The 115,343-nt window shown below is 61.3% G+C and carries 89 protein-coding genes, 1 rRNA gene and 2 pseudogenes (1 of these 92 running past the window's edge); 27 read left to right on the top strand and 65 right to left on the bottom strand.

What is annotated here, in order from left to right:
- Positions 1–1,095: the 3' portion of a cytosine deaminase gene (gene codA / locus TU80_RS15860; protein WP_046384046.1), read on the top strand. Its footprint begins 141 nt before the window's first position; the window shows 1,095 of its 1,236 coding nt (coding positions 142–1,236); its start codon lies off the left edge, out of view; it ends in the stop codon at positions 1,093–1,095.
- Between the two features lie 43 nt (positions 1,096–1,138).
- On the opposite strand, the gene TU80_RS15855 is transcribed toward codA, so the two are convergent.
- Complete coding sequence (locus tag TU80_RS15855; RefSeq protein WP_057004894.1) at positions 1,139–2,161, bottom strand: diaminopimelate epimerase; 1,023 nt, start codon at positions 2,159–2,161, stop codon at positions 1,139–1,141.
- Positions 2,162–2,486: 325 nt separating this feature from the next.
- Here TU80_RS15855 and TU80_RS15850 point away from each other — a divergent pair, with 325 nt between their 5' ends.
- Complete coding sequence (locus TU80_RS15850; protein ID WP_046384048.1) at positions 2,487–3,638, top strand: MFS transporter; 1,152 nt, start codon at positions 2,487–2,489, stop codon at positions 3,636–3,638.
- A 114-nt stretch (positions 3,639–3,752) separates the two neighbouring features.
- Here TU80_RS15850 and TU80_RS33455 read toward each other — a convergent pair whose 3' ends face one another.
- The 15 genes and pseudogenes from TU80_RS33455 to TU80_RS15785 all read right to left on the bottom strand — a co-directional run bounded on the left by TU80_RS33455 (position 3,753) and on the right by TU80_RS15785 (position 19,022).
- The gene (locus tag TU80_RS33455; protein WP_226926067.1) at positions 3,753–3,923 is read right to left on the bottom strand and encodes a hypothetical protein; all 171 of its coding nucleotides are present in this window, start codon (positions 3,921–3,923) and stop codon (positions 3,753–3,755) included.
- Positions 3,924–4,199: 276 nt separating this feature from the next.
- On the bottom strand, positions 4,200–4,952 hold the full coding sequence (locus TU80_RS33075; protein ID WP_017847003.1) for a hypothetical protein: 753 nt from the start codon (positions 4,950–4,952) through the stop codon (positions 4,200–4,202).
- A gap of 371 nt (positions 4,953–5,323) precedes the next feature.
- The gene (locus TU80_RS15840) at positions 5,324–6,394 is read right to left on the bottom strand and encodes a protein-glutamate methylesterase/protein-glutamine glutaminase (RefSeq protein ID WP_017847002.1); all 1,071 of its coding nucleotides are present in this window, start codon (positions 6,392–6,394) and stop codon (positions 5,324–5,326) included.
- Entirely contained in the window at positions 6,391–6,912 is a 522-nt protein-coding gene (locus TU80_RS15835) for a chemotaxis protein CheD (RefSeq protein WP_046384050.1), read from the bottom strand. The genes TU80_RS15840 and TU80_RS15835 overlap by 4 nt, the downstream gene beginning before the upstream one ends.
- The gene (locus TU80_RS15830) at positions 6,905–7,708 is read right to left on the bottom strand and encodes a CheR family methyltransferase (RefSeq protein ID WP_017847000.1); all 804 of its coding nucleotides are present in this window, start codon (positions 7,706–7,708) and stop codon (positions 6,905–6,907) included. The genes TU80_RS15835 and TU80_RS15830 overlap by 8 nt, the downstream gene beginning before the upstream one ends.
- 21 nt (positions 7,709–7,729) lie before the next feature.
- Positions 7,730–8,254, bottom strand: a complete 525-nt coding sequence (locus TU80_RS15825; RefSeq protein WP_026140027.1) for a chemotaxis protein CheW — start codon at positions 8,252–8,254, stop codon at positions 7,730–7,732.
- A gap of 55 nt (positions 8,255–8,309) precedes the next feature.
- Positions 8,310–8,822, bottom strand: coding sequence for a chemotaxis protein CheW (locus TU80_RS15820; protein WP_226926074.1), 513 nt, complete (start codon positions 8,820–8,822; stop codon positions 8,310–8,312).
- Positions 8,823–8,825: 3 nt separating this feature from the next.
- A complete protein-coding gene (locus tag TU80_RS33450; RefSeq protein WP_428839092.1) occupies positions 8,826–9,794 on the bottom strand; it encodes a methyl-accepting chemotaxis protein in 969 nt (322 codons plus the stop codon).
- A 198-nt stretch (positions 9,795–9,992) separates the two neighbouring features.
- Positions 9,993–11,222 (bottom strand): annotated as a pseudogene (locus TU80_RS33445) (MCP four helix bundle domain-containing protein); the annotation flags it as partial.
- Between the two features lie 46 nt (positions 11,223–11,268).
- The gene (locus TU80_RS15810; protein ID WP_082643850.1) at positions 11,269–13,410 is read right to left on the bottom strand and encodes a chemotaxis protein CheA; all 2,142 of its coding nucleotides are present in this window, start codon (positions 13,408–13,410) and stop codon (positions 11,269–11,271) included.
- Positions 13,411–13,414: 4 nt separating this feature from the next.
- The gene (locus TU80_RS15805; RefSeq protein ID WP_017846995.1) at positions 13,415–13,732 is read right to left on the bottom strand and encodes an STAS domain-containing protein; all 318 of its coding nucleotides are present in this window, start codon (positions 13,730–13,732) and stop codon (positions 13,415–13,417) included.
- A 33-nt stretch (positions 13,733–13,765) separates the two neighbouring features.
- On the bottom strand, positions 13,766–14,134 hold the full coding sequence (locus TU80_RS15800; protein WP_017846994.1) for a response regulator: 369 nt from the start codon (positions 14,132–14,134) through the stop codon (positions 13,766–13,768).
- Between the two features lie 13 nt (positions 14,135–14,147).
- Positions 14,148–15,425, bottom strand: a complete 1,278-nt coding sequence (locus tag TU80_RS15795; protein WP_371928145.1) for a methyl-accepting chemotaxis protein — start codon at positions 15,423–15,425, stop codon at positions 14,148–14,150.
- 70 nt (positions 15,426–15,495) lie between these two features.
- Positions 15,496–16,125: a response regulator gene (locus tag TU80_RS15790; RefSeq protein WP_017846992.1), complete on the bottom strand. Its 630-nt coding sequence runs from the start codon at positions 16,123–16,125 to the stop codon at positions 15,496–15,498.
- A complete protein-coding gene (locus TU80_RS15785) occupies positions 16,125–19,022 on the bottom strand; it encodes a PAS domain-containing sensor histidine kinase (protein WP_057004891.1) in 2,898 nt (965 codons plus the stop codon). Before TU80_RS15785 ends, TU80_RS15790 begins: the two co-directional genes overlap by 1 nt.
- Before the next feature lie 1,019 nt (positions 19,023–20,041).
- Between TU80_RS15785 and TU80_RS32700 the strand changes: the two genes are divergently transcribed.
- The 4 genes from TU80_RS32700 (at position 20,042) to TU80_RS15765 (ending at position 23,580) form a co-directional block, all read left to right on the top strand.
- Entirely contained in the window at positions 20,042–20,260 is a 219-nt protein-coding gene (locus TU80_RS32700; RefSeq protein ID WP_126588479.1) for a hypothetical protein, read from the top strand.
- A 260-nt stretch (positions 20,261–20,520) separates the two neighbouring features.
- On the top strand, positions 20,521–22,176 hold the full coding sequence (locus TU80_RS15775) for a methyl-accepting chemotaxis protein (RefSeq protein WP_057004889.1): 1,656 nt from the start codon (positions 20,521–20,523) through the stop codon (positions 22,174–22,176).
- 42 nt (positions 22,177–22,218) lie between these two features.
- Positions 22,219–22,752 (top strand): chemotaxis protein CheW, encoded by a 534-nt coding sequence (locus tag TU80_RS15770; protein ID WP_057004888.1) that lies wholly within the window; start codon positions 22,219–22,221, stop codon positions 22,750–22,752.
- Positions 22,753–22,773: 21 nt separating this feature from the next.
- Positions 22,774–23,580: a CheR family methyltransferase gene (locus TU80_RS15765; protein WP_017846988.1), complete on the top strand. Its 807-nt coding sequence runs from the start codon at positions 22,774–22,776 to the stop codon at positions 23,578–23,580.
- 21 nt (positions 23,581–23,601) lie between these two features.
- On the opposite strand, the gene TU80_RS15760 is transcribed toward TU80_RS15765, so the two are convergent.
- The 9 genes from TU80_RS15760 to TU80_RS15720 all read right to left on the bottom strand — a co-directional run bounded on the left by TU80_RS15760 (position 23,602) and on the right by TU80_RS15720 (position 32,788).
- The gene (locus TU80_RS15760) at positions 23,602–24,039 is read right to left on the bottom strand and encodes a response regulator (protein ID WP_057004887.1); all 438 of its coding nucleotides are present in this window, start codon (positions 24,037–24,039) and stop codon (positions 23,602–23,604) included.
- A gap of 2 nt (positions 24,040–24,041) precedes the next feature.
- Entirely contained in the window at positions 24,042–25,370 is a 1,329-nt protein-coding gene (locus TU80_RS15755; RefSeq protein WP_017846986.1) for an ATP-binding protein, read from the bottom strand.
- Positions 25,371–25,382: 12 nt separating this feature from the next.
- Positions 25,383–25,994 (bottom strand): chemotaxis protein CheC, encoded by a 612-nt coding sequence (locus TU80_RS15750; RefSeq protein WP_046384059.1) that lies wholly within the window; start codon positions 25,992–25,994, stop codon positions 25,383–25,385.
- Positions 25,994–26,353, bottom strand: coding sequence for a response regulator (locus tag TU80_RS15745; protein WP_017846984.1), 360 nt, complete (start codon positions 26,351–26,353; stop codon positions 25,994–25,996). Before TU80_RS15745 ends, TU80_RS15750 begins: the two co-directional genes overlap by 1 nt.
- Before the next feature lie 251 nt (positions 26,354–26,604).
- Positions 26,605–28,740, bottom strand: coding sequence for a TonB-dependent siderophore receptor (locus TU80_RS15740; RefSeq protein WP_057004886.1), 2,136 nt, complete (start codon positions 28,738–28,740; stop codon positions 26,605–26,607).
- Between the two features lie 221 nt (positions 28,741–28,961).
- Complete coding sequence (locus tag TU80_RS15735; protein ID WP_057004885.1) at positions 28,962–29,810, bottom strand: alpha/beta fold hydrolase; 849 nt, start codon at positions 29,808–29,810, stop codon at positions 28,962–28,964.
- A 34-nt stretch (positions 29,811–29,844) separates the two neighbouring features.
- Positions 29,845–31,137: an NAD(P)/FAD-dependent oxidoreductase gene (locus tag TU80_RS15730; RefSeq protein ID WP_057004884.1), complete on the bottom strand. Its 1,293-nt coding sequence runs from the start codon at positions 31,135–31,137 to the stop codon at positions 29,845–29,847.
- Positions 31,138–31,194: 57 nt separating this feature from the next.
- Entirely contained in the window at positions 31,195–31,617 is a 423-nt protein-coding gene (locus tag TU80_RS15725; protein ID WP_057004883.1) for a RidA family protein, read from the bottom strand.
- 31 nt (positions 31,618–31,648) lie between these two features.
- Positions 31,649–32,788, bottom strand: a complete 1,140-nt coding sequence (locus tag TU80_RS15720) for an ornithine cyclodeaminase family protein (RefSeq protein ID WP_026140023.1) — start codon at positions 32,786–32,788, stop codon at positions 31,649–31,651.
- Positions 32,789–32,973: 185 nt separating this feature from the next.
- Here TU80_RS15720 and TU80_RS15715 point away from each other — a divergent pair, with 185 nt between their 5' ends.
- From TU80_RS15715 to TU80_RS15695, 5 genes are all read left to right on the top strand, one after another.
- Entirely contained in the window at positions 32,974–33,801 is an 828-nt protein-coding gene (locus TU80_RS15715; protein ID WP_026140022.1) for an AraC family transcriptional regulator, read from the top strand.
- Positions 33,802–33,990: 189 nt separating this feature from the next.
- The gene (locus tag TU80_RS15710) at positions 33,991–34,719 is read left to right on the top strand and encodes a response regulator (RefSeq protein WP_046384079.1); all 729 of its coding nucleotides are present in this window, start codon (positions 33,991–33,993) and stop codon (positions 34,717–34,719) included.
- Complete coding sequence (locus tag TU80_RS15705; protein WP_057004882.1) at positions 34,716–35,819, top strand: ATP-binding protein; 1,104 nt, start codon at positions 34,716–34,718, stop codon at positions 35,817–35,819. The genes TU80_RS15710 and TU80_RS15705 overlap by 4 nt, the downstream gene beginning before the upstream one ends.
- A gap of 293 nt (positions 35,820–36,112) precedes the next feature.
- Positions 36,113–36,475: a hypothetical protein gene (locus TU80_RS15700; RefSeq protein ID WP_057004881.1), complete on the top strand. Its 363-nt coding sequence runs from the start codon at positions 36,113–36,115 to the stop codon at positions 36,473–36,475.
- On the top strand, positions 36,463–37,383 hold the full coding sequence (locus tag TU80_RS15695) for an ABC transporter six-transmembrane domain-containing protein (RefSeq protein ID WP_046384082.1): 921 nt from the start codon (positions 36,463–36,465) through the stop codon (positions 37,381–37,383). The genes TU80_RS15700 and TU80_RS15695 overlap by 13 nt, the downstream gene beginning before the upstream one ends.
- Positions 37,384–37,390: 7 nt before the next feature.
- Here TU80_RS15695 and TU80_RS15690 read toward each other — a convergent pair whose 3' ends face one another.
- The 9 genes from TU80_RS15690 to TU80_RS15650 form a co-directional block, all read right to left on the bottom strand.
- Positions 37,391–38,332, bottom strand: coding sequence for a helix-turn-helix domain-containing protein (locus TU80_RS15690; RefSeq protein WP_046384083.1), 942 nt, complete (start codon positions 38,330–38,332; stop codon positions 37,391–37,393).
- 76 nt (positions 38,333–38,408) lie between these two features.
- Positions 38,409–39,188 (bottom strand): 2-keto-4-pentenoate hydratase, encoded by a 780-nt coding sequence (locus TU80_RS15685; RefSeq protein WP_017846972.1) that lies wholly within the window; start codon positions 39,186–39,188, stop codon positions 38,409–38,411.
- Positions 39,185–40,792, bottom strand: coding sequence for a bifunctional 3-(3-hydroxy-phenyl)propionate/3-hydroxycinnamic acid hydroxylase (locus tag TU80_RS15680; protein WP_057004880.1), 1,608 nt, complete (start codon positions 40,790–40,792; stop codon positions 39,185–39,187). The genes TU80_RS15685 and TU80_RS15680 overlap by 4 nt, the downstream gene beginning before the upstream one ends.
- 63 nt (positions 40,793–40,855) lie before the next feature.
- Positions 40,856–41,458 (bottom strand): amino acid synthesis family protein, encoded by a 603-nt coding sequence (locus TU80_RS15675; RefSeq protein WP_046384086.1) that lies wholly within the window; start codon positions 41,456–41,458, stop codon positions 40,856–40,858.
- Positions 41,459–41,473: 15 nt separating this feature from the next.
- Positions 41,474–41,923 carry a VOC family protein gene (locus tag TU80_RS15670; protein WP_046384087.1) on the bottom strand — a complete coding sequence of 150 codons (450 nt, stop codon included), beginning with the start codon at positions 41,921–41,923 and terminating at the stop codon, positions 41,474–41,476.
- A gap of 11 nt (positions 41,924–41,934) precedes the next feature.
- A complete protein-coding gene (locus TU80_RS15665; protein ID WP_046384088.1) occupies positions 41,935–42,975 on the bottom strand; it encodes a WD40/YVTN/BNR-like repeat-containing protein in 1,041 nt (346 codons plus the stop codon).
- 12 nt (positions 42,976–42,987) lie between these two features.
- Positions 42,988–43,782, bottom strand: a complete 795-nt coding sequence (locus tag TU80_RS15660) for an SDR family NAD(P)-dependent oxidoreductase (protein ID WP_017846967.1) — start codon at positions 43,780–43,782, stop codon at positions 42,988–42,990.
- 26 nt (positions 43,783–43,808) lie between these two features.
- Positions 43,809–45,299: an aldehyde dehydrogenase family protein gene (locus TU80_RS15655; RefSeq protein WP_057004879.1), complete on the bottom strand. Its 1,491-nt coding sequence runs from the start codon at positions 45,297–45,299 to the stop codon at positions 43,809–43,811.
- 11 nt (positions 45,300–45,310) lie between these two features.
- Positions 45,311–46,852: an acetolactate synthase large subunit gene (locus TU80_RS15650; RefSeq protein ID WP_057004878.1), complete on the bottom strand. Its 1,542-nt coding sequence runs from the start codon at positions 46,850–46,852 to the stop codon at positions 45,311–45,313.
- Between the two features lie 261 nt (positions 46,853–47,113).
- On the opposite strand from TU80_RS15650, the gene TU80_RS15645 reads away from it, so the two are divergent.
- A complete protein-coding gene (locus TU80_RS15645) occupies positions 47,114–47,872 on the top strand; it encodes an IclR family transcriptional regulator (protein WP_046384091.1) in 759 nt (252 codons plus the stop codon).
- Positions 47,873–47,899: 27 nt separating this feature from the next.
- Here the strand turns inward: TU80_RS15645 and TU80_RS15640 are convergent, their stop codons facing one another.
- The 4 genes from TU80_RS15640 to TU80_RS15625 form a co-directional block, all read right to left on the bottom strand.
- Positions 47,900–49,222 carry an alginate export family protein gene (locus TU80_RS15640; RefSeq protein WP_057004877.1) on the bottom strand — a complete coding sequence of 441 codons (1,323 nt, stop codon included), beginning with the start codon at positions 49,220–49,222 and terminating at the stop codon, positions 47,900–47,902.
- Positions 49,223–49,311: 89 nt separating this feature from the next.
- Positions 49,312–50,661, bottom strand: a complete 1,350-nt coding sequence (locus TU80_RS15635) for an aminotransferase class III-fold pyridoxal phosphate-dependent enzyme (RefSeq protein WP_046384092.1) — start codon at positions 50,659–50,661, stop codon at positions 49,312–49,314.
- 11 nt (positions 50,662–50,672) lie between these two features.
- Entirely contained in the window at positions 50,673–52,094 is a 1,422-nt protein-coding gene (locus tag TU80_RS15630) for an aldehyde dehydrogenase family protein (RefSeq protein WP_057004876.1), read from the bottom strand.
- A gap of 84 nt (positions 52,095–52,178) precedes the next feature.
- Positions 52,179–53,627: an APC family permease gene (locus tag TU80_RS15625; protein ID WP_046384094.1), complete on the bottom strand. Its 1,449-nt coding sequence runs from the start codon at positions 53,625–53,627 to the stop codon at positions 52,179–52,181.
- A gap of 344 nt (positions 53,628–53,971) precedes the next feature.
- Between TU80_RS15625 and TU80_RS33975 the strand changes: the two are divergent.
- The 3 genes and pseudogenes from TU80_RS33975 to TU80_RS15615 all read left to right on the top strand — a co-directional run.
- A pseudogene (locus tag TU80_RS33975) lies at positions 53,972–55,165 on the top strand (HAMP domain-containing protein); the annotation flags it as partial.
- 102 nt (positions 55,166–55,267) lie between these two features.
- Positions 55,268–56,023, top strand: a complete 756-nt coding sequence (locus TU80_RS33970) for a methyl-accepting chemotaxis protein (RefSeq protein WP_371928148.1) — start codon at positions 55,268–55,270, stop codon at positions 56,021–56,023.
- Between the two features lie 66 nt (positions 56,024–56,089).
- On the top strand, positions 56,090–57,571 hold the full coding sequence (locus TU80_RS15615; RefSeq protein WP_057004874.1) for an MFS transporter: 1,482 nt from the start codon (positions 56,090–56,092) through the stop codon (positions 57,569–57,571).
- Between the two features lie 28 nt (positions 57,572–57,599).
- On the opposite strand, the gene TU80_RS15610 is transcribed toward TU80_RS15615, so the two are convergent.
- From TU80_RS15610 to TU80_RS15585, 6 genes are all read right to left on the bottom strand, one after another.
- Positions 57,600–59,210 (bottom strand): gamma-glutamyltransferase family protein, encoded by a 1,611-nt coding sequence (locus TU80_RS15610; RefSeq protein WP_057004873.1) that lies wholly within the window; start codon positions 59,208–59,210, stop codon positions 57,600–57,602.
- A gap of 22 nt (positions 59,211–59,232) precedes the next feature.
- On the bottom strand, positions 59,233–60,012 hold the full coding sequence (locus TU80_RS15605; protein WP_046384098.1) for an amino acid ABC transporter ATP-binding protein: 780 nt from the start codon (positions 60,010–60,012) through the stop codon (positions 59,233–59,235).
- 2 nt (positions 60,013–60,014) lie between these two features.
- A complete protein-coding gene (locus TU80_RS15600) occupies positions 60,015–60,791 on the bottom strand; it encodes an amino acid ABC transporter permease (RefSeq protein WP_046384099.1) in 777 nt (258 codons plus the stop codon).
- Between the two features lie 12 nt (positions 60,792–60,803).
- Entirely contained in the window at positions 60,804–61,610 is an 807-nt protein-coding gene (locus TU80_RS15595; RefSeq protein WP_057004872.1) for an ABC transporter substrate-binding protein, read from the bottom strand.
- A gap of 74 nt (positions 61,611–61,684) precedes the next feature.
- A complete protein-coding gene (locus TU80_RS15590; protein ID WP_046384101.1) occupies positions 61,685–62,353 on the bottom strand; it encodes a GntR family transcriptional regulator in 669 nt (222 codons plus the stop codon).
- Positions 62,354–62,571: 218 nt separating this feature from the next.
- The gene (locus TU80_RS15585) at positions 62,572–63,546 is read right to left on the bottom strand and encodes a helix-turn-helix domain-containing protein (protein ID WP_046384102.1); all 975 of its coding nucleotides are present in this window, start codon (positions 63,544–63,546) and stop codon (positions 62,572–62,574) included.
- 283 nt (positions 63,547–63,829) lie between these two features.
- On the opposite strand from TU80_RS15585, the gene TU80_RS15580 reads away from it, so the two are divergent.
- From TU80_RS15580 to tcuC, 6 genes are all read left to right on the top strand, one after another.
- On the top strand, positions 63,830–65,284 hold the full coding sequence (locus TU80_RS15580) for an aldehyde dehydrogenase family protein (RefSeq protein WP_057004871.1): 1,455 nt from the start codon (positions 63,830–63,832) through the stop codon (positions 65,282–65,284).
- A 62-nt stretch (positions 65,285–65,346) separates the two neighbouring features.
- Positions 65,347–65,910, top strand: a complete 564-nt coding sequence (locus TU80_RS15575) for a cytochrome b (protein ID WP_046384104.1) — start codon at positions 65,347–65,349, stop codon at positions 65,908–65,910.
- Positions 65,911–66,085: 175 nt separating this feature from the next.
- Positions 66,086–67,021 carry a LysR family transcriptional regulator gene (locus TU80_RS15570; RefSeq protein ID WP_017846943.1) on the top strand — a complete coding sequence of 312 codons (936 nt, stop codon included), beginning with the start codon at positions 66,086–66,088 and terminating at the stop codon, positions 67,019–67,021.
- 171 nt (positions 67,022–67,192) lie between these two features.
- Complete coding sequence (tcuA, locus tag TU80_RS15565) at positions 67,193–68,644, top strand: FAD-dependent tricarballylate dehydrogenase TcuA (protein WP_017846942.1); 1,452 nt, start codon at positions 67,193–67,195, stop codon at positions 68,642–68,644.
- Positions 68,631–69,788 carry a tricarballylate utilization 4Fe-4S protein TcuB gene (gene tcuB, locus TU80_RS15560; protein ID WP_057004870.1) on the top strand — a complete coding sequence of 386 codons (1,158 nt, stop codon included), beginning with the start codon at positions 68,631–68,633 and terminating at the stop codon, positions 69,786–69,788. The genes tcuA and tcuB overlap by 14 nt, the downstream gene beginning before the upstream one ends.
- A gap of 50 nt (positions 69,789–69,838) precedes the next feature.
- The gene (tcuC, locus tag TU80_RS15555; RefSeq protein WP_134939790.1) at positions 69,839–71,134 is read left to right on the top strand and encodes an MFS transporter; all 1,296 of its coding nucleotides are present in this window, start codon (positions 69,839–69,841) and stop codon (positions 71,132–71,134) included.
- Between the two features lie 27 nt (positions 71,135–71,161).
- Here the strand turns inward: tcuC and TU80_RS32695 are convergent, their stop codons facing one another.
- The 12 genes from TU80_RS32695 to TU80_RS15505 form a co-directional block, all read right to left on the bottom strand.
- Complete coding sequence (locus tag TU80_RS32695) at positions 71,162–71,371, bottom strand: hypothetical protein (RefSeq protein ID WP_134939789.1); 210 nt, start codon at positions 71,369–71,371, stop codon at positions 71,162–71,164.
- A 35-nt stretch (positions 71,372–71,406) separates the two neighbouring features.
- Positions 71,407–71,853, bottom strand: coding sequence for a hypothetical protein (locus TU80_RS15550; RefSeq protein WP_057004869.1), 447 nt, complete (start codon positions 71,851–71,853; stop codon positions 71,407–71,409).
- 516 nt (positions 71,854–72,369) lie between these two features.
- Entirely contained in the window at positions 72,370–73,179 is an 810-nt protein-coding gene (locus tag TU80_RS15545; protein ID WP_057004868.1) for an Imm49 family immunity protein, read from the bottom strand.
- A 10-nt stretch (positions 73,180–73,189) separates the two neighbouring features.
- A complete protein-coding gene (locus TU80_RS15540; RefSeq protein WP_057004867.1) occupies positions 73,190–73,858 on the bottom strand; it encodes a hypothetical protein in 669 nt (222 codons plus the stop codon).
- 46 nt (positions 73,859–73,904) lie between these two features.
- Entirely contained in the window at positions 73,905–74,477 is a 573-nt protein-coding gene (locus TU80_RS31630; RefSeq protein ID WP_232566452.1) for a hypothetical protein, read from the bottom strand.
- Positions 74,474–89,983, bottom strand: coding sequence for a hemagglutinin repeat-containing protein (locus TU80_RS32690; RefSeq protein WP_057004866.1), 15,510 nt, complete (start codon positions 89,981–89,983; stop codon positions 74,474–74,476). Before TU80_RS32690 ends, TU80_RS31630 begins: the two co-directional genes overlap by 4 nt.
- 30 nt (positions 89,984–90,013) lie before the next feature.
- Positions 90,014–91,705, bottom strand: coding sequence for a ShlB/FhaC/HecB family hemolysin secretion/activation protein (locus tag TU80_RS15530; protein ID WP_090234648.1), 1,692 nt, complete (start codon positions 91,703–91,705; stop codon positions 90,014–90,016).
- 324 nt (positions 91,706–92,029) lie between these two features.
- Positions 92,030–93,703, bottom strand: coding sequence for a methyl-accepting chemotaxis protein (locus tag TU80_RS15525; protein WP_057004864.1), 1,674 nt, complete (start codon positions 93,701–93,703; stop codon positions 92,030–92,032).
- Between the two features lie 81 nt (positions 93,704–93,784).
- Positions 93,785–95,038, bottom strand: a complete 1,254-nt coding sequence (locus TU80_RS15520) for an OprD family porin (RefSeq protein ID WP_057004863.1) — start codon at positions 95,036–95,038, stop codon at positions 93,785–93,787.
- 91 nt (positions 95,039–95,129) lie between these two features.
- On the bottom strand, positions 95,130–96,434 hold the full coding sequence (locus TU80_RS15515) for a CitMHS family transporter (protein ID WP_046384113.1): 1,305 nt from the start codon (positions 96,432–96,434) through the stop codon (positions 95,130–95,132).
- Positions 96,435–96,563: 129 nt separating this feature from the next.
- Entirely contained in the window at positions 96,564–97,895 is a 1,332-nt protein-coding gene (gene dctA, locus TU80_RS15510) for a C4-dicarboxylate transporter DctA (protein WP_046384114.1), read from the bottom strand.
- Positions 97,896–97,939: 44 nt separating this feature from the next.
- A complete protein-coding gene (locus TU80_RS15505) occupies positions 97,940–99,022 on the bottom strand; it encodes a 4-oxalomesaconate tautomerase (RefSeq protein WP_046384115.1) in 1,083 nt (360 codons plus the stop codon).
- A gap of 167 nt (positions 99,023–99,189) precedes the next feature.
- On the opposite strand from TU80_RS15505, the gene TU80_RS15500 reads away from it, so the two are divergent.
- From TU80_RS15500 to TU80_RS15490, 3 genes are all read left to right on the top strand, one after another.
- Complete coding sequence (locus TU80_RS15500) at positions 99,190–100,080, top strand: LysR family transcriptional regulator (protein WP_017846929.1); 891 nt, start codon at positions 99,190–99,192, stop codon at positions 100,078–100,080.
- Positions 100,081–100,255: 175 nt separating this feature from the next.
- Positions 100,256–102,079, top strand: a complete 1,824-nt coding sequence (locus TU80_RS15495) for a glycoside hydrolase family 15 protein (RefSeq protein ID WP_057004862.1) — start codon at positions 100,256–100,258, stop codon at positions 102,077–102,079.
- A gap of 155 nt (positions 102,080–102,234) precedes the next feature.
- Positions 102,235–103,134 carry an alpha/beta fold hydrolase gene (locus TU80_RS15490; protein WP_057004861.1) on the top strand — a complete coding sequence of 300 codons (900 nt, stop codon included), beginning with the start codon at positions 102,235–102,237 and terminating at the stop codon, positions 103,132–103,134.
- On the opposite strand, the gene TU80_RS15485 is transcribed toward TU80_RS15490, so the two are convergent.
- Positions 103,131–104,099 (bottom strand): GlxA family transcriptional regulator, encoded by a 969-nt coding sequence (locus TU80_RS15485; RefSeq protein WP_017846926.1) that lies wholly within the window; start codon positions 104,097–104,099, stop codon positions 103,131–103,133. The genes TU80_RS15490 and TU80_RS15485 overlap by 4 nt on opposite strands.
- Before the next feature lie 89 nt (positions 104,100–104,188).
- Between TU80_RS15485 and inhA the strand changes: the two genes are divergently transcribed.
- Positions 104,189–104,869, top strand: coding sequence for an isonitrile hydratase (inhA, locus tag TU80_RS15480; RefSeq protein ID WP_057004860.1), 681 nt, complete (start codon positions 104,189–104,191; stop codon positions 104,867–104,869).
- Between the two features lie 114 nt (positions 104,870–104,983).
- The gene (locus tag TU80_RS15475) at positions 104,984–106,438 is read left to right on the top strand and encodes a mannose-1-phosphate guanylyltransferase/mannose-6-phosphate isomerase (RefSeq protein WP_057004859.1); all 1,455 of its coding nucleotides are present in this window, start codon (positions 104,984–104,986) and stop codon (positions 106,436–106,438) included.
- Between the two features lie 3 nt (positions 106,439–106,441).
- Here TU80_RS15475 and TU80_RS15470 read toward each other — a convergent pair whose 3' ends face one another.
- From TU80_RS15470 to TU80_RS15450, 5 genes are all read right to left on the bottom strand, one after another.
- Entirely contained in the window at positions 106,442–107,026 is a 585-nt protein-coding gene (locus tag TU80_RS15470; protein ID WP_046384121.1) for a DUF4174 domain-containing protein, read from the bottom strand.
- A 130-nt stretch (positions 107,027–107,156) separates the two neighbouring features.
- Positions 107,157–108,392, bottom strand: coding sequence for a flavin monoamine oxidase family protein (locus TU80_RS15465; protein WP_057004858.1), 1,236 nt, complete (start codon positions 108,390–108,392; stop codon positions 107,157–107,159).
- Positions 108,389–109,012: a glutathione S-transferase family protein gene (locus TU80_RS15460; RefSeq protein WP_057004857.1), complete on the bottom strand. Its 624-nt coding sequence runs from the start codon at positions 109,010–109,012 to the stop codon at positions 108,389–108,391. Before TU80_RS15460 ends, TU80_RS15465 begins: the two co-directional genes overlap by 4 nt.
- A 79-nt stretch (positions 109,013–109,091) precedes the next feature.
- Positions 109,092–111,449 carry a DNA polymerase II gene (locus TU80_RS15455; RefSeq protein WP_017846920.1) on the bottom strand — a complete coding sequence of 786 codons (2,358 nt, stop codon included), beginning with the start codon at positions 111,447–111,449 and terminating at the stop codon, positions 109,092–109,094.
- A gap of 91 nt (positions 111,450–111,540) precedes the next feature.
- On the bottom strand, positions 111,541–112,014 hold the full coding sequence (locus TU80_RS15450) for an SRPBCC family protein (protein WP_046384125.1): 474 nt from the start codon (positions 112,012–112,014) through the stop codon (positions 111,541–111,543).
- A 99-nt stretch (positions 112,015–112,113) separates the two neighbouring features.
- On the opposite strand from TU80_RS15450, the gene TU80_RS15445 reads away from it, so the two are divergent.
- Positions 112,114–112,515, top strand: a complete 402-nt coding sequence (locus TU80_RS15445; RefSeq protein ID WP_057004856.1) for a GFA family protein — start codon at positions 112,114–112,116, stop codon at positions 112,513–112,515.
- A gap of 1 nt (position 112,516) precedes the next feature.
- On the opposite strand, the gene mrdA is transcribed toward TU80_RS15445, so the two are convergent.
- The 3 genes from mrdA to rrf form a co-directional block, all read right to left on the bottom strand.
- Entirely contained in the window at positions 112,517–114,409 is a 1,893-nt protein-coding gene (gene mrdA, locus TU80_RS15440) for a penicillin-binding protein 2 (protein ID WP_057004855.1), read from the bottom strand.
- Positions 114,410–114,638: 229 nt separating this feature from the next.
- The gene (locus TU80_RS15435) at positions 114,639–115,016 is read right to left on the bottom strand and encodes a cupin domain-containing protein (RefSeq protein WP_046384128.1); all 378 of its coding nucleotides are present in this window, start codon (positions 115,014–115,016) and stop codon (positions 114,639–114,641) included.
- A 209-nt stretch (positions 115,017–115,225) separates the two neighbouring features.
- Positions 115,226–115,341: ribosomal RNA gene (rrf, locus tag TU80_RS15430) — 5S ribosomal RNA — on the bottom strand.
- Between the last annotated feature and the right edge of the window lie 2 nt (positions 115,342–115,343).

The following is a 115,343-nucleotide window of genomic DNA, read 5'->3' as shown; positions in this document are numbered from 1 at the left end:
GTGATACCGCCCTTCGTCGAACCGCACATCCACCTCGACGCCACCCTCACCGCCGGCGAGCCGCGCTGGAACATGAGCGGCACCCTGTTCGAAGGGATCGAGTGCTGGGGCGAACGCAAAGCCACCATCACCCACGAAGACACCAAGGCCCGCGCCAGGAAAACCATCCAGGCCCTCGCCGCCCACGGTATCCAGCATGTGCGTACCCACGTCGACGTCACCGACCCGGACCTCACCGCGCTCAAAGCCATGCTCGAAGTGCGCGAGGACACTGCGCACCTGATCGACCTGCAAATCGTCGCCTTTCCCCAGGAGGGCATCGAGTCGTACCGCAACGGCCGCGAGCTGATGGAAGAAGCCGTCCGCCTGGGCGCCGACGTGATCGGCGGCATCCCCCACTTTGAATACACCCGCGACCAGGGCGTGAGTTCGGTGAAGTTCCTGATGGACCTGGCCGAACGCAGCGGCTGCCTGGTCGACGTGCATTGCGACGAAACCGACGACCCGCACTCGCGTTTCCTCGAAGTGCTCGCCGAAGAAGCGCGCAGCCGCGACATGGGCGCCCGCGTCACCGCCAGCCACACCACGGCCATGGGTTCCTACGACAACGCCTACTGCGCCAAACTGTTCCGCCTGCTCGGGCATTCCGGTATCAGCTTCGTCTCCTGCCCCACCGAAAGCATTCACCTGCAAGGGCGCTTCGACAGTTTCCCGAAACGGCGCGGCGTCACCCGCGTCAACGAACTGCTGGAAGCCGGCATGAACGTGTGCTTCGGTCAGGACTCCATCGTCGATCCCTGGTACCCCCTGGGCAACGGCAACATCCTGCGGGTGCTCGAAGCCGGGTTGCACATCTGCCACATGCTCGGCTACCGCAACCTGCAAAACGCCCTGGACCTGGTCACGGACAACAGCGCCAAGGCCATGGCCCTCGGCGATCGCTATGGGCTGGAACCCGGCCGGCCGGCCAACCTGTTGATCCTCTCGGCCGACAGCGACTACGAGGTGATTCGCAGCCAGGGCCTGGCGCTGTACTCGATCCGCAACGGCAAGGTGTTGATGAAGCGCCAGCCGGCGCAGGTGACGTTTTTGTAGCACGCGGGGTTCGATGGAGAGCCGCTGATACGACTCGACGCGATCAGCCGCGCGGCCCTGCATCGAGCTGCGGCCGCGCAGCCCCGAACAGGCTGACGCTCAGCACTGTCGCATCCTGAATCTGCAACCGAACCGGCACCGTACCGCCCGGCATCACCACCGCGACCTCCCCGCCCGCGACCCAACCGGCGCGCCACGCGGCGCACGCCACGGCACAGGCGCTGGTCCCGGAGGACGCCGTCGGCCCCTCTCCCCGCTCGAACACCCGCGCAAGCACTCGATTGCCGGACGCCTGGGCAGCCCATTGCAAGTTGACCCCGGCCACACAGGGCTGGCCACGCCCGGCAGGTGGCGCAAATGCAATCGCCTGCAAGGGCTCGAACAGTGCGCTCTGGTGCATCGGCAGATTGTCCGGCAGCGCAGCGGCCTGGTGCACCAACGTCACGCAATGGGGGTTGCCCACCCGCACAAACTGGCTGCGCGTCCATGCCGGGTTGATCGCCGCCAGCGCGGGCACATGGCTGAACGCCCCCTCTTCGGCGCCAGGCAGGTCCGCGCCGACCGCCAGCGGGCCGAACGCCGGCTGCCCCAACGCCAGCCAGAACCCACGCACCTGCTCGTGCAGTGCCGGTTCGACATAGGTGGCCAGCGGCGACTTCGCATCCTGTTTATCGTGATGCACCCGCAGCTCGCAGCCCTGCGTCATCAAGCCCTGATCACTCAGCGCCTGGGCAAAGATGGTCAGGCCATTGCCACTGCGCTCCGCAAGGGAGCCGTCAGTGTTGACGATCAACAGGTCGAACGGCGGCGCCGCCTGGAACGGCCCGACCAACAACCCATCACAACGGTGCGCCTTGGCGCCAGCCGGACGCGGCGAAGGCCCCCAGCCACATTCGGCGGCAATGGCCGGCAGTGCCCAAGCGTCGCGCCGGCTCGCCGCGAGGGCCGCAGTGTCGGGCACCTCGACCCCGTGGCGACGCAAACAGGCCGGGCTGACCACCCCATAGATATTGCCGCGGGCATCGTAGAACCGGGTCGTGGGGTCGCCTGGCTGAAAGTCCTTCATCGCTTCGTCCGTCCAATCGTCTGCACACAGAAGCAGCAGCGTATTACAGAACGGTCGGCGCGTGGGAAGTGGTCTGGAAGGTGCGTCATCCGCCGCAGGAAGCCTGGGGTTCAGCAATTCTCACGGGGATTACGCACCTTCCAGACCACCTCCTACACGTCGATGTCCTCTAGGTGGCAGCCAGTGTCCAGAGCGTTCCGTGCTGGCGAAAATAAAACCCGCCGCCAGCGCGAAAGCCGCGTGAACCTGGCTCGCTCGATCAGGCTTGATGTGTAAGGATGTCGTGCCGGACATCGTTCGTTGAACGCAAAACCAAGGATTCTCCATGACTGCCATCCCCACCCCAGCGCCCGTGGTTCCCGGGCGGCTGGAGCAAATGTCGACGCGCATCGCCTTCTTCATCGCCGGCTTCGGCATCGCCGCCTGGGCGCCGTTGGTGCCGTATGCCAAGGCCCGCGCCGAACTCAACGAGGGCACTCTGGGCCTGTTGCTGCTGTGCCTGGGGGTCGGTTCGATCATCGCCATGCCAGTGGCCGGCGCACTGGCCTCGCGCTATGGTTGCCGGCGCGTACTGAGCGCCGGGACGGTCCTGATCTGCCTGGCGTTGCCCATGCTCGCCACGGTCAGTTCGATCCCGTTGCTGATGGCTGGTCTGTTCCTGTTCGGCGCGGGCCTGGGTACGGTCGACTCCACGGTCAACCTGCAAGCGGTGATCGTCGAGCGCGCCAGCGGCAAAACCATGATGTCGGGCTTCCATGGGTTGTTCAGCCTGGGCGGCATCGTCGGCGCAGCGGGGGTCTCCGGGTTGCTGGGGCTGGGGTTTTCGCCGCTGCAGGCGACCCTGGTGGTGATCGTCATCATGGCGCTGGCGCTGTTCAAGGCCGCCCCCCACTGGTTGCCCTACGGCAGTGAAAGCGCCGGGCCGCCGTTTGCCATTCCCCACGGCGTGGTGCTGTTTATCGGCGGCTTGTGTTTCATCGTGTTTTTGGCCGAAGGCGCCGTGCTCGACTGGAGCGCGGTGTTCCTCAGTGCCGAACGCGGCCTGGACGAAGCCTACGCCGGCCTGGGTTATGCGGCCTTTGCCCTGACCATGACCGCCGGGCGCCTGACCGGCGACCGGATTGTCCGTCGACTGGGGGCTGCCCGGGTGATCGTCACCGGCGGGGCGCTGGCGGCGGCCGGGATCTTCCTCGCGACCCTGTCACCGGCCTGGGCCATGTCCCTGCTGGGCTATGCGCTGGTCGGCGCCGGATGCTCAAATATCGTCCCGGTGCTCTACACCGCTGTCGGCAAGCAGACCGTCATGCCGGAACACATCGCCGTGCCGGCCATCACCACCCTCGGCTATGCCGGTATTCTCGCGGGGCCCGCGGTGATCGGTTTCATTGCCCATGGCAGCAGCCTGGCGACTGCCTTCCTGTTGATCGGGGGATTGCTCGCAGCGGTGGCGGTCAGCGGCAAAATACTGCGGGTATGAGCAAAGGACATGAGCGGCCTGAATCCTTCAAGTAGCTCATGTACGCCTGATCGTTTCTTCCCTGCCTTATCGTTTCCCGTCCGCAGCGCTGTGCCTGGCAGAACGGTTCAGTGGTTAGCCCAGATGCCGCTCGGTGTCATTGGCCAGACGGCAAGACAACTTGTGCCATAACCCGGCGAGCGTGGAAAACACAGGGCTGGACAACGGTTCCTCCGTGAATGTTCGAGAACCTTTATCGAAGTCTTCGGCGGTGGGCGCCCTGAAGCTGAACTTCGGCGAAGACATGAGGTTGAGTGCCTGCGAACGGGATGTGCTTGGGAGGCCTGCTTCCCGTGCAGGCATCGCCAGGCTCGCAACCGTGTACTGGGAGGGCTGAGATTCAAAGGATGTCGAATTCATAGTCCAGACCTGATTCGGTAGGTGAAGACACCGGCAGCCATTCAACGGCCGATGGCAATCTCTTCGTGGTAAAACCCTTCCTCCCTGGCTGAAGTGGTGCTTCCTGCTCACTACGCTTACCAACCTATGCCGCGAGTGACGCGGCATTCGGCTGTGCCAGAGTTAACGCAGCAGTTTCAGCAGTTCGCGTCGCGAAATCTTGCCGTCGCGCTGCCACTCGTCAACATTGTCCATCCGCCCCTGCAGAATCGAACGGGCCATGACTTCCTTGGCCAATTGGATGAGATGGTCAGTGAAGGGGTTGCCCGTCAACGCTTGCGCCGCAAACTCTTTGAGCTTGTCGAGCTTGATGCTGTCGCCCCGACCGTTGCCCTTCAACTGTTGGAAATGGCCGAGCATTTCCTTGATCAGCTGTTTGTCGTCTTTGAGTTTAAAGGGGTTATCGGAACCGATGACGCTCATAATGTCGTCCCTGGACAAGCGGCCATCCGAAGCACCGGTGCTCATGTTTCGATCAAGCGCGCGTACCAGCTCGGGACGCCGCAGCAGTTCCTTCGCCAGGCGGATATTGGCGTCCATCTGCGGGTTGCCGGTCAATGGTCGCTCGGCCATTTTTTTCAGGCTTTCGAGGGTGACTTGCCGCGAAAAATGCCCTTCCCTGAACGCGCCGTAATTGCTCAGCAGCGCCTGGGCCAGTTGCTGATTGCTTTGCTTGGAGTAATGCGGGTCCGGCCGCTCGGGGGTTGGGCGCGGTGGTGGGCCGGGGTTCGGGCGCACATTATCGGGCAGCGGACGTTGCGGCGGCCCCGAGTGATAATGACCGTGGCCGAAGTACGGGCGCGACGACGTGCTGCCGAATGCTGAGCCGAAGTGATACGAATCCCAGAACAGGCTCTGGCTGGCCGATGAGCTCATAGACCGCTCGGCAATGGACATGGGGTCTCTGAAAGACTTGTCATCAGAGGAGTGAGCGACAGACTGCATGAATACTGATGCCGACATTTAGTTCTCCAGTTCGGTTTGATCAGACGCCTTGCCTCAGCGCTCCAGGCGCCCCGACGATCGACAAATCGTCAAGCAAACCAGCGGAAGCAGGCTTATCCTGTGTGGCAGAACTGTGGGAGTCGGTTCCTGATCGCGCTGAAAGTTTCCAGCGCCCAGGTAGGAAGAGCATCTGCTGAGATACGGAACTCATCACCTTCCCAAGCCGTTTCGGCGCAGCCAGCCCCCTCGCCGCCCAACCCGACCCAGGCGCGCAAAAAACCTCGGTTCACCAGCATCAACCGTCAGCGGCGCAGGTGCATGGACTGCAGAATCGCGGCTGGAATTTGTTCGAGCGGCAACTCGCGCTCCACCGCACCGAGCTTGAAGGCCTCCTTAGGCATGCCGTACACCACGCACGACTCTTCATTCTGGCCCAGCGTCAGCGCGCCGTTGTCGTGCATCTCCTTCAACCCGCGAGCGCCATCGTCCCCCATGCCCGTCATGATGATGCCCAGCGCGTTGCCGCCGGCGCTGCGGGCGACCGAACGAAACAGCACGTCCACCGAAGGGCGGTGCCGGCTGACAGGGGGCCCGTCAACGATTTCAACCAGGTATTGGGCGCCGCTGCGCTTGAGCAACATGTGCCTGCCGCCGGGAGCAATCAACGCACAACCGGGAATGACCCGGTCGCCATTTTTCGCCTCCCTGACTTCGATCTCGCACAGGCGGTTGAGCCGCTCGGCAAATGCCGCGGTGAAGTGTTCCGGCATGTGCTGCACGATCACGATTCCCGGGCACACCCTGGGCAAGGCAGTCAGCACCAGCTCCAGGGCTTGCGTGCCGCCGGTGGACGTACCAATGGCGACGATGTTTTCGGTGGTGCGCGCCATGGCCTGCGTGCTCGCCGGCAGTATGACGTCGGCAGTCAGCTTGACCGGGGCTCGCTCGCTGGACGGCACCATGCGTTTCATGTTGGCCCGGGCTGCGGCCTTGACGGCACCGGCCAATTCATCGGAACTGTCGGTCAGGAACTGACGCAAATTGAGTTGCGGCTTGGTCACGATACTCACCGCACCGGCCGCCAGCGCTTGCATGGTGGTGGCCGCGCCCTTCTCGGTCAGCGTGGAACAGATGACCACTGGCGTCGGATGTTCGGCCATCAGTTTCTTGAGGAACGTAATGCCATCCATCCGCGGCATCTCGACGTCCAGCACGATGACGTCCGGCCATTGCTTGTTCATCTTGTCCATGGCGAACACCGGGTCCGCCGCCGCGCCGATCACTTCAATGGCCGGGTCTTGCCCAAGGGTCGCCGTCAGCACCTGGCGAACCACCGCGGAGTCGTCAATGATCAGTACTTTGATAAGGCTCATATCGCACGCTCTCCATGAGGGCTGCTGAGTGGCCAATGCAGGGCCAGGTAGTTGAGTTCGATGTTGCCATTGGCCAGATCGAACACCACGGTTCGATAACCCACGCCTTCCACATGAAAGTTGTGACACCGCAACTGATGCGAATCGAGCAGGTGCCTGGCTTGCTCGACATTGCGCTGGCCAACGTAGTGATTGTCCGAACGCGCCAGCCCCGGAAACATATCCCCGCCGCCATACACGCTGATTCTGAACTCCGTCGGCGGCACCTTGATCGCGTGCATTCGGCCGAGCAGCAATTGGAGCGCCTCATCACCGTAGCGACCATCCAGTGCAGCCGATCTCTTCACTGCGCGCCGGGGCAGCAGGTAGTGGCACATGCCGCCCAACAAGCGCCGCGGATGCCAGACCACCAATGCAACGCATGAGCCCAGCACGGTGCGCAGCCGAATGGCGCCTGAACCGAAAAACCACTCGCCGGGATTCAGGTACACCTCGCGGGACGGTGGGGTGTCAGGCATGTGGCCTCCGATAGATCGAAGGCTTGACCAGTCGCAGTTCATCGGTCACGCCATTGAGACTTTCCGAATGGCTGACCAGGAAATAGCCGCCGGGCTTGAGGTGGCTGACCAGGCGCTTGACCACTTGCACTTTGGTCTCGCTGTCAAAATAGATCATCACGTTGCGTAGGAAGATCACGTCAAACATTCCCAGTTTCGGCAGAGGATTGTTCAAGTTGATGGCCTGGAAATCGATCCTCGACGCCAGCGCCGGTTCGACCATGAAGCAACCGTGGTTGGCGCCGACGCCCTTGAGGCAATATTTGTTGAGCAACGCTTGGGGAATGCCGCGCGTGCCTTCGAGGGGGTAGCGCCCCTGGCGGGCCGTTTCCAGTACCCGGCTGCTGATATCCGATGCGACGATTTCCCAGGGCCGGCCGCCGAGGCTGTCCGCCAGGACCATGGCCAGGGTGTAGGGCTCTTCACCGCTCGAGCAGGCGCCGCTCCATACACGCAAAGGCCCGCTGCCACGCAGTTCGGGCAGTGCGACATCGCGCAGGAAATCAAAATGCTTGGGCTCGCGGAAGAAGTAGGTTTCGTTGGTGGTCAGCATATCGACCGCCACTTGTAGTTCCGTCGCGTCCTTCATCAGCACTTTGTAGTACGCGCCGTAGGTATTGAGCTTGAACACTTGCAGGCGCTTGGCGAGCCGAGCGCTCACCAACTGTTTTTTGGCATCCGACAGGCTGATGCCGGCGATTTGATGAATGAGAGTGCGAAACTGCAGGAACTCCGCATCGGAGAGAATCACGTTCATGAGGACACTCCCAAAAAACAATCAGGCGGTTGAAGGCAGCAAGGGATCAAGGGTTGCCAGCACATCGACCTGTTCCAGGGACAACACGCGACCGATATCCAGCAACAACACAAAACCGCTCTCCAATTTGCCGATGCCCAACAGGAAGTCCGCTCTGACATCGGTCCCGAAATTCAAGGACGGTTCGATATCCTGATCGGCGATTTCAAGGACCTCGCTGACCGCATCCACAATGATGCCCACCGGCTTGCCCCCGGCATTGGCCTGTACCTCAAGGATCACAAAGCAGGTCCTCGAGGTCTGCACCGTGCGCTCGCCGCGAAAGCGCACACCCAGGTCCAGCACAGGAACCGCCGCGCCGCGCAGATTGATCACGCCGCGGATGCTGGGCGGCAGCAACGGCACGCTGGTGATCGGTCCGTATTCGATGATCTCTCGCACGTTGAGCGTGCCGACGGCGAACATCTCATCCCCCAACTCGAAGGTGAGGTATTGGCTAGGGCTCGAGACCGTGGCTTTCCCTGGACTTGCGATGGATAACGCCATGACTCACCTCGCATCGATTACTTTGCGGCCGCGCCGGGAGGCGCGGTCGTACACGTCAAGCTCGCATCAAGCCGGCCATCTCATCGACACACAACACCTGCTCGATTTGCAGCAGCGTGACAAACGCACCTCGCACCTTGGTCATCCCCCGGATGAAGTCGGTACGGATAGGGTTACCAAAGGCCGGCGCGGGCTTGATATCGATATCGAGGATCTCGATCACTTCGCTGACCGAGTCCACCACCACCCCCAGCACCTGGGACTCGCCCTCCTTCGCCGCTTCAAGAATGACGATGCACGTTCGGCTGCCCAGCACCGTCACACCCTTGCCAAACCGTGCCTTGAGGTCCACTAACGGCACCACTGAACCGCGCAGGTTGATCACCCCGCGCAGGAATGTCGGCATCATCGGCACCGTGGTCACCTGGTTGTATTCGATGATTTCGCGAACGTTCAGTGTATTGACCGCATACATCTGCTGGTCAGCCAAGAAGGTCAGGTACTGCAAGGGCTCATCGACCTGCGGCGCTGACTCCAAAGTGTTCGGCATAACGGCTGTGGCGCTCATGGGTCAGCTCCCGAAGCGGACGAAACCGCTCTCCACCGCACGGCTATCCTGGTCGAACGTGGATGCCGCGCGATTGATCACGGGCATCGAGGCGGTCCGCCCGGCGCGCTTGCTCTGTACGCTGAAAAAGCCCATGAGTTCCTGCAACTGCTCGGCCTGGCCGCTCATTTCCTCAGCCGTCGCCGCCAGTTCCTCGGAGGCCGAAGCGTTTTGCTGGGTCAGTTGGCTCATCTGCGACATCGCGCTGTTGATTTGCTCAGAGCCGATGGATTGTTCTTCCGAGGCGGCCGCGATTTCCTGCACCAGGTCAGAGGTCTTGGCGATCGAGGGCACAATCTCGTCAAGCAGGTTGCCCGCCCGTTCCGCCAAGGCCACGCTGTTCTTGGCCACTTCACTGATTTCCTGCGCCGCGATCTGGCTGCGCTCGGCCAGTTTGCGCACTTCGGCCGCCACCACCGCGAAGCCTTTGCCGTGCTCGCCGGCACGCGCCGCTTCGATCGCCGCGTTGAGCGCCAACAGGTTGGTCTGGTAAGCAATGGAGTCGACGATGCCGATTTTCTCAGCGATGGTCTTCATCGCCGCCACCGTGTCCTTCACGGCGCGACCGCCTTCCGAGGCTTCCTTGTTGGCTTTACCCGCCATGCCGTCGGTCACCTTGGCATTTTCGGTATTTTGAGCAATGGACGCCGACATTTGCTCCATCGATGCCGAGGTCTGTTCCACCGACGCGGCCTGTTCGGACGCCGACTGCGCCATGCTTTGCGCAGTGGCGGAGATCTCCTCGGAAGCACTGGACAGCGAATCGGCCGAGCCGCGCACTTCGCCGATGATTTCCGAGAGTTTTTCCACGGTGCCGTTGACCGAGTTTTTCAGTTCCAGGAACTTGCCTTGATAGTCGCCGTTGATGGTCCGGGTCAGGTCGCCATTGGACATCGCCGACAAGACATCCATGGCTTCAGTAATCGGCACGATGATCGCATCCAGCGAACCGTTGATCCCCAGGATGATGCGGCGGAAATCACCTTGATGCCGAGCGGCGTCAGGCCGGGTATCGAGTTTGCCGATCAGCGCGCTGTCGCTGATCTGGCTGGTGTCTTCGACGAGCGCCAGGATATTGGCCCGCAGTTGCTCGATGTTCTCGTTGATAAAGGCTTTTTTGCCGGGGAATTGCTCAAGCGGTGCTGACAGATTGCCTTCGCCGAACGCGCGGATACAGGCCATGGCTTTTTTCTTCACGCTGATATGGCCACTGACCATCTGATTGATGCCCTGACCGATATCGCGGTACGAACCCGAGAAGCGATCGACGTCGATCATGACGTCAATGTCGCCTTTTTCATGCTCGCTGGACATGTGCTGCATCTCATGGATCAACGCCAGCACATTGCTGCGCAGCAGCTCGATGTTTTCATTGATAAAGGCTTTTTTGCCCGGGAATTTTTCCAGCGACGCCGACAGATCACCTTCACCAAAGGCGCGGATGCAGGCCATGGCTTTTTTCTTCACGCTGATATGGCCGTTGACCATCTCGTTGATGCCCTGGGCCATGGAGCGGTAACTGCCATGAAAGCGGCCAGCATCGATCTGTGCATCGATGTCGCCCTTGTCGTGTTCACTGGACATGCGGTTTATCTCCGCGACCAGCCCATGCAGGCTCGCGCCCAGTTGTTGCATGGACGCCATCAAGCTCGTGGTGTCACCGGGCTTGAGCATGGCTTTGGCATCCAGCTCCCCCGCTGACAAGCGAGCGGCGAAAGCGCGCACGGCCACCGGTTCGCCGCCGAGTTGGCGCATCAGGTTGCGCCCCAGAAGTGCGCCCACCAACGCCGTGGCTAAAAATGTCAGCGCGCTGACCAGCAGGATGAGGGAGCGGGCATTCTTCTCAGTGGCGGTGGCAACCAATTGGCCCTTGCGCCCCAGTTCCAGGTTGTATTCGCGCAGCTCACCGATCGTCGTCAGCACCGCGCTCTGCAATGGCTGGCTGGCCTCGATCAATGCGCGGGCCGAGGCTTGATCACCGTCGTCGATGAACTTGTCGAAATGCGCCTGCAGGGTCGCGAATTCACCCAAGCGGCCACGTAACTGCTTCAACAGTGCTGCGTCATGGTCGTCGGAGACCAATGCGGCCTCATAGTGATCCAGGGCTTTGCCAATCGCGCTGAAGTTCTGTGCCACGTTCTGCGCATAGCTGGACACGAAGTTTTTTTCGGAATCGTTCAGACGCTGCCATTCCAGGGCGTGAAGGTCGGTGAACGCCGCCGCCGCACGGTCGATTTCCAGCAAGCTGGGCACGGTATTGACGTTGGCATAACTGGCGCTCGTATTGATTTCACCGGCCAGGTAAAGGCTGGTACCACCCAACACGACAACGCCGAGCACTGCGGTGAAAACCAACAGCATGATATTTCTGATAACGGTCATGGCGAGGAACTCCTGATGACGCTCATTAAGTCGATAACGGACTTGGGATCGAACGGTGGGTGGCGTCCTTGGCAACGTGTCCTAACAAATTGGGTATATCCAGAATCAGGGCGACGGCTCCACTGCCAAGGATGGTGAACCCGCCGAGCCCATGGGCCTCACCAAACACTTTGCCCAATGGCTTGATCACGGTTTGAAACTCCCCCTGCAAGCGATCGACCACCAAGCCAGCACGCAAGCCGGCGTATTGCACGACGACCACGTTTTCTCGACTGCCTCGAGGTTCTTGCACATCGAACATGTCCCGCAGGCGCAGGATCGGCAGCACATCTCCACGCAGGTCCAGGTAGCCGGTGTCTGCGCCCTGTCCAGGCGCCAGCTCGATGCACTCCTCCACCATGTTCAACGGGATGACATAAGAGGCCTTGCCCACCCCGATCAGAAAGCCGTCGATGATGGCCAGGGTCAGCGGCAGACGAATCCGTACCGTTGTGCCCTGCCCTTCTTCGCTCTCGAGGCTCACGCTGCCGCGCAACGCGGTGATATTGCGCTTGACCACATCCATGCCCACCCCGCGGCCGGACAGGTTGCTGACCTGGTCGGCGGTGGAGAAGCCCGGCTCGAAAATCAAGTTCAGGATGTCTTTATCCGCCGGTAGCTGGCCGTCCCCCACCAGGCCACGCTCGCGGGCCTTGGCCAGGATTTTGTCCTTGGCCAGGCCACCGCCGTCGTCCGACACTTCGATCACGATACTGCCGGACTCGTGGTAGGCATTCAGGCGTACCGTGCCCTGGGCCGGCTTGCCCCGTTGAAGGCGCGTCGACACGGCCTCGATGCCATGGTCCATGGCGTTGCGCACCAAGTGCGTCAACGGGTCGCCGATACGTTCGACGACGGTCTTGTCCAACTCGGTCTCGCCACCGCCGATCTGCAGCACGATGTCCTTGCCCAGTTCCTTGGAGACGTCGCGCACCACCCGCTGGAAGCGCGTGAATGTCGCGCCGATCTGCACCATGCGCAGGGTCAGTGCCGAGTCACGCACCTCTTCCACCAAGCGCGATAACAGGCTGGTGGCTTCGATCATCTCGCCAATCCCGCTACGCACTGCCACCAGGTTGGCTCCGGCTCCGGCGATGATCAGCTCGCCAACCAGGTTGATCAGTTGGTCCAGCTTGGCGGCATCGACGCGGATCAGGTTGCCTTCGTTGCTCGCCGCGCCCTTGCCGGCCTTGATCAACGGCGCGACTGAATCGGGGGCTGCGTCCAGCTCGCCGCGCATCTCGACCGGAGCTTGCTCACCCTCCTGGGTGACGAGCAGGGCCTGGGACTCCGTCAATGTGCCGCAACGTACCAGCAGCTCAAGCAGCACGGCATTGTCTTCCGGCAATCCGTCGAGATGCGCGCGACAGGCTTGGACAGAGGCTTGCGGTGCAAGGATCTGGACGAGCGCGTCATCGCGCACAAAATCAAAGGCCCCGTCGATGACCTCCCGCGAGGCATCGCTGAGCAGCGCGAGTTCAAAGCCCAGGTAGTTGGTTTCCGGGTCCATCGACGCAAACGGCGGCAACCCCTCGCACAGTGTGACGGTATGCAGCAACTGCCCCAACGTGCTCAGGTAACGCAGGAACGCCAGCGGGTCCATGCCGTTGCGCAATACATCCGGACCAAAGCGCAGGGACAAGTGCCAGTGGCCGGGACTTGCGCCCGGCTCGTCCGCCGGCAGCGTGGCTGGAGCGGGCGAAGCGCTCGGCACCGAGCCTTCCAGGTACTGCGCGAGCCGCTCGCCCAGGCATTGGCCCTGGAGCCGCAGCGGTTCGTCCAATCGGTCAAGGTTGCCATCCTCGGCCAGCAGGTCGATCAACTGGCCGATATGGTCACGGGCATCGAGAAACAACGCACTCAATGCCTCGTCGACGCGCACTTCCAGGCTGCGGACCCGGTCCAGGACGCTTTCGGCGACATGGGTGAACTCAACGATGGGCATCAAGCCAAACAAGCCGGCCGAGCCTTTGATGGTGTGGGCCACGCGGAACAAGCCGTTGATGGTGTCGAGGTCCTGCGGCGACCTCTCGATCTGCAGCAGTGCGTCTTCCATTTGCAGCAGGAGCTCGCGACTCTCGGCAATGAAAGTCTGCAGCACGTCATCCATGTTCATGGGCTGGGCCATACGATCATGCTCCAAGCGACTGGGCGAAAAGCGGATTGGCGAAGTAGTCGTCAAGACCGCTGAGCCGTATTGCTTCGATTACGGTCGCGCTCGGGTTGCTCAGCAACAGCTGCGTTCCGTCCTTGAGCGACTCGCGTTTGATGAGGATCAACAATTGCAGACCGGCGCTGTCCAGTTCGTCGACATTGGACAAGTCCAACTCAACCTCATGCGCCAGCGGAAACAACGACAACAACAGGTCTTTTTGTTCAGTGGCGGTGTAGATCGTCAGGGGGCCTTCCATGACCTGGATTCGACGTAGCATCGGTACGGTGCTTTTCATGGAAACCTCCTGGCCAGCGGTCGCTGGTCATTGCTATGGCAGGATCAACTTGGAGACGGCAGTGAGCATTTGCGCCGGCTGAAAGGGCTTGACCATCCACGCCTTGGCACCGGAGGCCTGGCCTTGCTGCTTCATCGCATCACTGGCCTCGGTGGTCAGCATGATGACCGGCGTGAACTTGTAGGCCGGCAATAGCTTGGCCGCCTTGACGAAGCTGAAGCCGTCCATGTTGGGCATGTTCACGTCGCTGACAATCAGGTGGATTTTGCGTCCGTCCAGTTTGCTCAGCGCATCTTTGCCATCACAGCCTTCGATCACGTCATAACCCGCGCCTTTGAGAGTGATGCTGACCACCTGCCGGATGGAGGCAGAGTCGTCGACGATCAGAATGGTTTTGCTCATCGGAAAAGCTCCTCTAGAAAAAGGTGATTTCGCTGTCATCGGACTTGGCGTGCGTGTTACCGCCATGGATAGCGTGTTGCTCCGGCATGGTGTAGGCCGTTGAAAGCTCTTGCAGCCAACGATCACTGACCATCGGGCTGAGGGTATGCCCGCTCAGGCTCGATGCCTGGCGCTCGTCCAACTGCTGCTGGAGCTTGTCCAGGTCGCGAGTAATCAGCGTCAACATCTGGCTGACGCGGTCCTGGAACTGCAAGGCGACCAGCACCTGGGCAATCTCGTCGGCGACGTTGGCGCTCTGCTGTTGCAGGTCATGGCTGTTGCGCACGAGGGTCTGGGCGGTACCGCGAAAATGTTCGATGACCTGCGAGACCACACGCTCCGAATCCGCGAGGGTCAAGGTGTCTTGTTCAGCGTGGTGGCGGGACATTTGCACCGTGCGGGCAATGGCCGCATTGACGGTATTCACGGTTTCACTGATCTTGCGCCCGGTCTCGCCGGACATACTCGACAGCTTGCGCACTTCATCGGCGACCACCGCAAAACCTCGCCCCGCCTCACCGGCGCGCGCGGCCTCGATGGCGGCGTTGAGGGCAAGCAGGTTGGTTTGACTGGCGATGTCACCGACAAACTTGGCCATCTGCTGAAGTTGTTCGGTGAAGCCGGAGAGCTGCAGGACTTCTTTGAGTTCGCTCTCTTTATTGGAGAGCGCGGAGCGCAGAGCCAGCACGATGGAATTGAGGTCGCGCTGGCCGACTTCCAGCAAGTCGACCAATTGCTGGGAAGCATCTTGCCCGCCGTTGCTGGCCACGCTGTGGCTGATGTTCGATGACAGCGTGCCAAAGCGTTCGCTGAGCTTGAGGATGGACGTTTCGCTGATCAGGCGCGCGGCTTCGATCTGCCTGGACCAAACGGGAAGCACGCTGAGGCACACGTCTGCCAGGCCGTTATCGACGGCCAATGTCGCCGAGACCTCGGGCGGCTGATCGAGCTGGCGTTGCAGGCTGTTGCAATGCGCCTGGAAGCATCTGTTTGCCCAAAGGCCCAAGCCAACGCACAGCACCAACAACGCGCCCCCTGCCGCCACAGCCCATGCGCTGAAGTCATTGCTGTAGGCAACCGCAAGGCCTCCGAGCAGACCGGCCAAGGCGACCGGAAACACTATCAAAGCAGCCGAGGGGGGTGTGGTCTGTTCGCTCACGGTCTGTCTCCCAATCGAAGCATCTCGTCGCCGGTTGATCGGCAGTTCGATTGCTTGAGAGGGATACTGGCCCAATAATGGCACCACGGCCATCGGACCATCCCTATTCCAGGGTAGGGATACCGGCAACCAAGGTAGGAAAATCCCTACACAAGGGGGTTGCTCACGAAATACCCAAGGTCATGGCGAAGCGCACAATGTCCGCCGTAGAGCCGAACCCCATCTTTTCCATGAGCCGGGTCTTGTGGGTGCTGACCGTCTTGTTGCTGATGACCAACTGTTCGGCGATCTGGTTGACGCTCATGCCATGAGCCAGCAAGCGCAGAATCTGAAACTCGCGATCGGACAGGCTTTCAACGTAGGTCTGTTGCTTCAGGCCACTGCTTTGCAGGGCAATCTGCTCTGCCAGCGCCGGGTCCAGGTAACGTTGGCCGCTGGCCACTCGTCGCATGGCAACCAACAGGGTCTCGGGGTCGCGGTCCTTGGTGAGGTAGCCGAGCGCACCAGCGCGCAGTGCGCGTTGCGCAATGTGGATTTCGTTATGCATGCTCAACACCAGGATCGGCAGCTCCGGGTACTGGGTATGCAGGCGGGCGATCAGGATTTCGCCGCTGATACCCGGCATGTTCATATCGAGCAGCAGCAGGTCGATCTCGACCTGGCGCAACAGCTCGATCACTTGCGTGCCACTCTCGGCTTCGGCCACCACCTGGACATCGGCGACCAGCATGAACAACTGCTTGAGCCCTTCGCGCATGATGGTGTGGTCATCGGCGATCAGCATGCGAATCATTAATACGTATCCTTGTGCATCGGAATGAATGCCTGGACTGTTGTGCCCTGTCCGGGATGGCTGAAAACAATCACTTTGCCGCCCAACATCAGGCCACGCTCACGCATCCCGGCCAACCCCAGGGTCTGCCGGGTGACGGCGTCGGGGTCAAACCCCTTGCCGTTATCCTGGACCTCCAGCAGCCAGTTGGTTTCCTGCGGGCTCAGGGTGACGCTGACCTGTGTCGCTTCGGCGTAACGCGCGATATTGGTCAACGACTCCTGCACGATGCGAAACGCGGCGGTGACGTGGGTATCGGGGAGCGTCAGGGGAATCGACGGCAGGTGTAACACACAGGGAACCCGGGTCAAGGTGACGAACTCGGTGGTCAGCCACTCAAGACCGGAAACCAGCCCCAGGTTTAACGCGGACGGTCGCAGGCTGGTGGAGACATCACGCACGACCTGGATCGTCTTGTCGGTCAGCACCATCAGCCGCTCGACCTGCGGGGTCAGCTCGGGTGTCGAGGCGCCGAATTGAAACCTCAACAGTGATATCCCCATGCGCAGTGCCGTCAAGTGCTGGCCCAGCTCATCATGGATCTCCCTGGCGATCAGTTTGCGCTCCTCTTCCCGCGCCGTTTCGCGACGGGTCGACAGATCGCGCAATTGTGCATTGGAGTTGGCCAGGCGCCGCTCGGCAGCCCGCAGCCTGGAAATATCGCGCCCCACCGCCAACACGCTCACGACCCGCTGGCCGTCGACCTCTGGAACAAAGTGGATCAGTACCACTTTGGGTGCGCTCTTCAACCCCGAGAGCAGAAACTCCTGCTCCGTCGCTTTATTTTCCTGAATCACTTGGGCCACCAATTCGCGAAACAGCTGAGACTGGTGGTTCAGCGGCGCCACCGCGTCCATGGGCATGCCCATCAGTTCCGGCCAGGCCCCGCCCACCCATCTTCGCAACTGCGCATTGACGTAGAGCACTTCGCCATGAGCACTCAACCGAGCGATAGCGTCCGGGCTGTTTTCGACCAGTGCGCTGATGTCGTGCTGGCGTCCGAGTTCTTTCTGCCGGGCCCTGATCAACAGGGTAATGTCGCGGCTGATCACCAATATCCGCGCCGCCACACGCCCTGAATCCGCCACCGGCACCAGCGTAAAGTGCAGTTGACGGACTTCGTTGCGAAGCACCATGCCCTCATCCGACTCAACCACCCGCCCGGCGCTTGTGCATTGCTCACAAAGCGCCTGGATCTTTTGCGCGCCCAATCGACCAAAGATCAACTCCAGCGGCTCACCGATAACGTCGGCATGCGGTTTGCCCAGCGCGCGCAACAACGCCGGGTTGACCTCGACACAACGCAGGCAACCGACCGCCGTCATTTCCAGCAGGCAAAGCATGTCCAGGGTATGGTCGAAAATGTCACGGTAACGACGCTCGCGCTCGCGGAGCAACGACTCTGACTGCCAGCGTTCGATCGCGATCGCCGCAATATGACAGGTCTGGCGCACGCGCAGGATGTCGCTCTCATCCGGCCCGGCGCCGGACGCCTGGGACAACTCGAAAGTGCCGAGCACATGACCTTGTTTGTCCACGATCGGCTCGGACCAGCCTACGGCAGACGCCGTATTCATCACCGCGCCGGTGCCGAGCGGCGCTACCAACTGCACCCGGCAGGACCGATGGGGCAAGGCCAATTGCAGATAGTCCACCAGGAGCCCGAGCGTTTCTTCCAGGGGCGCGCCCGTCGCCATTTTTTCGAAAATCCCCAAGCGCGCGTCTTCCAGGACCTGTTGTTTGCACAACTCGGTAATGTCGTGGGCCAGCGCCAACACGCCGATCACCTCGCCTGTCGGGCTGCGCTCGGCCGTCAGGCTGACCGCACAACTGACCAACTCGGTACTGTCCGCGAAGGTCCAACTGTCGAGGAATTGCGCGGTTTCGCCCGTCGCAACGACATGGCGCAGCTGGTTGATATAGTCACCCGCGTCCTCGTCGGGGCTCACGCCTATCGACTCGTCATAAGACATGCCGGTCAAGCGCAAAAAGGCCGGGTTGACGTAAGTGCGCAACAGGTTGCGGTTGTAGCGCACGATGATGTTGGGTGAACTTTCCGCGAGGGTGAGAAATTTGAGTTCGCTGCCCACCAGCGTTTCGCGCAGCTGCCAGTTCTCGGTGATGTCCTCCAGTTGGGACACAAAGCAGAGCGGCTGCCCCTGATCGTCCCGCACCATTCCCACGGTCAACCGCGCCCACACCACCCGCCCGTCGCGATGGATATAGCGTTTATGCAACGTCGCGCCCGACCTTGCACCGCGCTTGAGTTCGTCGATCAACTGCTTGCCGACCTCGCGGTCCTCGGGGTGGGTCAGTGCCATGAACGTGGTGGTTTGCAACTGCGCTTCGCTATACCCAAGCAACCTGCAGATGACGCCATTGGCCCGTAGCCAATGACCGTCCAGCGACACCAGCGCCAGGCCGGTGCCGGAGGAATCGAAAATCGACCTGAGCGGGATCTGCGCGTAGCTTTCGGTTTCGGATGACGGGGCCGACGCGCCCTGGCGGGCAACGACCTCGACAATAAAATACGCATCGCGCCACAACGTCAGGGAGACGTCCAGCCCGCACGCCTCTCTGCTCAATGCCGCGAAACCAGCCCGCGTGTTCCCTGCGGCCGTTTCCAGCGCCGCATAAAACAGCCCATGGTCTTCGGGCCGCAGGAGGGCGATGAACTCGCCGCCCGCTGCCGGAGAAACGCCATTTTGAACTTGCAGTTGGGCGAACGCGGGATTGCCGGCGACAACCCGAGCGGCGCGGTCCAGCGCCACAACCGCAATGGACAGACAGCCGAGCACACTCTCGAGGGTTCGCAACGTATCGTCGTCAGCCACTGCCTGTGCGTCGCGAGCCATCATCCCTGTGCCCTCGGTCGTTGAACGGACTTAACGATATTTGCAAGGCGGGTAAAACGCCTAGCAACCTTCTACGCAGCGCTGGAAATCGGAAACGCCTGAACATTGACCTTTTTACGAGAGCACGGCCCCTCACCGCCAACTTGTCTATCTCGCGTTAAAGCGCCTTCAGACCCACGACTCAATCCTTTGCTCGAACTGTAGCCCAATATCAGACTTCAAAGAGCTGCAGCACGATAGAAGAGAAGGCGCTACAGGAGATGATCCAAGTCAATACACATGGGCCGTCGCGGGTTTTGCATCACCTCTTGTCTATGCCCACCCGCAACGCCGAGGCGCAGACCGCTGAGCGTTGCAGCGAACGAAAAAATGATATCATAATGACATCATCACCTGATACCTTGTAGGTAGAACCAAGCAATTGCGAGGGTCATCATGGGCGAAGGCGCTCCTATTCCGTCGAGTGAAGCTGAAAGGCTAAAAACTGTCACGCGCGCGCCCATGAGCGAGTTGCACAGAGGCATGCTCAATGACTTCGCTGAACGGGTCATGATGCGTATCTGCAACATGCGCGCTCGTAACTTCGTAGACCAACCCACCGGGTTGTTTAATCGATTGAGGTTTGAGGAAGATATACATCAAACGGTCCGGGTAAACAGCGCATGCGAGATTGACGCAGTCGACGTCATTACGCCGAAAGTCCTCAACGATATAGTCAAGGCACCGGGTTATATCTGTGCACAAGACTTGATCCTGGCGATAACGTCGCGCCTACAAAACTGCTACCCAATAATTGCTTGCTTTATAAAATCAGTCCGACGCGATTCGGCTTGATTCTCAATGAATGAGCCGGGCCCTGAGCAAATTTGCGAAACTATTCTGCATAACTTCAAAATATCGGCTACCGAGTCGTTGCAGAAGGCGTAGAAAACCAAGAAGTTCTGCAGCGTTACTTGATAGAAAAACCTATTAGTTCCAAGGGCTTAGAAACCTGGATAGGACAAAGAAACTAGGAGGCAATCATGACGTTGAAGGACTCGCACGCGGCGATTGCGCGCTATTTATATAACGCCACGCCTGCGTCAGTCGTCTACCGATTATATAAACCACCGCTGCCGGGCCGTTTTTTATTACAGCCCTTACTTACCGCCCCGGTAAAACCGAATTATTTTACCGCTGACCGACGACTGACCTGTTCTGCGCTCAAGTTGATCTTGGCCCGAGCCGATAGGCTGATGTGAGAAGGATCGCTATTTACTGATTCAGGGAGGAACCTATGTCGTCATACGGCAACTTGCAGCCGCTTCCTCAGGCTCGCACTTTTTTCCACTTATCGCTCGTACCCGCTGCCTGTGGCGCGTGCGCCCTGCTATTGAGCGGCTGGCGCACCGACAACCAGACAACGCGCCCAGCAAACGCCTGGGCAAACCGCTGTTTATTCCTCGAACGATAGCAAACCCGGCAATTCAGCCAACCGCACCGCACATGGAGAGGCCTTTCAATGAAATGGTTCTACGATTTAAGGATAGCTACCAAGCTCATCACTTCGTTCTTGCTGGTGTTGGTACTGACGGCCATGACGGGCGTGTTCGCCATCATCCAGTTGGGCCTGGTTAACGAAACTGCCGCTGAGATGCGCGACAACTGGTTGCCTTCGGTGCGGGTTGTCTCCGGCATTCGTTTTTTTGTCGCCAACTATCGGGTCAAGGAACTGCGCTATCTGATGGCCGACAGCCCGACGGAACAGGCGCAATATGAACAGGAGATCGTCGATGCCCGCAAGGAAGTCGAGACCCGCATGGCGCGCTATGAAAAAGAGCTGATCTCAAGCCCGGCGGAACAGGCGTTGTTCGATACGCTCAAGACCAACTGGAACAGCTACCTCAACACCAGCAAGAACCTGTTGGCCGAGTCGCGGCAGGGTTTGAAGGAACAGACCAGTGTCATTCTCAAAGGGGATTCGAAACGGGACTTCGAACAGATCTCCAGCGACCTGGTAAAACTCATCGACCTCAACGACGCCGGAGCCACGGCAGCCAATCAACGCGGTAACGAAATCTACGCCAATGCGCGACTGTCCATCATCGCCGCGGTACTCGTGGCTTTGCTGGTGGGTATCGCGCTGGCGTTGTTTATTTCACGCATCATTTCCACCCCGCTGAAAAGGGCCGTGGATGTGGCCAGCCAACTGGCCGAAGGTAACCTGGCCGTGAAGATCGAAGGTGGTTCCAAGGACGAAACCGGGCGTGTGCTCACGGCGATGCAGGCAATGATTGGCAAGCTTTCGCAGATTATCGGTGAGGTGCGCAATGCCGCCGACGGTCTGGCCAGCGCGTCGGAGGAAGTCAGCGCTACCGCCCAGGCCATCAGCCAGACCACCAGCCAACAAGCCGCAAGCGTCGAAGAAACCAGTGCGTCCATCGAACAAATGAGTGCCAGCATTAACCAGAACACCGAGAACGCCAAGATAACCGACGGCATGGCCAGCAAAGCGGCCAAGGAAGCAGGAGACGGCGGCGACTCTGTTCAGCAGACGGTGCAGGCGATGAAAAAAATCGCGCAACGCATCAGCATCATCGATGACATTGCTTACCAGACCAACTTGCTGGCCTTGAACGCCGCCATCGAAGCGGCGCGAGCCGGCGAACATGGCAAGGGCTTCGCGGTGGTGGCGGCCGAAGTGCGCAAACTGGCCGAGCGCAGCCAGGTGGCGGCTCTGGAAATAGGCGAGCTGTCCACCAGCAGTGTCGAAATGGCCGAACGGGCCGGCCATCTGCTTGGCGAGATGCTGCCGTCGATCAACAAGACCTCCGATCTGGTCCAGGAAATCACGGCCGCCTCCGAAGAACAGGCAGCCGGCGTGGCGCAGATCAATTCGGCGATGAACCAACTCAACCAGGTCACTCAGCAAAATGCCTCCAGCAGCGAAGAGCTCGCTTCCACCGCCGAAGAAATGAGTACCCAGGCCGAACAGTTGCAGCAGGCCATGAGTTTTTTCAGGCTGGACGCAAGCGATCAGGCATCGAACGCCACACTGGGCAAATCCAGCCAGGCAAGCAGCGTATCGCGTGCGGTGGCGCGGGCAGCGCGAGCGGTCCCGCAGAAAACCTTCCTCAAGAGCGCAGGCCCCGACGAAAGCGAGTTCACGCGGTTCTGAGCGCAAACCGGACGCGGTGCTTTTTTCATGCAGGAGAGCGACATGGGCGCGTTAACCGATACCCGACAGACGACGGCGATTCAAAAGCAGGAGGCGCAGTACCTGACGCTCCTGCTGGGCGGCGAAATGTTCGCCATCGATATCCAGGGCATCAAGGAAATCATCGAGTACGGACACGTGACTCCGGTGCCGATGATGCCCGACTTCGTGCGCGGCGTGCTTAACCTGCGAGGTGCCGTGGTGCCGGTGCTGGACCTCAAGGCACGGTTCGGGCAGCCCTGCACGAAGGTCTCTCGACGCAGCTGTGTGGTGATCCTCGAAGCCAGCAGCGAGGACCACCAGGCCCAGGATATCGGGCTTCTGGTGGACAGTGTGTCAGAGGTACTGGAAATTCCGGCGGACGAGATCAAGCCGGCCCCCAGCTTTGGCGCGCGCATTCGCCCTGACTTCATCAGCGGCATGGCCAAGGTCGCCGGCACGTTCGTCATCGTCTTGCAGGTGGACAAGGTGTTGTCGATGGATGAAATGTCTCAACTGGCGGACGCCGGTGACAGCCCCAGCCTCCAGGAGCTGTAAGTCACGAACAAGGAGTTCGGATTGAAACAGATCAATCTTGAAGATCGTGAATTCACCCAGTTCCAGTCCTGGCTCTATGGTGCAGCGGGCATCCACTTGTCACCCATGAAAAAAGCCCTGGTTGCCGGGCGTCTGTTCAAGCGCCTGCAGTTCCATGAACTGGAGAGCTACGGCGCGTATTTCAAAATGATAATGGGCAAGGAGAACCCCGACGAACTGCAGTTCGCCCTGGACCTGTTGACCACCAACGAAACGTATTTCTTTCGTGAACCCAAGCACTTCGAGTTCCTGCGCGAACGGGTATTGCCCTTCGCGTCGCCAGGCAAGACCTTCAGGGTGTGGAGCGCGGCCAGCTCCTCGGGCGAAGAACCTTACAGCCTGGCCATGACCCTTGCCGAAACCCTGCGCAGCACGCCCTGGGAGGTCATCGGATCGGACATCAGCACCCAGGTACTGGCCAAGGCCCGGAACGGGCATTACCCGATGGAACGCGCCAACAGACTGCCGCAGTCCTTGCTCAGTCGATACTGCCTCAAGGGCATCGGCCAGCAGGAAGGCACCTTCCTGATCGATAAATCCCTGCGCCAGCGGGTCAGTTTCGTGCAAGTCAACCTGATCGAAACCCTGCCCCAACTGGGCGAATTCGATGTGATTTTCCTGCGCAACGTGATGATTTACTTTGATCAGGAGACCAAGCGAAAAGTGGTCAGTCGCCTGCTCCCATTCCTGCGACGTGGCGGCTATTTCATGATCAGTCATTCGGAAAGCCTGAACGGCGTCAGCGATGCGTTCAAGCTGGTGGCGCCTTCGATTTATCAAAAACCGTGAGGCGCCGAAGCTGTCGAGCCACTATTCGCTGATGAGCTTCTTCGGGTTGTCACGTTCACGCAGCACACATTGCATTTCCAAAGCCTCATCGAGGGTGAGCTGAAGCTCTTCATCCTTCCAGGGTTTGCTGATGTAGCGGAAAATGTACCCATCGCTGAGTGCCTGCGTGATCATGCTCATGTCGGCATAACCGGTCAGCAGGATATTCATGCAGTGCGGATCGCGCTTATGCACCTCACGGAGCAGGGTCGGGCCGTCCATGAACGGCATGCGCGCGTCGCAGACGATCAGGTCTATGGGGTGCAGTTCGAAAAGGTTCAGCGCCTGCGCGCCACTGGTGGCCAGCAGCAAATCGTAAGGCTTGCCACGCAGCAAGCGGCGCAGGCTGTTGAGGATACTTTCTTCGTCGTCCACCAGCATGACGGTGTAGCGTTTTTCGCTCAACTCGGTGGTGTTCATGCTCAGCATCCTTCAACGGCAGAGGTAGCGTGGGCCTGTACCTGGGGCTGACGTAACGGGAGCCACGCACGGAAGCAACTGCCCCGGCCCGGTTCACTTTCGACGGTGAGTCTTCCATGGTGCTTGACGATGATGCTGTACGACAGCGACAGGCCCAGGCCCGAGCCCATGCCTACCGGCTTGGTGGTGAAGAACGGTTCGAATATCCGGTTCTGGATGTCCAGCGGGATGCCGTGACCGTTGTCGACGACCTCGACGAACACACCGCCGTCTTCCCTGCCACTGTTGATGATGATTTCGCCATCAACGCCCACGGCATGGCTCGCATTGATGAGCAGATTCAAGAACACCTGATTGATCTGCGAGCCCATGCACTCGATAGGCTCGATATCGCCGTAGCGCTTGATCACCTGAGCCTTGAACTTGATCTCGTTCCAGATAACGTTGAGGGTGCTATCCAGCCCCTTGTGCAGATCGGCCAACTGCCATTCGTAGCTGTCGACGTGGGAGAACTCGCGCAGGTCCTTGACGATACGAGTGACCCGGTCCAGCCCCTCGACCGACTCGACGATCAGCTCGTCGATGTCCTGCCGCATGAAGTCGTAATCCGCCTTGTCCCGCATGGCCGCAAGCTCGGGATGAGCCTGCGCATGTTTTTCGTCACTGGCCTGTTCGTAGGCGTCGAGCAATGCGAAAAGATCCACCAGGTAACGCCGCAGGCTGTTGACGTTGGAGCACACAAAGCCGATCGGGTTATTGATCTCGTGGGCCACGCCCGCCGCAAGCTGGCCTATCGCAGCCATTTTCTCGGACTGCAGCAACTGCGCCTGAGCCTCCTCGAGCCGTGCGATCAGCAGCGCCTGGGCGCTCTTTTCCTCTTCCAGCAACTCGTTGAGGTGCGTCAGTTCGAGTTGGCGGGCAGCGGTATCGGTCGTATCGCTTATCGCCAGGCCCACCCCCAGACTGCCGCCATCGGCGTCCTGCACCGGGAAGAACGTGCAGTTCTGATACATGTGCCCGACCAAGCCACTGATCGGCCGGGTGCTTTCGAAGTTGAACAGGTGCGGCCGTTGCTGCCAGGAGGTGAACGCAAAGTTCTGCAGCGTGACGACGCTGTTGATCTTCTGCCGGGTCCAGACCTCGGGCAGTTCCGGAAACACTTCGAACAGCGTGCGACCGACGAGCTCTTCGGCGCTGCGGCCGCTGTTGATGGACATGAAGTGGTTGGAGAACAGCACTTTGCAGTCATGATCGACCAGCAGCACGCCCATGTTGATAGCCTTGAGCATCGACTCAAGGGTTTCCCGGGAAATTGCCTTGTTGTCTGTCATGAAGACGCCCCTTCAAAGCTCATAGAGCAAGCGATCGATGGCCCGGACCACAACGCCTGCTGTACGTTCGGTAATACAGATCAGCAGGTCGCAGGAGAATTGATGAGCCTGCACCTCGAAACGGATTTCCAACACCATCGCCAGGTGTTCGTTCAGGTTCAATTCATTCAGTGCGTTCGCGGACTCTTCTCTGTGGACCAGAATCGACGGCGCGTCATAACTCACTTGTATCGCCACCTGCTTGGCCAGGCCACTGATGCAGGCGCCGGACAGGATGTTGGTGACATCCAGCATCAGTTCTTCCTGCTGCGCAGGGCCGCCGTCGCTATAGCCGAGCAATTCGGCGAGCTTGTCGGCCCCCATGGAACCAAAGCAAACGAACACCTCTCCGCGCAACTCCCCCAGGAACGACTGGCGGGTGACGATCATGGAGCTTCGACGAAGATGGTCGGGAATCAACAGGTTGTCCTGCTCCCGGATCAGTGGGTGAATGAAAGGAACCGAAAGCGTAACCATGGTGTTGGTCAGCCGGGCCAGTCGTTCGGCGGCCTGCCCCATGGCAATGTTCATCAATTCCTGCAAGGCATCACGTTGGTCTTCGGTTAGCGCGGCCAAGGTTTCCATCAAAGTACCCCTATGACGTGCAAGGCATTGAGTACAGCTTGCGCCGTAACCGGCTTGGCGACGAATGCAGCAGCGCCCAGATCGGATACGCGCTGCCTGGCCAGCGGCTGGATGTCGGCGCTGATCACCACGACAACCACATTCGCGTCCTCGCGCTTGAGCGCCTCAAGGGTCTGGAAGCCATCCATGACCGGCATGGTCAGGTCGAGAAAAAGCAGGTCCACCAAACCGGCGTGATACGCCTCCATCACCTCGGCACCGTTACAGGCCTGGCGAACATCTTCGGTCAGTGATTCTGGCAGGGAACGCAAGACCAGCTTGCGGGACATGGATGAGTCATCAGCGATTAGGACTTTCATGATGCACTCCACATTATGAAGTGTCCTGCAGCCTCGGGAGGGGTCGCAGAAACGAAGATTCGCAAGAACCTTTTAATCACTCTAACCCGACATCTAGCAAAGAGCCATCATCCAATCCTGATATTGCGCGAGGGATTTTCGGAGCCTGTAGGGGTTTCCCTACAGGCCGCCAAAAAGTGTGGCTGCGTGACCTTCGCCCGGCATACCACCGGATCAACCGACGAGGCACATCGCGCCGGGCGCTGACCGCGCTACAGAGTGTAGGAAATACCCACTTGCACCGTGCGCGGCTCGCCAGGGTAGGCGTAGAAGTTCAAGAACGAGCCCTCTTCGTACTCGCGATTGAACAGGTTCTTCACGTCCAGGTTGAGCCTGACCTTTTCGTTGACCTTGTAGTAACCGAGCAGGTCTACGACCGTGTAGGCGTCCATCGCGAACGTGTTGTTGGCCGTCTGCCCGGCACGCTCGGCCACGTATTTGCCACCGGCGCCGAGGCCCAAGCCTTTGAGCGCGCCGTCCTGGAACTCATACACGTTGAGCAGGCTGAAGCTATTGCGCGGAATGTTGGCCAAACGCGTTCCGGTACGGACAGTGGTGTCCTTGGTGACGGCGGCATCCACATAGGCATAGCCGCCGATCATCCGCCACTCGGGCGTCAGGTTGCCGGCCACGTTCAGATCAAAGCCGCGGCTGCGGACCTGGCCCGTCGCAACATTGAAGGCGGAGTCAACGGGGTCGACACCCTGGACATTTTTCTTCTCGATCTGGTAGATCGCCGCATCGACGCTCAGCTGTCGGTCAAGCGCTTCCCACTTCACGCCCATCTCGTAGGACTTGCCCTTCTCCGGATCGAACCCACCGCCCTGACGACTGGCGCCAGTGTTGGGCTTGAACGAGCGCGCGGCATCCGCGTAGAGCGCGACGGTGTCGGTGAGGTCATACATCACGCCGACGCGCGGGGTGACGGCGTTGTCGGCGGCGTTCCAGCTTCTGACACCGGGTACGTAGGACTCGTAATCGTGCTCGAAGCGCTCGAAGCGCGCACCGGCGAGGACTTTCAAGCGCTCGGTCAGTGCCACCTGGTCCTGAACGAAGGCCGCGTAGGTCTTGAGGTTTTCTTTATCGTGCGTCGGCGTGCGGGTCAGCGCCGGACGAGGCTGGCCGTAGACCGGGTTGTAGATATCGATCGGAAAGGTCCCCGCCACGGCGCTGGAACGCTGGATGATCGACTTGTAGTCGTAGTCTTCGTATTCGATGCCAGTGAGCAATGTGTGATCAAAGCCGCCGGTGGAAAAGTGCCCGGTCAGGTTGAGTTGGTAGTCCTTGTCGGTCCATTCCAGCTTGCGGTAGTTGAAGTTGCGCTGAAGTGTGCGGCCATCGGCATCCAGGCTGGTCGCGCCGTTGGCCTCGACACCATTGCCCTTCATCGTCCCGTCCAGCCACTGGAAACCACCGCCCAGGGTCCAGTTGTCGTTGAGCAGATGTTCGAAGCGCAACTGGGCCATGTTGTTATCGTTGTGCAGGTCGCCGGCGTACTTCTCACCCCAGAAGGTGTCACGGGACGGCGTCCCACGCTGGTTGGCGAAGCGTGTCAGGCCGCGATCCAGCGGGCGATTGTTACGCATGAAGTCGCCTTCGAAGATCACCTTGGTGGCGTCATTGGCCTGCCAGGTCAACACCGGGGTCACGCCGTAGCGTTCGCTCGAGACATGGTCGCGGAAGGTGTCGCCGCCCTCGCCCACCACGTTCAGACGATAGGCCAGCGTGCCTTGCTCATCCAGCGGGCCGGACGCATCGAGGGTGCCGCGCTTCATGCCCTGATCATTCAATTGGCTACCCAGCGTGACCGTGGGCTCGGCCAGCGGCTGCTTGGATACCACGTTAAAGGTGCCACCGGGATCGCCACGGCCATACAGCATGGTCGCCGGCCCGCGCAGCACTTCAAGGCGCTCGATGCTGTTGGCGTCGGGCATGCTCGGGTAGCCGCGGTTGATCGGGAAACCGTTGCGGTAGAACTCGGCAGTGGTAAAGCCTCGCACGGTGAAGCTGGTAAGCCCTTGCCCGCCGAAGTTGTTCGCCCGGCCGACGCCGCCCGCGTAGTCCAGGGCCTCCTGCAGGCGAGTCGCACCAATGTCCTCGACCACGTCCTTGGGCACTACGCTGATGGACTGCGGCGTTTCATGAATCGAAGTGTCGGTACGGGTCGCACTGGCTGAACGTGTCGCGCGGTAGCCCTTGACCGGCCCTTGAGCCGTCTCGTAGTCCATTTCGCCGGTGACCGTGGTCGCCTGCAACTCGAGGCTGGGTTGTTCAGAGGCGGCAACCTGCGCCCAGGCAAAAGGAGTAAACGCCTGAAGCACGCAGAGGGAAATCAGGGTGTGACGCATGGATGTTGGACCTCATGAATGAGCCGACGCGCAGGCAAACCTGCCAAGAATTCGCGGCGCATGATATACCAAACCATTCGCGTATGACATGTATTCTCATTAACTGCTTTTCGCGTATCAGCTTTGTATCAACCGCGTAAAAATCCAGGCAAAAAAAACCACTCGTTAGAGTGGTTCGCTTTTGCCATGGCCGCCTGCCACGGCAGTGCTGGCGCTTGCCTTCATGGGCCGGGAGTCGTGAGGCTGGCGAGAAAGTCAGCGACCAGCCGGTTGAACGTCTCGCCCTGATCGTCGTGGACATAGTGACTGGCGTGCGCGACTTCCACCGTCTGCACCTGCCGATTGCTGTCACGCATCGCCTGCAGCGTCGCGGTGGGCAGGAAGTCCGAACGCCCGCCACGAATGAACAGCGTCGGGCAGTCCAAGGCCCGCACCGCCGGCCACAGGTCGGTCGGCTCGATGCTCAGGCGCGCCTCGGCGATGCCTTGCTGATCGTGCCGCCAGCTGATCAGCCCTTCGTGCTCTTTCATCGAATGCGCCAGCCTGGAAGCGAGGCCCTGCTCTGACAAACCCGGGCGCGACGCCTGCCAGAAAGCGCGGGCGCTCGCCCAGCTGTCGAAGTGCAACGGCGTCTGGCTCATTTCACGGCGAATACGCGCCGCGCCGTCGCCCTGGCTCGAAGAGCCGGGACCGATGTCTTCGATGATCAGCCCGTGCAAACGCCCCGGGTTTTGCCGTGCATATTCAAGGGCATTGGCGCCACCCAGCGAATGCCCCAGCAACACGAAGCGTTGCAAACCGAGGTGGGCGACAAAGTCCTCCACATCCTCCACATAAGATTGCGTGTGGTAGCTGCTCGGCGTGGCCCAATCGCTCAACCCGCGACCGCGCTGGTCCAGGGCGTAAACGCAGTAACCAGGGCCCAACGCCTGCACCAGCGACTCCCAGGTCTGCGCATAGGCCCGCAAGCCGTGCAGCAGAACCAGAGGCACGCCGCTCGGCTCGCCCCATTGCAGAAAATGCAGGCGCAAGCCTGTGCGATTAGTAAAAAAACAGCTGGCAGGCGACATCGTTGTGCTCCATGAAGGCTGGGCTTGGGCCGGCTTAGAAACGATCGAAACGATACGGGCTCGGATCGATGATCGGGGTATCCCCGCTGACGATATCCGCCGCCAGATGGCCGGCCGCCGGCGAGGTACCGAAACCGTGCCCCGAGAAACCGGTGGCGACGGTCAACCCGGGAATTTGCGCGACCGGCCCAATCACCGGGTTCGAGTCCGGCGTCACGTCGATGGTGCCCGCCCAGGCCTGGGCAATCCGCGCCTGCTCGAATACCGGCCAGGCGGCCTTGAGGTTGCTCATCGCATCGTTGTTGAGCCGCGGGTTGGCGGCCGGGTCCTGCACCCGTACCCGTTCGAACGGGCTGACACTGTCGGCCGACCAACGCCGGGCCAGCGCCAGGTCGTTAAAGAAATACTTGCCCAGCGACACGTTCAACACGCTGCGCTGCGCGCGAAACTGCGGCATGTATTGCTTGGCGAGCAACAGGTGATCGAGGGTCAGGTAGGCGTCCAATTTGCCGCGTTGGGTAATGATGAAACCGCCGTCCTTATGCTTGCGAAAGGAAAAGTCCGGCGCGCCTACGGCGATTTCCGTAGGCCCATCCATCGGATGCGTGCGCAGCACCGAACAGGTCAAGGCCAAGGTCGGCAACGCCACGCCGAGGTTGCCCAAAAAGCGCCGCGACCACATCCCCCCGGCCAGCAATACCTGATCGCAGCGAATCTCGCCCTTTTCAGTGACCACCCCACTGACCTTGCCGGCGGACATCTGCAGTGTACGCACCGCACACTGCTCGATGATCACCACGCCCTTGGCCATGGCCGCCTTGGCGATCGCACTGCTGGCCAGGGTCGGCTCGGCCCGCGCATCGGATGGCGTAAAGATACCGCCGGCCCAGTCAGCCACGCCGCCCGGCACCCGTTGCGCGATCTCGCGCTGGCTCAGCAACCGCGAGTCGAGGGACAGATGTTCGACCGATTTCAGCCAGCTTTCATGCATCGCCATCTGCGCCTCGTTGCGGCCCAGGAACATGATGCCCTCTTGCCGATACCCGACGTCGGCGCCGACCCGCTCAGGCATCTGCGCCCACAAGCGATCTGCGGCGAGGGCCAAGGGGATATCGGCGGCGTGCCGGCTGGTCTTGCGCACCCAGCCGAGGTTGCGTGAGGACTGCTCGCCGGCGATACGGCCTTTTTCCAGCACCACCACCGCGATATTGCGTTCGGCCAATGTCAGCGCAGCCGTCAAGCCGATAATCCCGCCGCCAATGATGACGACGGACGTCGCGAAGGGGAACGTGGTTGACGTGTTCACGGGCGCTATAGTCGGGGCCATGATCAAGACTCTGTGAGCGATTGAGGTCGGCCGCGCAAGCGCACGGCCGCGTAGCGGTCATTGCGACAGGCGGATGACTTCGACCTGCGCCTTGGAGGCGTTGCGATAGGCCGTCACTTCCAGTTCCACCTTGTAGACCGTCGAGCCCAACGGCGGGCAGGTCACGGTACTGGCCGGATCGACACCGCGAAACTTCTCGCCGATCAGGCCCATGACCGCCGGAACGTCCTTGGGGTCCTGGATGAACACCCGCGAGCACACCACATCGGCCAGGCTGGCGTCGACGACGGCGAGGGCCGTTTCGATGTTGGCGAATACCTGATGCGTCTGTTCGAGGATGTCCTCGGGGATCAACTTGGTTTGCGGGTTGCGGCCTGCGGTATTGGAGACATAGATCCAGTTGTCCACCACCACCAGGCGTGAATAGCTGGCTTGGTCTTCAAACGGGGAACCGGTCTTGAGCTTGATGATTTTGGTCATGTCGTTGCCTCTTCAGATGGATAAGGGTGGCTTAGCGCAACGCGGGGGTTTCCCACAGATTCAGTTTCACGCCGATGCCTTTTGCGATGGCATTGCGGTACACCACCGTGCCCCAGGCCACGTCTTCCACGGGCATGCCGCCCACCGACATGATGATGATCTCTTCATCGTTCCGGCGGCCCTGGGCATCGCCGGCAACGATCTTGCCGATGTCTTCGAGCTCGTCGCGCTGCATCTTGCCTTCGGCGATCATGTCCATGAACCGCACACCGATCACCGGCACGCAGTGGTGCGCGGGCTTGGGCAATTCTTCGAACCAGGCTTCATAGAGGCCGGTGTTATCCAGCACCTTGCGCACCTCGGAGCTCTCCATGCCTTCATCCAGGGAGCAGGACGCCGGCATCGCCATGAAGGCGCCCGGTTTGACCCACTCACGCTTAACGATTGGGTAGTTCGAGGGGTCGCCGACCTCACCGGAGCTACAATAAGTAACAAGGTCGGCGTCGCGGACCACATCTTCGAGGGTGTCGACGACTTTTATCGTGGTCACCTGTGGGTAGGTTTGCTTTACCCAGGCAATAAAATCGTTGAGGCTTTTCTCGCCGCGCCCCTTGATCTTCAAGGTATCGATCTGCGGGCACACCGCGATGAAAGCGGCCAGCGTGGTCTTGCCCATCACCCCCGGGCCCAGCAGGCCGACGACTTTGGCATCCTTGCGGGCCAGGTGGCGCGCGCCCACGCCGGGAATCGCGCCGGTGCGATACGCCGACAGCAGGTTGGCCGACATGTGCGCCAGCGGTGCGCCCGTGTCGGGGTCGTTGAGCGTGAACATCAGGATCGAGCGCGGCAGGCCTTTGTCGCGGTTGGCGATATTGGAGCCGTACCACTTCACGCCGGCGGTGCAGAAGTTGCCGCCCAGGTAGGCCGGCATCGCCATCATGCGTCGGTCAGCGGTGGGTTTGGGCATGTTCGGGAATGGTGATTCCTTGGGGAAAATCACCATCGCGCCGTGGGAATCGTTGTTCGGGCCCGCCATGCGGTAGTCGCCGATATACAGCAGGCCGAACATCTCTTCCATGGTGTCGACACAGGCAAGCATGTCGGTGACGCCAGCGCGGATCATGTCCTGCTCGGACAGGTAGATGAAGTCTATTTTTGTAGTCGTGGACATAATTATTCTCGGGCTGAAGGTGATATCGCTGCGGTAGGCGCGGCTCCCACGCTGTCGAGTCCGAGTATCGGGCTGGGCTTATCGGCGGTATTGTAAATTTCGGACATCGGCGCTTGCCGCGGGCACCTGAGTTGGCGCGATAAATGCCTGAATATTCGCGCATATTGCCAATCGAAGGTTCCGTCATGGTCAACCTGTGTGCGCCGAGGCCGCGGCACCCAACCGCCTACGAACAACCCTGGTTCGTACTCAACTCATCGCGGTATTCGGTGATGCCTTCCGAACACCCGGCGATCTCGCATTTCTATGCCTTCGATGTCGCCCAATCGACCGACGTGCTGGCGGTGCCGGATGGCTGCGTGGACATCGTTTTCGACTGCGATGCCACACGTCCCACCGTGCGGATCTGCGGCACACCGCTGGAGGCGCAGCGCGTCGAGCTGCACCAGCATCATCACTACTTTGGCGTGCGCTTTTCACCGGGGGTCATTCCAGGCTTCATCAATGTGCTGGCCGCGGACCTGACCGAACAGGAGCTGGATCTGCTCAAGGTCTCGGGGTTTGCCCAGCGCATGTTCGAGAACATCGTGCAAACCCCACGGCTGGAAGAGCAGATGAGGCTGTTCAATGACTACCTGGCCCCGCGCCTGATGGGCAGGACCTCGAAACTGACGGCGATGGTGATTCAACAGGCCCTGGTGCATCGCGGTGACCTGCGCATTCAGCAGCTTGAAGACCTCAGCGGCTACACCAGCCGCACCATCCATCGCCAGTTCAGCCAGGACACCGGCATGTCGCCGAAGATCTTTTGTCGCATCATTCGCTGCCAGGCGGCCCTGGAAACATTGAACACCCAGCACGATGTATCCTTCTCGGAACTGGCGCTGGACCTGGGCTTCTCCGATCAGTCACACTTCCTGCGCGACTTCAAGAAGCTGGTCAGTACGACGCCCTGTGACTACCAGCGCAAGATTGTGCAGAACGCCTACAGCGACCGCATCAGCTTCGCCTGAACGCGCCGCATCAGGCAGCGTTCACCCCCCTCCCCCGCGCGACGAAAAATAAACCTGCGTCTCCATCATTTCTCCATAAAACCTACGCTGAAAGTGCATGCTTGCCGTGCATCATCCAACCCGTTGCCAGAAAACCGCGCGCCGTTGCAGCATGGCCCGGTAGCACAGGGCACATCGACCGAGCAGAACATGACCGAATCACTCGTTGCATCAACCGCTAATCAGGCACTGATCCTGATCGCCGAAGACGAACCGGAAATCGCCGACATCCTCACGGCCTATCTCAAACGCGCCGGCTTTCAAACCGCGCATGCGCAGGATGGCCGTCGCGCACTCGAACTGCATCAAACGCTCAAGCCCGACCTGGTGCTGCTCGATGTACTGATGCCGAAACTGGATGGCTGGATGGTACTGGCGGAGGTTCGTCACCGCGGCAACACGCCGGTCATCATGCTGACCGCACAGGACCAGGACGTGGACAAACTCATGGGGCTGCGTATTGGCGCCGACGATTACATCGTCAAGCCGTTCAACCCGGCCGAGGTCGTCGCCAGAACCCAGGCGGTGCTGCGCCGCTGCATCGACAATGGCTATTTGACGGGGCGCAGCGTGCTGCGCGTGGACGCCTTCGAAATCGACATCGACAACCATGACGTGAGCGTCAGCATCGATGGGCAGAAACACCCATTGAACCTGACCGTGACCGAATTCAAGTTACTCGCGCAATTGGCAAAGGCGCCCCGGCGCGTGTTTAGCCGCGCCGAGTTGCTGGCCCTCTGTTCGCCCGAGAGCGACAGCCTGGAGCGCACGGTCGACAGCCATATCAGCAAATTGCGCAGGAAAATCGAGGACCTCGGACTGCAAGGCGTACCGGCCAGTATCCGCGGGGTCGGCTACCGGTTCGGGAGCCTGCCATGAAAGGCGCCAACAGCTTGAGTCGGCAGATTATCCTGTCGATGTCGGCCGTGGTCCTGTGTGTGATAACCCTGGCGATTGTCGGGACCTATGTCTTTTATGGGTTGCTGTGGTCGTTTGCTCCGCTGAGCGACGCGGAAATGGATGAGTGGCTGCCCAGCGGCATGGAGTGGGCCTGGATGAGCCTGATCACCTGCGTCAGCCTGGGCGTCGGCGTCGCAGCGGCGATCAAGTTGTCCCGGCGCATTCTGATGCCCTTGAACTCGGTGGCGGCCAGCCTGCGCAGGCTGGCCGATGGCGACCTGGATGCCCGCGCAGTGGCGCCGGATCAATCCTTGGGCGAAGCCGCCTTATTAGTGGATGACTTCAACAGCATGGCCAACCGACTGAAACGCATGGCCGAAGAACAGGCGTTCTGGAACGCAGCGATCGCCCATGAGTTGCGCACGCCGCTGACCATCTTGCGCGGCCGCCTGCAGGGGCTCGCCGAAGGTGTGTTCGAACCGGACACCGCGCAGTTCTACAGCCTGCTGACGCAAGTGGAAGGCTTGACGCGCCTGGTTGAAGACCTGCGCGTGGTCGGCCTGGGAGACAGCGGCTACCTCAAGCTCGAACCCGACTACGCCGACCTGGCCGCCGACCTGGAAGCCGAAGCACGGTTGTTCGAATCGAGCCTGCGCAGCGCCGGCTTCGTGCTGCACCTGGACCTGCTCAAGGGGCCGATACGCTGTGATCGCGCGCGGATTCGCCAGGCGTTGCTGGCGCTGCTGGACAACATCCGTCGGCATGCGACGCCGGGCAACGTCTGGGTGCAACTCGGCAGCCAACACTCGCGCAACTTCCTGAGAGTCACGGATGAGGGGCCGGGGGTGGGCGACGCTTTCGCGACGCATATTTTCGATGCGTTCCAGCGCGGCGAAAGTTCTCGCTCCCGTGCCCAGGGAGGCAGCGGGCTGGGCCTGGCCGTGGTACGCGCGATTGCCATCGCCCATGGCGGCACGGTGAGCTGTCGGACATCGATTAATGGCGGCACCGTGTTTGAACTCAGTTGGCCAACAACAACGCAAAGCCTGGATACCTACACGGAGTCTACTGAAGTGTAACTGCATATAACGCCAAACCCGCTTGAATATTCAAACCGACAAAGGTGATGGCATGCGCCTCTCTATTTTTATAGTTAATAGAGCCACGAAATATCGCCACTTTGCCTTATTGAACTCACAAGGACGTTGTATCGCGTTCAAGAGCTGCGAAAGGATGCCAACTCAGGGCGAATGGGTCGAAGTCACAGCAATCAATCTTGCCTGGTTCAATCAAACCCTTCCAGGCCACGGGCGCCGGGATAATGAAGCAACACCTGGCAAATGACGTTCAATGTTTTACGCGGACAATTGTTATGCCGACTCTGCATTCCGCTCGCCCCCTTGTTGACTCCAAACAGCTGGAAGCGTCACTGACGCTCTACACACTCAAACTGCGAAAGTTGCAGCGCTTCTGGATTCCCCTGCAGAAGTACGCGCCGCATTGCGTATTGGCGTTGTGGTTGATTGGTGTGTGCGCGTCGTTGATCACACAGTCTTATTGTCACTGGCTGATTGCAGCGCCGGCCATTTGCATATTGATCGCCCTGGAAATCGTTATCGAAGAAGTGCAGATCAATTTGTTATTGATGACCGAGGAGGCGCGCTATCTGCTCGGCGTCGCCCGCGGTATCTATCCTCCCATGATGCGCTCGACAGGTGGCCCATGCCGTCCGTAACCCCTAGGATTGTGCTCGAAGAAAGCAAAAAGCTCGGTCAGCAATCCGCCAGCCAGACCCTCAAGGCCATTGCCAGGGCCTACCCCGGCAAGCTGTTCGCGACCTTGTCGCTGGTGGCGCTGGAAAATGCACTGCTGCTCGCCTACCCGCTGTTTGCCGGGTTTGCCGTGGACTCGATCATCCGTGGCGATGCCGCCAGCGCATTGCTCTATGCCGGCGTGGTGCTGGGGTTCTGGGTGGTGGGGGCGGCGCGGCGCGCGCTGGATACGCGCACCTTTACGCGCATCTACGCCGATCTTGCGGTGCCGGTGATCCTCAATCAGCGCCTGGAACGCCAGAGCACGTCCAAGGCGGCGGCGCGGGTGGTGCTGGCGCGGGACTTTGTCGACTTTTTCGAGAAGCACGTGCCGATCATCGCCACCGCGCTGGTCTCGATCATTGGCGCGGCCGGCATGTTGCTGGTGATCGAGCCTTGGGTTGGCGTGGCATGCCTGCTCGCGCTGCTGCTGTGCGTCACCGTGATGCCCGGCTTCGCCCGGCGTAACCAGCGCTTGCATGAGCGCTTGAACAATCGCCTGGAAAAGGAAATCGGCATGGTGGAAGCCGTCGGCGCGCATACCCTGCACCGTCATTATCACCTGCTGTCGCGACTGCGCATCCGCTTGTCGGACCGTGAGGCCATCGCCTTCCTGTTCATTGGCATCCTGGCGGCGCTGCTGTTTGTGGTTGCCATCACGCAACTGGCATTGTCGCCGGCCGTAAAAGCCGGGCATATCTATGCGGTGATGACTTACCTGTGGACTTTCGTCAGTTGCCTGGATGAAGCCCCCTCGATGATCGACCAACTGGCGCGGCTCAAGGACATCGGCAAGCGCGTGAACCCCGGGCTTGGCGAAGCGGCGGACTGATCGCGCATCAGCGCTCGGCCCTGCGCGTTTCCGAGGGCGACTCGCCAAACAATTCGCGGTAATGCGCCGCGAAGTGACTCAGGTGAAAAAAGCCCATGGCCACGGCGACCTCACCGACGTTTTTCTCGCTGGCCGCGGTCGCGATCAACCGCCGCCGGACCGCGTTGAGGCGCAGATTGCGCAGGTACTCGACCGGGCGCAGGCCGGTCACCGCCTGAAAACTGTTCTGCAGGGTCCTGCGGCTGACGCGCAATTGCTCGCACAGATCGAGGATGCTCAATGGAGTATCGCCGCTGGCAACGATCAACTCCTGGCAACGCCGGACCAGGTAGGCACTGACGGCGAAATTGCCGCGCCGGCAACGCACCTCGTCGCTGGCATGGGTGAACAGGTCCAGGAAGGTGCCGAGCAGCTCATCTTCCAGGATCTTTTCCGAAACGGCGCTGATCGCGTCGGTATGTTCCAAAAGGTGACGAAACAACGGGTGAATACGCTGGTGTATACGCAGCAGTAACGCCTCATCCACACGCAGCTGAGACACAGTGGTCAGGCGTTTAAGCTGCTCGCCGGATAATTCGAAAGCCGCCAGTTTGGCAAAGCGTACCGCGTCGACGTTGATCGCGAAAAAATGCGTGCCTTCCGGGGCATGCAATACGAACTCCTCCGAATCGCGCAGCAGCACCACGCTCTGCGCGTCCACTTGCTGCCCTTGCACCACCGGCGAGCTGCCCAATGACATGGCGGCGCACAACCGGCCTTTGGGCGAGGAACCATGCTGCACCACTCGCTTGTCCAGCACCTCCTGGAAAATCTGGAAGCGATCGCAGGACAACTGGCGCAGTTCACTGGTGAGGCAGCCACGGCCCAGTTGGTCGTAGATCTGCTGCCAGCCCTGGATCGAGCCGGCGTGCTGTTGAGGATCATTGAAGGTTCGGACTTCAGCGAGCATATTCGTCGTTCCTCGGCGGCCTGTGTCTGGTCATTGGCCTGAAGGGGGCTCAGTCATCCCTGACGGCAGCTGGCATTCACACGGGCACAGTGTCCGCCCGGAAAATCAAAGCCAGTTCCGTGCCAAGCATCTGCAGACGATAGGTTCCCGGCTGTATATCGATCGGTGCCAGCAACGCGCCCGACAGCACCACCTGCCCAGCCTCGATACGGTGACCGTCCGCCAGGAGCCGGCGCACCAACCAGCACAGATTGAACAGGGGGTTGTCTTCCCGAGCCTGCGTATCGCCGCTGCCCAGGTGAACCCCTTCATGCTCCAGACGATAGGGCACGCAGGCATGCTGTTGCGGCTCGAACGGCGACCTCGGCCCCACACAGTAAAGCCCCGCCGCCGCGTTATCGGCGAGGAAGGCGCCAAGCCCGAAACGCCAGCCTTGCCATCGGCAGTCGGCGATTTCGAACGCGGGCGCCACCTCGGCGATGGCCGTCAGAATGTCCTGGTCGCGGTAGTCCCCCGGCGCCAGCGCGTGCCCGAAGACGAACGCCAGTTCGACCTCCAGCTTGGGCTGGATCAGCCGCGCCAACGGCACCGCACTCCCCGGCTCAACCTGCATCGCCTCCGTGAGGCCGCCGTACACCGGTTCGTCGAGAGCAAAGCGTGCTTGCGCGGCTCGGCCAGCGAAGGCGACCTTCCAGCCGCTCGGTTTCTCCCCGGCGGCCACGCGTCGCTCCAGGGTCTGGCGCAACAGCGCGTAGCCTTGCTGCCGGTCCAGCGCCTGCGGTGCCAAAGGCGCTATGGCATGAGCGCTGAGCCTCGCTTGGCGCAGTTGGCCGAGTACATCGTCGGGCGTGCTCATGACAGTTGCTCCGCCAGCTTGCGCAATACACCGTCCAGCCGCTCTGGGGTGGTAATGGCCGCGACAAAGCGGTCCGGACGCACCACGACGATGCAGTCGCGCACCTTGGAGAACCACTCGCCCAGCCGGTTATCCACGTCCTCCACACTGATCGCGTCCATCGCCGTCAGCGGTTGGTTGCGCCCCACGCCGCTGCGCGAACGGTTGACCTGGATAAAGCACGTGTTCCAACGCGCCCAATACGCGGCCATGTCCTCGCTCAGTGGCGCCCGGGGATTGGTGCGGTAACCCAGCACGGCATACGAGTTGCCCAGCATGTCGTCGAGGCGCCGACGTTGGCCCTGGGCATCTTCGATATAAGGCTGCACGAACAGTTGCCCGACCAGATCGTCTTCGCGCAGCTCGGCACGCTCGTGATAGACCAGGCCTTGGGTGATGGTGGCCTTGGGTTTGAACTTGAATTCCAAGAGGTGCGAGCGCAGGTTGTCGACACTGTTGACCGCCTGGAACAGCCAGTCGCGCACGCCGGCCATCAACGGGTTGGTCAACCCCAGCACGGCGCCCATATTGTCGGCCAGCGCCACCAGCTCGGTGGCGTGGCCGCGGCGTTCCTGGTCGTAGCTGGCGAGGATCGACGGCGCCGCGCGGCCCTGAATGATCGCCGCCAGTTTCCAGGCCACGTTGGCCACGTCGCGCAGGCCGGAATTGAGCCCCTGCCCGGCCCAGGGCGGCGAAATATGCGCCGCATCGCCGACCAGCGCGACCCGCCCCTGGACAAACCGCGCCGCAACACGGGAGTGGTGGGTGTAAGCGCGGATTCGGATGACGTTCAACTGATCCACGGCCGCGCCGATATGGCCGCGGATCAGTTCACGAATCGTCGCCTCGTCGCACATCTTCGCTTCGTCTTCGCCCTCCAGCAGCATGAACTCCCAGCGCCGCTGCTGATAAGGCAGGTAGATACACACGAAGGGCCGTTGCGGATCGGCATGCAGGGCGGTGTACGGCGCATCCAGGGTGTCGTTGGCCGTATCGACCACCACCCATTTGCGCGGATGCGTGAGCCCGAGCAGTTCGACGCCCAACTGTTTGCGCACGGTGGAACGCCCGCCGTCGGCGCCAATCACATAGTCGGCCTGCAATTGGTAGAGCTCGCCGTGGGCATCGCGCACCTGCAAGGTCACGCCCTGCTCGTCCTGCTCCAGTTCGAGCAGTTCATGGCCCTGGCGCAATTGGACGCTGGCGTGCTGCACGAGATGTTCGCGCAGGGTGCCTTCGAGCAATTGCTGCATGAAGATGTTCCGCATCGGCCAACCGTACTGCGCGACGCTCGGCTTGACCTCGGCGAAACACACGCCACGCGCGTTGTAATAGCGCAGCGGTACATCGCAGATCATGTCACGTGCGGCCAGCTCGGCAATGCCGATCCCCTGCAGTACACGCAGCGCTTCATCATCCATGCCAACTGCGCGGGGATAAGGCAGGATGCCGTCGGCCAGTTCAAGGACGACGCAGTCGATACCGTACATCCCCATATAGTGTGCGGCGGTGATCCCGTTCGGGCCGCCGCCGACAATGACCACCTGGGTTTTGTCCTGCTTCATCGCTAGTCACCGCTTTCTTGTTGTGGTTTTGATCGGATGCCACGCAAGGCCTTGCGCCCGGGCTCAGTGCAGCCCGTCGAGACCTTGCACATCCGCCGCCTGCAAACCGCCGAGCCGTGCATGCAGGCGTCCGCGCGTGGCGAAGGCCCAGATCACAACGATCTCGTCCGGCGAAGGACCGTCACCGAACATCAGCGACATGCTGTCGTAATGGGAGCGCACATACAGCGCGTCCTTGTGAGCCAATGGCACGTCAATGGTCGAACCCGGACCGCCACGTTTGCCAGTGGACGGCACCCACGACTTGCCACCGCCCAGCGCGACACGGATCGGATCGGCGGCAGGGTTGGTCAGGAACGCGTTGCCGTGCTCGTACTCGCCCTCGGTGCCCACCAGGATAGCCTTGCCGTAGCTGACAATCTCGTGCTCGCCGGCCAGTGCGTTGATGCGCCGGCCGAACTCTTCGCCCAGCAACGGCGAGTCGTCCACCAATGCATCCAGCGTCTGGCTGAAGCGGCCGGCATAGGGGTTGGCAATCACTGCGGCGATGGCGTACTTGTACACAGGTTCGCCATCGGCCAACTGGCCGGTTTCGTTGGCCAGGGTTTCTTCAATGAAGCTGTACCATTTACGGATGTGATAGCTGGCGAAATTCGCGGTTTTCATCAGAGCTGCCTCTATTCAAAGTGGGTCGAGTTTAAAATTCCGGCTCGGCGCGCCGGCGGCCTTGAAGCGGGCCTTGCCAAGTGCGTCGTCGTGCTCGGTCTCGAGAAAGAATTCCATGCGATTACAATCCGGATCGTGGAAATACACGCCATGGCCGATTTCGTGATCGGTGATTTTCACCACCTCGACGCCTTTGCTCAGCAACATGCCGTAGAGCTGGCGCAGGGTGGTCATGTCGCCGGCGATTTCCAATCCGTAGTGCTGCAACCCCAACCCGCCCTGATGGGCGCCGGGTTCGGCACGAATCAACGCAATGTCGTGGTGCTTGGTGCCAAACGCCATCATCACCCAGCTCTCGCCACGGGCACTTTCGTGCATACCCAGGATGTCGGCGTACCAAAGTGCTGACACATCTGGATCACTCACCCATAGCGATAAGTGAGTACGAAGGACTTCGACTTTCATCACGCACTACCTCAGTTTTTCTTGACGATGGATTGATGCCCCGCCTTGATCTGCGCCACGGCGGGGGTCCACAGCACGTCAGCGATCTCACTGAATTCGCGCCACTGCTTCTGCCAGCCGTCACCGCCGTTCTCGGAGGTGAACAAATGGCCGTACTTGGTGCCCGCCACGATTTGCCGAGGGTTCGCCGGGTTGAAGGCGATAGCCCACACACAGGAATTGGGCTGTTGCGGCAGCGGCAACACCTGCCAACTGAGCGCGGCATCATGGGAGACCAGGATCTTGCTGGTGGTGCCCGGCGTGCCGTCGGAGATGCTCAGGTACAGCGTATCCTGCGTGCCCAATGGCGCACTCATGGCGCGCGCGTAATACAGGCCAAACGCTTCGCGGGCGACGATGCCGGTCCAGGTCAGCCCTTCATCAAGGCTGCGGTAAACCGCATTGACGCAAACCACCACGATGACTTTCTCACCGTGATTGGGCAGGACCAGGATGTTGTGAATGTCCGAGTTGAAGTCCCACAGCAGCCGATCATCGACGCGCATCCAGCTTTCGCCGCCGTTACGCGAATGGAACAGCCCGCCCTCCTCGAGGCCGAACCACACCTGGTTGCGGTCGGTGGGGTCGTAGGCGAAGGCCAGCAACCGTGGACGACTGACGCCATCACAGAACTCCGGGATTTCCACCGGCGCGCGATCCCAGCTCAGGCCGCCGTCCAGGGTGCGCCATAGCTCGGCGCGCGAAGGCGCACCGGTGCCGACGAATATCCGCAGAGCATCCTGCGGGTCGACCGCCACCTTCCACACGGTCTGCCCGTTGAACGGCGTGTCGACCTGCTGCCAATGGCCGCCCGTGTCGTGGCTGACGCACAAACCAATGTCGGTGCCGGCATAAATCACGTCCGGCGTGCCGGGGTGAAAGCTCAGCGAACGGGTGATCGCATCGAACTCCAGATCCTGCCCGAGGCCGAGACGATGCCAACTGCGGCCATCGTCGGCGCTACGGATCACGGCCTGGCCGACGGTGGCGACTAATAGGGTTCCGTTACTCATCGCAGTTACTCCTCAGATGAAGATGCCACGGGTCAGGCCGCCGTCGATACCGATGGATTCACCGGTCACCGCGCCAGCCTTGGGAGACGCCAGGAAGCCGATCAGCCAGCCCATTTCAATGGGCGCCAGCGTGCGGCGAATCGGCGTTGCGTCGATGTAGCCCTGCTCGACCTGCTCCGGGGTCTTGCCCTGCTTGATCCCTTCGCGCTCGTACAGCTCGCGGATGTGCGGGGTGTCGACCACGCCCGGGTGGATCAGGTTGACCGTGATGCCGAACGCGCCCAACTGGTCGGAGAGGGTTTTGGTCATGTGCGCGATCGCCAGGTTGCGCATCCCCGAGAGGACTTTGCTGCTGCGCCCGGTGAGGCCGCCGATGTTGATGATGCGGCCGAAGCCACCCGCCTTCATGTGCGGGGTCACGGCCTTGGCACAGCGGAAGTAGCCGATCACTTTGGTGTTGAGATCCGACAGCAACTCGTCGTCGCCGGCATGCTCGATGTCATTGCGCACCACGCCCGACGGCGCCGCGGCACCGTTGACCAGGATGTCGATGCGGCCGAAGTGCTTGTGCGCGGCGGCGACCATTTCCGACACGGCCGACATATCGTTGGTGTCGCAGAACAGCGGCAGTACTTCGTTGCCGGTCTGCGCGCTGATCTCTTCGGCGGCCAGCTGGAGAAACGCCATGCGCCGCGCACAGATCACCACCTTGCAGCCTTCTTCGGACAGAAAGCGCGCAACTTCCTTGCCGATGCCCATGCCACCTCCGGTGACGATTGCCACGCGGCCTTTCAATTCCAGATCCATAGCAGTTCCTCTTGTGATTATTCTGTTCAGCCGAGATCGACAAACACACTTTTGGTCTCGGTGTAGGCGTCGATAACGTTCTTGCCCATTTCCCGGCCCCAGCCGGATTGCTTGTAGCCGCCGAACGGCGAAGCCGCATCGACCACGTTCCAACAGTTGATCCACACCGAACCGGCCTGGAGCTGCGCCGCCAGGCGGTGCGCCGAGCGCAAGTCGCGGGTCCACAGGCCGGCGGCCAGGCCATAGGGCGAGTCGTTGGCGCGCAACACCAGGTCATCGACGTCGGTCCAGCTCATGACGGTGAGCACCGGGCCGAAGATCTCTTCGCGGGCCACGCAGGCACGCTCGGCACGATCGAGGAACACACTCGGCTGGATGAAGTGCCCGCGTTCCAGGTGCTCGGGGCGGCCGCCGCCGCAAATCAGTTCGGCGCCCTCCTCCTGGCCGCGCTGCAGGTAGCCCTTGACCGTATCCAGCTGCCGCGCGGACACCAGCGGGCCCATGCTGTTGGCCGGGTCCAGGCCGTTGCCGAGGACATGGGCAGCAGCGTGGCGCTGCAATTCTTCGAGCACCTGATCCAGCACGCTGGCGTGTACGTACAGACGCGATGCCGCCGTACACACCTGGCCCTGGTTGTAGAAAATCCCATCGGCGGCGCCCTTGGCGGCGCGCACGATGTCGGCGTCGGGCAAGATGATGTTCGGTGATTTGCCGCCCAGCTCCAGCGAGACCTTCTTCATGTTGCCGGTGGCCGCCTGGGCGATCAGCCGCCCGACCTGGGTCGAGCCGGTGAAGGCGATCTTGTCCACGTCAGGATGCTGCGCCAGCGGTGCGCCGGTCTCGGCGCCCAGGCCGGTGATCAGGTTGACCACACCCGGCGGGAAGCCCGCCGCCTCGATCAACTGCACCAGCCGGATCGCCACCAGCGGCGTCTGCTCGGCGGGCTTGAGCACCGCCACACAGCCGGTGGCCAGCGCCGGGCCGAGCTTCCACACGCACATGTTCAACGGGAAGTTCCACGGCACGATCAAGGCGCAGACGCCCACCGGCTCGCGCAACGTGTAGTTGAGCATCGGTGCGCCGCTGGCCGGCGATACCGGCAGCGTGCTGCCTTCGATCTTGGTCGGCCAACCGGCGAAGTAACGAAGGATGCTGGCCGCGCTGGCCGCCTCGGCGCGTGCGTTGGCAATCGGCTTGCCGTTTTCCAGGGTGATCAGTTGCGCCAGCTCTTCGCGGTGCTGGTCGAGCAAGTCCGCCAGGCGAAACAGCAACACGCCGCGCTGGGCCGGTGACTGCTGCGCCCAAGCCCCCGTGAATGCGGCGCGGGCGGCGGCTACGGCGGCATCCACATCGCGCTCGTCGCTGCGCGCGACTTCCGTGAGTGTTTCTTCCGTGGCGGGGTTCTCCACGGCAAACCGGCGACCGCTGGCCGCGTCTTGCCAGGTACCGCCGATGAACAGACGGCCGGGTTGAGACAGGAACGCCTGGACGGCGGGTAACACGTCAAGCTGATTCATCATCGACTCCTTCACAGTGCCATTTCGATCAGGCAAGGGCCCGCATCGGCGGCGGCATTGGCCAGCGCCCGTTGCAGTTCGGCATTGGTGTGTACGGTACGGGCCGGCACGCCGTAGCCGGTGGCCAGGGCTTTCCAGTCGATCCGCGGACGGTCCAGCACGGTCAGGCTGAGGGCTTGCGGGTCGAGTTCGGTCATGCCGAAACGGCGCAGTTCGTTCTGCAGGATCGCGTAACGGTGGTTGGCGGCGATCAGGATCACCACCGGCAATTGCTCGCGGGCGATGCTCCACAGGGTTTGAATGGTGTACTGCGCGCTGCCGTCCGATTGCAGGCAAAACACCCGGGTACCGGGCTCCGCCAGCGCGGCGCCGAACCCGACCGGAATGCCCTGGCCAATCGCGCCGCCGGTGTTGGTCAACACACGGTGCCGCGCCGCACTGGCGGAGGCGGTGAAAAACGGATAGCCGCAAGTGCCCCCTTCGACCGAGACAATGCAGTCGTCCGGCAGCGCTGCGGCCAACACTTGGCCGACCGACTGCGGCGTCAACGCGGCCTCGCCTGGCGGCAGCTCGATCCCCCGCGGGGTCGGCACATAAGCCGGTGCATTCAGCGCGTCGGCCAGCGCGGTCAACGCCCCGGCCACGTCGTCGCCGACTTCGGCCAGCGACAGCAAGCGCTCACGTTCGGCCAGCCGCGACGGAATGCCTTCGTAGCCGAAGTAACTGATGGGTTCCGGGACACCGGCACAGACCACCTTGTCGTACTGCTCGAGGATCTCGATGGCCACTTCCGGGAAGTACGGCAGGCGGTCCAGGTCCGGCAGACCGCCGCCCCGGTAGCTGAGCCGGGGAAAGGTTTCGGCGAACAGCCGCACGCCGGGCAATTGCGCCAGACGCCCTGCCGCTTCCAGGCCGGCAACCGACAAACCTTGATCACCGACGATGAAGACCAGCCGCTGACCATCACGCAAGGCCTGCGCCACCGCTTCGATACGGTCGCCGGCAAAGCGGCGGATCGGCGCCTGCATCCGCGTGAACACACCGTTGTGCGTCACCGCGGCGGCTTGCAGGTCCATCGGCAGGATCAGGCTGGCGATCTGGCCCTTGGCTTGCCAGGCGGCACGCACGGCTTCCTGCAGGTCCTCACCGATCGCCGAGGCGGTGCGCGACGTGCGAACCCAGCCGGACACGGTGCCGGCCAGGGCCTGGATATCGCTGGCCAGGGGCGGGTCGTAGTTGACGTGCCATGAGGCGTGGTCACCGATCACATTGACGATAGGCGTGTTGGCGCGCCGCGCGTTGTGCAGGTTGGCGATGCCATTGGCAAACCCCGGGCCCAGGTGAGTCAGCGTCATCGCGGGCTTGCCGGCGACGCGGCCGTAACCGTCCGCCGCTCCGGTACAGACGCCTTCGAACAACGACAACACCGGCTTGAGGGCGGGCGCGCTGGCCATGGCCGCCACCAGCGGGATCTCCGTGGTTCCCGGGTTGGCGAAGCAGTACTCGATACCGCTTGCCGCTGCCGCATTCACTATCAGTTGCGCACCATTCATTATCAGCCCTCTCGCTTGAGCATCTTCTTTGATGAGATTTATCACACATAAAATCACATCAAACAAGCTGTTTTTTACCATTTGTCTCTACTTATGAGATAAATGCCAATTAATCGGTTATGAAAAGTGCTGCGACGATTGCTTTTTCGCTTAACTGCGATAGTGTGGCGTGACGGCCCCCCTCGGGCCGGCCGTCTTTTCAGCGCGGGCGGGCGTGCCTATAGTGCTCACCCGCGTGCCATCCCCTTTTCTAGGAACGAAATGAGCAGTCTGAGCAAGTTGTTGAGTGTCCTGGACCTGTTCGGTCCGCAGACGTTGAAGATCGATCCGGACACCATCGCCGAGCGCATGGGCCTGTCGCGCGCCACCGTGTATCGCTACGTCAAGGACCTGTGTGACGCCGGCCTGCTGACCCGCGTGGATGCCGGCAGCTACGGCCTGGGGCCGCGCGTGATCGAACTGGACTGGATGATGCGCCAGTACGACCCCATCCTCCTCGCCGGGCGCGAGCTGATGCACGAACTGTCCGCCCAGACCGGCCTGGCCGTGTTCGCCAGCGTTTTTTATGACGGGCGCATCATCAACACCTACATCGCCGAACCCAGCGACACCTACCACTTCTCCTTTGGCCGCGGACACCCGCTGCCGTTTTTTCGCGGCGCGCAATCCAAGGTGCTGATCGCCTTTCAGAAAGGTCGACGCTTGCAACGCCTGTTCGAAGAACACATGGCCAACGACCCGGACAGCCCATACGACTGGGCCAGCTTCTCCAAGGCCGCGAAAAAGATCCGCAAGGACGGCTACTGCCTGACCCACGACGAACTCAACCTGGGCCTGACCGGTATCGCCGCGCCCATCATCCGGCCGGATATGGACGAGGTGGTTGGCAGTCTGTCCGCCGTCGGCAGCAGCCAGAGCTTCAAGCTGCTACGTCAGGAAACCGTGATCGAAATGGTGATGGACACCACACGGCGAATTGCCGAAAACATGCGCAACCCACCGAGCGCCCCCGCGTCCTGAGGGTCAGGAACGCGACGGCCGTCAACCTCAGAACGGCACCGCGACCGTGAATTGGCTGTACAGGTTGGTGCCATTGCCGACCGTCTGGTTGCCGCCGCTGGTGGAGTCCTGCTTCGGCTTGTAGAGGCCGATCAGCGGCGTGACGATCAGGTGCGGGTTGACGGCCCACTCGACGTAGACGTCCAGCTCCCGCGCATCGAGGTTCAGCGCATTGCTTTTGCGCAACGTGTCGAAGTCGAAGTACAGCGCGCCGACCGTCAGGTTCTCCAATGGCGTTGCCTTGAGACCGACGTGATGGATACCGGTGTTGCTGTTGAACGGGCCGGCATAGTTGGAGGCCACCTCGCCCTGGAACCAGGTGCCGTAACCCGTGCTGAGCCCGGTGAACAGCGGGTCCCATTTTTGCGAATAGCGCGTGTAGCGGTAGGTCAGCTTCGGCGCCCAGGCGATGTCGGCAAAGGTGTAGCCGGCTTCGCCGTACCAGGCTTTTTCAGGCCCGGCGTCTTTGTCCTGCCAGGCATACTCGAATGCCAGGCTGACGTTCGGCAGCCCGGCATCGCCTTCGCCGCGCACGCTGTAGACGTTCATACCCTTGCGCTGGCGCTGAAAATCGCTGGCCCAGCGCTCGTTCACATCGATGCCATGCACCCAGGTCAACCCCAGGGTGCCGGGCTTGGCGGTGTAGTCCAGGGTGCCGGCGGCCAGTTCGGTTTCCGCCTGGGCGCGGTTGTCGGACTTGAGCCACAACACGCTGCCATGCACGCCCTCCTGCCCGCCCAGGCGCAGGACCGCGGTTTGATCGAAGGCATGCCGCGCCGCCAGGTAAAAGGCCCCACCACGGTTCAGCGCGCCATCCGCCGGGCCCTTGCCCAGGTTCGGCCCGTCGTCGTTGATCAGGAAACCACGACCGATCTTGACCACCTGGCGCCCACCGGAAATATCCACGCCGTCCTTGCCCAGTGCCGGAAACAGGTCGCCGGAACGCCAACCGAGGTAAGCGTCTTCAATTTTCGTGGTGTGTTCGGTGCCGAGGGTATTGCCGGCCGGATCACCGTCGCCCCAGGTCGCGGAACTGACCAGCGCGAACGCGCCATAGGCCGTGCCTTTGCCTGCCAGGGCCTGGTCGCCGCTCAAGCCGTATTTGATGAAGCCTTCGCGCCAGGTCGAACCGCCCGGGGCGCCGTCATAGTTTTTGCGACTGTTGAACTGACCGAATACGGCGGTCATATCGGCGTTGAGATGCCGGCTCTCGTCGCTGTAAACCTCATAGGCATGGGCCTGGCCGACGGCGCAAAGCGCCAATGTGGCAGCCAGGGTGCTGCGGCGAAAGGGAGGGGATGGATACCGCATGGTTGAAACTCCTTGAGGTGCACCTTCAAAGGCTGTCTTAGGTATTCGCATAACACTGGCGCAGCCGCGCTGCGCCAGGCTCGCAAGGGCTAGCCGCAAGCGGCGAGCGCGGTGTCCAGCGCCGCGACGATCAATTCGGCCTCCCCGCCCGTGAGGGTCAGCGGTGGCGAAAGAACGATTTTGTTGCCGATCGGCCGCACCAGCACCCCGGCGCGGCGTGCCGCGTCAGCGATCCGCAAAGGCTGCCCGGCCGCCGGGTTCAGCGGTTCGCGGGTGGTTTTGTCCGCCACCAGGTCGAGGGCAATCATCAGGCCCTTGCCGCGCACTTCACCGACCACGGCGTAACGCTCGGTCAGTGCTTGCAGCTGTTCGAGCAATTGCCCGCCGACCTTGGCGGCGTTGCCCGGCAGGTCCTCGGCTTCGACGATATCCAGCACCGCCAGGGCGGCCGCGCAGGCGGTCGGATGCCCGCTGTAGGTGTAGCCGTGCATGATCACGTTGCTGAAGCCTTCGCCGTGCTCAATCGCGTCGACGATGCGCTGATTGAACATCGTTGCGCCCAGCGGGATATAACCGGCGGTGATGCCTTTGGCCAGGCACAGCATGTCCGGCGCGACACCCCAGCCGCGGCTGCCGAGCATGCAGCCCGAGCGACCGAAACCGGTGACCACTTCGTCGGCGATCAACAGAATGCCGTGGCGGTCGCACACCTCACGCAGGCGCTTCCAGTAGTCGTCCGGCGGCACGATCACGCCGCCGGCGCCTTGCACCGGTTCCGCGATCAACGCGGCGATGGTCTGCGCGCCCAGCAAGGCGATCTGATCTTCAAGCTGGCGAATGCAGTGTGCGGTCAGCGCTTGCGGGTCCCGGCAGTCCCAAGGGTTGCGATACAACCATGGGGTGTCGAGCAAATGGCATCCGGCCAACAACGGCCCGTGGTTGTAGTGATAAACCCCATTGCCGCCCACTGACGTGCCGCCCATGTGTACGCCGTGATAACCGTTGCGCAGGGACAAAAAGCGCGTGCGCCCCGGCTCGCCGCTGGCGATCCAGTACTGGCGGGCCATTTTCAGTGCGGTCTCCACCGCATCGGAGCCACCGGAACTGAACAGCACACGCGTCATCTGCTCCTGGGCGAACATCGACGTCAGCCGCTCGGCCAGGTCGAACACCCGCGGATGGGCAATGCCGTCGAAGGTCTGGTAATACGCCAGTTCGTCGAGTTGCGCGGCAATCGCGGCCTTGACCGACGCACGGTTGTGCCCGATGTTGACGTTCCACAGGCCGCCCACGCCGTCGAGCATGCGCTGGCCGTCGATGTCGGTGATGTAGTTGCCGTCGCCACGGGCAATGATCAAGGTCTTGGCACGCTGCGCCGGGGCGCTGGAACTCATCGGATGCCAGAATTTCTTCTGCGCAGTTTTGTATTTTTCGTACATGGCTCAGGCCCTTACTCAGCGTCACGGTTGTGGACAAACAACAGCTGTTGCCCGGTGAATTCCAGCAGCCCTTCAAGGCCGAACTCGACACCGAACCCGGACATCTTGCTGCCGCCGAACGGCGTGTTCGGCTGGATGCGGGCATGGCAGTTGACCCATGCCACGCCGCTTTCCAGACGGCTGGCCAAGGCCGTCGCCTGTTCGACGTCCGGCCCCCAGACCGAGCCGCCCAAGCCCATGTCGCCCGCATTCGCGCGACGCAGCACGTCTTCCACATCCTGATAGGCGATCAACGGCAACACCGGGCCAAACTGCTCCTCGTCGACCAGCCGCTGGCCGTCCGTGACATCGGCGACCAGCGTGGGTGGATAAAAGAACCCCGGACGCTCCAGGCGTGCGCCGCCGCACAGAACCCGCGCGCCGTGTTCGCGCGCATCGGCGACCAGTGCCTCGACCAGTTGCAGTTGCTCCAGGTTCTGCACCGGACCAAACGTGACCCCCGGCGCCAGGCCGTCACCGACGACCTGGCGTGCGGCGATGCGCGTCAATGCATCGGCAAACGCCGAGTACTGGGACTCATGAACGTACAAACGCTTGAGGGCCGCACAGGTCTGGCCCATGTTGAGGAACGCTGCCTGGAAAATCGCTTCGGCGACCTCTTCCACCGGCGTGCCCGGCAGTACGATGGCGGCATCGTTGCCGCCCAGTTCGAGGGTCAATCGCTTGAGGTTGCCGGCAGCGCCGCGCATCACGCTTTGCCCGGTGGCGGTCGAGCCGGTGAAGACGATCTTCTGGATACCGGGGTGGGTGGTGATCGCGCTGCCGAAACCTTGCTCACCGGTCACGCAATTGATCACCCCGTGGGGCACATGCCGAGCGATGATGTCCACCAGGCGCAAGGTGCTCAATGGCGTCAGGCTCGAGGGCTTGCTGATCACGCAATTGCCAGCACGCAACGCCGGCATGATGTGCCACACGGCAATCATCACCGGCCAGTTCCACGGTGTGATGGAAGCCACCACGCCCAGCGGCTTGCGGTGCAACTCGACACGCTGGGTGGGGGTTTCTTCCACCAGTTCCACGGGGATCTGTTGCGCGGCGGCATAGCGGGTCCACGCGGCGGCGCCCATGACTTCGGACAACGCCAGCTCCAGCGGTTTGCCCTGTTCGAGAACGATCAACCGGGCCAGGGCGTCGGCATCCTGTTCGATCGCCTCGGCAATCGCCAGCAGGCGCTCGCAACGCAGCGCGTGAGTGCTGTGCCGCCACGTCTTGAAGGCCGCCTGGGCAGCCGCCACCGCCTGGTCCAGTTGCGCCAGGGAACCGGCCGGGCACTGTGCGAATGCGGTGCCGGTGGCTGGGTTGATCACGTCAAACTGCCCGTTTTCACCGGCAACCTGAACCCCGTTGATCAGCATCGTGTAATGGTGCATGTGCAATTTTCCTTTAACGCAGGCACGCCTTGTCGGACACCGACAAGCGCACAGTTCGCAGTAGAGTTGTACCGGGTTGATGCCTTAGAGCTTGTGGCTGCCCAACGCCAGGAACCGCTGGGGCGATACCTTGCGCAAGCGCGCGGCGAGAAAGATGCCGCCGAGCAGGGCCAGGGGGATGACGGCGCACAGGCTGTACGACAACAGCTTGCTGGCGCCCGTGAGCACATCGAAATGCGCCACCGCCAGTACCAGCACCATCAGTAATGCCAGGCAGGAGATCCCCGGCAGAATGCGCCCGCGCAAAACGCTGACGTTGAGCTCGGGATGCCGGTGAAAATACACACACACCGCGACCGAGGTCATCGCCATCAACAAAATCACGCACAGGGTGGCGAGGTTGGAGAACCAGGCGAACAGTTGCAGGATCGGGTCCGCATCCAAGGCGGCGAAGATCAGCACTACCACCGCCGCGATCAGGCTCTGCAAGGCCGAGCCCATATGCGGGCTCTGATGCACGCGGTGCGTGGTGCCCAGCAGACTGTGCAGCAGGCCGTCGCGGCCGATCGCGTAGAAGTAGCGCGCGGCGGCGTTATGGAATGCCAACAGCCCGGCGTAGATACTGACCATGAACAGCACGCGGATGATCTGGGTCAGGTAAGGCCCGACGAAGTGATCGGACATGCCGTAGATAAAGGTCGTGGGGTCCTGCAATGCCTGCAGCATCGGCACGATCTTGTCCGCGCCCACGCCCACCACCATCGCCCAGACCGACAGCGCATAGAACCCACCGATCAACAGCACCGAACAGTAGGTGGCAATCGGAATGGTGCGCTGCGGGTTTTTCGCTTCCTCGCCGTAGATCGTCGTGGCCTCGAAGCCGATGAAGGCGGCGAAGCAGAACAGCAGGCCGATCGACGGCGTACCGCTGAACACATGCTGGCTGCTGAATGCGTCGAGATTGACCCCGCTGTCGCCGCCGCTCTTGAGAATGGCGAAGTCGAGGGTGAGGATCGCCAGGTACTCGGCGATCACCACGACCGACAATACCCGGGCCGACAGATCAATCTTGCGATAACCGAGGACCGCAATACTGGCCATCGCCATCAGCGAATACGACCACCACGGCAACACCAGGCCAACCACGCTCTCCATGGTGCCGCTGACCACGCCGCCGAACATGCCATACAGGGCGATCTGGAGAATGTTATAGGCAAACATCGCCAACACCGCCGCCGAGCCCCCGGCCAAACCGCCCAGGCCACGCGAGGTGAAGGCATAGAAACCGCCAGCGTTGGTGAGGTGCCGGGACATGGTGGTGTAACCCACCGAGAACGCCAATAGCACCAGCAAGGCGAGAAGCAGCAATGCCGGGGTGCCGGCACCGTTACCCAGCATGATGCCAATCGGAAAACCGCCGGCGATGACACTGAGCGGACTCGCCGCCGAAACCACGAAAAAGATGATGAAGCCGACACCCAGGGCGCCTCGCTTCAACTCCGTGGAGCTGTTGACCTGAATAGATACACTCATGTTATTGACCTTATTGTATGAGGCAGTCGCTGTGGGGTGGCTCCGATCAAGGCTCTATCGGCACCGGGTAGCGCTTTTATTTTTTGGCTTGCACGCTGTATTCGATCCTATGCCCCCCTACAAACCCCTCGCTATCCCAAATCGGTAGCATCGCCTGCACCGCCCCAAAACAGTTCAGCGTCCAGCACCGTTCCCCGCCGATTTGGGATAACCCCCCGGATGTTCATCCCTGCACTCTAGGGTCGCCGTGCTATGCCCGGATGTCGGCTAGCAACAATAAGAAACGACGGCGCCCACCAGGCTATTACAGCCCATAGAGCCCTCACGCGCAGGAACCCCCAGCCATGCCTTTTGCTCACCTGACTATTCAATGGCGCATCACACTCCTGAGCGGGCTGTGCCTGCTGGCCGTTGTCGCCGCATTGACCGGCGCCTCGCTGTACCAGAATCAACAAAGTGCAGAACTGCTCAAGGCACGCAGCACTCAGTTGCTGGCGCAAGCGGCCACGGAGCACTTGCAGGCCCAGGCGGTTGCCCACGGTCAGCAGGTCGCGCGGTTTTTCAATGAGACGGCGCTGTATGGCGAAGGCTTCGCGCAACAGGTCCTGCAACTGCGCGAACAAACCCTCAATGGCCACCTCTCGGCGACACAACTGCGCGAGACACTGGTGAACATTACTCGCCAGACACTGCTCAAGCGCGACAAAGTGCTCGGCCTGTACGTGGTGTTGCTGCCCGATGCGCTGGCGGGTGCCGACGCGCAGTTCACCGCGCAACGTGCGTTGGCAGGCAACGAAACAGGCCGGTTCGCGCTGTATTGGTCGCAGAGCCAACCGGGGCAGTTGGTCCAGGAAGTACTCACCGAGCCGCAAATCACCGCCAACCATGCGCCGACGGGCAGTGAGCCGGAAAACGCCTGGTACGTCTGCCCGCAGGCCCAGGGCCGCACCTGTGTGGTGGCGCCCTATGAAAGCGAGGTGGAGGGCCGCAAAGTCCTGATGAGCAGCATTTCGATTCCACTGATCGCCAACGGCACGACGATCGGCGTGGTCGGCATGGACATCGGCCTCGACACCCTGCAGAAACTCGCGGCCAACCTGCGCCAGGATCTGTACCAGGGCGCCAGCGCAGTCAGCATAGTCGCAAACTCGGGCCAGGTGGCCGGGCGCAGTGGCGAGGTCTCGGGCGCCAGCATCGACATCAGTCAGGCCGTCCAGACCGTGGCGGGCAGCCCACCGTGGACGTTGCAGTTGAAGGTGCCGCAAGCCGTGGCGCAGGCCCCCGTTCGGCAGATGCAGAGCGAACTGGATGCCCAACGCCGCCAGGCCAATTGGCTCAACCTGGGCCTCGGTTTGCTCGCCAGTTGCCTGGGCATGCTGCTGATCTGGCTGGCGGCCTACGGCGTGACGCGCCCGCTGCTGAAGGTGGCCAGCCTGCTCGATGCGATTGTCGACGGCGACGGTGATCTCACCCAGCGCCTGCCGGTGGCTCGCCACGATGAGCTGGGCGCACTGAGCAACGGTTTCAACCGTTTCCTGGACAAATTGCAGCCGATCATCCGCGACATCCAATCCGCCTCGCGGGACACGCGCACCAGTGCCGACACGTCCTCGGGCATTGCCCGGGAGGTCAGCGCAGGCATGCAGCGCCAGTACCGTGAAGTGGAACTGGCGGCGACCGCGCTGCATGAAATGAGCGCCAGTGCCCAGGAAGTGGCGCGCCACTCGCACTCTGCCGCCGACGCCGCGAGCGCCGCGGAAAGCGCGAGCCGCTCCGGTCAGGCCGTCTTCGCCAGCGCCGTACACAACATCGAACACCTCGACCAGCGCCTGGACGCCACACTCAAGCAGGTACACGCCCTCGCCGACAGCAGCAGCCAGATCAGCCAGGTGCTGGACGTGATCTGCACCCTCGCTCAACAGACCAACCTGCTGGCCTTGAATGCGGCCATCGAAGCGGCCAGAGCGGGCGAACAAGGGCGCGGTTTTGCGGTGGTGGCCGATGAAGTCAGGCACCTGGCCAGCAACACCCAGAGTTCGGTCGAACAGGTGCGCAACGTGATCGAGAGGTTGCAACAGCTGAGCCAGGAGGTGGTACACAGCACTCAACTGAGTCGCGAACAAGCCGGCAGCAGCGTGATCCAGGTGCAACAGACGCGTGCGGCGCTGCAGAACATCTCCCAGGCCGTGGACGTGATCGAGCAGATGAACCAGCAGATCGCCAGCGCCGCCCTGGAACAAAGCACCGTCGTGGACGATATCAGCCAGCGTGTCAGTGACATCCGTGGCATCAGCGAAACACTCAGCACGCGCATGAACGAGGCCTCCAGGGCCAGTGACTCACTGCATGAAATGGCCAACCATCAGCAGAACCTGGTGGGCCATTTCCGTGTGTGAGGGGCAATGCAGCACAACTGAGCTACAGTGGCCGGCCTTCGACACTTTACCCATCGAGCCCTGCCCATGACCGCTTCGCGACGCTGGTTGATCCTGGCCATTATTTCCAGCGCATTGCTGCTCATCGTGATTGACATGACCGTGCTGTACACCGCGTTGCCGACACTGACGCGCGAGCTTGGTGCGACGGCGTCGCAGAAACTGTGGATCATCAATATCTATGCGCTGATCGCCGCCGGGCTGTTGCTGGGCATGGGCACGCTCGGCGACCGCCTGGGGCATAAACGGCTATTTATCGGGGGCTTGAGTGTATTTGGGCTGTGCTCGCTGATCGCAGCCTTCTCGCCTTCGGCCAGCGTATTGATCGGCGCGCGGGGGTTCCTGGCGGTCGGCGCAGCGATGATGATGCCCGCCACATTGGCCCTGGTCCGGTTGACGTTCACCGACGAGCGCGAACAGGCCATGGCGTTCGGGATCTGGGCCTCGGTGGCCTCGGGGGGCGCGGCGTTCGGGCCGGTGGTGGGTGGCTTGTTGCTGGAGCATTTCTGGTGGGGCTCGGTGTTTCTGATCAACGTGCCGATTGTGCTGCTGGCGTTGCTCGTCGGCGTGCTGTTGATCCCCGACCACCCGGGAAACCCCGAACGACGTTGGGATTGGCTGGGTTCGCTGCAGGTGATGATCGGCTTGATCAGCATGGCGTATGCCGTCAAGGAACTCGGCAAACGCCTGCCCTCCTTCGACGCCATGCTGGTGGCGGTCGTGCTCGGTGCGCTCTGCCTCACGCTGTTCATTCGGCGCCAACGCCGAGCGACGCAACCGATGCTCGATCTGTCGTTGTTCAGCACGCCCGGATTCAGAAATGCCGTGATTGCAGCGCTCGTGTCCGCCGCCGCCTTGATTGGCATGGAACTGGTGTTCAGCCAGCGCCTGCAGCTGGTGCTGGGCCTGTCGCCGCTGGACGCGGCGCTGTTCATCCTGCCGCTGCCACTGGGTTCCTTCGTCGCCGGCCCGCTTGCCGGCTACTACCTGCCGCGCCTGGGCAACCAACGCATGCTGTTCTGGACATTGCTGCTGTCAGCCGCCGCGATGCTGGCCTATGTGTCGCTGTACAACGCCGCAGTGCCGCTGCAAATCGTCAGCCTGGCGCTGCTGGGCCTGACCATGGGGGCGGCACTGACCGCAGCGTCGAGCACTATCATGCTCAGCGTGCCCGCCGACAAGGCCGGCATGGCCGCCTCCCTTGAGGAAGTCTCGTTCGAACTGGGCGGTGCGGTGGGCGTGACACTGGCAGGCAGCCTCTTGTCAGCGATCTACGCGTACTCGACAGGCCTGATGATCCCGTCATGGCTGAGCCGAAACCCCATGACATTCGAGAGCCTCGACGACGCGCTGAAAGTCGCCGAGACCTTGTCACCCGAGGGCGCCGCCATGCTGACGGCGTTCGCCCGTTCGGCGTTTGATGCAGGCTTCGTGGTCGTGCTGGTGACGATGGCGGTACTGCTGTTGATGGCCGCACTGCTGGTCAAGCTGAGCCGGCAGGCGCAGTGAAACCGCGCCCTTGGGCTCGATCAGCGGCTCACCACACGGCGATATGCGAATCCGTCCGCGGCTCGGTCCCCCCGCACAGCACGCCGCTGACCGGGTCGCGCAGAATGATCTGCCCACGCCCGTAGTCGGTCAGGTCGCTGTCGGTCTGCACCTTATGCCCGCGCCGCGCCAGTGCATTGACCAAGTCCCGCGAAGCGCCGTGTTCGATGCCGACCTTCATGTCGCCCAACCATTGCCAGCGCGGTGCGTCCAGGGCCGCCTGGGGGTTGAGGCCGAAGTCCACCAGGTTCATCACCATCTGCACATGGCCCTGGGGCTGCATGTAGCCGCCCATCACGCCGAACGGTCCGAGAGCCTGGCCGTCCTTGGTGAGAAAGCCCGGGATGATGGTGTGGAAGGTTTTCTTGCCCGCGGCCAGGCAGTTGGCGTGGGCCGGATCGAGGCTGAATTCCTGCCCGCGATTCTGCAGGGCGATGCCGCTGTCGGGCAGCACCACGCCGGAGCCGAAGCCGTGGTAGTTACTCTGGATGAACGAAACCATATTGCCTTCGGCGTCCGCCGTGGCCAGGTACACCGTGCCGCTGGCGTGGGGGTCGCCGGGCGCGGGCGGCTGCGCCTGTTCACCGATCTGGCTGCGGCGGCGCGTGCTGTAGGCGTCGCTCAGCAGATCGGCCACCGCCACACGCATATGCTGGGGGTCGGTGATGTAGTGCAGGCCGTCGCTGTAGGCGAGCTTCATCGCTTCCAACTGACGGTGCCAGGTCTGTTGGCTGTCGCGGTGATCGAAGCTGAAGCCTTCAAGGATCTTCAGCGTCATCAACGCCACCAGCCCCTGCCCGCTCGGCGGAATTTCCCAGACGTCCACGCCGCGATAATTGATATGGATCGGCGCCACCCACTGCGCGCGGTAATCCTTGAGGTCGCTGGCGCGCAGGTAACCGCCGCTGGCGCGGGAGTGCGCGTCAAGGCGCTCGGCCAAGGCGCCGCGATAGAGACTTTCGCAGCGGGTCGCGGCGAGTTCTTCCAGCGTGTGGGCCTGGGCCGGGTTGCGGAAGATCTGCCCGGCCTGTGGTGCGCGCCCGTCGATCAGGAACGTGTCGAACCAGGCGTCCAGCACCGCGTCGCGATGGGGGCTGAATTCATTCAGGGCGATCTGCCATTGATGGGCGACCACCGGCGACACGGGGAAACCGTCGCGCGCCAGGCTGATCGCCGGTTGCAGCAGTTCGGCAAAGGGCAACTTGCCGAAGCGTTGCGACAGCTCCGCCCAGGCCGATGGACAACCGGGCACGGTGACCGGTGTCCAGCCGTACAGCGGCATCCGCTCATGGCCCGCCGCCTTGACCGCCTCGATGTTCAAGGCGGCCGGCGCGTGGCCGTTGCCATTCAGGCCGTGCAACTGGCCCTTGCACCACACCAGGGCAAAGGCATCGCCGCCCAGGCCGCAGCCGGTGGGTTCCACCACGGTGAGCGCCGCCGCCGTGGCGATGGCGGCATCGATGGCATTGCCGCCCTTTTGCATGATCTCGATCCCGGCCTGGGCGGCCAGCGGTTGGGACGCCGCGACCATGCCGCGACGGGCGAAGACGCTTTGGCGTTGTGACGGATAAGGGTACTCGTGAGCAGAAAATTTCAACATGGCAAAGGCTCTTCAAAAAAAGTCATAACACGCGGCTGAGAAAGGCTCGGGTACGCGGATGGCTGGGGTGGCTGAAGATCTGTTCCGGCGGGCCCTGCTCGATCAGTTCGCCCTGATCGAGCACCACCACGCGGTCGGCCACTTCACGGGCGAAGCCCATCTCATGGGTGACCACCACCATGGTCATGCCCTCCTCGGCCAGTTCTTTCATCACCTGCAGCACTTCGCCGACGGTTTCCGGGTCGAGGGCGCTGGTGGGTTCGTCGAACAGCATCGCCTGGGGCTTCATCGCCAGCGCGCGGGCGATCGCCACCCGTTGCTGCTGGCCGCCGGAGAGCATCGACGGGTAATGGCTGGCCTTGTCCGCCAGGCCGACCCGCGCCAGCAGGCCACGGGCCTGTTCCAGCGCTTGCGCACGCGGCGTGCCGAGCACCTGGATCGGCGCTTCGATGATGTTTTCCAGCGCGGTCATGTGCGGGAACAGGTTGAAACGCTGGAACACCATGCCGATGTCGCGGCGCTGACGGGCGATGTTGCGCTCTGAATCGCGCACCAGGCTGCCGTCGCTGCGCTCGCGATAACCCATGGCGCGACCGTTGACGCGGATGCGCCCGCCCTGGATGTCTTCCAGCAGGTTGATGCAGCGGATAAAGGTGGTCTTGCCGGAGCCGGAGGCGCCGATCAGCACGACTACCTCGCCACGGCGTACTTGCAGCGAGATGCCCTTGAGAATCGGCAATGTACCGAACGACTTGTGGATATCCAGCGCTTCGATGATCAGTTCTTCACTTTGGTGCGCCATGGTTAACGTCCCCTCAGCAGTTTCAGGGTGCTGCGCCCGAACAGGCGGCTGGACGCCGTCGGCGGCGCGGTGGGCCGGTCGGACTGGCTGAAGCGCGTCTCCAGCCAGCGTTGGAAAAAGCCCCACAGTGTCGTCAGCGTCAAGAAGTAGAGGGCGACCACCAGGTACAGCTCAAATACGCGGAAGGTCGCCGAGGTGATCATCTGCGTACTGAGCAGCAGCTCCTGCACACCGATCACGCTGACCAGGGTGGTGTTCTTGAGCATCACGTTGAACTCGTTGCCCAGCGGCGGCACGATCACCCGGAAGGCCTGGGGCAGCACGATGCGCCGCATCAGCTTGGCGAAGCCCATGCCCAGAGAACGCCCGGCTTCGTATTGGCCCTTGTCCACCGCGCCGATACCGGCACGGATGATCTCGGCCATGTACGCGCCTTCGTTGAGGCCCAGGGCGATGATGGCCGCCTGGATATTGCCGGGCACGATCAGGCCGAACAGCTCGATGTCCTCGAAGCGGAAAATCCCGCCCGCCGCCAAAGCGGTGTACAGAAACACGATCTGCACCAGCAACGGCGTACCGCGCATCAACCACACATAAAAGCGCACCGGCAGGTGCAACAGCGGGTTCTTCGACAAGCGCAGCAGCGCCGCCGCCAGCCCCAACACGCAGCCGAGCAGCATCGCCAGCACGCTGATAAGGCAGGTCAACCAGAGCCCGGTGAGGTACACCCCGCTGGGCTGTAGCAGGTACTGCCAGAACACATCCCAATTGAAATTCATCGCAGGTTTGCCTCAGTCGAGTGTGTCGCTGCTGACATGCCATTTGTCCAGCAACCGCACGTAGCTGCCATCGCTGCGCATGTCGCTGATGATCTGCTGCACGGCGGCGGTCAGTTGCGGGTCGTCCTTGCGCATGCCCAGGCCAGTGAGGATGCGACTGAACGCCGGCACGCCTTCCTGGAACAGGTCCGGGGCCATGGCCGCGTAGTAACCGGCGGTTTCCACGGTGGTGCCGTAGGCGTCGACCTGGCTGATGCGCAGGGCCTGGAACGCGTCGGTGTCGGTGTTGTAGACCACCAGCTTCATCGGTGGCTTGCCGGCCTTGGTCAGGCTGTCGTTCTGGGTGTCCAACAGGGTCTTGATGGTGGAACCGTTGAGCACCGCCACTTTGTGCGCGGACAGGTCATCCAGGGTCTTGATGCCCTTGGGGTTGCCCTTGGGCACCACCACCGACTGGCTGGAATACATGTAGTTGACGATGTCGATCACCTGTCGCCGTTCGGGCTTGTCGAACAGTTGATCGACAATCATGTCGCACTGCTGGGCGAGCAACGCCGGCACCAGCCCGGAGAACGGAATCACCCGCCACTGCACCTGTTTGTCGCCCAGGCGCTTGGCGATTTCCACGCCGAGGTCGACGGTGAGCCCGCGCGGTTTCTGGGTTTCGTCGAAGGACACCAGGGGCGGTGAATCCATCCCCGAGCAGTAGATGAGCTTATCGACTTTCTGCAAACGCTCCGGCACCTGGGGCGCAGCGAAGGCCCATGGGGTAAAGAGGCCGAGAGAGAGAGCCACCAGCAAGGCGCGGCGTTTATGCATGACCAGACACTCCAGTTCGTTGAATAACGGGGGCAGGACTCAACGTCAACACACAGGCGGGCTTGGGCCCGCTTCTATTGTTCCGATTGCAGGAATTGAATCAGCGCCGGCACGGTGCCTTCGATGTGCTCGCGCACCACGGCTTCGGCGCGCGCCGCGTCACCGGCACGGATGGCGTCGAGGATCACCGCGTGTTCCTGGCGCGCGCTGAGGGGTTTCTCACCGTGTTGCAACCACAAGCGCATGGGCGCCTCGACCAGTGAGTACAACGCCGAAATCTGCTTCATCAGCCGCGGCCGGCCGCTGAGGCTGCACAGGTATTCATGGAACGCGCGGTGCCGGCTGACCCACACGGCGCTTTCGTCGCGGTAGTCGTCCATTTCGTCCAGCAAGCGCTCCAGGGCCGCCAGTTGGCGCTCGCCGATACGACCGACCGCAACACGCACCGCCAGGCCTTCGAGGGCGCTGCGCATCTCGAAGACTTCGTGCAGCTCATCGATATCCAGGCCGCCGACGATGGCGCCGCGGTTGGGGCGCAAGGTCACCAGGCCCTGGGCATCCAGGCGGCGGAACGCTTCGCGCACCGGCATGCGGCTCATACCGATTTCACTGGCGATGTCTTCGGCAATCAGGCGGTCGCCCTTGCGGTAGCGGCCGCCGCAAATGGCATTGAGCAGGAAGTTGTAGGCCTCTTCCTCGGCAGTCAGGGGCTGACGGTCAACGTAAGCGGGGGCAAATTGCATTCGGCGGTACCTTTGCATTTTTGTATCCAATTATCCATAAATTCAAAAATGCACGAGGCGTGCCAGGTTCTGGCCTGTCGACTTAAGTGATTGATTTAGATGTAGTCGTCGGATACTTCGCAGTCGCCCATCCGATCCTGTCCGGACGATGTGCTACTAAAGAGGACAGTCCATGCACTATCCGTGAGCAGATCGGCAGCACCGTAACAACTGGATCGTCAGGCCCGCGCGCAGACGGCGATGGCGGCACGTGCGGTGTGCGACGGTAACTCGGCGAACAGCGCGTGGTACTCCGCGGCGAAATGGCTGAGGTGATAGAAGCCCCATTGGGCAGCGATATCGCCGATCGAGAGCTCCGACGCGCGGGTGGACATCAAGGTCCGGCGCACACCGTTGAGCCTCACGGAGCGCAGGTAGTTCAGGGGCGTGGTCTCGGCGACCGCGCGAAAGCTGTTCTGCACGGTGCGCCGACTGACTTGCAGGCGCTGGCACAAGTCGTTCACGCTGGGCACGCTGTTCAACTGCGCCGTCGCCAGACGGTGGCATTTCTCGACGATGAAACTGCCCGTGGAACTTGGGCTGCGTTGCTGCTTGTCACAGGCCGGGTCGGTCAAGAGTTGCAGCAGCTCGCCAAGCATGGCCTGTTCCAACGCCTGCTCCCGCTCGCGGTCTCGCGTGCTGTCGAGCGCTTCGTGCATCAGGGCCTGGGAGAACATCGCCAGCAAGCGCCGACGAGCGCCGGCAACGCGCTGCGTGGACACCCTGATCACCGGCTGACGCAGCAACTGGCCGACCTCCTTCGCCGACGCCGTTTGCGCCAGTGCCTGCTCGAACAATTCACGCTCGAACGTGATGGACAACAACTCCATGCCCATCGGCATATGGAACATGAACTCCTCGCCACCGTGAAGGAAGAACAGGCTGCTGTCGTCCACCTCCCGCCCCTGCATCCGAACCGAACCCGGCACGGTGATCGGCACCGCAAAACACATCTTGCCTCGCGGCGCCGCGCCGTGTTGCACGACGCGCTGGTTGATCTGCTCGCGAAACACATGGCAACCGGCAGTCGACAGTTGCATGAGCGAACTCTCAGCCGAACCCGCGGTTAATTGACTGTAGTCCTGGCTCCATTCCTCGATGGTGGCCGCATGCACATGGATGTCTTGAAAGTGGCTGATGAGCGGGTTTTTCATGGTGCCGAAAGCCTCTGCCAATATTCTTTTTTTTTGAGCATTCTTCCCGGCGATATTCGCACATAGCGCAAAACCTGCACATTCCTTTGTGCACGCCTCAATTCGCGGGGCGGCGCGCTCACGGCAGCCGTCTCAAGTGCCAATTCGGGCTAACGGCAAGCGGCGCGCCATAGGGATGATCGGCATACCTGAATCCTTGCACTGCGCGGATGCCCCGCGAGGCACTGGCCTCCTTCAAGGCTTGAGCGGTTCACACCGGTCCTCCATCACTTAGGCCTCAAACATGACTGAACATTTGAATCACTTCATCGCCGGCACTGGCGTCGAAGCCTCCGACGGCCGGCGCATTGCCCTGGTCAACCCCGTGACAGAACAGGTGTACGGCAGTTGCGCACGCGGCACGGCCGAAGACGTGGATCGCGCCGTAGCCGCCGCGCAGCGCCAACTCGAACATGGCGCCTGGCGCCAGCTCGATGGCGCCCAGCGTGGGCGGCTGCTGGTGAAACTGGCAGACCTGGTAGAGCGCGACACCGACGTGCTGGCCGACCTGGACGCCGACGCCATCGGCCGTTCGCCGCTCGAACCGCGCCGGCTGGACGTCCCCAACGCGGTCGCCAACCTGCGTGCCGCCGCCGGCTGGGCCAACCAGTTGGAGGGGCGCACCATTCCCACTGGCGGCTACTTCGGCACCAAGACGCTCTCGTACACAGTCCGCGAGCCGGTGGGCGTAGTCGGTGCGATCGTGCCCTGGAACTCGCCGCTGATGATCACCGTCTGGAAACTCGCGGCGTTGCTCGCCGCCGGCTGCACCGTGGTCATCAAGCCTTCGGAAGAAACGCCGCAGTCCGCCCTGCACCTGGCCGCGCTGGCTCAGGAAGCGGGTTTCCCCGATGGCGTGATCAACGTGGTCACCGGCTACGGCGCCGAGGTGGGCCGTGCGTTGTGCGAACACCCGCACGTCGCCAAGATCAGCTTCACCGGCAGCCCCGAGGCGGGACGCGAGATCCAGCGCACCGCGGGCGTGTTGTTCAAGCACGTGGCATTGGAGCTGGGCGGCAAGAGCCCGCAGATCGTCTTCGACGACGCACCCTTTGACGACGCGCTGCGCGGTTGTGCCCTCGGGTTGTTCGCCAACCAGGGCCAGGTCTGTGCCGCCGGCTCGCGCATTTTGGTGCAGCGCGGCATTGCCGAGCGTTTCGCCGCAGCGCTGGCCGAGGCGGCGCGAGCGGTCAAGGTCGGCGATCCGCGCGAACCCGGCGTACAGATGGGCCCGGTGGCCAAGAAAGCGCAATTCGATCGCGTCAACCGCTACATCCAACTGGGCATCGAACAAGGTGCGTCTCTGCTGGCCGGTGGCGTTTCGACGCCTGAGCGCGGCTGGTTTGTCCGGCCGACGATCTTCGCCAACGCCAACAACGAGATGGCGATCGCCCGCGACGAAATCTTCGGCCCCGTCGGCACCGTGATCACGTTCGACAGCGAAGACGAGGCTGTCGCACTGGCCAACGATTCCACCTACGGCCTGGCCGCCACGGTGTGGACCACCGACCTGGCGCGCGCGCATCGCGTGGCCGCGGCGGTGAAGGTCGGCGCCGTGGGTGTCAACTGCTGGAGCCCGCTGGATGCCAACCTGCCCTGGGGCGGTGTCAAGACCAGTGGCATCGGACGCGAGGGCGGTTTCGGCGGCGCGATGGCCTACACCGAGGAGAAGGTCATCACCGTGCTGCTGCCCACCTGAAAAAAACCGGGCCTGACCGCCCCGCCGCCGCTGAGGCCTTTGATACCCATGGAGAGACCACGATGAACCCGACTGACGAACAGAGCACCGATCGGTATCCGACGTCCCTGCGCATGTTGCATTGGCTGCGCGCCGCACTCGTCGCCGGCCTGCTCTGGGCCGGCTGGCATATGACCGGCATGCCTGACGAAGTGGCAAGCAAGTTCGAGCTCTATTACCCCTGGCACAAGTCCTTCGGGGTGCTGACGTTCCTGGTGGTGCTGGTTCAGATCGCCCTGCGGTTGCACAGCCCCAGGCTGCCACAGCCGCCGGGAACGCTGGCGAAGCATGAGCGGTTTGTGTCGAGACTGGCGCAACGCGTGATGTATGCGCTGCTCGTGATCGTGCCGCTGATGGGTTACTCGATGTCGAGCACCTACACGATGAGCGACGGGGTGTTCTTTTTCGGGATCAACCTGCCGGAGCTGCTGGCGAAAAATGACGACTGGTTCGTCGTCTTCCAGTGGCTGCACAAGGTACTTGCGTATACCTTGCTCGGGCTGATCCTGTTGCACATCGCCGGTGCGCTCAAGCACCGCTTCTACGACAAAGACCCTCGTAGCGACGTGCTGCGCCGCATGTTATGAATTGGCGCACGCCAACAACGCCGGCCAGCAGCGAACCCAACGCTGGAAGTTGACGGCCGACGCGTTACCTCTCAGGCTGACCACGCGCCGCCTCGCCCGCTCGGTGCGTGGTGGCTGACGTTCCCCGACCCACCGTTACACAGGCAGGTACTCATTTGAAGTGGAGCAGTAACGCTTGGAATTAAGACAACTGCGCTATTTCGTCAACATTGTCGAACACGGCAGCCTGGGCCGCGCAGCCCTTGAGCTGGACGTGGGCGTGTCGGCGCTGAGCCAGCAGATCGCCAAACTCGAAAGCGAACTCTCGACCCGCCTGCTGAACCGCACGACCACCGGCGTCACACCGACCCCGGCCGGCATGGCGTTCCTGCACCATGCGCAGTTGTGCTTGAGGCAAGCCGAGAATGCGATCCTGGCGGCACACCGTGGGCGGATGAGCGGGTATGTCACCGTGGGCTTGCCGCCCACCACGGCCACGGTGCTTGCCCTGCCCTTGATCAATGCGATGCGCGCGCGGTATCCGGATATTCAGTTGCACCTGATCGAGATGCTGTCCGGGCATCTGGCCACGCAACTCAATGCCCGCCAGATCGATCTGGCCATTTTGTTTCAACTTGAAGGGGGCAAGCGCTGGAGCGTGACGCCGCTGCTTGACGAGAAACTGTTTGTCATCTGCTCGCCGCACTTGCCGGATGCCCCGCAAGGAAGCTCTGTGCAAATGGCGGACCTGGGGCAACTGCCGCTGGTGATGCCGAGTGCGCAACACGGTTTGCGCTCAACGCTGATGGCGGCGTTCGAGCGGTCGGGGTTGACGCCCAACATCATCATGGAGGTGGATGGCCTGGCCGTGTTGATGAACGCTGTACGCGCCGGCCACGCGGCCACCATCCAGCCCGGCGCGGCGGTGGCGCTCAAAGGCGAGTCGGGGCTTTCGGTGGTGGAAATCGCCGATGCTCATGTCGGCCGGCGAAACCTGTTGGCGACACTGCCGGATGATGAGCTGGCGCCCGCGGCACTCGCGGCGCGGCTGGTCATCACCGATGTGGCGCGGCAGCTGGTGATCGATCATCAATGGCCGGGCGCCTCGTGGATCGAAGACATCACGCCCTGATCTCCAGCCGCCCTCGCCCGCGCTTCAGGGCCAGCGGCAACCCGCAAAGCCTTTACGAAAACTAAACACCCCAACCACTAACGCGCCTTTCGACCCAACGCTCGCTGCCCTAAGGTCTCGCCACTCGCGAGGAGCCCTTCGTTCACGCCTCCTCGCGATCGAGGAGTGATGATGATCGACGTATTAGTCATTGGCGGCGGCAATGCCGCCTTGTGCGCGGCGTTAATGGCCCGAGAGGCCGGCGCCAGCGTGATGTTGCTTGAAGGCGCGCCCAAAGCCTGGCGCGGCGGCAACTCGCAACACACCCGCAACCTGCGCTGCATGCACGACGCGCCCCAGGATGTATTGGTCGAGGCCTACCCCGAAGAGGAGTATTGGCAGGATCTGCTGAAAGTCACCGGCGGGATGACCAACGAGAAGCTCGCTCGTCTGGTCATCCGCGCCTCATCGAACTGCCGTGACTGGATGCGCGCCCATGGCGTGCATTTTCAGCCGTCGTTATCCGGCGCGCTGCATGTCGCGCGCACCAACGCGTTTTTCATGGGCGGCGGCAAGGCGTTGGTGAATGCGTATTACCGCAGCGCCGAGCGGTTGGGCGTGAACATCCGCTACAACGCGCAAGTGACCGACATCGAATTGAACGGGGGAACATTTGTCGCGGCCCACCTGAGCGCGCGCGATGCCGAAGGGCAACGTCTGCCCGCCGAACGTATCCAGGCCAGGACGTGCGTGCTGGCGGCGGGCGGGTTCGAATCCAACCGCGAATGGCTGCGTGAAGCGTGGGGGCAAAACGAGCGCGGCGAGTGGCCTTCGGACAACTTTCTGATTCGCGGCACGCGCTTCAATACCGGCGTACTGCTGCGGCGCATGCAGCAACTGGGCGCCGATTTTATCGGCGACCCGACCCAGGCGCACATGGTGGCCATCGACGCCCGCGCACCGTTGTATGACGGCGGCATCTGCACGCGTATCGATTGTGTATCGCTGGGCGTGGTGGTCAATCGCGACGGCGAGCGCTTCTATGACGAGGGCGAGGATTTCTGGCCCAAGCGCTATGCGATCTGGGGGCGCCTGGTCGCGGGGCAGCCCGGTCAACAGGCCTATTCGATCATCGACCAACAAGCCATCGGTCGGTTCATGCCGCCGGTGTTTCCGGGCACCAAAGCCAACTCGCTGGAAGACCTGGCGCGCCAGCTGAAGCTCCCGGTGGCGCCATTTGTCAGCACCATCCAGGCCTACAACGCGGCCTGCCGCGTCGGTACGTTCGACCACACCGCCCTGGACGATTGCCGCACCGAAGGTTTGACGCCCGCCAAAACCCATTGGGCCCGCCCATTGGTCAAGCCCCCCTTCTGCGCCTACCCGCTCAAGCCGGGCGTGACCTTCACCTATTTAGGCCTCGCCACCGACGCTACCGCCGCCGTTCGCTTCAATGGCCAGGCGAGCCCGAACCTGTTCGTCGCCGGAGAAATGATGGCTGGCAACGTATTGGGCAAGGGCTACACCGCCGGCATCGGCATGGCCATCGGCACCGCATTCGGTCGCATTGCCGGCGTGCAAGCCGCCGCCGCGGCCGGCTTCATCACCCGTTCATCCCAGGAGCCGCAACATGCAGCTGTTTGATCCCAAGGCGCCGGGCACGCTGATTCCCGTCCTCAACCTTGATGAAAGCGAAGTCCAGCGACAAATGACGGTCTGCAATGCCTGCCGTTATTGCGAGGGCTTCTGCGCGGTATTCCCGGCCATGACCCGACGCCTGGAATTTTCTCAGGCGGACATCCATTACCTGGCGAACCTTTGCCATAACTGCGGTGCGTGCCTGCACGCCTGCCAGTACGCCGCACCGCATGAATTTGCGATCAATGTGCCCAAGGCCATGGCCAAAGTCCGCCTCGACACATATGCCGAGTACGCCTGGCCGCAGGCGATGGGCACGTTATACCGGCGCAACGGGCTGACCCTGGCGCTGGCATCCGGCGCGGGGCTGGCGCTGTTCCTCTGCCTGACGTTGATGATGATGGGCAATCTGTTCACGGCAATGCCCGGGGGGAATCTCTACGGGATCTTCCCGCATAACACCCTGGCGCTGATGTTCGGCGCAGTGTTTGGTTTCGCGGTGCTTGCATTGGCGATCGGCGTGCGGCGCTTTTGGCGCAATGTCTCGCCGGTCGAGGCCTCCCGCGAGCAAACAACATCGGCGGCCCTGGAAGCGAGCGCCAATGTGGCCACGCTCAAGTACCTGGATGGTGGCCACGGCGAGGGCTGCAATAACGCCGATGATCGATTCACCTTGTGGCGGCGGCGCTTCCATCACTTCACCTTCTACGGCTTCATGCTGTGCTTCGCCGCCACCGGCGTGGCCACGCTCTACCATTTCCTGCTGGGCTGGTCGGCGCCCTACCCCGTCTTGAGCGTGCCGGTGATGCTCGGCATCGTCGGCGGGTTCGGGTTGCTGGTCGGCCCGGCGGGGCTCTTGTGGTTGAACCTGCGGCGCAACGCCGAACACGGCGATGAACAGCAGAAGCCCATGGATCGCGGCTTCATCGCACTGTTGTTTCTCGTCAGCGCCAGCGGCCTGGCACTCCTGGCGTTTCGCGAAAGCATGGCCCTGGGCCTGTTGCTGGCGATCCATCTCGGCCTGGTCATGGCTTTTTTCCTGACCATGCCCTACAGCAAATTCGCCCACGGCATCTTCCGCAGCGCCGCGCTGCTCAAATACTCCATCGAAAAACGTCAACCCAACCCCATCAACGCCGCAAGCGACTGATCGTCAAGACCGTCATTCCAAAAACAAGATTGATCACCACGGTAGCCATAATGAAAACAACAACACAAAACACCCCGTCCAAGGGTTCGAAACTGGGCGCCATCCTGCGGGTCACCAGCGGCAACTTTCTCGAACAGTTCGACTTCTTTCTGTTCGGGTTCTACGCGACCTACATCTCCCAGACGTTCTTTCCTACCACCAGCGACTTCGCTTCGCTGATGATGACCTTCGCCGTATTCGGCTCCGGGTTCCTGATGCGTCCGCTGGGCGCTATCGTGCTGGGGGCGTACATCGACAAGGTGGGACGGCGCAAGGGCCTGATCGTAACGCTGTCGATCATGGCGGCCGGGACGGTATTGATTGCACTCGTGCCCGGCTACGCCAGCATCGGAGTGGCAGCACCGGTATTGGTGTTGATGGGACGACTGTTGCAGGGCTTCTCCGCCGGGGCGGAGATGGGGGGCGTTTCGGTGTACCTGGCTGAAATCGCCACGCCGGGCCGCTGCGGGTTCTACACCAGTTGGCAATCGGCCAGCCAACAAGTGGCGATCATTCTTGCGGCAGCGCTGGGTTACACGATCAACGCGTCCATGGCAGCCGCCGAGGTAGCTGCCTGGGGCTGGCGCATCCCGTTCTTTATCGGCTGCGTGATCATCCCGTTCATCTTCATCATTCGCCGTTCGTTGCAGGAAACCGAGGCGTTCAAAGCACGCAAGCATCACCCAACGGCCAATGAAGTGTTCCGCTCAATGCGCGACAACTGGCGCACGGTACTGGCTGGCGGTCTGTTGGCGTCGATGACCACCACCACGTTCTACCTGATCACCGTCTACACCCCGACTTTCGGCCGTTCGGTACTGAACCTGAGCACCACCGACAGCCTGGTGGTCACGCTCTTCGTCGGCCTGAGCAACTTCATTTGGTTGCCCATCGGCGGCACACTCTCCGACCGTATCGGCCGGCGCCCGTTATTGCTGGCGATCTCTTTGTTGTGCCTATGCACCGCTTACCCCGCCATGCATTGGCTGGCCGCCGCGGCCAGCTTCGAACGACTCCTCAGCGTGCTGCTGTACTTCTCGTTCTTCTTTGGCATTTACAACGGCGCAATGGTTGCCGCGCTGACTGAGGTGATGCCGCAGAACGTCAGGGTCGTCGGGTTCTCCCTGGCGTTCAGCTTGGCGACTGCAGTGTTTGGCGGCTTTACACCCGCCGTATCCACCCTTTTGGTGCAAGTAACCGGCGATAAGGCATCACCGGCCTACTGGCTGATGTTTGCGGCGTTATGCGGGTTCACGGCGACGACGATCTTGTATCGCAAGCAAAACGCGGTGACGGTCAACGCCTGATAAGCGCGGTATCCCTGCAGGGCAGCCTCAGATTTTGAATTGCCCCAGCAAGCCTTGCGGGCGACTGCCGATCGTATACAACTCATCGACGGTCTGGACGCCCTGCTGCGTCTGGTTGGTAACCGCGTCGATGGCGCGTGCGATCAGTTCACTATAAATAAATCTGTCCCCTTCTCCATGGGTACAACAAGGGGGCATATAGGGCTCAACAATCACTGAAAGTGCCGGCGCAAGCATGCGCCGGGTATCAGCTGAAGCAAAAAATCTACCGTTTAAGACTCTGACAAGATTGAAAGTACGGCTTTAAAAATACAACTTCCATCATCAACGGCTGATAATGCCTCGTATATTGCTTCGGTCGTTGCCATAAGCGAATCTTCTCCACCAGCTAAGGACAGCGCCGATACAGCCCGCGCTTGACTAAACAGCTGAAGGGCCTCCATACCTAATTCCTGCCCCTCATTCAGACTGTCTTGCAAATCAAAATATTGCTCATCTAACTTTTCAGCCAAAGCATCTAGCTCAGATAGTTGCTCAGTCGTAAGCTTATTACCAAATCGTAGTTGCGCAAGGGACTCAGCAACAACAGGCACGCCTACTGAGCTTGTCTGAAAAGCAAGTTCACAAGCAACTTTAACCGCACTTCGCCGTTGCTCTTTACTAGCCACTTTCAGCTTTTTTACAAGGCTTTTTCCAACCATTTCTAAACGCATAATCATTGTTTAGCCTTTAATGAAAAAAGGGGACGACTAACCGGTTGAGATTTGAACGTCCCCTGGCCCGAAAGGGTGCTCGCGCAAGGCGGGCCGAAGCCTGAAAAGGCGAAGTGGTGACCGGATCTGCTTTACCTATATACGCGAAGGGCGCATTTTTTCGTTTCTACCATCAGCGTTTCATGGCCATCGGCTTGCGCACATAGGACCTGGCGCCGTGTCGTAGGACATTCGTCACGCGAGCACCTATTTTTATTGAGGTCTCCATGTATGGATAACCTCTGCTCGAACGACAGGTCGGTCACGTCACTTCCAGAGCAACAGCATCAGGCATAAACTGGTGCTCTCACTCTGGCGTCTCGGCCTCGAATACTTGAGATGCTCCACCACCGGATTGTCCTGCTCGAAATTGGCGGATATGGAGCTATTGCTGCGCGATGAAGTGCGCCGGCAATCTCAGAGACTGGAGTAGGTTTGTGGGGATTCCTCAGACTCTGTCCCCTTTTATCCATTCATATCCCATCAAACTTCTCTCTTTAAAAACTCATAATGAGCATCATAATGAGCTAGGGGTTTCACAGGTAACCACTCTGATGGGATGTATGGTGTATCGACGACGACTTCATAACCATGTCTCCAGGCAATTTTTGCGTAGATGACACCAAAAGTTGAAATCAGACCTTCAGAATAACCGTTCTCACTATCAAACCTTCTCTTTATTGAGGCTGGTGTTGTCAGCTCGCGCAAAACAGATTCCATTTTTGATTTATCGCCCTCTGCCAGCGCAATGAAGAACTCATTGTCCAGCATAAATCTTTTCTTCGGTCCTGAAGGTGGGTGCGCAATCATCCTGGCACAACGGTCGCGCAACTGAGTAAAGTCTCCTTTAACAGCCAATCTAATTTGATAGGCTACAAAATCTGCGGTAGTAGTGGCCTGAATTCTTTTAGTATCAACGATGTCGTCGTTATTACAGAACCAACTAATCAGGGATTCATTATCAGAAACCAAGCTAGCCAAAAAATCAAATGTCTTCAACATGAAGTTCATTTTGTCGGTTTTCAGTGAATACCGATACTGGCGAAGACTGTCTGCTATAAAAAACCAAGCTTTCATTTTTTCCAATGATGAATTGCCAAACCACTCCTCTATAGCTTGAGCATACGCATGAGAAGACAAGCGATCCAAACAAGCGACAGGATCACCTTGCCCAGTTTTTATATTGGCAATGTAGCCAGCCAAGTTAAATCCGCCATCTAGGTGGCTTTTTACGTGTTCAATTCTAGATGTCGCGTTAATTTCGAGCTTGCCGTATCGACTCCAAGAAATCACTTGATCACTCTCACTTCAACTTAGCAATTATTAGTTGACCTGAACTGCGATCAACACCCGCCACACCCTTTACCAAACTACCATTTTCACGCGCCTTGTCTACCGCTTTATAAGCCTCGGAGCTTTTATCCAGACGTCCGAGCACCTTCTCTACCCACGAGTCAGACATTTGAACAACTTCGTTAGCATCACGAGAAAACGAACCCCCCCCAGTTATTTGTTTCGAATCCAAGACAATTACCGATTTACCATCAGCACTCATATACACATGATCAAATCCGTTATTACTTCCGTACTTGCCACCCTCTAAAGATTTAAGACCTTGCCGTTGTGATACGGATTCCACCAGTTCTTCGGTCAGAGCACCTGACTTGTCGAGCCCATCTGTAACCTGCTGCGCCAGCGCTTTTTCTGCTGGAGTGAGATCGGTAATAGCATACCCTCCCGCATTCAGTTTGGCTGAACTGACAAAACCTCCTGCGGTTGGCTCGACACCAGATAGCTCACCAATGGCAGGGATACCCGAAACGATCGGATCACGCTTCGGAATTACCGGCCGATCTGGAAGCTGCGTCGTTTCCCAATCACCCTGACCGCCGTCCGTACTCCAGTTCTTCGCCGTCTTCGCATCCAGCTCTGCGATCTGCTCACCGAGCTCGACACCGTCCTTCAGCGCCATTTTACCCAGGGGAAATAGGGGTCAGACCCTGAGGGATCCCTTAGACTTAAGCAATCGCTCCTGATATCACACATAAAGCAGTAACAACTTGATCAGGATGATCTTCTAGAGGAACCCCCCAGCCGGTAACTTCAAGTCCACCATAGCTTTGATCGGTATAGAACCACTCTTCAGCACTATCAAACTCTAAAGATGTAAATGGCAATAGATCCGAAACCAAACTACCCAAGCCAATACCAGCCGGCAAAAACCCCTTATAAACAAACTCCCGTGCAAACTCCCCAGAAAAGCTAAAATCGTAAACCTTAACAGCATAAACCTTTCCCGCTCTAACCATTATTGATAGAGCTGGAGTTCCTTTTAGCAGACCATTAATAATTGCATCATTAAATAGCGAAAAAGAGTAGCCTCCATTTCCAAGCTCATCCAGACCATGCGTTCTCAATAGAAGGTCCGGCGAATTTTCAAACTTGTACAATAGACTGGACGCATCAACCAAATACTTAAGCAGCACACGTTCCAGCACTTCCGCGCTCACATCCAGCGGTATACCTGCAAGAGAGACGGATGGCACGATTGGTGCCACCCAAGATATTGAAAAATCGTTAGATGACGTCATTCTGGCACCCACGTGTTGGTGGAGGAGTTAAATACCACTTTCTGCCCCTGAGGGTTTAAATACTTTGTATTAGCATCATAAATAGGGCTCCCGCTACTAAAAGTCGGTCTGTAAGCCACAGGATCAACAACCTTAACTTTGCTCCCATCAGCATAAGTAAGCTTGTAGTACTCACCTTTGTGAGTTGACAAAACATCATCCCCAATAGTAGATGGACTATACTGAATTTCTTTAATCCCTGTAGTGCTACCTTCGACCGTATAGACCTGGGCATTACCAGATGAACTGGCTCTCACTTTAGGTGTAAGTGTTGCGCCATCCATGGTGAGCGACTGTTTAATATCATCTATTGATTTCCCCCAAACACTGGAAGGATTTCCAGCAATATCTCGAGGAATACCGGCTTGTGCCGCTAAGTCTTCGCGCAAACCATCCCGAGCAAGTGGAGATGTTGCCGGAATATCGTCTACTACCTTCCCAGCCGCACCTGCCTCTTTTGCACCCTTAACTGGCGCTAAATCAATACTAGCAGCTGCACCATCATAAACTGCCCCAAACAATCCCGCACTGTTCAGGACAGCTTGGAGCCCGAACCCGAACCTTTCGGTTGTCGTCGCTACTTCACCGGTGATGGGATTTTTCCCACCTGAAGCCATGTAGGTCTGGCACGCAATCCCCGCGAGCCCCATACCACCGCATCCGGCAGCAAACGTTTCCTTCGAAAACTCGTCCAGATACGCTTTCTGTGCAGCTACCGTTGTTGCAACCTCTGCTTTATGAGTAATCGACTGTGCGTCGCTGGCGGGTTCCAGGGCCCACTCATCTCCCAAATCGGTTTTGACCGTTCTGTCAGATACGACACATACACCGTTACCCGAGAGCGCACAGCTGACCAGTTGCCCTGGCTGAGGTCTGGAGCCCGGATCGGTTCCTATGTCCCCTTCTACGGCTGGCATATCTTTGAGTACGGAGCTGTCTCTTGCCAACAGTTCCTTTATATTTTTCGATAGTTCGTCACAACGGGATGAGGACGTTCCCCCGCAGTTCCTTTTCTTATACTCGGCCTGCTCTTGCGCAAGTGTTATGCCCTCACTGCCCCTGAGCTGGTTATTTTCGACCGCATTTTTTGCTGCGATGCCTCCCGCCACTGCATCTGACGAGTTCCCTGCCACAATGCCTGCAGCGAGGCCTCCAGCAAGTGTCGATAGTGCGGAGACCTTTTGTTTTTCAGCTTCGCTCAGTTGATCGATGGGCTTGTTCGGGTACAGCTCGTAAGCGACCAGTTCACCGATACTCGCCCCCGTGGCTCCAGCAAGCGCAGAGTTTTGCTGGGATTTTGCAAGCACCGCGCCCAATACAGCATGAGCCATTATTCTGGCTTCAAGGTTATCGCCTGTGTTGTCCTTGATGATACCCGCCAGATACGGCGCCGAAGCCCCCACGACCGCCTGGGCAAGGTTGCCTCCAGCCAGCCCTTGAACCGCTGCCGTTACGGCTTGCGCAGCACGCTGAAGGTCACTTCCCGTACCGTAGGCAGCCATGGTGCTTTTATAGGCATCGGTGCCCTGCAACATGTCCACGTAGGCCTTGCGATCTTTGTAAGAGGCGTCTGGATTAGCCCCCGGCATGTTCTTCTGTTCATCTGTCAGGTGTGCTTGCGCGGCCTTCGCAGCTTCAATCGTTCCCTGGGTACGAATAATGTCCATGGACTGGTTAGCGATATCACCAATCAACTGCGCCTGGCGAAGCCGTTGCTGCTCCTTCTCCTTGTCGAAGATAGGGCTCAGTGCGTTATTGGCATGCTCAACGTCATGACTCAGCGTGTTGACGTCTTGTTGCTGCTTATCCTTGTCGCGAATAGTCAGCTGGCCATCAGATATGGCTGCGTAAGTCGTACTGCTTTCATGCCCGTCGTGGTTCGCACCCACCAGCAACATACTGCCCATATTGCCGAGGAACTGAGTACTGGCATCCCCGCCCGTCCCTCCACTCACGCTCTGGTGCTGGCTGCTGAAATCGGCTTTGTTGTCCAGTCCGGTCCAGCCCAGGCTCCCGGTCGTGAGTTTGTTTTTGTCGGCGCTCGCGGTGCTGCCGATTACGCTGGCATCCAGTTGGGTATGTTCGCCAACGCTTATTTGGTAGCCGTCCTTCCCAGCGAACAACCCGGTCTGCTCTTTCACGCTGTCAAAGTTAGACTTGAGCTTGTCTTGGCTGACGCTAAGCGACGCACTCCCGCTCATAGAGCCAAATGTGAAGCTGGCGCCTCCGCTGACGTTGGTTTGCTTGGAGTCGTAACGATCAGTGTCTTGCTGACTGCTCAGCGTCAGGTTGCGCCCTATGTCCGCGACGATCTGCTGGGCATTCGCCTGCGCTCCCACCAAGGTTGCATCCCGACCACTGTCGAGCGTGAGCTTGTTACCGGCATTGACGGTGGTTTCAGTCCATGTGGTGCCATTACCCTTTTCCTTGCCCGCCCCGGCGTTGCCGTTGGCGAAGATACTAAGACCCGCACCGCTGTCACTGACTCCCAGGCTTACGCCGATTGCACCGCCTGCACTCTTGTTAGAGCCGTCGAGGCTTTGCGTATTGGTGCCGGAGCGCAGATTGATGTCCTGTGCGGCAGACAACAGCAAGTCGGTGCCGGCCTGAAGTTTGCTGCCCTGTACCGTGATGTCGCCACCCGTAGCACCCGGCTGTCCATTCCCGGTAGCAACCAGGCTAAGGTTACCGCCTGCCGTCAGATTGCTGCCTTGGCTGACGCTTTGTTCCTGTATTTGCTTGGAGCTGGACTTCTGTCCTCCCAGCGAAATCGAGATACCGACGAACTCGCCTGCCTGCGCACCGGACTCAAGTGCCTGGGCGCCCTGATAAGCCTGATAGCCGGAAAGCCCGGCCTTGACCCCCTGTAATGCCGACAAACGCGTGTCGTTTTCATGAATGGCATCTTGAGCGGTTTGCACTGCCGTGTTGACCGCTTCCCCCACCACACCGGACAACGCCAACGTCAGACCGCTCTTCTTGCTCTCCTGAGAGGTACACGTCGTACTGTCGTTGGCCGCGTCGAGAATATTGACGTTTTGTCCAACCAGCTTGATGTCCTTCCCTGCAACCACGTCCGACGCCTTGACGGTCAGGTCTTTACCGGCGGTGATATTCACATCGCCCATGACGCTGCCGACGGTGCTGCCTTTCTGGCTGGCGCTCTCCGTGCCCTGCTTGTAGGTATTCTGGGAGGAGCCCAAGGTGACGCCGATCCCCCCTGTGCTTAACAAGCCAGACTTTTTAGTCGACTGGCTGTGTTGTGCACTGAACGACTCCGCATCACTCTCTATGCGAACGCTGTTGCGAGCCTGAATGTTCGTTTCTTCAGTCGAGACTACGTTGCTGGCGGAAACCGCAATATCATGACCGGCCTGTACCAACGTCGTATCCCCACTCAGTGTCGAACCGGTCAACGACGTGCTGCTTTGTGAATCACTGCTCATCTTGCTGGTACTGGAAAGTCCAAACCCGCCGGATTTTGATTTGGCGGAAGCACTGGATTCACGGTTCTCTGCGCCAGTCAGATTGACGTCGTGACCCGCCAAAACCGCCAATGCGCCTTTGTCGCTGTTGATGGTTGATCCAGTGAGGTTGATGTCGTTGGCGGCGACAACCGTTGTTTTACCCTGCGCCTGAATTGAAGAGCCAACAGCCACATCATTTTCGCTCTCGCTCATCTTCGAGCTTTTCTTACCCCACGACCCCTTCTTCGTTTTCGAGTAATACGAGTAATCGCTGTCTTCAGCCGCCGCCAGGTTCAGGTCTTTACCGGCATACAAATACGCCTCATCCCCCGCCGTCACCCGGCTCGCCGTCAACGCCAGGTCCTGTCCGGCGCTCAGCGCCACGTCACCACCGGCTTTAACCGTGGTGGAGACCTGGCTCACATGGTCCTCTTTGCTCTTGACCTTCTTCGACGTAAACGAGGCATGGGACTCGTCTGCTGCCGACGACAGTGACAAATCGCCCACCGCCGACATCGTCACATCACGCTTGGCATCGATCTCACTCGCCACCGCGCTGATGTCCCGGCCCGCCTGTACCTTTAAATCACCGCCGGCATCCACGCGGCTGCCGTACTGGGTCACGCTACTGTTCTTGAACAGCCCGCTCACCGTATTGCTGTTGGTCCCTTCGGCAGAGATCAGGTTGACGTCGCGCCCGGCCTTGAGCGTGGTGTCGGCGCCGCTGCTCATCACGCCGCCCACGCTGTTTACGTCGCGGCCGGCTTGCAGGCTCAGGTTGTTCGCAGCTTCGATGCGCGCTGCACTGTCCACGGAGTCGGTGTGCTCGGTGCGGTAGCCGCTGCTGCTGTCGTGGCTGGTGACGCTGCGCTCGTTGAGGATGTCGCCTTGGGTGACGGTCAGGTTCACGTCGCGACCGGCGATGATGCCGCCGGCGGTGTTGACGATGGTGTTACCGGCCAGCAGATTGAGGCGGTTACCGGCCTGGATCAGGCCGCTGTTGGTCAGGTCGTTGCCGGCCTGGGCCGACAGGTTATTGCTAGCCCGCAAGGTGCCGACGTTGTCCAGGTTCTGGCCGGCGATCAGGTTGACGTCGTTACCGGCGATCAACGCGCCGTCCGGGGCCAGGCGGTTATTCGCCTGGGCCAGGTACACCACGGGTACCAGGACGTTTTCGCCGTTTACTTGCTCTTCTTCAAGCCAGACGATGTCGTGGGTCAGCGCCGCGACTTGGGCTGAGGTGAGGCTCACACCCACGCTCAGGCCGAGTTGCTGTTTGCTCCTGATGGCGTTGTCCATCAGGTACTTGAGCATGCCCGAGTCGGTGTTCTGGCCGTCGATGAAGCGTTGGCCGGTGCGGGCCACCACGGCTTGTTCGACCAGACGTTGCTCATAGAGGCCGTCGCCGAGGCGCTTGGCGCTGTCGTCAGGGTTGTAGCCGAGGCCGGAGAGTAGATAGTCCGAGCTCATGAACTGCTTGAGGTCGGTGAGCACCGGGTTGGTTTCGATCAGGTATTTCTGCGGCTGCGACACGGGCTGCGTGCCCGGCAGGCCCTGCACACGGGCAATGCTCTGGCTGGCCACCGGGGACGGTTTGTCGCCGGTGGTTGCGGCCGGGGCCACTGGGGTCACACCGGGAATCGACGGAGCGTTCACGACCACGGTGCTGCCGTGGTCAGTGGCTTGCGCCGGCAGGTCCAGGTTCGGGTGGGATGCAACGACCGCAGACGATGCCGCACCACCGCCGGCGTTCTGTGTGCCGATTGCGACCACTTGGCTGGCATCGGCGGCGCTGCTGCGGCCAGGGGTTTGGATGCTGGCGCCGCCGCCATCGCCAATGGTCCCCACGCCGCTGCTGCTGGCGCCGATGCCGCTGGCCTGGCGGGTAGCCAAGTTCAGTTGAAGGCTGCCGGCGGCGTCCTGAGTCGGGGCATTTATCTGTATCACTCGGCCCTGATGAGTGGGCGTGGTGATCTGATGTTGGTCAAGTTGCAGACTGGCGCCACTCACCGACCAGCCCGGCGCATTGTTACCCTGCGCCGGGGCACTGCTGCCCTGCCCGCTCAGGCGGAACAGGCCGTTTTGCCCGGTGGGCAGGCTGAAGCCCGGCAAGGTCAGGGGGTTGATCTGCCGTTGGGCCAGGTCGGGCGGCAGTTGCCCGTTGACGGTAATGCGCGTGGAGAAGGCGCCCGCACCACTGGCACCCGCGGCACCGGTGCCGGTCTTGGCGCCTGCGCCTACATAGGTAAAGCCTGGGCGTACCACGCTGTTGTCGATATTGGCCTGGGCCTTGACGTTAACCGCGCCACCCGCCTGAATCACTCCCGCGTAAGTCTGGTCGCCGGCACTGATCTGGGTGACTCGGCGCAATACCGTGCGCTCAGCCTCGGTGATACCGATAAACCCGGCCATGGCACCGGCCAGGCCGCTCAGGTCACTGGCGTTGTAGGCAGCGCCGCCGACGGAGTAACGGTTATTGAACGCGGCGGCCGCGTCGTACCACATCTCGGGATGCCGGGTACGCTCGGACACGAACAGGCGCCAGGTGTCGGTTTCGCCGGTTTCAACGCCACTATTAGTCAGGTTGTTGGCGACAACGCCGAGGTTGCCACCCGCGCCAATGGTGCTACTGGCATTGACCACATCGCCGCCGGCAATACTGAGGTTTTGCCCGGCGGTGATGCTCGAGGCGGCGCTGGAGGCCGTCACTTCGAGTTTTTCGCGTTGATCGATTTGCCACAAGTGGTTCTGTTTGCCGCTGCAATCACCCGCGTAGTTCGGGCCTTCGATGCACGGGAATTCAGTGATGGAGGCGGTGTAGATGCCGCCTGCGCTGGTGGTCAGCACCGCACGCACGTTCTGGATCGTGCTGGCGGCAAGGCTCATATTGCCGTCGCTTTGCAGGCTCGATGAACTGTTGAGTATCTGCGTGGCAAGGCCGCCCTGCCCGTCGCGGTCGATGCTCAGGTTGCCCAGGCTGTAGACGTCGGCGTAGCTGTTGGTCAGCGTGTCGACGCGCAGGCTCATGTCGCCACCGCTGAAAATCAGACCATGGTCATTGAGCAGTGCGCCGGAGGTGGCGGTGAGCTTCTGAGCACTGCCAAGGGTTGCCGTGTTGTTTATCGCGCCGGCATTGATGATCAGGTCGTTGGCGGACGTCAGCCGCCCGGCGTTGTTCAGGGTGCCCGTGATGTTGGCGCTGGTCAGGCCGCCGCCGGCCACGCTGGCGGTGTTGCTCAGGTTCAATTGCGCGGCGCTCAGACTGAGGTCGCCCTGACTGGTGATGCGCCCTGCGCCGTTGAGCGTGCCGCCCAGGTGCAAGTCGAGACTGCCATCACTGGCGATCAAGCCATTGGTGGACCAGTTTTCACCGGTACCGGTCAACGCACTGCTTGCCAGTAATTGGCCGTCGGCGGTCTGGTTGAGGGTATTGACGTTGACCGTCAGGCGCCCGGCCTGGATCACGCTGCTGTTGGTCCAGGTGTCCTGGGCGATGGTCAGGCCACCACGCGTCACCAGGCTGCCACCCACGCTGTTGAGGTTGCTCGGCGCGATCGTGAAGTTGCCATTGCCGACGTGCAGCACGCTACCGCCGACGTTCTGCAGGCTGCCGGCCCCCAGTATCAGGTTGCTGTTGGCGGTTTCGAGCACACCGTTGGTGTTATCCAGCAGGCCGCCGATGGCGAACTCGGTGGTGCCTGCATTACCCAGGGCGCGCAAGCGGCCGTTGCCGTTGTCGAGGCTGGCGGCGCTGACCTTGAGGGTGGATTGGCTTTCGACGACGCCCAGGCGGTTATTCAGCGCGCCGCGCAGGCTCAGGTCGATCTGTTGGCCGGCGATCTGGCCGTCGTTATCGCCACTGTTATCAAAGTCGTTGCCGCTGACGCTCACCAGGCCCGTCGCGTAGAGCCCGCCGTTGCGGTTGTCGAAATTGCCGGTGGTGACGAGCGCATCGCCGCCCTGGGCGGAAACGCGCCCGCCGTAGTTATCAAACATCGCCGCCTGCAGGTTGAGGCGCTGCCCCTGCACCGTGCCGCCCTGGCGGTTGTTGTTCAGGTCATAGCCGTTGCGCAGCACACCCACTATTTGGGCCTGCAACGCACCGTTGAGGCTGGCGAATGTGCCGCCACGGTTGTCGAGGTTGTTGGCGTTGAGCGTCAGGTCACCGGTTTGGGCAATCAGTTTGCCGCTCTGGTTATCCACGTCGCCGCTGATGTTCAGGGTCAGGCCGTTCTGGCCCTGCACCACGCCGCGGCTGTTGGCGAGCCCGGCGGCCCGCAATTGCACGTCGGCGCCCTGGCTGTAGATCAAACCGTCGGCATTGTTTTGCACTGCGCCACTGGCGTTGATCGCCACGCTGCCGGTGCCTGCGAGGGTGCCGTGCTGGCTGTTGTCGATCGCACCGGCAAACAGGCTCAGCAGGTTCTGGCTGACAATCTGCCCACCCTGATTGTTGACCTGGGCGGCGCGCTGCAACAGCAACGGGCCTGCGCTGGCCAGTTTGCCGTTGGTGTTGGTGAGGTTGCCCAGCAGGTTCAGGGTCATCGCGCCGTTGCTGGCCAAGGTGCCAGCCGCATTGCCCAGGTCATTGGCATTGACCGCCAGCGCTTGCTGCGCGTTGAGCGCACCGGCGTCGTTGCTCAGGGTCGCCGCCTGCACGTCCAGGGTCGCGCCACTGTCGATCAAACCGCCGCCGCTGTTGTTGAGCAGGCCGCTGACTGTCAGGCCCTGCCCCGCGGCGCTGGACAGAATCCCGCCGCCGCTGTTGTCGAGGCTGGCCGCACTGATATCCAGGCGGCCCTGGCTGACCAGCGCCCCGGCGCCACTGTTGAGCAGCGCCCCCGTGAGGTTCACCGCCATCGCACCGCTGCGGCTGGAAAACGTGCCGTTGTTGCGGTTATCGAGGCTGCCGCCAGCAAAACCGAGGCTCTGCCAGCCCGACACCAGGCCGTTGGCATTGATCAGGTTGGCGGCGCCCAGGGTCAATGCCTGGCTGCTGATCAGCTTGCCGGCGCTGTTGTCCAGCGCACGCGCGGCCAGTACCAGGTTCTGCTGGCTGGAGACTTCACCCCCTTGGTTGTTGAGGTCACGCAGGTGGTTGATAGCCAGCGGGCCTTTGCCGAGGATCAGGCCGCCGTGGTTATCCAGGTCACCATTGTTCAGGTCCAGCGTGACGCGTTGCTCACCTGTCACCCTGCCGTTCGCCGAGGTCAACGCGCTGGTGCTCAGGTCCAGAGTGCCCAGCGCTGACACTTCACCGCCGCTGCCAGTATTCAGGCTGCCAGCCGTGAGGTTCAGGTTGCCCTGGCTGTGGATCAAGCCAAGGCCAGTGTTGTTCAGCAGGCCATCACTGGTCAGTTGCAGGTCACCCCGACTGTTCAGGGTGCCGTTGCTGTTGTCCACCGAGGCGGCGTGGGCGTCGAGGCTGGCAGCGCCGATCAGGCCCTTGATGTTGCTCAGGGTCTGGTTGACGCGCAGGGTCAGCCATTGGTTACTCAGCAGCTTACCGTTGCTGTTGTCGAGGTTCTGCGCGACAAGTGTGAACGCCTGGCCGCTGGAGATTTCACCGTTGTGGTTAGTGACGTCTGTGAGATGGTTCAGTTGCAGCAGGCCTGCCGAATTGATCAAGCCATCGGTATTGCTCAACAGGCCGTTGTTGACATCGAGCGTCAAGGCGCCGTTGCTGAACAGCTTGCCGCCTTGCTGGTCCAGGCCGGTCACGCTGGCGGTCAGCGCGTTGTGACTGCCAATGCTGCCGCCGTTGCTCAGTTGGCCTGCGGTGAGGCTCAGGGTGTCGCCGCTGCTGATGCTGCCGCTCTGGTTTGTCAGGTCACCCGTGACCAGCGCCAACGCGCCTTTGCCGCTGATGTTGCCTTGCCCGTTACCCAGCCCGGCACTGTGCAGGTTCAGGGCGCCGTCGGTCACCAGTTCGCCGCCAAGGTTGTTGACCTGGCCGCTGAGGCCCAGCGTGAGGTCTTGCGCGCTGGAAACGCTGCCCTGGGCATTGATGAGGTTGGCAGCATTGAGGGTCAGTTGGCTTTCGCTGCTCAACAGGCCTTGGGTGTTGTTCACATCACCGGTGAGGTTCAGCACCAGCGGTTGCTGGCTGAAAACCTTGCCGCCGCTGTTGTCCAGCGTTGAGCCGGTGAGGGTCACACGTTGGCCGTTGAGCTGGCCGAGGGTACGGTTCAGCAACTGGTCAACGACAAGGCTCAGGGCGTTGGCGGCGAACAGCTTGCCGCCGTCGCTGTTGTTCAGCTGTTGACCGTTGACGCTGACATCAGCGCTGCCGTTTAACTCGCCCGCGCGGTTGTCGACACTGCCCACATCCAGTTTCAACGCGTTGGTCGCGCCGACCAGGCCGGTGCGGTTATCCAGGCTGGCACCGCGCAGGTGCAAGGTATCGGTGCTGATCACCTGGCCTTTCTGGTTGTTGATCACGCCGGCATTGAGCGTTGTGTCAGCCTTGCCTGCGACCTGCCCCGCGCGGTTGTCCAGGCTGGCGGTGGTCAGCAGCAGCGAGCCGTCACCGACCAGACTGCCGCGCAGGTTGGTGAGCAGGTCACGGGCACTGATGTCCACGCCATCATGGCTGCTGATGATGCCGTCGGTGTTATCCATCTGCGTGCTGCGCGCAGTGAAACCCACGGCGCTGATATGGCCGTTGACGTTACCCAGTTGCTGGTCCGCAGTGAGGGTCAGGGCCTGATTGCTGATGAGTTTGCCGTTGCTGTTGTCCAGGCTGCGCGCAGCCAGCGAAAACGCATTCTGGCTGGAGATTTCGCCGCCCTGGTTACTGAGGTTGCCCAGATTGCTCAGCAGCAGGATTGGCGCATTGATCAAGCCGCTGTTGCTCAAGTCGCCGCCGTTGAGGTTCAGGTTCAGTTGGGTGTTGCTGAACAATTGGCCGTTCTGTTGGGTCAGCCCGGTGAGGTTCGCGCTCAACACATCGGCGCTGGCGATACGCCCGCCGTTGTTGACCTGGGCCGCGGTGAGGTCGAGCTTGCCGGTGCTGGTGAGCTGCCCGCCCGTGGCGTTGTTGAACTGGCCGGTGGTGATGCTGGAGGCACCGTCACTTTTGATCAGGCCTTGCTGGCTGTTGTCGAGGCTGGCACTGGAAAGTGCCAGGCCTTGCGCCGAGTCGAAGGTGCCGCCCAGGTTCAACAGGTCGCCAGCGCTGGTCACGCTCAGCAGGCCGGCGCTGGACACCTTGCCGCCGGTGTTGTCGAGGCGTTGGCCGAGCAGCGTCAGGCCGCCTTCGCTGCTGAGGGTGCCGCCGGCGTTGATCAGGCTGGCGCCCGGCAACATGGCCGGAGCCAGTTGAATGGCCAGCGAGTGCTGGGCCGCCACGCTGCCTTGGGTGTTGTCCAGGCGCGTGCCCACCAGGTGCGCGTCTTGAGCGAACACCAGCCCTTTGGCCTGGTTGATCACCTGGGCAACGGCCAGTTCCAGTGCAGTTGCAGCGAGCAACTTGCCGCCGCTGTTATCCAGGTATTGGCCGCTCAGCGAGACACTTTGCTGACTGGAAATTTCCCCCACGCGGTTGTCGACGCTGTCGATACTGAGTTTCAGCGCTTTTGTAGCCGCAACCAGCCCACCGTTGCGGTTGTCGAGGGTGTTGGCATTCAGCGTCAGGTTGCCCTGGGCCACCAGTTCACCACCCTGTTGAGTCAGCGCTCCCAGAGTTGCGTCGAGATCGCCCTGGCTGGCGATACGTCCCTTGTCGTTGCTGACGGTATCGAACGCCAACTGCACCGGGCCGGTGGCGCTGGTCAAGCCGTTACTGTTATTCAGCGACTGACCCACGAAGCCCAGTGCCTGCTTGCTGTTGATCACGCCCTGGCGGTTGTCCACCTGGCCCGTGTGCAGGTTCAGATTCCCGTTGGTGCGAATCGCCCCGGTGCGGTTGTCCAGGCTGGCGGACTGGATGTCCACCGCGCCCTTGGCCTGCACGCTGCCTCGCGCATGGTTGTCGAGCAGGCCGTCAACGGTTGCACTCAAGCTGCCGTCGCTGACCAGGCTGCCGGACTGGCTGTTGTCGAGGCTGGCGGATTTGACCTGCAAGCGTTGGCCGGCGCCGAGAGTGCCGCCATTGTTACCCAGTGCCCCGCTGACGTTCAGGTCAAGGCTGTTATCGCCCAGCATTTGCCCGCGCTTATTGCTCAGCGTCGCGGCATTGACCACGCTGGCACCGGCGCTCGATACCTCGCCGTTGTCGTTGACAAGGTAGCCGGCCACGGTCAATCCCAGGTCCGTTGAACTGCTCAGCAAGCCGTGAGTGTTATCCAGTGTGCCCGCTTGCGCCTTGAGCCCAGCCGCCGAAATTTCACCGTTGAGGTTGGTCAGCAGCTGCGCGACCGTGAGGGTCAGCGCCTGGTCGCTGATCAGCTTGCCGGCGCTGTTGTCGAGGTTCTGCGCGGCGAAGGTAAAGGCCTGCGCGCTGGAGATTTCGCCGCCGCTGTTATCCACATTGTCGAGATGGTTCAGCAGCAACGCGCCCGGGGCGTGGATCAGGCCACCGGCGTTGTTCAATAGCCCGTGGTTCAGGTCCAGAGTCAGGCTGGCGGTGCTGTACAACTGGCCGCCAGCGTGTTGGTCCAGGCCGGTAACGCTGGCGTTCAGCGCCTGAGTACTGGCGATGCGGCCGGCGCCGCTGTTGTCCACCTGTGCGGCGCTGAGGTCGAGGCGATCGGCGCTGGTCAGCCGCCCGCCCTGGTTGTTCAACGCACCGGTGACGACGCGCACCGCGCCGTCCCCGATAAGGTGACCGGCAACACTGTTATCCAGACTGGCGCTGGTCAGCATCAAACCGGCGGCGCTGAGCAGTTCGCCGCCCTTGTTGCTGACCGCACTCTGGCTGGTGAGCGCCCATGGCCCGGCACTGCTGATGCGCCCGCCATCGTTGATCAGGTTGCCCATTTGCGCGCTGAAGCGGCTGTCGCTGCGTACCACGCCCTGCCCGTTATTGAACTGATTGCGCAGCAGCAATGACAGGTCGTCTTTGGCATACACGCTGCCCTGGCCACTGTTGTCCAGGCTGCCCGCGTTGATGCTGACGGTGTGCTGCCCGCTGAGGATGCCCTTGAGCTGGTTATCGAGGCGATCAAGCGTCAGTTGCAGCGCGCCGCCGGCCAGCAGGTGACCGCCCTGGCTGTTGTCGACGCCGGTACCGGTCACGCTCAGGTCGTTAACGCTGGAGACTTCGCCGCCGCGGTTGTCCAACTGGCCGACGGCAAGGCGGCTGTTGGCCTTGCCGATGATGCGGCCCAGGCTCCGGTTGTCCAGGCTGGCGGCGCTCAGTTGCAGGTCGCCGGTAGCGGCGAACAGGCCAGTCTGGTTGAGCAGTTGCCCGGCGATCTGTGCCGTCAGTTGGCCGTTGCTGGTCAGGCTGCCATTGGTGTTATCCAAGCTCGCCGCGCTCAAGTCGAACGCCTGGCCGGTCGCCAGGGTGCCCTGGCGATTATCGATGGCTCCAGCGCCGACAAGGCTCAGGTTTGCGTCACCCTGCACCTGGCCCTGACGGTTATCCAAGGCGCCCACAGTGACCGAAGCCGTGTGCGCGAGGATCTGCCCGTTGCGGTTATCCAGCCCACCGTCGACCTGCACGGCCAAGCCGCCCGTGGCACTGAGGGTGCCGCCGACGTTGCCGAGGCTGGCGCCATGCACCTCCAGCGCCTGTGCGGACACCAGCCCCTTGGCGTTTTCCAGGGCCTGGGCAATGTGCACTGTCAACGCCTGTGCGCTAAGGAGTTTGCCGTTGCTGTTGTCGAGGTTGTCGGCCAGCAGGCTGAAACTGGTGGTACTGGAGATCTCGCCGTTGCGATTATCGACGCCGTTCAAATGACTGAGCAGCAACTGCCCCGGCGCGTTGATCACGCCGCCCAGGTTGGTGAGTTGGCCACGATTGAGGTCAAGGCTCACATCGGACTGGCTGGCTACCCGGCCGGCGGTATTGTCCAGGCTGCCGACGGCGACCTGTAAACCGTTGGCAGAAATCACCCCGGCACCGTTGTTCAGCACTTGAGCGATCTGCACTGTCAGGGCCTGATCGCTGAGCAGCTTGCCCGCGCCGTTATCCAGGCTATTGGCGGCGAGCGAAAAGCCGTGTGCACTGGAAATTTCGCCCTGATGGTTGTTAACGGTGTTGAGACCCTTGAGGGTCAACTGGCCGCTTGCGTTGAGCAGCCCGTTGCGGTTGTCCAGCAGGCCGCTGTTGAGGTTCAGGCTCATGTCGGCGGTGCTGTAGAAACGGCCGCCGTCATGCTGGTCAAGGCTACCCAGGTTTGCGTGCAGCCCCTGGGTACTGGAGATTTGGCCGCCGGCACTGTTGTTGACCAGGCCGCTTGCAAGGTCAAGCGTGCCTTGGCTGGTAAGCGCGCCCTTTTGGCTGTTGTCCAGTGCGCCTGCGGTGAGTTGCACCGCCTGCCCCGCCGCTATCCGCCCGCCCTGATTATTCAGCGCGCCGCTGGCGTTGAGGCTCAACGCCTGCCCGGCCGACACCAGGCCGGCAACGTTATCCAGAGACGCAACCTGCAAGCTGACCTGGCCAACACTCGACAGCTCGCCTGCGTTGTTGAGCAGTTGGCCCACCGTGCCGTTGAGATTGCCGGTGCCGCTCAACAGCCCACCAGTGTTGTTGAGCAACTGGCTGGCCGTCAGCCCCAGGCTGCCGGCGCTGATTATCCGACCCTGATTCGTGTTATCGACTTGATCGGCACTGACCTGCGCCTGACGCCCGGCGCTGAGGGTGCCGTGCTGATTGACCAGCGCAGCCGCATTCACCGTCAGGTCACGGCTGGCGATGATGGTGTTACCGGTGTTGTCGAGGGTTTGCGCGGTCAGGCGCACATCGCCGTTGGCATTGCGGCTGTTGTCGGCATTGACGCCCGCTTCAATAATGCCGCTGTTGCTCAGGCGAGCGCCGCTGTCCAGCGTGATGCTGTCACGGGCTGCCAGGTTGTTGGTGTTGCTCAGGTCGCCCTGGGCCTTGATCGCCAGATCCGTACCGGCATATACCGCGCCTTGGGTTTCCAGGCTTTGGGCGGTCACATTCAATGCATTGCCGGCAGAGGTTTGCCCCAGGTTCAGGTGCCCGTTGGCGTCGATCCGGATATCACCACCGGCCACCATGTTGCCGGCAAGTTTTACCCCCACGCCCGCCTCAGTGCCCACCAGCCTGATCGTGCCGGCGTACATCCCGCCCAGCGCCGACGAATCGATAGCCAGTGCCGGTGCAGCACTGCCGTCCGCAGCCCGTGCGGCGGCATTCAAGGTGCTGGCGTCCACGTCATTGCGACCGGCAACAACGGTCAGCTTTTGCGCCTGAATCTGCGCATTGATGTGCGCGGCGCGGGTGATGATTTCGAACTGGCCCACGTTGCTCGCGTTCAATCCGTCGCCGTCAACCGACACACTGCCCTGGTCCACCTGGTAGCGGCTGACCTTGCCGTTTTCAATCACGGCCTGGCCGGTGGTCAGCGTCACCTGCGGCGTGTTGATAAAGCCGCAGCCATTGCAGCTCACACCGTAAGGGTTGGCGACAATCACATGGGCCGCCTGCCCCGCCACTTCGGTGTAGCCGCGCAACTGGCTGGGGCTGCCGCCGTTGACTTCGTTGAGGATGGTGCTGGCGGCCTGCCCGGTGAAATTGGGGTTGCCGACAATGATCCCGCCCAGTTGCGTACTTTGGGTGCGATCCGTGGCGTTGTTGAGGATCAGGCCCTGCGCGCCGACGTTGTAGTCATGGAACTGGTTATGGGACAAGCCCGCCGCATTCGGCGCCGCGATGTTGACGATGGGCACGCCGTTGCCCGCTTGCGCCAGTGTGGTGCCGGGGGCATTGACGACGATGCCATCCGCCTGTGCCAGCAACGGTTGCCAGAACATGGCGTTAACCAGGATGAGCGCCAACCCGCGCTTGGGCAGCCCCAGAAACGACGTGCGGTTTTTCAGGGCCGCAGAAGGTTGGCGCGCAAGAAAGGCGAATTGGCGGACGTCCATGTCAAGTCTCGATGCACAAAGGCGAAAAAGTTAGAGGAAGAAATCCAGACGGAAATAGATCGGCGCCTCACGCTCGGTGATCGCGTCGGGTCGTTCCAGGGAGTGCGCAAAGGTCACGGTGGCGGCCACGTTGGGGCCGCGGGCAAACAACTCCAGCGCGTCACTGGTCATGCGCCCGTGCTGGTCAGGGTTGTACCGCCCGTGGCTGATCACGCCCTGGTCATAGCCAATGCTGCTGCCGTACTCGGCAAACACGGTGTGCATCCAGTTCCAGGTCACCGGGCGTGTCCAGCGCAGGTCGTTGCGCCAGTAACCACCGCTGTCACCGGTGAGGGACTGGTCCTGGTAGCCGCGAATCGACGACAGACCGCCAAGGCTGGTGCGTTGTGGGCTGAACAGCACGTCTTCACTGTGTTGCCCGGTCATCAGGCTGCTGAAACTGAATGACTCATCGCCCAGCTTGAACGGCTGCAAATAGCTGAGGGTGGCGGTGTATTTGCGGTAGCGCGCGTCGGGCTGGCCGGCTTTGACGTCACGATTGCTTTGGGCATCGAAGGCGCCGATACCGTCTTGCATGCCCAGGTCGACGTTGAGAAAACCCCCGCCGATGCGCCGGCCATGGTTGATGCCGAACTGGGCTTCGCTGATGCGGTTGCTGCTCAGCGCCAGCTTGCTGTCTTCGATGTAGTTGTGGGTGCTGAGGTACGACACGCCACTGCTCAGCGAGGTTTTGCTCACGGCATCGCGATAGATCACACGCTCAAGACGTAGTTGGTGGTTCTGGCTGTCGCCGCTTTGCTTGAAGCTGAAACCGTTGGCTTGGGCCAGGGAGCGGTATTCACTTTCGTTGTAGCTGTAGGTGAGGTTCCACCAACCGAACGGCAGGTTGTAATTGAGCATCGCGTTACGCGAATTCTTACTGGTATCACTGACCACATCGTGCCCGGCGCGCAGGGAGAGTTGATCGGACAGCCCCAGCGGGTTGTCCCAGTCCAAGCTCGTACCCGCCTGTTGGCGACCGGTGCTGCGCTGGCCGTCGTTGCCGTAGGACAAACCGGCACGCCAGGGCTTTTGCGGAGTGTTCTTGACCAATACTTCGCTGCCGCCAACTTCCTTGCCCGGCGCCAGTTCCATCTGCGCCTGGTTCGATGGCAGGCGGTTGAGCTGATCAACCATCTGCTCGATTTCCCGCAGGTTGAGCAACTCCCCCGACCTGCCCGGAAACACCTGGGCCAACTGGCGCTCGGAAAAGCCACTGCCATCGGCGCCCTTCAAGCCTTCGAGCCGGCCTTCCACCACTTGGACCTTCAAGATGCCGCTGGACAGATCCTGTTGCGGCAAATAGGCACGGCTGGTGACCAGGCCTTTTTCGATGTAGCGCTCGGTGATGACTTTAAGCAGAGCATTGAGCTGCGCTACGCCCAGGCATTGGCCAATATAGGGTGCCAGCAGGCGTTCGCGTTCGCCGGCGGAAAGCGCGTCTGCCCCCGTGAGTTCGATGGTCTTGATTAGGAAACAACGACTGTCAACCGGGGCTGCAGGCGCCACCGGTGATGGGGTTTTGCCGGGTAATTCCTTGAGTTGGTCGAGGCGCTGGCGTTGTTCTTCGAGGAGGCGGTCCTGACGGTCGCGAATCAGGTCGGTGTCGCCGGGATTGGATGCAGCTTCAGCCATGAATGAGGCAGCAACCCCCGCCAACGCCAGCACCCCAAAGGCACTCATCCTGAGTTTTGAGCCGTACATAAACACCCCAATGAAGGGTGGCTAAGAGCCATCATTTCCGGGAATGCTATTCTGACAATGTATTGGCGTCAATTTGTCAAACATGAAACTTTTACAACATGCTACAAGCCAATTTTTTGGCTAAGCAATTAAATATCATTACAAAGTAATATAAGTATTTGATAAAAATGAATTTATAGAAATTCACACAAGCGTGATTTTTCTTAAGAGAAGGGCCTTTTTTCATGATTTTCATTATTGCGTGAGAAAGTGATCACGCATGATGTCGATGCAGGCCACCCTATCGCCCCCTGCAGGGCAGCCTCATATTTTGAATTGCCCCAGCAAGCCTTGCAGGCGGCTGCCGATCGCATACAACTCATCGACGGTCTGGACGCCCTGCTGCGTCTGGTTGGCAACCGCGTCGATGGCGCGTGCGATCTGATGCACTCCGCGGTTGATCTCTTCAGCCACCGCGGTTTGCTCTTCCGCGGCACTTGCGATTTGCGCGTTCATTGCATTGATCGTGGCGATCAGCTCGACCGTGTTGCCCAGAAACTCACCCGCCTGGTCGGCCTCGGCGTTAGCGCCCTGGGCGGCTTCGGTGGATTGGTGCATGGCCGTGACCACCCCGCCGGTAGCGCTCTCCAGACGCTCGACCATCGCTTGGATTTCCTGGGTACTGCGCTGAGTGCGACTGGCTAACGCCCTCACTTCATCGGCAACCACGGCAAACCCGCGCCCGGCCGCACCGGCACGCGCGGCTTCGATGGCTGCATTGAGGGCTAAAAGGTTGGTCTGTTCGGCAATCGAGCGAATGACGTCCAGCACGGTGACGATAGACGTCACGTCGTTTTGCAGATTCTGCATCGACAGGCCACTCTCATCCAGCTCGACCGTCAGTGCCTGAATGCGCGCAATACTGCCGTTGACGATCTGCCTGGCGTGACGGGACTGCCTGTCGGTCTCGACCGCTGCGTTTGCCGCATTGTGCGCGCTGGCCGAGACTTCCTGCGCCGCCGATGACATCTGGTTTATCGCCGCGGCCACTTGGTCGGTTTCCAGGCGCTGCCGCTCCATGGCCCGGTCAATCTGCCGGCTCTGCTCGGCCACATGGCTGACAGACCCGGTCAACTGTTCGCTCATCGCGACGATCTGGCTGACCAGGCTGTGAATCTTTTCGATAAAGGCATTGAACGAACCGGCCAGTTGCCCCAGTTCGTCGCGACTCACAAGCGGCAGCCGCCGCGTCAGATCCCCCTCGCCCGCGGCGATTTCATCGAGGTGAGCGCGGATCAAGGTCAAGGGCCGTAAGCTGCGCTTGACCAGCAGAAGCGCGAGTGCCCCGATGATGCCGATCAGCGCGCCAGCGATAAGCGCAATGTTGAGCATCAAGTGGTGTATGCGCAGCTCGACATCGGCCCGCACGTTGGCGACCTGGGTTTCAATGCTGTCCAGATTGACCGCGGTGACGACAACCATGTCCCACTTGGGCAAATAGAAACTGTAAGCGAGCTTGGGCACCACCTTATCGGTGTTGACGACCCCACCCGAATAGGTAACGAAGTGCGTTTGGTTTTTGGCCGCTTCGACCATCTCGCGGTTCAGGTACTTCCCGTTGATGTCTTTGCGATCACTCATGTTGGTGCCGACGCCTTCGCTGCTGTCACCGCGAAACAGGCGCACGACCTGACTGTCATAGCCGATGAAATACCCGTCATCGCCATACTTCACGTTGGACAGTCGGCTGATTGCCAAGGCTCGGCCGGAAAGGTCCCCGGCAGCCGCCCGCTCATACAGTTCGGTGATGGACGTCTGAGCGATGCTCGCGTAATCCTTGAGTCGGGTGCGGCTTTCCTCGAGCAGCCGCTCGCGGGTCTGTGCGACTTCCTGCTCGGCCTGGGCCTGCAACGTGCTGCGCGCGCTCAACCCTAAAACCAGCGCAAACAACAGCACCGGCAATAAGGTCAGCAACAGTATTTTGGTTTTGAACGACATTATTTGATTCCTTCACCCCGATCCTATGAAGCCGCCGATGCAAAAGCGGCCCGCGAATGTCGCGTGGCCGCGAGCAGTGGATCACCAGAGCGCGATGTCGTAGGTGAAGTAGATCCGATTACTGTCACGACCACGGGAGAAATCCGAGCGGTAGACGTAATTGCGCAGCTTCACTCCCAGGCCTTTGAAGGTGCCTTGCTGCACCACGTAGGCCAGTTCGGCATCGCGTTCCCATTCCTTGACCGTGGTGTTGGACTTACCGTCGTTACCGCTCAGGTAACGCGTGGAAAAGGTCAGGCCGGGGACACCCAGGGCGGCGAAGTTGAAGCCGTAGTTGAGCATCCAGGTCTTCTCGTCCTCTTCGATGAACTTACCGATACCGGCGTTGCTGAACGAATAGACGGTCGCGCCACTGATGTATGGCAACCCGGCATCCCCGCTGAGGGTCTGATACCCGCCACCGAAGGTATGCCCGGAAATGGCGTAGGACAGTTGCCCACTGAGCATGTTGTTATCGATCTTGCCGCCGTAGGCAGAGCCGCTATCGACACTGTTGAAGTAGCGCAAATCACTGCTCAGCACGCCGCCGCCCAAGGGTAGATCGTGCTGGATGCCGGCAAAATGCTGCCGGTAGAAGTTCTCCAGTTCGCCGTAGAAGTAACTCAAGCGAATGTTTTTCCCCAGCTTGTATTCTCCGCCGGCATAACTGAAGTCCCCGGATTCAGCGCCGCTATAGCCGTCGGGCACAATCGGCATGCTGTCGGTGGAGTCACGCAGCTTGAATCGATCGAGGTGGCCCCCGGTGAGGCTGAGGTTCTCGATGTCGAGGCTGTTGATCTGTGCGCCTTGGTAGGTTTGCGGCATCAGACGCGCATCGTTGTAGATCAGTACCGGTGTCTTGGGCAGCAAGGTCCCATATTTGAGCGTGGTCTTGGCCAGTCGGGCCTTGGCGGTCATGCCCAGGCTGGCGAACTCGTCGGCCGCACGCCCGTCAGCGTGAACCGGCAACAAGCCTGTACCGCTGCGGCCACGTCCAGAGTCGAGCTTGACCCCGAGCAGGCCCAGGGCATCCACCCCAAACCCAACGGTGCCTGGGGTGAATCCCGACTGGTAATCCAGCAGGAATCCCTGGGCCCATTCGGTGCGTTCGCTCTTAGCGGTCCTGGCCGATCGGGCACTCAAGCCATGCTCGTCGCGAAAGTTTTCATTGAAATAGACATTGCGCAATTGCAGCTTGAGCTTGCTGTCATCGATAAATCCTTCGGCGCTGGCACTGGCCAGCGGCAACAAACCAAGCAGTGAAAACAGCACCCGTTGGGTATGTACAGTGTTCATAGCAAACTACTCATTGTTGTTATTTGGCGTGCAGGAAATCGCGCGCCTCGCGGGTGAGGCGCGTCGGTGAAAAACAGGAGGTTGGGTTGAATCAGGTGAAGAGACTGATCGCCCCGGTCAACAAAGCCAGCACCGTGATGACCAATGAGGTGAGCACGGCCCACTTGACGGTGGCTTTCTGGAAATCGCCGATGTCGCGATCAACCATCCCGACCAACAACAGGGTCGAGGCGACCAACGGGCTCATCAGATGCACCGGTTGCCCCAGAATCGATGCGCGGGCGATCTCCAGCGGATCAATGCCGTAGGCCGCGGCGGCGTTGGCCAGGATAGGCACCACGCCGAAGTAGTAGGCATCGTTGGACAGGACGAACGTCAGCGGCATGCTGGTAACGGCCACGACCAGCGGGAACAGGTGCCCCCAGGACGGCGGAATCCAGTCAACCAGTGTCTGCGCGAGAGAATCGACCATCTTCGTGCCAGAGAAAATCCCGGCAAAGATGCCCGCGGCAAACACCAACAATACGACCGTCATGGCGTTGCCCGAATGGGCAAGGATGCGTTCCTTCTGAATGTCCAGTTGCGGATAGTTGATCATCAGCGCCAGGACGAACCCGATCAGGAACAGGATCGCGGAATGCATGATCCCCATCACCAGCGCGACCATCACCGCGATGACCAGCAGCAGGTTGACGTAGGCCAGTTTCGGGCGCTTGTGCGGCGTGTCCTCGAGTATTGCGTTGATGTAGCAGTTACCGCCGCCGCTCTCCAGTTGAATGTTACCGATGCGCTTGCGCTCGGCGCGGCCCAGCAGGAACGCGGTGAACACCACCCACATCGCGCCGCCGATCATGGTCGGCAGCAAGGGTACGAAGTAGGCCCCGGCATCCAGGCCCAGTGCCGCAATCGCGCGGGTCGCGGGCCCTCCCCAGGGGGTCATGCCGCTCATGATGCTCAGCGAAAGCATGGAAATGGTCGCCAGAATCATCGGGTTCATGCCGATGCGCTTATACAGCGGAAGCATGGCCGCGCAGGTGATCATGTAGGTGGTGGTGCCGTCACCGTCCAATGCCACCACCAGCGAAAGCAACGCGGTGCCGACAGCGATTTTCATCGGGTCGCCGTTGACGCGCTTGAGGATCTTGCGAATCAGCGGGTCAAACAGGCCGGCGTCGATCATCAAGCCGAAAAACAGGATCGCAAACAGCAGGAGCGCGGCCGACGGTGCGACCATTTTCAAGCCGTCGAGCATCATCTTGCCGGTAGTGCCGCCGAAGCCGCCAATCACGGCAAACACTATCGGAACCAGGGTCAGGGCGACAATCGGCGACAGCCGTTTAGTCATTATCAGGAAGGTGAAAACCACCACCATGGCCAAGCCAAGCAATGCGAGCATAAGTCAGTTCTCTTGTTCTTATAAGTAACGGGGCCGATGCACAGGCGCACGAGTCCGCGCCCGCCAGTTGTGCCTGGCGGGGAGTGTTTATTTGAGGTGTTTAAGGTGTCTGGGCGCAGCCGCGACCGGTCAGACGCGGTCCGTGACCGTCACACCATCCCAGTCCGGGTTCTGGGCCTGGGCCGAGATGGCAATGGGGGAAGGTTTGCCGTCCAGCGTCCGCATCAGTACTTCGCGATCGCAGGCATTTTCCGAGAGGGACATCACCACGGTCGCCACCGCATTGCTGGCCAGGCTGGTCAAGGCCCGGGCTTCCGACATGAAGCGGTCGATACCGATCAGCAGGGCAAGGCCGGCCAAGGGAATGTCGTGAATGACCGTCAACGTTGACGCCAGTGCGACAAAACCGGAGCCGGTGACACCGGCGGCGCCTTTCGAGGACAGCAGCATGATTGCCAGCATGGTCACGGTCTGGGTCAGGCTCAGGTCGATGTTGCAGGCCTGGGCAATGAACACCGCCGCCAGCGAGAGGTAGATCGCCGTACCGTCGAGGTTGAACGAGTAACCCGTGGGCAGCACCAGCCCGACCACGCCTTTGTTGCAACCCAGGGCCTGGAGTTTTTCCAACATCCGCGGCATTACCGGCTCGGTGGACGACGTGCCGAGGACCACCAGGAATTCTTCGCGCAAGTAGCGCAGCAACTTCCACAGACTGAAGCCATGCGCGCGGCAAATACTCCCCAGCACCACAAACACGAAGAATGCGCAGGCGATGTACAGCGTCATGATCAGCTTGGCCAACGAGCCCAACGAGGTAATGCCGTACTGCCCGACCGTGAACGCCAAGGCCCCAAAGGCACCGATCGGCGCAAAGCGCATCAGGTAGGAGAAGATCTTGAAGACCATGTGCGAAGCGGACTCCAGTACATCCAGTAGCGGCTTGCCGCGCTCGCCAATGGCCGAAAGCGCAAACCCGCACAGCACCGCAATGAATAGAACCGGCAGCACCTCACCTTTATTGAAAGCACCGATGAACGTGTCGGGGATGATGTGCATGAAAAACTCGACCACGCCCAGCTTCGCCGCAGAATCGGTGTAGTGCGACAGCCCCTTGGTGCTCAATTGGGTAGGGTCGATGTTCATGCCCACACCGGGCTTGAACAGATAGACCGCCACCAGGCCGATGATCAGACTGATCACGGTCAGGCCCAGGAACAGCAACAGGGTCTTGCTCAACAAACGCCCGAGGGAGCGCTTGTCGCTCATGCCGGCGATACCGGTGACGATGGTGCAGAACACCACGGGAGCGATCATCATCTTGATCAGCTTGATGAAGGCATCACCCAGCGGCTTCAAGGCTATGGCCTGTTGTGACCAGAAATGCCCGACCAGCACGCCCAACAGCACGGCGAAGAGAATCTGGACGTAGAGCGATTTTACAAACTTCATGGCATCACCCATTTTTAGAATTGTGCTGATGCAGAAACGACAATGACTAAAGGACGTTATCCGGCAAGTCGTTGGGAAGCCGCGGCGTAGACATAACCGGAGAACAACCTGCGCGATGTACGCACTACCGAAGCGCGAATTGTCTCACCCTGAGCCCCGGTGTAGGACAGTACAACGTCTATTGCGCCACTTGGATGTTCAATTCGAACGTGTTTCAAGCGCGGCTCACTCACCCCGCCAAGCAATTGAGCAATCACGCTGCCTTCGCTGACGCACGCGGTGGCCAAGCCGATAGAGCCGGTAATCGCCAGTGCCCGGTGGCAGTTGTGCGGCATGAAATAGCGCACCTGAAGGGTGCCGCCCGCCTTGGCCGGCGACACCAGTACGGGCTTGGGGATCACTTTATCACTGACGTCGCCCAAACCCATTGCCAGGCCGGCTTGCAGCCGCAGAGACTCCAGGCGCCCCAGGAAGGCTTTGTCGGCATCCAGTTCAGCAGGGCTTTCATCCCCACGTTTACCCAATTGGCCAGCCTCGATGATCATCATCGGCATCGCCATGTCGATGCAGGTCATCGGGACACCGTCGATCAGGTCCTGAGTCTGTCCCGTCGGGAACAGCTTACCGGTTTTGCTGCCCGCGGCATCCAGGAAGGTCAGCTGCACGGGAGCGGCAGTCCCCGGCACGCCATCAATGGCGGTGTCGCCTTCGTAGCTGACAGTCCCTTCGGGAGTGTGTACGTCTGCGTTCACAAACGTCCCCGTGTTGAGGTTGCGAATACGCACACGCGTCAGGCCTTTAGACGCCTTGACCAGCCCCTGCTCGACCGCAAACGGGCCAACGGCGCAAAGCATATTGCCGCAATTGGGTGCGGTATCGACTCGACGCTGGGAAACCATGACCTGCACGAACAAATAGTCGACATCCGCGTCCGGGTGCAGCGATGGGCTGACGATGGCGACCTTGCTGGTTTGCGGGCTCCCACCGCCAATACCGTCAATTTCCAGCTCATGGCCGGAGCCCATCAGGTTGAGCAGCAGCTCATCACGCTGTTCGATCGCATCAGGCAGGTCCCAGGCGAGAAATACTGGCCCCTTGGACGTACCGCCGCGCATAAGCACACAAGGAATTCGTTGCATGACCACTGACTCTTATTGATCAATCGGGTTGATTAATGCTCTTGAGGCAAGAGTCGCAGGCTTTAAAAAATGTTTCCAATGCAAATATCAGCCTGATTATTGCGTTTAACGAATGACAAATCTAGGATGATTGAACGCCGCCGCCCTCTTCCATCGAGTTATAAAAAATGCAATATGAGCTAAATGACATACGATCGTTCGTGAAAATCGCCGAACTCGGGAGCTTCCACGAGGCTGCCGATGCATTGCACCTGTCCCAGCCGGCGCTGAGCCGGAGGATGAAAAAACTGGAGGAAGGCTTGGGGACCGCCCTTCTCGATCGCACCACCAGAAGGGTGAGTCTCACGAGCGTTGGTCGGGACTTTCTACCCAAGGCACGCCGCCTGCTGGACGACTTCGACGACTCGATACTCAACATCCGAGAGCTGGCAGAGCGACAGAGCGGACGGGTCACCCTTGCCTGCATCCCGACCGCAGCCTTTTACTTCCTGCCTTCGGTCATCCGCCTCTACAACGAGCGCTATCCGCAAATCCGTATCCGCCTGCTCGACCTCAGTGCCAACGAAGGCCTGGAGGCCGTGCTACGCGGAGAAGCCGACTTCGGCATCAACATGATGAGCGGCCAGCACCCCGACATAGAATTTGTGCCATTGGTCGACGAGCCTTTTGTATTGGCATGTCGACGCGATCATGAACTGGCGGAACGTAGCGCGGTGACCTGGTCTGAACTCAGCAACTACCGCTTGATCGGCGTCGGACGCCTGAGCGGCAACCGGATGTTGCTCGATCATGCGTTATCGGGCTTGAGCTGGCGCCCGCAGTGGTTCTATGAGGTGCAACACCTTTCGACGTCGCTGGGCCTGGTGGAAGCCGGCCTCGGCGTCTCGGCCGTGCCGAGCCTGGCGATGCCTGCCGTGGATCATCCGACGTTGGTCAGCATCCCGTTGATAGAGCCCATTGTGAACCGTTCATTGGGACTGGTTTACCGCCGTGGAGCCTCGTTATCTCCAGCGGCGGAGAAATTTGTTTCGATTCTGCTTGAGCAATGGGAGAAGTGAATGGGTTCTGCTGGCGAGTGGTGTGTCATTTACCGCGAGCGCCAGCCAAGTTGTGGTGTTTTTCGGTGAACTTGTGCCCTGCCCCGCCAGTCAGCTAACTGAACGCAACTCAACGGTGGGTAACGGATGCATCTCTCGCGGCAGCAACAAGTAGCCCTGGTGACCGGCGGCGGCAATGGTTGATTTCAAGCACGAGCCACAGAGCGCCATCGACGCCCACGGCATCATCGGCGACATGCGCAGCGCCGCCCTGGTGAACGACAAGGGCAGCATCGACTTTTTCTGCTGGCCGGAATTCGACAGCCCGTCGATCTTCTGCGCGCTGCTCGACACGCCCGACGCCGGCATTTTCCAGCTCACGCCAGACCTGCCCAACGCCCGCCGCGAACAGATCTACCTGCCCGACACCAACGTGCTGCAGACCCGCTGGCTCAGCGATGACGCCGTGGTGGAGATCACTGACCTGTTGACCATCGGTGAGGAGGACGACCTGCCCCTGTTGATTCGCCGCGTGCGTGCGGTCAGCGGCCAGGTGACGATCCACCTGCGCTGCGCCGTGCGTCATGACTATGCGCGCGCGCCCACCCACGCCAGCCTCGACAACGGCACGGTGTGTTTCGCCGCCCACGGCCAGCCCGCTCTGCGCTTGTCGAGCAGCCACGCACTGCAGGTCGAAGACAACGCCGCAGTGGCCAGCTTCGTCCTGGCCCAGGAGGAAGGCGCCGAATTCGTCCTCGGCGGGCAGGACGACCCGCGCGTCGACAGCAGCTGCACCGACCTGGCGTTGGCGCACACCGTGGCGTTCTGGCGCGGCTGGATCGCGCAATCGAACTACCGCGGGCGCTGGCGCGAAATGGTCAACCGCTCGGCCCTGGCCCTGAAGCTTTTGACCTCGCGCAAACATGGCGCGATCATCGCCGCCGCCACCTTCGGCCTGCCCGAATCGCCCGGCGGCGAGCGCAACTGGGACTACCGTTACACCTGGATCCGTGACGCCTCGTTCACGGTCTACGCGTTCATGCGCCTGGGTTTTGTCGACGAAGCCAATCACTACATGCGTTGGCTCAGAGGGCGGGTCAGCGACTGCAGCGACCAGCCCGTCAAGATCAACATCCTGTATGGCATCGACGGCCGCCAGCAACTGCCCGAAACTCAGCTGACGCACTTGCGCGGGCATGGCGGCGCGACGCCGGTGCGTATCGGCAATGAGGCGTTCGACCAGGTCCAACTGGACATCTACGGCGAGTTGATGGACGCGATTTATCTGGTCAACAAATACGGCGAAGCCATTTCCCACGACGGCTGGAAACACACCGTCGAACTCGCGGATCAGGTCTGTGATATCTGGAACCGCAAAGACGTGGGTATCTGGGAAATGCGCGGCGAGCAGCATCACTTCCTGCACTCGCGGCTGATGTGCTGGGTGGCGCTGGACCGTGCGATCCGCCTGGCGTCCAAACGCTCGCTGCCGGCGCCGTTCGCGCGCTGGGACCAGACGCGCCAGGCGATCTACGCGGATATCTGGGGCAATTTCTGGAACGAAGAACGCGGGCACTTTGTGCAGCATACCGGCAGCACCGCGCTGGACGGTTCGATGCTGCTCATGCCGCTGATGCGCTTCGTCGCCGCCACCGACCCGCGCTGGCTCTCGACGCTGGCAGCGATCCAGAAAAGCCTGGTGCGCGACGGCATGGTCTATCGCTATCGCAACGACGACAGCCGGATCGACGGTCTGCCAGGCACCGAAGGCGCGTTTGCCGCCTGCTCGTTCTGGTACGTCGAATGCCTGGCCCGCGCCGGGCAGGTCGAAAAGGCGCATCTGGAGTTTGAGCAGTTGCTGCGCTACGCCAACCCGCTGGGGTTGTACGCCGAAGAGTTCGACAACCAGGCGCGCCACCTGGGCAATACGCCGCAGGCGTTGAGCCATTTGGCACTGATCAGCGCGGCAACGTTTCTGGACCGCAAGTTGAGCGGCGCGAAGACGGTGTGGCAGCCTTGAACGCCACCCGTCGAGGGTCAGCGAGGCCGCGATGACGGTGGGTCGGGCAACCTGAACGCCGGACACTCTTGGCCCACGACCCTCTCAGCCTTGTGGCGTTAATCGATCGGCGGTAGTGTCATCGGCAGTCATCGCCCACCCGATAGGAGCCCATCATGCCCATCGCCCCTGCGCTGTTTTATGTACGCACCTCGATGCTCGATGTGGCGTATGAAGCCCACGGCCCCGTCGACGGTGAACCGGTGATCCTGCTGCACGGTTTCCCCTACGACCCTCGCAGCTATGACGATATCGCCCCGGCCCTGGCCGAGCGCGGTTGTCGGGTGTGGGTGCCGTACCTGCGTGGTTATGGCCCGACGCGGTTTATCAACGCGCAGGTGATGCGCTCCGGGCAACAGGCAGCGTTGGCCAAGGACCTGCTGGAGTTCATGGATGCGCTGTGTATCCCGCGGGCCACCCTGGCGGGCTACGACTGGGGTGGGCGTGCCGCCTGTATTGTCGCGGCACTGTGGCCGGAGCGCGTGCGCGGGTTGGTGAGCGGGGACGGCTACAACATCCAGGACATTGCCAAGTCGCTCGAGCCCAGGCCGCCAGAGACGGAGCATCGGTTGTGGTACCAGTACTACTTCCACACCCAGCGTGGCGTGGATGGGTTGACCGCCAATCGCCGGGCGTTTTGCCAATTGCTGTGGTCACTGTGGTCGCCCTCCTGGGCGGCAGGCCCCAGCCTCTATGGCCAGAGCGCGCCATCGTTCGATAACCCGGACTTTGTCGACGTGGTGATTCATTCCTACCGTCACCGCTTCATGTATGCACCGGGCGATCCCGCACTGGCGCCCATCGAACAGGCGCTGGCGCTGCAACCGCCGATCACGGTGCCGACGATTTCGCTGTACGGCGCCGATGATGGCGTGGGCCCGCCGCCGCTGGAGGATGACGACGCGCAGCACTTCAGCGGCTTCTATCGGCGGCAGGTGTTGCCCCGCGTCGGCCACAATATCCCTCAGGAAGCGCCGCAAGCGACCCTTGAGGCACTCCTGGAATTGCTCGCCTAGGCCGCTGGCGAAAAGCGCTCGCGATAAGCCTGCGGCGTGACTGACAAGACCCGCAGGAAGCTGCGCCGCAAGGTCTCTTCACAACCAAACCCGCACTGCACGGCGATGCGTTTGATCGATGTGCTGCTGTCCGCCAGTTGCCGGCGGGCGGTTTCGACGCGGATCAGTTCGACCGCGCGCGCGGGGGTCTGGCCGGTTTCGGCGCGGTAGTGACGCACGAAGCTGCGCTCGCTCATGCCGGCCTGGGCGGCCAGGGTGGCGAGGGTCAGGTCGAGGGTCAGGTGCTCCGCGATCCACGCGTGCAACTCGGCAAAGCGGCTGTCGCCTTTTTGCAATGACAAGGTCACGCTGAACTGCGATTGGCCACCGGGGCGTTTGAGGAAAACCACCAGGTGCCGCGCGACTTCCAGGGCCACGGCGCGGCCCAGGTCTTGTTCCACCAAGGCCAGGCACAGGTCGATCCCGGCGGTTACACCGGCCGACGTCCACACGGTGCCCTGCTGGATGAAAATCGGGTTGGCCTCCACCGTCAGCGCCGGGAACTTGCGCGCCAGCTCTTCACAGCGTGTCCAGTGCGTCGCCACGCGACAGCCGTCGAGCAAGCCACTGGCCGCCAGCAGAAAAGCCCCGGTACACACCGAGGCCATGCGCCGGGTGTGCCGGGCTTTTTCGCGCACCCAGTCCACCAGCGCCAGGTCTTCGGCGGCGCCGTAGACCCCCCAGCCGCCGGCGATGAGCAGGGTGTCGCAAGGCGTGTCGACGGCGGGCAACGGCTCGGCCACCAGCGCCAGGCCGGCGGAGGTCATCACCGGCGCCGCCTGGGCGGCGATCACCGAAACCGCGTAGGGCAACGGCGCACCGCGCTGGCGCGCAAGGTCGTTGGCCGAGGCGAACACCTGCAAGGGCCCGGTCACGTCGAGCACTTGGGCATTATCAAAAGCGAGTACATGAATGATGCGCGGCATGTTTGGCGTGATTCGTGGGTTCAATGGCGTATTCGCCAAAGCCTAGGCCTCTAGAGTGAAACCGTCCACCCCTTATCGGAGCTTCATTCATGACCTTGCAGATCGGCTTTCTGTTGTTCCCCGGCATCCAGCAACTGGACCTCACCGGCCCCTATGACGTCTTGGGCTCACTACCGGATGTGAAGTTGCACCTGGTGTGGAAAGACCTTTCGCCGGTCACCTCCAGCACCGGGCTGGTGTTCACGCCGACCATGACCTACGCCGATTGCCCACACCTGGATGTGCTCTGCGTCCCTGGCGGCAGCGGCGTCGGCCCGTTGATGGAAGACCCGCAGACCCTCGACTTCCTCAGGGTCCAGGCGCTCACCGCGCGTTATGTCACCTCGGTATGCACCGGTTCGCTGGTGCTCGGTGCGGCCGGTTTGCTGCGCGGGCGCAAGGCCACCACCCATTGGGCCTACCACGACCTGCTCGCCCCGCTCGGCGCCATTCCGGTTCAGGCGCGCGTGGTGCGTGACGGCAACCTGCTCACCGGCGGCGGGATCACTGCGGGGATCGACTTCGCCCTGACCCTGGCCGCTGAGCTGTACGACGAAGCAACAGCGCAATTGGTGCAGTTGCAGATCGAATACGCCCCGGCGCCACCGTTCAATGCCGGCCGGCCGGATACCGCGCCGAAGGCCGTGCTGGAAGAGGCCAACAAACGCACGGCCGAGTCGCGCAAGGTCCGCGCAGAAATCACTGCGCGGGCGGCAGCGCGCCTGGGTTGATACGCGTCGCAGTTGCCGCTGCGCGGCGGGTCGCCGATGATACGGGGCAGCGCGATTGCGACGAAGCTCGATTCCGAAGCGCGGGCTGCCCTTTCCCCCCCAAGAAGTTTATTGATGAATACCCACGACGGATTAATTCCCTGCATCATTTCCGGCGGTTCGGGTACCCGACTGTGGCCAGTTTCCCGGCAAAACATGCCCAAGCCGTTCATGCGTATGCGCGATGGCCAGAGCCTGCTGCAGAAAACCTTCCTGCGCGCCAGCCGCCTGCCCGGGGTGGAAAACGTGCTGACGGTCACCAACCGTGACCTGCTGTTTCGCACGCTGGATGACTATCGCCTGGTGAACACAGCCCGCCTGCCCCTGGACTTGTTGCTGGAGCCCTTCGGCCGCAACACGGCAGCGGCGATGGCGGTGGCGGCGCTGCATGTGCTGGAGCACTTCGGCGACGACGCACCGTTGCTGGTGATGCCCGCCGACCACTTGATCCTCAATGAAAGCGCGTTCGCCGCAGCCGTGAGCCAGGCCCGCGAGCTGGCCGCAGCCGGCTACCTGGTGACCTTCGGTATTGAGCCTGATCGCCCGGAAACCGGCTTCGGCTACATCGAACAAGGCGCCGCGTTGAGTGCGGGAAACCGGGTCAAACGCTTTGTCGAAAAACCCGACCTGGCCACCGCGCAAGGCTACCTCGACGGCGGCCAGCACCTGTGGAACGCCGGCATATTCTGCTTCAAGGCCAGCACCCTGGTGAACGAGCTGACCACCCACGCCCCGCTGGTGCTGGCGGCCGCCAAGGCCGCGCTGGCGCACAGCCAGAGCCTGCAGAATACAACCTCGCGCCAGCGCGAACTGGATGCCGATGGCTTCGGCGGCGCGCCGGACCTGTCCATCGACGTGGCGTTGATGGAGAAGTCCACGCAGGTGGCCGTGGTGCCCTGCGATATCGGCTGGAGCGATATCGGCTCCTGGGAAACCTTGCGCCAGCTCACCCCCAGCGATGCCCAGGGCAATCAGGTCAATGGCGAAGCGATTCTGCATGACGTTCACAACTGCTACATCGACTCGCCCAGGCGGGTATTGGGCGTGGTGGGCGTGCGCGACCTGATCATCGTCGACACCGCCGACGCCCTGCTGATCGCCGATGCCCACCGCAGCCAGGATGTGCGCCACATCGTGGCCGAGCTCAAGCGCCAGAACCATCCGGCGTACAACCTGCACCGCACGGTGACGCGGCCATGGGGCACCTACACGGTGCTGGAGGAGAGTGCGCGCTTCAAGATCAAGCGCATTGTGGTCAAGCCGCTGGCGTCACTGTCGTTGCAGATGCATCACCACCGCAGCGAACACTGGGTGGTGGTCAGCGGTACCGCGCAGATCACCAATGGCGAGCGGGAATTGTTGATCAACGCCAACGAGTCCACCTACATTCCGGCCGGGCACAAACACCGCCTGACCAACCCCGGCAGCATCGAGCTGGTGATGATCGAGGTGCAGAGCGGCAAGTACCTGGGCGAAGACGACATTGTGCGCTTCGACGATATCTATGGGCGCGCGCCCGCCGAAGGATAAGCCTCAGTCATCCAATGGCTGAGGGGCCGGTTTGCTGCCGGGTTTCGCCGGTTTGGCGGGCTTGGCGTTCTTGCCTGGCGCGGGGGCGACAGGTTCGGGTTCCGCAACGGCAGCCGCTTCTTTCTCGGCCATCGGCATCTGGTCGATGGCGCTGAAAAACTCGCTTAAGTTGAGGGTATCCGGCGGCACGGTCTTCTCGACTTTCTTCTCGCCGTCCTTGCCGACCAGGATCACTTTGGTGCCGCTGCCGGCGCCTAATTTGAGGGCGCGGATCAGCGCGTTGGTTTCAGGTGGGGCAAGCTTCTTGTTGTCCTTGGGGTCCTTGGCGAACTTCTCCCCTTCGGCACCGATGCTGCCGAACTTCACGGTGTACAACACCATGCCGCGCTCTTCAAAGGACTGCTTGGTGGCAGGCTCGTCCAGCTGTTTCTTGAGCTTGGCCAATGTGTCATTGCCGGAATCAAGCTCCACCACCACCAGCGGCCGGGCCTTGCCCAAATCCTGCTTGAGCGGGTTGATATCATCAGCAGCCAACAACGGCCCCGTAAAAGCCATCAAGGTAGCCAGGGTCAGCGACCGGATGAGCATGCGTACCTCCTTTGAATTCCATGCAGGGTTCTTGAGTTTCATGTCTGCGACAGCCAAATTCAAGGATGATTCCTACACCGCCTTGAGAAAGCGTAGGTCAGGACGCCGGCTACGCAAGGGGTGACGAGTGCTAGCAGTCATTGTTTCCTTTGATTGCGCAGGCCCAGGCCGCAAGTTTTTCGCAGGCTTGCAGTGCGATCTGCTCGTCAAGCTTGCCTCGATAGTGCCGGTCCACCGCATCACCGGCGATCAACCCGGCAATCAGCGGCGCACCCACGGCATCGGTCAAATCCAGCCACTCCCCCCAATTGGCGGGGTGATCGTACCAACGCAGATAACCATCGCGGGAAACCGGCCACCAGCGCTGGTCGAATTGCAGCACGACCTTTTCCAGGCGGCCCATGGTGAAAAACGCCAGGGCCTCTCGGTAAGCCGTCGGCAAGCCTGGCGTAAAGTGCAGGTGTTTGAGTACCGGTATCGGCACCGTGCAGATGCAGGCATCTGCATTGAGGGCATCGACCCACACGCCGTGCTCGTCCCAGGCAACGTGCTGCACGGGGTGATTGAGGTGGATATTCAGGCCGCTGGCGGCGTCTTCCAGTAATTGCCGATAGCCTTGAGGCAGAAACTGGTCGCCGTGGCCAACGCCCTCCTCGTCGAGCGTATGCGTCGACAACTGGTCCAGGGGCAACCCGGCTTCGAGGATCAGGTTAGCGTCGATGGCATAGCGGGCAGCGCGGCGTTCGGGGGCATTGAGGGTCGCAAGGTATTGATCGATGCCCTGCGCCAAGGGTTGATGACGATCAATGGCCTGTTTCAAGCGTTCATACGCGCCATTGATGTCCGGTACGGGGCCGTCCCACGCGGCAGCCAATGGTTGCGAGAAATCGGTAGGCCGTCGCTCCAGGCCCAACTGCTCGGCACGTCGGGCCAGCGGGTTGAGGGCATAGTGCTGCAACCAGGCGGCCCCCGCATCCACCGTATGGTCACCCAGGGCCACACTGTTCACGCGCCCGCCGATGCGGTTGCGCGCCTCGAGTACGCGCACCTCCAAACCCTGCGCCTGCAACGCACGTGCGGCACTCAGGCCGGCAAACCCGGCACCGATAACGATGACCTTGCGGGCGCGGGTGCCGGCCACCGCATCCGCCGCGCGGATGCCACTGTCCCAAGCGCTGTGGGTCATGGCGCAATGATCGTGGTTGAAGGCTTCCCCAGCGAGGAACAGACGATTATCAATCGGCGTCGAGAGCAGGCGCCGCAGGCTCACATCGCCTCCCGGCAACATTGCGCTGTAGGCACCTTGGCTATAGGGGTCGTCGCACCAGCGCGTGACGTGCCAGGCGATAGGACGCGGCACTGTCATTGCTGCGGCCAATGCCGAGCGAACACCGGCGCTACGAGCGGGTCGGCGTCCACCCGGGCCAGGGTCTGGGCGAACGCCGGCCGCGAGTCTTGCAACGCCTCTCGCGCCGCATCCCAGCGCGACACCGCCGCCGCCATGATGCCCAGGGCATTCGGCTGTTGGTCGGGGGCGAACAATTGGTCGGCAAACTGATCGGCGAACACCCTCCAGGCCTGGTGCAGGTAGTGGCGCGTGCCGCTGATCAATTGCGCTTGCGCCGCCTCATCGGCGTTGCCCAGCCAGCGTTGCGGGTAGTCGATGATGCCGATCGCCGAGTAGCAATTGGCGGCGATATACACCAGGCCGCGGAGGATCTGGCCGCGGTTGCCGGCAAGTAGGTTGGCGGCCGGGAATTCCAGGCCCAGGTGGATCAGGATCGCCGCGCTTTCCGTCAGTACCTGGCCGTCGGGCGTCACCAACGTGGGGATCTGTTTGAGCGGGTTGATCCGTGCGAGCGCTGCACTGCCTTCGCCGTCCTGCCAGGAGCTGGCGTCCACCCGATGCCACGGCACCGCGCAACGCGGCAGGGCAATTTCAATCATGCATGAGCCGGAGTCGTCGGTGCCGTAGAGCGTGTACATGGGGGTTCCTCCTGAATGTCATGTAGCAGTTGCCGAGCACGCCAACAGCGTAGACGCTTAGCCACGCGAGGCAAGTACTTCAGAACAGGCCCATTTGCCCGCCGACCAGGGTGCCGAAGTCGTCATTCACAAACGGCAGAATCGCATCGGCCACCGGCTGCAATTGCCGCGTGACGTAGTGGTCGTAGTCGATCGGGGCCTGGCGCACTTCCAGCGGCTCCGGGCCGTTGACGGTGATCACGTAGCTGATCCAACCGCCGCGCTGGTACTGACGCGGGCGGTTCATGCGGTCGTTGTAGTCGTCGGCCAGGCGCGCGGCGCGCACGTGGGGCGGGACGTTGCGCTCGTAGTCGTCCAACCGGCGGCGCAGGCGCTTGCGGTAGATCAGCAACTCGTCGAATTCGCCGCTCAAGGTGCGCCGCACGTAGTCGCGCACGTAATCCTGATGGGGCTGGCGGTGGAAGATGCGCTGGTAGAGTTCCTGCTGGAATTGCCGGGCCAGGGGCGACCAGTCGCTGCGCACGGTTTCCAGGCCCTTGTAGACCATCTCTTCGCTGCCATCGCCGCGCACCACCAACCCGGCGTACCGCTTCTTGCTGCCCTCCTCGGCGCCGCGAATGGTCGGCATGAGGAAGCGCGTGAAGTGGGTTTCGTATTGCAACTCCAGCGCGCTGTGCAGGCCGAATGCGTTGTGCAAATGCGCGCGCCACCAATCGTTGACGTGCCGTACCAGCGCCTGGCCGATGCGGCTGGCGTCCTCCTGGGAATGCGCGCTGCCGAGCCAGACGAAGGTCGAGTCGGTGTCGCCGTAGATCACTTCATACCCCTGGGCTTCGACCAGTTCGCGGGTCTGGCGCATGATCTGATGGCCGCGCAGGGTGATCGAGGACGCCAGGCGCGTATCGAAGAAGCGGCAACCGCTGGAGCCGAGCACGCCGTAGAAGGCGTTCATGATGATTTTCAGCGCTTGGGACAACGGTGCGTTGTGTTCGCGCTTGGCCTCTTCGCGGCCTTCGGAGATGCGCGCGACGATGGCGGGCAGGCAGTGCCGGGTGCGGGAAAACCGTGCGCCGCGAAAGCCTTCCACCGACGCACTGTCATCGGGGTGCTTGAGGCCTTCGACCAGGCCTACGGGGTCGATCAGGAAGCTGCGGATGATCGACGGGTAGAGGCTTTTGTAGTCCAGCACCAACACCGATTCGTAGAGGCCGGGGCGTGAATCCATGACAAACCCGCCGGGGCTGGCCTGGGGCGGTTTGTCGCCCAGGTTCGGCGCGACGAAGCCCTGGCGGTGCATCAGCGGCATGTACAGGTGGGTAAATGCGGCCACGGAGCCACCGTTGCGGTCGGCTGGCAAGCCAGTGACGCTGGCGCGTTCGAGCAGGAACTTGAGCAGCTCGGTCTTGGCGAAAATCCGCGTGACCAGTTCGCAGTCCTTGAGGTTGTAACGCGCCAGGGCCGGCTTGTCCTCGGCGAACATGCGGTTGATCTCGTCCATGCGCTGGTACGGCGTGGAGATGTCCTTGCCTTCGCCGAGCAGGGTTTGCGCGACGTTTTCCAGGCTGAAGGATTCAAAACTCCAGGTGGCCGAGCGCAGCGCTTCGATACCGTCGATGATCAACCGCCCCGCCGCGGCCGCGAAGTAATGATTGCGGCTGCCGTGTTCGCGCCAGGTCATGGGCTCTTCGCCGCGGCCGAGCAGGAGCGGCACGTTGAGGCGCTGGGCATGTTCGTGGAGCACGCGCAGGTCGAACTGCACCACATTCCAGCCGATGATCGCATCGGGGTCATGGGTGGCCAGCCACTGGTTGAGGCGTTCGAGCAATTGGCCGCGGGTGTCGCAGTAGTCGAGCTTGAAGTCCACCGCGTCGCTCTTGTTCGGCGGGCCGAGCATGTACACCTGGCGCTCGCCGCAGCCTTCGAGGGCGATGGAATACAGATCGCCCTGAGCGGTGGTCTCGATGTCCAGGGACACCAGTTTGAGCGGCGGACGGTAGTCGGGTGCGGGTTTCATCTGCGCTTCGAGCAGCGCACCGCTGGCATCGGGCGTGCCGTCGAACCACACGGGGGCGGTGATGAAACGCTCCATCATGTAGCGCTCGGGCGGGCGCACGTCACCTTCGTAGACATCGACACCGGCGGCGCGCAGGCGCTTTTCCAGGTCCATCAGTTGCCGATGCTGGCGGGTGTAGAGGCCTAATACCTTGCGGTGATGGAAATCGCACAGCTCCAGCGGGCGCAATTCGATATCGCGCTCGTCTTTGAGCAGCCAATCCAGCGGCTTGCGATGGGCTTCGGGGATGAATATCACCGAGCTTTGCACGGGGAGGCGAATAAGCCGCGGCCCCTGGTCGGTGGCCAGCCAGAAGCTGACCTGCGTCCCCGCCGGGGTGTCACGCCAATGCCGGGTCAGGACAAAACCCTGCTGTAAATCCACCGTGCCGCACCTCAGGAATCACGTTCAGGGCGTGATTCTACCCGGCATCCGGCCAAACGCGGCACGTTAACGCACACAGAGCGCAATCGCCTCAGGCGATGCCTTGGTGGAAGTGGCTCAGGTAGCCTTCGATATTGCGCATTTGCTCGTCCCAGCCGCGGGAATTCATTTTGAAGGCTTTCAGGCGGCGGGCTTCGGGCACTGCGTCGAAGCCGGATTCAACGACCCGCAGCAGAATGCCCGGGGCGCGGTCTTCAACGGTGAACTCCACCAGCGTCGGTGTTTCCTTGTCGTAGTCGAAGCCCTTTTCGACGGCGAAGGGGTGCCACGAGAAAGAAAACCGCGTCTGCGGCAGGATGCGTTCGATCTTGGCTTTCCAGATCACGTGTTCGTAACCTGGGTAAGTGATCGGCGCTTCGATCGTTTCCCCGGCGACAAAGGTCTTGCCCTTGAGGGCGATGCCAAACCAGCGGCCGAATTGCTCGGCATCGGTGAGTGCCTCCCACACTTTTTTGCGTGGAGCGTTCAGTAGGACTTTCCGTTCTATACGATCTGATACGTGCATACGTCACCTCCTCCATTGACAGTAGGCGACATCGACTAATGCGCAACCTTGGGTTCTGCGCGATGATGATGCCCCCATTGTTGTCCAGGCCCTTAGGTTATGACTGACCCGTTGAATGGAAGTTGCTTCTGTAAAGCCGTGCGCTACCAGGTGGACAGCCTGGACATGCCCATCAGCCACTGCCACTGCGACAGCTGTCGCAAGGTGCATGCGGCAGCGTTTGTGAGCACCGCCGGCGTAATGCGTGAGCACTTTCGCTGGACCCAGGGCGAAGAACTGTTGGCGGCCTTCGAATCCTCGCCAGGCAAATTCAGGCGCTTCTGCTCGCGCTGTGGCTCACACCTGATGGCCGAGCGCGGGCATCAGCCCCATGTGATTGTGCGGGTGGCGACGCTGGACGATGATCCGGGCATCAGGCCCACCGCGCATATCTGGACGGCCCACGATGTGCCGTGGCTGGCGCATGAGGGCGTGCAGCAGTGGGACGAATGGCAGCTGTGAGTCAGACGTGGGGGTCGCCGGGGGCTTTGCTCGGCGTCGCATATTGCGGCTTCAAGTGGCCTTCGTGGTCGAGCAGCCAGGCGTCCATGATCTGGCGCACCACCGGGCCTGCGACGCGGCCACCGGCCTCGCCGTTTTCGATCATCACCGAAATCACGATCTGGGGGTGCTCCGCTGGCGCAAACCCGACAAACAGCGCGTTGTCACGGTGGCGCTCCTGGGTTTTGTCGCGGTTGTAGCGCTCGCCCTGTTTGATCGCCACCACCTGCGCGGTACCACTCTTGCCGGCGATGCGGTATTGCGCGCCTTGCGCGGCCGCCCGGGCGATCCCGCGCGGGTCGTGCATCACCAGTTGCATCCCGTGGTTGACCTGCTCCCAGTCACGCGGGTTCTTGAGGACCACGTTGGGCATCGGGTGCTCGTCCACCGGCGCCACGCCGTTGATGGTCTTGGCCAGGTGCGGCCGATTCCACACGCCTTTGTTGGCAATCAACGCAGTGGCCTGGGCCAGTTGCAGCGGCGTGACTTGCATATAACCCTGGCCGATGCCGAGGATCACCGTTTCGCCCGGGAACCAGGGCTGACGCCGGGTCGCGCGCTTCCAGGCCTGGGACGGCATCAGGCCGGCCGACTCTTCGAACATGTCCAGGGAGACTTTCTGGCCGAGGCCGAACTCGGCCAGGTAGTCGTGCAGGCGGTCGATGCCGAGCTTGTGGGCCAGGTCGTAAAAATAGGTGTCGTTGGAGCGCATGATGGCGGCGTCCATATCCACCCAACCGTCGCCGCTGTGGTTCCAGTTGCGGTATTTGTGGTCAAAGTCGGGCAATTGATAGTAACCGGGATCGAACACGCGGGTCTGGGCCGTCACTACCCCGCTGTCGAGACCCGCGATGGCCACTTCCGGCTTGATCGTCGAACCCGGCGCATAGAGACCGCGCAGGACGCGGTTGAACAGCGGCCGGTCGATGGAATCATGCAAGGCGGCGTATTCCTTGAAGCTGATGCCCGTGACGAACAGGTTGGGGTCGAAGCTGGGTTTGCTGACCATCGCCAGTACTTCGCCAGTTTGCGGGTCGAGGGCTACCACGGAGCCACGACGATCGCCCAGCGCTTCTTCCGCCGCTTCCTGGAGTTTGACATCGAGGCTCAGCACGATGTTTTTGCCGGGGATCGGGTCGGTATGCTTGAGCACACGCAGTACGCGCCCCTGTGCATTGGTCTCGACTTCTTCATAACCGACATGGCCATGCAGTTCTGACTCGTAGAAGCGCTCGATGCCGGTCTTGCCGATGGACTGCGTGCCGCGGTATTCCACCGAGTCGAGGGCCTTGGATTCTTTTTCGTTGATGCGGCCAACGTAACCGATGGAGTGAGCGAAATGCGCGCCCAGGGGGTAGTGGCGGACGAATTGCGGTTCGACGTCTACACCGGGCAGGCGGAATTCGTTGACGGCGAGTTCGGCGATCTGTTCTTCGGTCAGCTCATAAAATAACGTAACCGGAACAAAAGGATGCCGCGCCTGCTTCAGCGCCTTGTCGAATACGGCACGGTCTTCTGCCGGCAGGTGCAGCAGGCTGACGATCGCGTCCAGTTCGCCCTTGAGGTCGGTGGTGCGCTCGCGGGTGATGGTCAGGTTGTAGCTTGGACGGTTGTCGGCCAGCACGACGCCATTGCGGTCATAGATCAAGCCGCGAGTCGGTGTGATGGGCAGTACGTGGACACGGTTGTTTTCAGAAATCGTCGAGTGATACTCGAATTGCACGACCTGCAGGAAATACAGGCGGCTCACCAGGGCGCAGGTGATGCCGATCACCAACAAGGCGCAGGCGAGCAGGCGCTTGTTGACCAGGCGGTTTTCGTTTTCGTGGTCTTTGATCGGGATTGGTTGAGGCATTTCTACAGCATCTCGTTGAAAAAGGTCGACGCCGCGTCCTGCGGATAAAAGCTCAATCCTTGTGAAAATGTGCTGCACCATAACAAAAATGCAGAAACACTTTGCATCGATTTCCCCAACGGTACCTGGGAAGAGCCGTGTGGTGCCGTTGAGTCAGACGGCACCGAGCATCAGGGGATGAGGCTACTGTTACCAGATGGCAACGGTGGCCTCGAACAGCAGGGGGATTTCAGATCCACAGGTCGTTCATGGCGGTGCGGTCTCCTCCTTCATGGCCGGTGTTCAAGATGCCGCGTGGTTCGATCATCATCAATTTGGCTTCGCCTTCGGCGGCCGTCCGATGCTCTATTCCGCGAGGAACGACATACAGCTCACCCGGTGCCACATACACGGGACCGTCCGGAAGGTCGATGCGCAGTGTCCCTTCAAGCACGAAAAACGCCTCGTCGGTTTCTGGATGTGAGTGCCAGATGAACTCGCCTTCGATGCGTACAACCTTGAACTGGTAGTCGTTCATCTCGGCGACGACTCTCGGGCTCCACTGTTCACTGATGAGCGAAGCCTTTTGCGCGAGATTGACAGGTTGTGCTGGGTGCTGCTGAGTCATGACAGATCCTCTGGTAGGTGAGAGTTGTCAGACTATCGAAGGAAGGGTCGAGCGCTCTTGTACGATCTTGCAGCTTGAGGAGAGCGATACAAAAGCCTTTAGTAGACACTGCCAAGGAAGCACTGAAGACCACCGCAATGAGGCGCCCTTTCCGACCGCCCAAAACAAAACCCCTGTCTGCGTAAGCAAACAGGGGTTTCGGAATTTAATCTTGACGATGACCTACTCTCACATGGGGAAACCCCACACTACCATCGGCGATGCATCGTTTCACTGCTGAGTTCGGGATGGGATCAGGTGGTTCCAATGCTCTATGGTCGTCAAGAA

The sequence above is a fragment of the Pseudomonas veronii genome (assembly GCF_001439695.1).
In the GTDB taxonomy this organism is placed as follows: domain Bacteria; phylum Pseudomonadota; class Gammaproteobacteria; order Pseudomonadales; family Pseudomonadaceae; genus Aquipseudomonas; species Aquipseudomonas veronii.
Note: the sequence above shows the minus strand (reverse complement) of the source record. Positions and strands in the feature narration are given on the sequence as shown.

Coding starts and splice junctions, on each gene's coding strand:
- TU80_RS15575 (WP_046384104.1), top strand. CDS start 65,347: ATGAACCCGACTGACGAACAGAGCACCGATCGGTATCCGACGTCCCTG.
- TU80_RS15605 (WP_046384098.1), bottom strand. CDS start 60,012: ATGGCGCACCAAAGTGAAGAACTGATCATCGAAGCGCTGGATATCCAC.
- TU80_RS15590 (WP_046384101.1), bottom strand. CDS start 62,353: ATGCAATTTGCCCCCGCTTACGTTGACCGTCAGCCCCTGACTGCCGAG.
- TU80_RS15685 (WP_017846972.1), bottom strand. CDS start 39,188: ATGAGCACGCCCGACGATGTACTCGGCCAACTGCGCCAAGCGAGGCTC.
- TU80_RS15720 (WP_026140023.1), bottom strand. CDS start 32,788: ATGTCCACGACTACAAAAATAGACTTCATCTACCTGTCCGAGCAGGAC.
- TU80_RS15825 (WP_026140027.1), bottom strand. CDS start 8,254: ATGGCGTTATCCATCGCAAGTCCAGGGAAAGCCACGGTCTCGAGCCCT.
- TU80_RS15740 (WP_057004886.1), bottom strand. CDS start 28,740: ATGCGTCACACCCTGATTTCCCTCTGCGTGCTTCAGGCGTTTACTCCT.
- TU80_RS15805 (WP_017846995.1), bottom strand. CDS start 13,732: ATGAAAAGCACCGTACCGATGCTACGTCGAATCCAGGTCATGGAAGGC.
- TU80_RS31630 (WP_232566452.1), bottom strand. CDS start 74,477: ATGACGTCATCTAACGATTTTTCAATATCTTGGGTGGCACCAATCGTG.
- TU80_RS15520 (WP_057004863.1), bottom strand. CDS start 95,038: ATGAACACTGTACATACCCAACGGGTGCTGTTTTCACTGCTTGGTTTG.
- TU80_RS15645 (WP_046384091.1), top strand. CDS start 47,114: ATGAGCAGTCTGAGCAAGTTGTTGAGTGTCCTGGACCTGTTCGGTCCG.
- TU80_RS15470 (WP_046384121.1), bottom strand. CDS start 107,026: ATGCTCATCCGGTCGCTGACCCTGGCTACCTTGATGGCTTTTACGGGG.
- TU80_RS15840 (WP_017847002.1), bottom strand. CDS start 6,394: ATGAGCCTTATCAAAGTACTGATCATTGACGACTCCGCGGTGGTTCGC.
- TU80_RS15700 (WP_057004881.1), top strand. CDS start 36,113: ATGCCGACTCTGCATTCCGCTCGCCCCCTTGTTGACTCCAAACAGCTG.
- TU80_RS15790 (WP_017846992.1), bottom strand. CDS start 16,125: ATGATTCGCATGCTGATCGCCGATGACCACACCATCATGCGCGAAGGG.
- TU80_RS15635 (WP_046384092.1), bottom strand. CDS start 50,661: ATGTACGAAAAATACAAAACTGCGCAGAAGAAATTCTGGCATCCGATG.
- TU80_RS15500 (WP_017846929.1), top strand. CDS start 99,190: ATGCAATATGAGCTAAATGACATACGATCGTTCGTGAAAATCGCCGAA.
- TU80_RS15580 (WP_057004871.1), top strand. CDS start 63,830: ATGACTGAACATTTGAATCACTTCATCGCCGGCACTGGCGTCGAAGCC.
- TU80_RS15530 (WP_090234648.1), bottom strand. CDS start 91,705: ATGAGTGCCTTTGGGGTGCTGGCGTTGGCGGGGGTTGCTGCCTCATTC.
- TU80_RS15465 (WP_057004858.1), bottom strand. CDS start 108,392: ATGACAGTGCCGCGTCCTATCGCCTGGCACGTCACGCGCTGGTGCGAC.
- TU80_RS15475 (WP_057004859.1), top strand. CDS start 104,984: ATGAATACCCACGACGGATTAATTCCCTGCATCATTTCCGGCGGTTCG.
- TU80_RS15755 (WP_017846986.1), bottom strand. CDS start 25,370: ATGACAGACAACAAGGCAATTTCCCGGGAAACCCTTGAGTCGATGCTC.
- TU80_RS15775 (WP_057004889.1), top strand. CDS start 20,521: ATGAAATGGTTCTACGATTTAAGGATAGCTACCAAGCTCATCACTTCG.
- TU80_RS33970 (WP_371928148.1), top strand. CDS start 55,268: ATGCAGCGCCAGTACCGTGAAGTGGAACTGGCGGCGACCGCGCTGCAT.
- TU80_RS15695 (WP_046384082.1), top strand. CDS start 36,463: ATGCCGTCCGTAACCCCTAGGATTGTGCTCGAAGAAAGCAAAAAGCTC.
- TU80_RS15705 (WP_057004882.1), top strand. CDS start 34,716: ATGAAAGGCGCCAACAGCTTGAGTCGGCAGATTATCCTGTCGATGTCG.
- TU80_RS15625 (WP_046384094.1), bottom strand. CDS start 53,627: ATGAGTGTATCTATTCAGGTCAACAGCTCCACGGAGTTGAAGCGAGGC.
- TU80_RS32700 (WP_126588479.1), top strand. CDS start 20,042: ATGACGTTGAAGGACTCGCACGCGGCGATTGCGCGCTATTTATATAAC.
- TU80_RS15485 (WP_017846926.1), bottom strand. CDS start 104,099: ATGCCGCGCATCATTCATGTACTCGCTTTTGATAATGCCCAAGTGCTC.
- TU80_RS15680 (WP_057004880.1), bottom strand. CDS start 40,792: ATGAAGCAGGACAAAACCCAGGTGGTCATTGTCGGCGGCGGCCCGAAC.
- TU80_RS15495 (WP_057004862.1), top strand. CDS start 100,256: ATGGTTGATTTCAAGCACGAGCCACAGAGCGCCATCGACGCCCACGGC.
- TU80_RS15665 (WP_046384088.1), bottom strand. CDS start 42,975: ATGAGTAACGGAACCCTATTAGTCGCCACCGTCGGCCAGGCCGTGATC.
- tcuC (WP_134939790.1), top strand. CDS start 69,839: ATGAAAACAACAACACAAAACACCCCGTCCAAGGGTTCGAAACTGGGC.
- TU80_RS15725 (WP_057004883.1), bottom strand. CDS start 31,617: ATGACCAAAATCATCAAGCTCAAGACCGGTTCCCCGTTTGAAGACCAA.
- TU80_RS15460 (WP_057004857.1), bottom strand. CDS start 109,012: ATGTACACGCTCTACGGCACCGACGACTCCGGCTCATGCATGATTGAA.
- TU80_RS15795 (WP_371928145.1), bottom strand. CDS start 15,425: ATGGCCGTGGTGCCATTATTGGGCCAGTATCCCTCTCAAGCAATCGAA.
- TU80_RS15445 (WP_057004856.1), top strand. CDS start 112,114: ATGACTGACCCGTTGAATGGAAGTTGCTTCTGTAAAGCCGTGCGCTAC.
- TU80_RS15525 (WP_057004864.1), bottom strand. CDS start 93,703: ATGTCGTTCAAAACCAAAATACTGTTGCTGACCTTATTGCCGGTGCTG.
- TU80_RS15810 (WP_082643850.1), bottom strand. CDS start 13,410: ATGGCCCAGCCCATGAACATGGATGACGTGCTGCAGACTTTCATTGCC.
- TU80_RS15735 (WP_057004885.1), bottom strand. CDS start 29,810: ATGTCGCCTGCCAGCTGTTTTTTTACTAATCGCACAGGCTTGCGCCTG.
- mrdA (WP_057004855.1), bottom strand. CDS start 114,409: ATGCCTCAACCAATCCCGATCAAAGACCACGAAAACGAAAACCGCCTG.
- TU80_RS15670 (WP_046384087.1), bottom strand. CDS start 41,923: ATGAAAGTCGAAGTCCTTCGTACTCACTTATCGCTATGGGTGAGTGAT.
- tcuA (WP_017846942.1), top strand. CDS start 67,193: ATGATCGACGTATTAGTCATTGGCGGCGGCAATGCCGCCTTGTGCGCG.
- TU80_RS33455 (WP_226926067.1), bottom strand. CDS start 3,923: ATGTCTTCGCCGAAGTTCAGCTTCAGGGCGCCCACCGCCGAAGACTTC.
- TU80_RS33075 (WP_017847003.1), bottom strand. CDS start 4,952: ATGAGCTCATCGGCCAGCCAGAGCCTGTTCTGGGATTCGTATCACTTC.
- TU80_RS15715 (WP_026140022.1), top strand. CDS start 32,974: ATGGTCAACCTGTGTGCGCCGAGGCCGCGGCACCCAACCGCCTACGAA.
- TU80_RS15830 (WP_017847000.1), bottom strand. CDS start 7,708: ATGAACGTGATTCTCTCCGATGCGGAGTTCCTGCAGTTTCGCACTCTC.
- TU80_RS15585 (WP_046384102.1), bottom strand. CDS start 63,546: ATGAAAAACCCGCTCATCAGCCACTTTCAAGACATCCATGTGCATGCG.
- TU80_RS15710 (WP_046384079.1), top strand. CDS start 33,991: ATGACCGAATCACTCGTTGCATCAACCGCTAATCAGGCACTGATCCTG.
- TU80_RS15610 (WP_057004873.1), bottom strand. CDS start 59,210: ATGTTGAAATTTTCTGCTCACGAGTACCCTTATCCGTCACAACGCCAA.
- TU80_RS15745 (WP_017846984.1), bottom strand. CDS start 26,353: ATGAAAGTCCTAATCGCTGATGACTCATCCATGTCCCGCAAGCTGGTC.
- TU80_RS15785 (WP_057004891.1), bottom strand. CDS start 19,022: ATGATGGCTCGCGACGCACAGGCAGTGGCTGACGACGATACGTTGCGA.
- TU80_RS15760 (WP_057004887.1), bottom strand. CDS start 24,039: ATGAACACCACCGAGTTGAGCGAAAAACGCTACACCGTCATGCTGGTG.
- TU80_RS15690 (WP_046384083.1), bottom strand. CDS start 38,332: ATGCTCGCTGAAGTCCGAACCTTCAATGATCCTCAACAGCACGCCGGC.
- TU80_RS15550 (WP_057004869.1), bottom strand. CDS start 71,853: ATGATTATGCGTTTAGAAATGGTTGGAAAAAGCCTTGTAAAAAAGCTG.
- TU80_RS15660 (WP_017846967.1), bottom strand. CDS start 43,782: ATGGATCTGGAATTGAAAGGCCGCGTGGCAATCGTCACCGGAGGTGGC.
- TU80_RS15850 (WP_046384048.1), top strand. CDS start 2,487: ATGACTGCCATCCCCACCCCAGCGCCCGTGGTTCCCGGGCGGCTGGAG.
- TU80_RS15630 (WP_057004876.1), bottom strand. CDS start 52,094: ATGCACCATTACACGATGCTGATCAACGGGGTTCAGGTTGCCGGTGAA.
- TU80_RS15490 (WP_057004861.1), top strand. CDS start 102,235: ATGCCCATCGCCCCTGCGCTGTTTTATGTACGCACCTCGATGCTCGAT.
- TU80_RS15600 (WP_046384099.1), bottom strand. CDS start 60,791: ATGAATTTCAATTGGGATGTGTTCTGGCAGTACCTGCTACAGCCCAGC.
- TU80_RS15855 (WP_057004894.1), bottom strand. CDS start 2,161: ATGAAGGACTTTCAGCCAGGCGACCCCACGACCCGGTTCTACGATGCC.
- TU80_RS15655 (WP_057004879.1), bottom strand. CDS start 45,299: ATGAATCAGCTTGACGTGTTACCCGCCGTCCAGGCGTTCCTGTCTCAA.
- TU80_RS15820 (WP_226926074.1), bottom strand. CDS start 8,822: ATGAGCGCCACAGCCGTTATGCCGAACACTTTGGAGTCAGCGCCGCAG.
- TU80_RS15540 (WP_057004867.1), bottom strand. CDS start 73,858: ATGGCGCTGAAGGACGGTGTCGAGCTCGGTGAGCAGATCGCAGAGCTG.
- TU80_RS15515 (WP_046384113.1), bottom strand. CDS start 96,434: ATGCTCGCATTGCTTGGCTTGGCCATGGTGGTGGTTTTCACCTTCCTG.
- TU80_RS15615 (WP_057004874.1), top strand. CDS start 56,090: ATGACCGCTTCGCGACGCTGGTTGATCCTGGCCATTATTTCCAGCGCA.
- tcuB (WP_057004870.1), top strand. CDS start 68,631: ATGCAGCTGTTTGATCCCAAGGCGCCGGGCACGCTGATTCCCGTCCTC.
- TU80_RS15595 (WP_057004872.1), bottom strand. CDS start 61,610: ATGCATAAACGCCGCGCCTTGCTGGTGGCTCTCTCTCTCGGCCTCTTT.
- TU80_RS15450 (WP_046384125.1), bottom strand. CDS start 112,014: ATGCACGTATCAGATCGTATAGAACGGAAAGTCCTACTGAACGCTCCA.
- TU80_RS15730 (WP_057004884.1), bottom strand. CDS start 31,137: ATGGCCCCGACTATAGCGCCCGTGAACACGTCAACCACGTTCCCCTTC.
- TU80_RS15770 (WP_057004888.1), top strand. CDS start 22,219: ATGGGCGCGTTAACCGATACCCGACAGACGACGGCGATTCAAAAGCAG.
- TU80_RS15750 (WP_046384059.1), bottom strand. CDS start 25,994: ATGGAAACCTTGGCCGCGCTAACCGAAGACCAACGTGATGCCTTGCAG.
- dctA (WP_046384114.1), bottom strand. CDS start 97,895: ATGGGTGATGCCATGAAGTTTGTAAAATCGCTCTACGTCCAGATTCTC.
- TU80_RS15800 (WP_017846994.1), bottom strand. CDS start 14,134: ATGAGCAAAACCATTCTGATCGTCGACGACTCTGCCTCCATCCGGCAG.
- TU80_RS32690 (WP_057004866.1), bottom strand. CDS start 89,983: ATGGACGTCCGCCAATTCGCCTTTCTTGCGCGCCAACCTTCTGCGGCC.
- inhA (WP_057004860.1), top strand. CDS start 104,189: ATGACCTTGCAGATCGGCTTTCTGTTGTTCCCCGGCATCCAGCAACTG.
- TU80_RS15505 (WP_046384115.1), bottom strand. CDS start 99,022: ATGCAACGAATTCCTTGTGTGCTTATGCGCGGCGGTACGTCCAAGGGG.
- TU80_RS32695 (WP_134939789.1), bottom strand. CDS start 71,371: ATGCTTGCGCCGGCACTTTCAGTGATTGTTGAGCCCTATATGCCCCCT.
- TU80_RS15835 (WP_046384050.1), bottom strand. CDS start 6,912: ATGCCTGACACCCCACCGTCCCGCGAGGTGTACCTGAATCCCGGCGAG.
- TU80_RS15650 (WP_057004878.1), bottom strand. CDS start 46,852: ATGAATGGTGCGCAACTGATAGTGAATGCGGCAGCGGCAAGCGGTATC.
- TU80_RS15640 (WP_057004877.1), bottom strand. CDS start 49,222: ATGCGGTATCCATCCCCTCCCTTTCGCCGCAGCACCCTGGCTGCCACA.
- TU80_RS15435 (WP_046384128.1), bottom strand. CDS start 115,016: ATGACTCAGCAGCACCCAGCACAACCTGTCAATCTCGCGCAAAAGGCT.
- TU80_RS15675 (WP_046384086.1), bottom strand. CDS start 41,458: ATGAAAACCGCGAATTTCGCCAGCTATCACATCCGTAAATGGTACAGC.